The organism is Nonomuraea mangrovi, from assembly GCF_042681425.1.
GTDB classification, from domain to species: Bacteria; Actinomycetota; Actinomycetes; order Streptosporangiales; family Streptosporangiaceae; genus Nonomuraea; species Nonomuraea mangrovi.
Map to the genome: position 1 here is coordinate 169896 of NZ_JBHUFV010000033.1, position 114476 is coordinate 284371.

Consider the following 114476-nt stretch of genomic DNA (forward strand, 5'->3'; position numbering starts at 1 on the left):
GACGGCCAGGATGCCGAGCACCGACAGGACGGCGCTGGTCCCGTCCCACGGACGGCTCGTGCCCTGCCTCGACTCGGGCAGCAGCCGACGGGCGGCGGGGAGCAGCCCCAGCAGGATCGGCACGTTGATGAGGAAGACGGCGCCCCACCAGAGGTGCTCGACCAGCAGCCCGCCGACGAGCGGGCCGACGGCCGCGCCCGCGGCGGCCACCGCGCTCCAGACCCCGAGCGCGATCGCCCGCTCGCGCCGGTCGGTGAAGACCTGGCGGATGATCGACAGGGTGGCCGGCATGATCATCGCGCCGCCCACCCCGAGCAGGCCCCTGGCCAGGATCAGCGTCAGCGGTGTCGGCGCGAAGGCGGCGCCCGCCGAGGCCAGTCCGAACACGACGAAACCCCACAGGACCAGGCGTTTTCGGCCGTAGCGATCGCCAAGCGTGCCGAACATGATCAGAAGAGGCGCGACGACCAGCGAATAGGCGTCTATGATCCACAACAGCTCGACGGAGGACGGCTCCAGCGCCGCCGTCAGCGCGGGGACGGCGATGTGCAGGACCGTGGCATCGACGGTGATGAGGAGCAGGCTGAGGCAGAGCAGGACCAGAATTGACCAGCGGTTGGCCCCGCGTACGCCCTCGGCCCGCCGCACACCTGGCGCGCTTTGCAGGATCGTCATGCGGCGTCCATGACGGGCTTGGCTCGGTCATGGAACATGCGTGGCAGCTTAGGCGATGTCCGGCACGTCGCACACCCGTATCGACTGATCACATGGCGTGCTCCCACCTCTCTAGAGAGATACAGCAATATGTCCTGATCTATCGCGACAACGTGGGCGAACGGATCATGGAGTGGTGGGGAGCGACGGCGAGGACCCGGATTCCGCTGCCGGATTGTGTGCCGTCGCTTTCACCCACCTGTCCGCCGACCGGCCGGAGGCCGCGCTGACCGCCGCCCGGCGGGCCGTCGCCCTCGACCCTTCCCGCGAATGGGCCCACCGCCTGGCCAGCCTCGCGCTCGAACGTCTCGGCAGCGACGCCGAGGCCGTGCGGGAGGCGGAGGAGGCCGCGCGGCTCGCCCCGGGCTCCTGGCAGGCGCGGCTGCGGCTCGGCGCCGCGCTGCGTCGCGTACCGGGACGCTGGAGGGAGGCCGCCGACAGCATCGCGGCCGCGGCCAGGTTCGCCCCCGAGGAGCCTGAGCCGCACGCCATGGCCGGTGACCTGGCCCTCCTGCGCGGCGAGCACCGGCCCGCCGAGGCCGCTTACCTGGCCGCCCTGCGCAGGAACGGCGGGCACACGCCCGCGCGCGTCAACTACGGGCTGGCCCTGCTGCGGTGGGACCCGCCCCGCGCCCACCACGACCCCGCCTGGAGCATCGACCCGCGCGATACGGGCAGGGCGCGGCGCGCGCTCGAGGTCTGGTCGCGCCAGGCCCGCCTGCTCCCCGCCGTCGCCACCGCGGTCTCGGGCGCGCTGGTGGTCACGGGCCCCGTCCCCGACGTGCCGCTGGGCCTGGCAGGGGCCATCGCCCTGGTCCTGGTGGGCACGGCGACGGTCCGCCAGGCGCGCAGGGTGCGGATCTGGTCCACGGTCCCCGTCATGCTCGGCCGCGACCGGTGGCTCGGCCTGTCGGTCGCGACGGCGTGCATCGCCGTCGTCGCCTACACCGCCTCCCTGCTCGTCCCCCTCGCCGACCCGATCTGGGCGGGGCTCGCCGGGATCGTGCTGCTCAACGCCCCCGCTCTGGCCGTCCTGCGCGTGCTGACGGAGGCGTGGCGCGGCAGGCCGGTGCTCGCGCTGGCCCAGCTGTCGACGGCGTACGGCGAGCGCGCGGCCCGCCGCGACCTCGGCGTCACGCTCTGGATCGTGCTGGCGAGGGCGTGGTCGGGGCTGGCGGCGCTCGCGGTCACCGCCATCGTGGCGCATCCCGTCGTGGGGCTGGGCGCTCTCGCCGTGCCGTACCTGCTGGTCAGGGTCTGGGGCAGGGGAGGGCTGGCGGGCCTCGGGGCGCTGCGCGCCGACAGGTGGCTGGCCGTGGCCGCGGGGCTCGCGCTCACCGCCGCGCTCGCCTGCGTCGCCGCCGCCGTGTCGAGCCTGGTGGCGGCGTTCGCCGGCGGGGGAGAGCCGGTGGGCGTGTGGGCGTGGCGGGTCGCGTTCGGCGCGACGGGAGCCGTGGCCGCCGTCTTCGGGCTGCGCGCCCTGCGCGCATGGTGGCGCGGCGCGCCAGGCCCGTGGCGAGCCTCCCTGATCATGGCGGAGCCGGTCATGGACGGGGTGCGGGAGCCGGTGACGCTCACCCCGGAGATAATGAAAGCCTTCACTTTCTCCCGCGAGGTCGTGCTCGCCTGCGCCGACCCGCTCGGCCCCCGCGCGCTGGCCGTCGGGGCCGTCGTCTCCGTCACCCCCTCGGGCGAGCTGCGCCTGATCGCCGGAGCCGAGGCGTGGGAGGCGGCCGAGCGCGACCCCCGCGTCGCCCTGTTCGCCGCCGATCCGCTCCACCGGCGCTTCTGGGCGGAGGTGCGGGGCGTGGCGCTTCCCGACCCCGAAACCGACGTCCTGCGCGTGACGCCCAAACAGGTTCTGGTGGGGGAGTTCCCCGGACGGCACCAGCGCCGATAGCGACTCCCCCAATCGCCGCATTCACGCGCGCCGTATAGCGCGTCGCCCGCGCCCGTGCGGTATAACCGGGGGCGAACCGGGGAGGCGTGATGCGGGACTCCGACAGGACTCGCTCTGCGGGGCGGGCCGCGGCGCGAGATCTGTTTGAACAGGTACGGCTGCGCTATTTCCACCTTCCCCCCGCCATACGCAGGGTGATGCACGTCGGGATCCTGGTCGGAGCCGTCGGACTGGCGGCCGCGATGGGCTGGGACCTGTTCAAGACCTTCCTGGTCACGCTCGTCCTGCTCGGCTTCGTCTCGCTCACCCTGCGCTTCCCCCGCGCCGCGGCCACCGCGCTCGTACTGCTGGGGTGGGCATGCCTGCTTCCGGTGTTCATGGCGCTGTTCCCCGAGCGGTCGATGTCGCCCACCTTCATGATGGTGCTCGCGCTGCCCGTCGCCGCGGGCGCGCACCTGATCCGCTGGGTGACGCCGTGGGTGACCACGCTGATGGCGCTCGTGCCCGCCGGGGCGCTGGCGGCCGCGCTGTCACCCGTCTCCGAGGGCACCGCCGTCTGGGCGGCGTACGGCGCGGCCGCCGCCATCCTCGTCTACCGGTTCGTCCAGGCCAGAAGGGCCCGCGCCGACCTGGTGGAGGAGGAGCCCGTCAGGGTGCGCGCGCGGGAGTTCCAGCAGGGCCACCAGCAGCAGGCCGACAGGACCGCACCGCCCCCGCCGATCTCGGTGGAGGACGCGCTCGCCGAACTGGAGGGCATGGTCGGCCTGGCGCCCGTGAAGGAGCAGGTCCGCTCCATCGCCGCCTCCATCGAGGCCTCCAGGCTGCGCGCCGAGGCCGGCTACCCTGCTGACCGGCCGACCAGGCACTTCGTGTTCGTCGGGCCGCCCGGCACCGGCAAGACCAGCGTCGCCCGCTCGGTAGCCAAGATCTTCTACGCCTTCGGCCTCCTCGAGACGCCCTACGTGGTCGAGGCGCAGCGGGCCGACCTGGTGGGGGAGTTCCTCGGCGCGACCGCGATCAAGACCAACGAGCTGGTCGACAGGGCGCTGGGCGGCGTGCTGTTCATCGACGAGGCCTACAGCCTCATCAACTCCTCCGAAGGACAGCCCGACAGGTTCGGTTCGGAGGCCGTCCAGACGCTGCTGAAGCGGGCGGAGGACGACCGCGAGCACCTGATCATCATCCTGGCGGGATACGAGCAGGAGATGACCTCCTTCCTGGCCTCCAACCCGGGGCTGTCGTCCAGGTTCGCCACCAGGGTCCGCTTTCCCAGCTACTCGCCCGCCGAACTGCTGGAGATCACCGATCTGCTGCAGAAGCGGCGCGGCGACCGGCTCGCCCCCGAGGCCAGGCCCGCGCTGCTCGGCCTGTTCGAGGACGTCCAGCGCCGCGGCCTGGTCGACGAGCTCGGCAACGCGCGCTTCGTGCGCAGCCTGGTCGAGGCCGCCGCGCAGGCCCGCGACGTGCGGGTGGTGGGAGCGGGAGGCACGCCGACGACCGAGGACCTCACGACCACGACGGTCGCCGACGTCACCAAGGCCTTCAACGAGCTGACCGCCCGCTTCCGCGGCTACGCCGCCACGCCCACGCTGGAGGAGGCGCTGGCCGACCTCGACCGCATGGCGGGGCTCGAACCCGTCAAGCGGCAGGTCCACGCCATCGCAGCCCAACTCCAGGTGGCTCGCATGCGGCAGGAGCGGGGGCTGCCCACGCCGCCACAGATGCGGCACTTCGTCTTCGTCGGCCCGCCCGGCACAGGCAAGACCACCGTCGCCCGCGTCATCGGCCGCATCTTCGCCGCGCTCGGCCTGCTGGCCAGGCCCGACGTGGTCGAGGCGCAGCGCGCCGACCTGGTAGGCCAGCACCTCGGCGCGACCGCGATCAAGACCAACGAGCTGGTCGACAGGGCCTTGGGCGGCGTGCTGTTCGTCGACGAGGCCTACAGCCTGGTCAACCCCGGCTACGCCGGCGGTGACGCCTTCGGCGCCGAGGCGGTGCAGACGCTGCTCAAGCGCGCCGAGGACGACCGCGACAGGCTCGTCGTCATCCTGGCCGGATACGAGCGGGAGATGGACAGGTTCCTGTCCACCAATCCGGGCCTGGCCAGCCGCTTCAACCAGAAGGTCGCCTTCCCCAGTTACGCGCCGCGCGAGCTGGCCGAGATCGCCGTCCTGCTGGCCGAGCGCTCGGGAGACCGCTTCGACGAGGCCGCCCGCACCGACCTGGACGAGGTGTTCACCTGGGTGTGCGGTGAACGGCTCATCGACGGACTGGGCAACGGGCGCTTCGCCCGCTCCCTGTTCGAACGCGCGGCCATGCGCAGGGACGTACGGCTGGCCGCGCTGGGCGACACGGCCAGCGAGTCCGAGCTGACCACCATCACCAGCGACGACGTCCGCGCCGCCGTGGACGAGCTTTCCGGCCGCTGAACGTACCTGTCTTCGACGCTTCGCCGCCACACTCCGATCACATGGTGTAGCAATACGGCTACGATCAGTGGGCATCGGGAGGGGGGACGATGGCGCTGTTCCTGCTGCGCAGGCTGCTCAACTACGTGGTGCTCGTCGTCGTCGCCACCAGCCTGGCCTACATGCTGGCGGCCGGCGCTCTCGACCCGCGCGCCAACTACGAGGGCCGCAACCCGCCGCTGCCGCCCGCCGTGATCGACGCCAGGCTGGACGAGCTCAACCTCAACCCGGCCACCCCGCTGTTCGAGCGCTACCTCACCTGGGCGGCAGGCGTCCTCCACGGCGACTTCGGCAAGACCGTCGACGGCGACGCGGTCAACCGCGATCTCGCACGGCGTGCGGGCGTCACCTTCCGGCTGATCATCCTCGGCGTCGTCTTCGGCAGCCTGCTCGGCGTGGCCGTGGGCGCCTTCGCGGCCGTCAGGCAGTACGGCTGGTTCGACAGGATCACCACCACGCTCGCGTTCGTCGCGCTGGCCGTGCCGGTCGTCGTGCTGGCCAACATCCTCATCCTGGCGGGTGTGGCGTTCAACGACGCGGTCGTGCGCGTCTTCGAGGTGAGCGGCGAGTACACCCCCGGCCTCGAGGGCGGCTTCCTCGACCATGCCGTCGACAGGGTGAAACACCTGCTTCTGCCGACGATCTCGCTGTCGCTCCCGCTGATCGCCACCTTCAGCCGCTACCAGCGCAACATGATGCTCGACGTGCTGGGCGCCGACTTCGTCCGCACCGCGATGGCCAAGGGCCTGTCCAGGCGGGCCGCGCTCACCAGGCACGCGCTGCGCACGGCCCTCATCCCCGCCGCCACCTACTTCGCCTTCACCTTCGGCTCGCTGCTGGTGGGCGCCACGATCACCGAGACGATCTTCGGCTGGCACGGCCTCGGCGAGCAGCTCATCGGCTCCATCAACAGGAGCGACGTCAACACCGTCGCCGCGATCGCGTGCCTGACCGCCCTGTCGGTGCTGGCCGCCTCGCTCCTGTCCGACGTGCTGACGGCCGCGCTGGACCCGCGGGTGAGGGTGGCCTGACGGTGAGCATCGCGGACGAGGAGCAGGCCGAGCAGGCCGGCAGGATCAGGGCGCCCTCCAGGGGCAGGGTCGTGGCAGGGCGCTTCTTCCGGATGCGGCAGGGGCGGCTCGGCTTCGCGCTGCTCGCGCTCATGTTCGTGCTGGCCTTCGCGGGGCCCCACCTGACCCGCTGGACCTACACCGACAAGGACTTCACCGCCTTCCTCCAGCCGCCGTCGGCCCTCCACTACTGGGGGACGCTGCAAACGGGCGCCGACGTCTTCGCCGTGACGCTGCGCGGCATGCAGAAGTCACTGATCGTCGGCCTGCTGGTGGCGGCCGTCGCCACCGCGCTGGCCGCCATCGTCGGCGCGTTCGCCGGTTACTTCCTCGGCTGGACGGACAGGGTGCTGATGTGGGCGGTCGACCTGCTGCTCGTCCTGCCGAGCTTCCTCATCCTGGCGATCATGTCGCCGCTGTTCGCCGGTGGCGCGTGGCTGCTGTTCGTCCTCATGCTCGCGCTGTTCCTGTGGATGATCACCTCGAAGGTCGTGCGCGGGATGACGGTGTCGCTCAAGGAGCGCGAGTTCGTCAGCGCCGCCAGGTTCATGGGGGTGCCCGCGCCCACGATCATCTTCCGGCACATCATCCCCAACCTGTCGTCGCTGCTGATCGTCGACGCCACGCTCAACGTCAGCGCGGCGATCCTCACCGAGACCACGCTGTCCTACTTCGGCTTCGGCATCCAGCCGCCCGACGTCTCCCTCGGCAGCCTGATCGCCGACGGCTCCAAGACGGCCGTGTTCGCGCCGTGGACGTTCTGGTTCGCCGCCGGTCTGCTGACGGTGACCGTCCTCGCGGTCAACCTCATCGGCGACTCGCTGCGCGACGCCTTCGACCCGACCGCCGCGAGGGCCTCATGACCTCGCCCGTGCTCCAGGTCGGCGACCTGCACGTGCGCTTCGGCGACCTGCACGCGGTGCGCGGCGTCGGCTTCGAGGTCGGCGCGGGGGAGGTGCTCGGCATCGTCGGTGAGTCGGGCTCGGGCAAGTCGGTGACCTCGCTGGCCGTGATGGGCCTGCTACCGGCGCACGCGCGGGTGTCCGGGTCGGTCAGGGTGCACGGCACCGAGCTCCTCGGCGCCAAGGAGCGGAACCTCACCCGCCTGCGCGGCCGGACGATCTCCATGGTCTTCCAGGACCCGCTGTCGGCCCTGACCCCCGTCTACCGGGTGGGCGACCAGATCGCCGAGGCGGTCAGGATCCACCAGAAGGTCACCAGGGAACAGGCCGCCTCCAGGGCGGTCGAGCTGCTCGACCTGGTCGGCATACCCAGCCCGCGCCAGCGGGCCAAGGCCTTCCCGCACGAGTTCTCCGGCGGCATGCGGCAGCGCGCGATGATCGCCATGGCGATCGCCAACGACCCCGACGTCATCATCTGCGACGAGCCGACGACCGCGCTCGACGTCACCATCCAGGCGCAGGTGCTCGACGTGCTGAGGACCGCGCGGAGGGAGACCGGCGCGGCGATCGTGATGATCACCCACGACCTGGGGGTGGTGGCGGGGCTGGCCGACCGGGTGCTGGTGATGTACGCGGGGCGGGTGGTCGAGATGGGCCCGGTCGACGACGTCTACTACCGCACGCGCATGCCGTACACGATGGGGTTGCTCGCCTCCATCCCGCGCCTCGACGAGGGCGGACGGCAGGCGCTCGTGCCGATCAAGGGGCAGCCGCCCTCGCCGGCCGCGCTCCCACCGGGCTGCCCCTTCCATCCGCGCTGCCCGCACGCGGTCGAGGCGTGTGTGAAGGCGGAGCCCGCGCTGGAGCCCGTCGACACGCCACGACACCTGGCCGCCTGCATCAGGGCGGCCGAGCTCTCCGCGCCCGAACCCGAACTCGCCGAACCCGAACCCGCCGCGGCCGAACCAGCCGCGCCCGAACCCGCGGCGGCCGAGCCCCGATCCGCCGCGCCCGCGCCTGTGTCCGAGGCCGAGGCCGTGCCGGCCGGGCCCGCAGTGCCGCGGGGCGGTCGCGAGGTCGTGCTCGCGGTCGACGGCCTGGTCAGGCACTACCCGCTGATGAAGGGCGCGGTGTTCAGGCGCAGGATAGGAACCGTCCACGCGGTCGACGGGGTCACGTTCGACCTGCGCGAAGGCGAGACGCTCGGCCTGGTGGGGGAGTCGGGCTCGGGCAAGACGACCGCGCTCATGCAGATCCTGGAGCTCACGAGGCCGCAGCGGGGCCGGATCGTGGTGCTCGGCCGCGACGTGGCGGACATCGGCGGCCGCGAGCGGGCCGCGATGCGACGCCACCTGCAGGTCGTCTTCCAGGACCCGCTGGCCTCGCTCGACCCCAGGATGACCGTCTACGACATCCTGGCCGAGCCGCTGCGCACCCACGGCAGGCGCGACCAGGGGCGGCGGGTGCTCGAGCTGCTCGACCTCGTCGGCCTCGACCCCACGCACGCCTCCCGCCATCCGCAGGACTTCTCCGGCGGCCAGCGCCAGCGCATCGGCATCGCCAGGGCGCTGGCGCTCGAACCGAGGCTCGTCGTGCTCGACGAGCCCGTCTCCGCCCTGGACGTGTCGATCCAGGCGGGCGTGATCAACCTGCTGCGCGACCTCAGGCGCAGGCTCGGGCTGTCCTACCTGTTCGTCGCCCACGACCTGGCCGTCGTCCGGCACATCGCCGACAGGGTGGCCGTGATGTACCTCGGCAGGATCGCCGAGATCGGCGGCGTCGAGCAGGTCTACACGACGCCCCTGCACCCCTACACCCAGGCCCTGCTGTCGGCCGTGCCGCTGCCCGACCCGAGGAAGGAACGTTCCAGGCGGCGGATCCTGCTCGAGGGCGACCTGCCGAGTCCGGCCCATCCCCCGTCGGGATGCCGCTTCCGCACCCGATGCCCCCTGTTCATGACCCTCACGGAGGCCGAACGCATCCCTTGCGTGACGGTCGAGCCCGAGATCAGGCAGCTCGGCGCGGACCATGGCGTGGCCTGCCACTACGCCGCCCAACCCGACTAGGAGGAACACGTGAGAACATCCAGGCTCATCGCGGTCATGGCCGTGGCAGGTGCGATGGCCATGACGGGCTGCGGAGGCGGCGACAGGGGCGCCGCCGTCAGCGGGCCACAGTCACAGGGGGCCGCGGTCAGGGCCTTCGACATCCACGCCGTCGGCCGTGCTCAAGTCAAGGACGGCGGCACGCTGCGCTGGGGGATCAACCAGTATCCCACCCAGTGGAACCTCAACCACGTCGACGGCAACCTCGCCTACGTCAAGAGCGTCGTCGACGCGCTCCTGCCCTCGCCGTTCCGCAGCGACGAGAAGGCGGTCATCAGCGCCAATCCCGACTATCTCGTCGACGGCAAGGTCACCGCCCGCGACCCCAAGCAGGTCGTCACGCTGACGCTCAACCCCAAGGCCAGATGGTCGGACGGCAAGCCCGTCACCTGGCGGGACTACGAGGCGCAGTGGAAGGCGATGAACGGGAAGAACACCGACTTCCGTGTCAGCTCGACCACCGGCTACCAGGACATCGCGTCCGTCGCCAGGGGCAAGGACGACTACGAGGTGGTCATCACCTTCAAGAACGACTTCGGGGACTGGCAGTCGCTGTTCGCCCCGCTCTATCCCAAGGCCACCAACGACACGGCGGCGACGTTCAACAACGCGTGGCTGAACAAGATCCCGGTCAGCGCGGGGCCGTTCAGGTTCAAGGCCTTCGACCAGACCGCCAAGACCATCACCCTCGTCCGCGACCCGGCGTGGTGGGGTGAGCCCGCCAAGCTCGACCAGATCATCTTCCGGGCGATGGAGAGCGACTCGCTCGTCGGCGCCTTCAGCAACGGCGAGATCGACACCTTCGACATCGGCCCCTCCGCTCCGGACTACGCCAGGGCGAAGGCCACCCAGGGGGCCGTCGTCCGGCAGGCGGCAGGTCCCGACTTCCGGCACATCACGATGAACGGCGAGAGCGCCATCCTGTCCGACGTCAACGTGCGCAGGGCGCTCGCGACGGCGATCAACAGGCAGGCGATCGCCCAGTCGGACCTACAGGGCCTCGACTGGCCGATCACGCTGCTGGGCAACCACTTCTTCATGAACACCCAGGAGGGCTACCAGGACAACGCTGGCGCGCTGGGCAGCTATGACCCGGAGCGGGCCAAGGCGGCGCTCGACGCGGCGGGCTGGAAGCTGAGCGGGCAGACGCGCGCCAAGGGCGGAAAGGAGATGAACCTGCGGTTCGTCATGCCGTCGGGGCTGCAGCTGACCAAGTCGGAGGGCGAGCTGGTGCAGAACATGCTGATCCAGCTCGGGGTGAAGGTGACGCTGCAGGCGGTGCCGGCCGACGACTACTTCACGAAGTACATCATTCCCGGCAATTACGACCTAACGTCCTTTTCCTATGTCGGCACCCCCTATCCGGTTTCGAGCGGGTACGGCATCTACGCCAACGCGACGACCGACGCCAAGGGCGTGCGGCAGTGGAACGCGAACCTGGGACGCATCGGATCGCCCGAGATCGACCTGGCGATGCAGCGGGCAACGGCGGAGCTGGACGTCGCCAAGGCGCGCGAGGCGACCAACCAGGCCGACAAGCTGATCTGGGACGCCGTCAACGTCCTGCCCCTCTACCAGCGGCCGCAGAACGTCGCGGTGAAGGCGACGCTGGCCAACCTGGGGGCACGCGGGTTCTACGACCTCCGATACCAGGACATCGGCTTCACCGGCTGACCCTCTTGCCTGCGCCCCGCCGCCACGGGGCGCAGGCAAGCCCTGGGCCCGCAGGAGTCGCCCCGCGCTCCCGGAGTGGCCGCGAGCGCGGGCCGTACCGCGTGGCGCAGATGTCGGTGGCGCGGTGTAGAAGTGACCTGTGAATCTCACCTGGCCCCACGTTCTCGCCTGGCGGCTGCGCCGTCAGTTCGTCACCGCCGCCGACGGTCCCGGCGCGGTGGAGATCGCCCGCAGGCTCTGCGGCCTGCAGAACCAGGTCGCCTCCAGCACCAGGCAGGCCGTCGCCGTCCGCAGCGCCGCCCCCGATCCCGGCGAGCTCGACCGCGCCCTCTGGCAGGACCGCACCCTGGTGAAGACCTGGCTCATGCGCGGCACCCTCCACCTGGTCCCCTCCGAGGAGTTGGCGAGCTACTGCGCGGCGCTCGGCACGCTGCGCTTCTGGGAGAAGGGCTCGTGGCAGCGCGGCCACGGCGTCACCGCCGCCGAGACCGAGGCGATCATCGACGCCGTCCCCAAGGTGCTCGAAGGCGCCCACCTGACCCGCGAGGAGCTGGTGGAGGCCGTCGTCGAGCTCACCGGCGACGACCACCTCAGGCAGGCCCTCACCTCGGGCTGGGGCGTGCTGCTCAAGCCGCTGGCCCGGCTCGGCGAGCTCTGCTACGGCCCGCCCAGGGACGGCAAGGTGACCTTCACCTCCCCCCGCGCATGGGTGCCGTCGTGGCCCGCCGAGCCGCCGCCCCCCGAGGAGGCCGGGGTACGGCTGGCCCGCGCCTTCCTCGCCGCCCACGGTCCCGCCACGCCCGAGGCGTTCGACACCTGGCTGTTCGGCGGTGTGGCGAGGAAGGCCGTGCTCAAGGGCTGGTTCCGCGACCTGGCCCCTGAACTCACCGAGGTCGACGTGGACGGCACCCCGCTGCTCGCCCTCACCGAGCACCTCGACGACCTCGCCGCCACCGAGCCCTCACAGGACGTCCACCTGCTGCCCGGCTTCGATCAGTACATCCTGGGCGCTCCCCGCAACCTGGAGCCGCTCATCCCCTCCGCGGTCAAGGCGAAGGTGAGCAGGGCCGCGGGCTGGATCTCGCCCGTCGTCATCTACCAGGGCCGCGTGGCCGGCGTGTGGGAGGCCAAGGACGGCGAGCCCGCTCTGGAGCTCTTCGAGGCGGTCCCCGAGCGGCCGCTCGCCGACGCCGTCGCCAGGCTGCGGGCCGCGACCGCGCCCGGCTCCGTCGGCTGAAGCAGGCCGGGCTCCGTCGGTTGACGCACGCGGGCCCCTTCGGCCGACGCGGCGGGACTCCAGCGGTTGACGCCGGCCGGGCGGGGCGCGGGTCAGCGCCTGACGAGCCTGAAGGACAGGCGGTCGCCCGGACGCGCCTGGGCGGCGACCGGCAGGTCGGCGGCGAGCACGACGCCGATCACCGGGTAGCCGCCGGTCGGCGGGTGGTCGGCGAGGAAGACGATCGGCTGCCCATTCGGCGGCACCTGCACGGCGCCCGTCACCATACCCTCGCTCGGCAGCTCGCCCTGGCGCGCCCACGCCAGCGTGGTGCCGCGCAGCCGTACGCCGACCCTGTTGCTGTCCTGGCTGACCTCGTACGGCCGCGCGCACAGCCCGGCCGACGCGTCATCGGCGAACCAGTCGTCACGCGGCCCCGCGAGTACCCGCAGCACCGGCGGCGCGGGCGGGAGCGGGGGCGCCTGGTCCGCGCAGATCGCGGGTAGCGAGCCCGTGGCGCCGACGGGCAGCGTCGTGCCCGCCCGCAGGGGAGGAGGTCCGAGCCCCGACAGCGAGTCGGTCGACCGGCTGCCGAGCACGGGCTCCACGTCGATCCCGCCGCGGACGGCCACGTACGTGCGCAGGCCCGCCGCGGGCGTGCCGACCCTCAGCTCGGCGCCGCGCGGCATCCAGAAGGGCGCCCCCATGCCCTGCGCGCCCGCCTCGGACGAGGCCGTCAGCGGGCAGGGCGCCCCGGTGACCGCGATCCACGTCCCCGCCAGGAAGCGCAGCCTGGCGCCGCCGAACGTCAGCTCCAGCCCCGCGCTTCCCTCGGGGTTGCCGACCAGGCGGTTGGCCAGCCGCAGGCTCGCGGCGTCGGCGGCTCCCGAGCGGGGCACCCCCAGGTGCGCGTAGCCGGGACGGCCCAGGTCCTGAACCGTCGCATAGGGACCGGGGGCGAGCACTTCGATCATGTCGCCTCGAAGCGTACGCGGGTGCCGGGCGGCAGCAGCGACGGCGGGTCGGCCCGCACGTCCCACACCCGCAGCGACGTGCGCCCCAGCAGCCGCCATCCGCCGGGTGAGGCCGTGGGATAGACCGCCGCGTACGGCCCGGCGATCGCCACCGAGCCGGCGGCCACCGAGGTGCGCGGCGTGCTCAGGCGCGGCACGCGCAGCGCCGGGTCCAGCCCTGTGAGGTAGGCGAAGCCGGGCGCGAACCCCAGCCAGCCCACCACCAGCTCCGTGCCCGTGTGCCTGGCGATCACCTCGGACACCGTCATCCCCGCCTCGTCGGCGACCGAGGCCAGATCCGCCCCGTCATAGACGACGGGAATCGTCACGACCCTCTCCGACGGCGCGGGGGAATCGCCGGCCGCCGACGCCAGGTCGGCCAGCGCCGCCAGATGCGCGCGCAGCCTCGCCTGGTCGCCGCCCCTTGCCACCACCAGGACCGTCTCGGGCCCCGGCACGACCTCCTCGACCCCCGCGGGCCGTTCGGCCCTCAGCAGCGCGTCCAGCCGATGGGAGGCCGCCAGCGACCCCGTCTCCACCAGCAGCCCGTGCTCTCCCGCGTCTCTGATCACACTCATGCGAAGGACTGGATGGCCACCCCGGCCTCCAGCAGCCCATCGCGTACGGCGCGGGCCAGCCGTACCGCGTCGGGGGTGTCACCGTGGACGCACATCGACCTGGCCCCGACGGAGACCTCCGACCCGTCGACCGCGATCACCGTGCCCTCCACGGCCATGCGCACCGCCCGCGCGGCCACCTGGCCGGGGTCGTGGATGACCGCCCCCTCCTCGCGCCGCGACACCAGCGTCCCTGACGGCGTGTAGGCCCGGTCGGCGAACGCCTCGGTGACGGTGGAGATCCCCGCCTCGGCCGCCGCCGCGTGCACGGCGGAGCCGGGCAGGGTCAGCACGGGCAGGGTGGCGTCGTAGTCGAGGACCGCGTCGACGAGCGCGGCCGCCTGCACGGGATCGCGCACCACCCGGTTGTACAGGGCGCCGTGCGGCTTGACGTAGGCGACCCTGCCACCCATCGCCCGCGCGATGCCGTCGACGGCGGCCAGCTGGTAGAGCACCTCGGCGCACAGCTCCTCGGGCTCGACGTCCATCTCCCTGCGCCCGAAGCCCGCCAGGTCCCTGTAGGACACCTGGGCCCCGATCGTCACGCCCCTGTCGACGGCGGCGGCGCAGGTGCGCCTGATCGTCACGGGGTCGCCCGCGTGGAAACCGCACGCGACGTTGGCGGAGGTGACGATGTCGAGCAGCGCGAGATCGTCGCCGAGCCGCCAGATCCCGAAGCCTTCTCCGAGGTCAGCGTTGAGGTCGATCACCATAGGTCATGACGCTACAGCCCGTCGGGGATGTCCGCGATGTCATCCAGCGCGGACGCGAGTTCCTCCGGATCGGCGCCGATGCGCTCGACGATCTCGATGAGCACATGGAGCACCTCGTGCCGGTCGTGGCCCAGGTCGAGCAGCCGCTGCGCCGCCTCCCACAGCTGCGGGGGATCGCCCTCCCAGAGCCTCGTGGCGATCTCCTCGTGCCAGGCCAGGTGCTGCTCGTCGATCTCGCCGACGTGGTCGATCTCCAGCAGGATGCGCCGGTCGGCCTCGTCGGCGGGATTGAGCGTGTCGAGGTCGACGTCGCCGTGCCTGCCCTGCAGGAAGGGGAACGCGAACACCCGTCTGGCCAGCGCCGACAGGTCGCCGTCCGGCAGCAGCCGCTCCATCAGCGCCATGTCGAGCCCGAAGGAGGCGGGATCGCGGTAGGCCTCGGGGAAGCGGGCCGTGGCCTCCCACACCCCGTCGAGGGTGGCGGTGATCCCCGGCTCCGGCAGCCCGGTACGGCGGGCGGCGAACCGCACCCACGCCGCCAGCACGTGCGGCATCGCCTCCTGCTCGGCGTGGCTCAGCATGACCTTGCGCGGCAGCCACTCCAGCAGGAACGTCTCGCACTTGGTGGGGCTGACCCGCAGCGGCCGGTCGAAGTCCTGCTCGCAGCCGTAGTCGATGATGTGGTCGGCGCACCGCGAGGCCGCCGAAGGATCGGACAGGTGCTCGGCGGCGTCGGAGGAGAGGAACTCGGCGGCCAGCATCGCCCTGCGCTCCCTGCTGTAGGGCGCCTCGCTGTGCAGCGGGGCCGGCCGCTTGCGCCCCGGCGGCAGCGCCTTCAGCCTGGACCTGGCGAAGGCGTGGTAGGCGCTGTAGCTGTCGCTCACGGGCGGCGGGTTCTTCGGCTCGCGGGTGGCCCGCATCGCCGACTCCAGCAGCGCTCTGGCCTGCTGCGGCTCGACCTCCTCGAACAGCAGCATCGGGTTGGCGTCCGCCTCCGCGCGGGCCTCCTCGACCAGCTTGTCGACATGGGAGGACACCCACGCGTCGCGCGCCATGCCCGACATGTTGTAGTCGACCACCATGACCAGAGCGTGCCTGTCCTGGGCGGCGGCCGCGTGCGCGCCCTCCGACCGCTCCTCGCTCCATCGGTAGCCGAAGGTGCAGATCACCGTGTCCTGGTCGCCGTAGGCGTCGCGCGAGACGTAGCAGCCCGTCGGCTTCACCGCGCCCACCCTGTCGGCCCATCCGGGCCTCGCCACGCCCGACTCCATCATCGCCAGCGCGGCGCCCTCGGCCTTGGCGCCCTGGCGGGCGGTGCCCAGATAGGCCAGGCAGATCAGCAGCGTCAGCGACGCGGGCGTGCCCGCCTTCGCCGCGTAGTCGACCAGCCCCTCGCCCAGGACCTGCTCGACGTCACCACCTCGCACCCTGCGGCCCCACCAGGCGCCGACCATGTCGGAGACCATCAGCTCGGCGTCGAGAGGACTGCGCACGGCCAGCAGCTCACGGGCCGCCTGCACCATCTCGGCGAACACGTCGTCCGGCGGAGTGCTCTCCCTTGGTTCTCGTCGGTGTCGGCGCACGCCCTCCACTCTCTCGCATTCCAGGCGGAAACGGTGCGTTTACCAATGAGAAACCGCGCTTGACCGGCCTCCGTCCCGCCGGGCGAACGGGGGCCGAGGCCCCGATGCTATCGGGGAGGGCGCGGCGGCGGCGCGGAGTTGACGATGGCGAGCAGGTGCTCGCGGGCGATGCGCTCGACGATGTCAGGCGTCGCCTCGATGCCGAGATGCTCGGCGCAGGCGAGAGCGTCGGCCACACAACGGTCGACGGTCTCGATCGGGACGGTCAGGAATTCGGAGGCCAAGCGGAGGCTCACCGGTTCCCGTATGAGTCGAGTGGCCAGTGCGAGCATAGGAGTGAGATTCCTCTGAAGCCACGGGGCAAAACCCCAAGAACGGTCAAGCTGGGGAGTGCGTTCCCATTCCATCGGTTCTCGGGCAGCTGTCAAGCCTCCGAGCCGCCTGTGTTCGCTTCTCGGGAGAGCCATTCGTGCGAAGCTGGTCTCATGCGCATCCAGCTCGCCCAGCGGACGGAGGCCGACGAGCTGCTCGGCCGCAGCCCGCTCGCCCTGCTCGTCGGCATGCTGCTCGATCAGCAGATCCCGATGGAGTGGGCCTTCTCAGGTCCTCACACCATCTCGGAGAGATTGGGTCATGACCTGACGGCCGAGGAGGTGGCGGCCTATGATCCGGAGGCGTTCGCGGCGTTGCTCGCCGAGAAGCCCGCCGTTCACCGCTACCCCAAGTCCATGGCCGAGCGGGTGCAGCGACTGGCCGCCTACCTCGTCGAGCACTACGACGGCAGGCCCGAGCAGGTGTGGGCGGGCGTCACCGACGGCAGGGAGCTGTTCAGGCGGCTGCAGGACCTGCCCGGGTACGGCAGGCAGAAGGCCCAGATCTTCCTGGCCCTGCTGGGCAAGCAGCTCGGCGTCCAGCCCGATGGCTGGCGCGAGGCGGCAGGACTCTACGGTGAGGAGGGGTCGTTCCGCTCCGTGGCCGACGTCGTCGACGCCGAGAGCCTGGAGAAGGTGCGGGCCACCAAACAGGAGGCCAAAAAGGCGGCCAAGGGCAAGTAGCCTGATCTTGCTGCGCACAGTGGAGCGACTTTGACAGGATGCGTTGACCGTATGGCGGCCGGGGCTTCCGTCCGTGCATGCCCATCGCCGATGATGTACAGCAGAATCCGGTCGCCCGGAGCTGCGCTACACCGATACACAGTTATGGAGATGTGCCGCGTGGGAGACCCTGGCACGCGACGGAGGTGCCGACCATGAGCGCCGAGACCTCCGTGCCCCGTCCCCGGGAGTCGGGTGTGGACATCTCAGACTCCGGCCTGTTCAAGGGTCTGATGTCGGAGGCGGAGTTCGCTTTCGCCTTCTTCGACCCCGAGGGTCGCTTCGAGCGGGCCAATGAGGTGTTCAGCGATGTCGTCGGCGTGCCTGCGGACCGGCTCGCCGGCCGTACCCCCGCCGAGACCCTCACCGCCGACCTCAGCCAGCTGATCACGCACGCCGTGCAGGGCGTGGTGGAGAGCGACGGCCCCGTCACCGAGGGCCGCGTGCGGGTGCGCACCACCGAGGGCGACACCAGGCACTGGTCGCTGTCGTTCTCGCCGGTCCACGACGACCAGGGCGAGCTGCGCGCCGTCGCGCTCGTCGGCGCGGACGTCACCGAGAGCCGCCAGACCGAGGAGGACCTGCGGCGCAGCGAGGAGCGCTACCGCTCGCTCGTCGAGGCGCAGTCGCAGCTCGTGTGGATCACCTCGCCCACCGGGGCGGTCGTCGAGGACGCGCCGCAGTGGCGCGCCATCACCGGCCAGGGCCTGGAGGAGTACCTCGCCCACGGCTGGCTCGAGGCCGTTCACCCCGACGAGCGCCAGCACACCGAGGAGGTGTGGAAGGAGGCGCTGCGCGGACGCACCATGTTCGAGTGGAACTATCGGGTCCGCACCAGGGCCAGCGGCTTCCGCCACTTCGAGGTGCGGGCCGTCCCGATCATCAGGCACGGGCGCGTGGTCGAGTGGGTCGGCGCCAACACCGACGTCACGCCGCAGCGCGAGGCCGAGGAGATGCGCGGCAGGCTGACCGACCAGCTCGGCGCGGCCGCGCTGCGCACGGCCAGGCTCCAGGGCGCCACCGCGATGCTCGCCGAGGCGCTGACGGTCGAGCAGGTGGTGCAGGTCATCATCGACGTCGGCCGTACGGCCCTGGCCGCCGACCGGTCGGCGGTCGCGCTGCTCGACCTCGACAGGGCGGTGCTCAAGCTGGTCAACGGCGGCGGCGTGCCCGAGGCGCCGGGCGCCACGGGTGAGGAGGTGCCGCTGTCGCACTCCAGCGTCCTCACCATGGCGGTCAACAGCCGCCGCCCCGTCTTCGCCGAGTCGCCAGAGAGCCTCAAGGCCCAGCTGCTGGACGCCGGAGGCGACGAGGACGTCCTGACGGCCTTCCTGGCCCACAGCGACGAGCGGGCGTGGGTGGGCCTGCCCCTGCTGGCCGCCGGGCGCGCCCTGGGCGCACTGCGCTTCTCCTTTACCAGGCCGCAGAAGATCTCGCAGGAGGACGGCGTCTTCCTGGAGGCGCTGGCAGGGCAGTGCGCGCTGGCCGTCGAGCGGGCCACGCTGTTCGAGCGCGAGCACCGCACCGCCGAGACGCTCCAGCGCAGCCTGCTGCCGGACCGGCTGCCCGTCGTCAAGGGGCTGGTGCTGGCCCAGCGCTTCCGTTCGGGAAGCCGTCACGTGCAGGTCGGCGGCGACTGGTACGACGCGTTCGTGCTGCAGGACGGCAGGGTCGCCGCGGTCGTCGGCGACGTCATGGGCAAGGGCGTCAAGGCCGCGGCGGGCATGGGGCGCATCCGCAACGCCATGCGCGCCCTCGCGCTGACCAACCCGCCTCCCGCGGCCGTGCTGACAGGGCTCGACAGGGTCTTCGACGCCACCGAGGAGGAGGAGCAGGTCACCACGCTGGCGTACATGGTCGTGGAGCCCGGCACCGGCGAGGGCACGCTCGCGCTGGCAGGGCACCCGCCACCCGTGCTCGTCTCACCGCAGGGCACGGCGATCCTGTGCGACGCCGAGCCCGGCACGCCGCTCGGCTGGCCGACCTCGCGCCGGCAGTTCAGGTTCGTGGTGCCGCCTGGGCACACGGCCGTGCTGTACTCCGACGGCTTGGTCGAGAACCGCAAACGAGGCCTGGACGCGGGACTCGCGGAACTTTGCGCGGTTGTGACCGAAGCGCCACCTGAGGTCGTGAACAATCCGCACATGCTCCTAGATTTCCTCGTAGATCGCATGTTGTCTGGTTATGAGCAGGACGATGACGTCACCGCGCTCGCAATTCACGTTCCTCCGGCCACGAAGAGTGACTGAATGAAACAGTCATAAGGGTTGCTTTCGGGTATCAGTGCACCGCTTCCGTACGCACTACTGTTCCGGTCGGCCTAGGGTGGAGGTCAACCGCCGGGAGGTGGCCGTATGGAGTGCCGGGTCGTGCCAGAATGCTGGATGGTCCGTTTGCGCTCCGCACGGCCGCACAGACCTACTAGAGAGGCATAGCCCCCCAGCGGGCATCTGGGTCCATTGTCGCCACGCGTTCGTTCGAGAGGTGTTCGTGTCGCCTGCAAGTTCGACTCGCTCGAAGCCATCAGAGCTGAACGAGCCCGTCATTCAGCGACTGCTCGAGCGTGGGCGCTCGCAGGGGTTCCTCGAGTCCGAGGATGTCCGTCAGGCCTTTGAGGAGGCGGACATCCCCATGTCGCAAGCCGCGGGGGTCCTGCGGACGCTCAGCAAAGAGGGCGTCGTCGTCCGGCTGACCGCCGCTGACTCGGCGGCTCCGAAGAAGTCTCGTGGTCCAGCAAAGCGCCGTACCGCTGCCCCCGTCAAGACGAGAACCGCAGCGGCCGCAAAGGAGCAGCAGCCGGAGACCGTGACCGCGGTCGTCGCCGCTGAGGCAGCCTCCGCAGAGGGGCCCGCCGCGAAGAAGGCCGAGCCCGCCAGGAAGGCCGCCCCGGCGGCCAAGAAGGCGGCAGCGCCTGCCAAGAAGGAAGCCAAGCCCGAGGCGTCCGCCAACGGGCCCGCACCGACCAAGCCCAAGTCGCCCGAAGGCGTCGACGAGGACGACATCGACCTCGAGGGCGACGTCGAGCTCGAGGACCTCGACGACCTGGAAGAGGTCGAGGTCGAGGTAGAGGCCGAGGCGGAGGCCGAAACCGAAACCGAAACCGAGGAAGAGCCCGACGAGGAGCCCAAGCCCGAGGTCGTCGTCGCCAGCGACGACGAGGTGCTGATCCTCTCCGACGACGACGATGACGCCCCCGTGGCGCAGGTCGCCGCCGCGGGCGCCACCGCCGACCCGGTCAAGGACTACCTCAAGCAGATCGGCAAGGTCCCCCTGCTCAACGCCGAGCAGGAGGTCGAGCTGGCCAAGCGCATCGAGGCGGGCCTGTTCGCCGAGGAGCAGCTCGGCGGCGGCGAGGTCGACAAGCTGCCCGTCGACGTCAGGGCAGAGCTCGAGTGGATCGCCGAGGACGGCCGCAGGGCCAAGAACCACCTGCTGGAGGCCAACCTCCGACTGGTGGTCTCGCTGGCCAAGCGCTACACCGGTCGCGGCATGCTGTTCCTGGACCTGATCCAGGAGGGCAACCTCGGTCTGATCCGCGCGGTGGAGAAGTTCGACTACACCAAGGGCTACAAGTTCTCCACCTACGCCACGTGGTGGATCCGCCAGGCGATCACCCGCGCCATGGCCGACCAGGCGAGGACCATCCGTATCCCCGTCCACATGGTCGAAGTGATCAACAAGCTGGCCAGGGTTCAGCGGCAGATGCTGCAGGACCTCGGCCGCGAGCCCACGCCCGAGGAGCTGGCCCGCGAGCTGGACATGACGCCCGAGAAGGTCGTCGAGGTCCAGAAGTACGGCCGCGAGCCCATCTCGCTGCACACCCCCCTCGGTGAGGAGGGCGACAGCGAGTTCGGCGACCTCATCGAAGACTCCGAGGCCATCGTTCCGGCCGACGCCGTCAGCTTCACGCTGCTCCAGGAGCAGCTCCACTCCGTTCTCGACACGCTGTCGGAGCGGGAGGCGGGCGTCGTGTCGATGCGGTTCGGCCTCACCGACGGGCAGCCGAAGACACTGGACGAGATCGGCAAGGTCTACGGGGTGACGCGCGAGCGCATCCGGCAGATCGAGTCGAAGACGATGTCCAAGCTTCGTCACCCGTCGCGCTCTCAGGTTCTGCGCGACTACCTCGACTAGGTGTCGCGACGGAACAGGGGTGCGGTCCGCTCGGGCCGCACCCCTGTTTCTTTGTCCGCGCTTCCTGGCCCGTGTTTCCTGGCCCGTGCTTCGTGGTCCGCACGGGCGCTCCGCCCGGCCGTCCTCAGGCCGTCCTGCGGCCACGGCGGCGTCGTCCTCGGGGTTATCAGGTCTTGCGGTGCCTCATGGGTGTCCCGCGTGCCGGCGGCTCAGGTGACGTCCACGTCGATCCGGCCGGGAGCGAGCCGTACGGCGTAGCCCAGGTCGTCCAGCACCTTCGCCAGCTCGTCGGGCGTCGCGGGATCGGCGGCGCTCTCCAGCAGCCTCCGAGCGATCTCACCACGGGTCGCCTTCGCCATGTGGCTGACCACCTTGCCGTCCTTCAGCACCCGCACCGCCACACCGCGCGCCCCCGCCTTCCACGCGCCCGCGTACGTGGACGAACGCATGTCGACGGCCAGCCCGGGGACCCGGTCCAGCTCCCTGGTCACCAGCGGCCGCCAGAACGCCGCCAGACCGCCCAGCGGCGGCAGGCTGACCCCCATGGACAGCCGATACGGCGGCACGCGGTCGGTGACCCGCAGCACGCCCCACAGCCCCGAGAAGATCACAACGGACTCCTCCGCCCTGGCCCTGGCCAGGTCGTCCAGCGTGGCCAGGCCGAGGTTGTCGTAGAGGACGCCGGTGTAGAGCTCGGCGGCGGGCAGCGTCGCGGCCGTCTTGAGCGCCTGGTTCTTGTCCAGCTCGGCGGCCTGGCCCTGGCTGAGGCCGAGCACGTCGAGGGCGTCGCGGCGCTTGGAGGCCTTGACGAGGGCGCTCAGCACGCGGGTGCGGGGCCTGGCGAGGGTGGGGAAGGACAGGTCGCCGACAGCGGGACCGGTGCCGAGGTCGGCCTTGCCTTCGGACGGCGGGAGCAGAATGAGCACGGGTACGGGTTTACCACCTGGGCGGCTGACGTGCGACGTTGCGGGCCTCAGCCGGAGTCCTGCTGGAGTGGCGTGCCTGGACGGGCCGGTGGCGGTGACCGCGGTGGGCTGGGGCTCGCGTGCGGTACCCGAAGATCGGGACGCTAGGCTGCACCGATGGATTTCGACCGCCTTGTGGACGAGGCCTGGCCGGCGCTCGAACGCGTCGAGCTCGACGGATGGACGCTTCGCCACGCCGAAGGGGTGACCAAACGGGCCAACTCCGTGCTGGTCACGGGTACACCGGCCGATCTCGGCGGCGCCATCGAGTCCGCCGAGGCGTTCTACGCCGACAGGGGTCTGCCGGCGGTCTTCTCGCTGGGGTCCCGCGCGGCGGCTCTCGACCCCGTGCTGGAGGAACGCGGCTACCGCCTGGTCGACCCCGTGCTGGTCATGGTGGCGTCCTCGAGCCCCGGCCCTGCCGCCCACGAGGTGCGCATCGAGGACGCCCCCTGGCAGGGCTGGCTGGAGTCGTGGTGGGCGGTCGACGGCCGCTACGGCGAGGGCATGGAGGCGGCGGAGAAGATCTGCACAGGAGTGCCCGCCTGGTACGCGGCGGTGGAGGAGGACGGCGCGGCGCTCGCCGTCGGCAGAGGCGTTCCCCAGGGTGACACGCTGGGCGTCTACTGCATGGCGACGCTCCCGCAGGCGCGCCGCCGCGGCCTGGCCCGCAGCGTCCTGCGAGCGCTGGTACGGCACGCGGGCCTGGCCTCGTCCTATCTGGTGACGAAGGCCGACAACGCGGCGGCCGTGGCGTTCTACCGCGGCGAGGGCTTCGCCGACGCCGGCGGCTACCACTACCGGGTCGCATGACAGCGCAGGCGACGGACCGGGAACACCGGGCCGCCGCCTGCGTTTGATGCCATATGGGGTTATGTCTTAAGACGAGCGCCTGATCAGCGTTCGTCGGGTCGTGCGTTTGTAGGGGTTTCGCTGAGCCGAGCCGACTCGTCCAGGATTTCGGCGCCCTTCTCGCGCAACACGGCCACGTGCTGACGCCCATGGTGGGCGCAGAACAACAGCTCCCCGCCCACGGGCAGGGTCGCGCGAATGTAGGCCTGGGCGCCGCAACGGTCGCAACGGTCGAGGGCCGTCAGCGGCTTAACGGGGGCGAGAGCTCCAGTCACGTATCGCCTTTCGGGTCACCCCCGCCGAAGCGAGGATCTGGCGTCAGTCACTTGAGACAACATCTAACCGGACCTGGACGTTCCCAATCACCGCCGCGCTACGCCGAGAGCGGAATATGGCGGAAGGTAACGTCGGACGCGCCGTTGGTAACGCCAAACGTGACCTGATGGCAAGCTTGTACGCGCACGGACGGGAAGAACGGTAAGCTACGCACACGTGTTCGATGCTTGACCAGAGGAGCTGGAGTGACGGTAGTGGAGGCGGGTTACACAGCTCGTCACCTGTCGGTGCTTGAGGGCCTCGAGGCGGTCCGCAAGCGCCCTGGGATGTACATCGGGTCCACCGACAGCCGCGGGCTCATGCATTGCCTCTGGGAGATCGTGGACAACGGCGTCGACGAGGCGCTGGCGGGCCACTGCACGCGCATCGAGGTCGAGCTGCACGCCGACGGCTCGATCGAGGTGCGCGACGACGGCCGCGGCATCCCGGTCGACATCGAACCCAAGTCCGGCCTCGCGGGCGTCGAGCTCGTCTACACCAAGCTCCACGCGGGCGGAAAGTTCGGCGGCGGCTCCTACGCCGCCTCCGGCGGCCTTCACGGCGTCGGCGCCTCCGTGGTCAACGCGCTGTCCTCCCGCCTCGACGTCGAGGTCGACCGCGACGGCCAGGTCCACCTGATCAGCTTCAGGCGCGGCGTGCCCGGCGTGTTCGACGGCGAGGGCCCCACGGCCAAGTTCAAGAAGAAGTCGGGCCTGCGCGACGGCGGCAAGCTGCGCAAGAACGTCACGGGCACCCGCGTCAGGTTCTGGGCCGACAAGCAGATCTTCCTGCCCGACGCCGAGGTCTCCATCGACGAGATCCACGTCCGGCTGCGCCAGACGGCCTTCCTCGTACCGGGGCTCACGCTCGCCCTCATCCACGAGGGCAGGACCGAGGAGTTCCGCTTCGACGGCGGCATCTCCGAGTTCACCGAGTTCCTCGCCCGCGACGAGGCGGTCTGCGAGGTCCTGCGCATGCAGGGCGTCGGCCATTTCCACGAGACCGTGCCCGTCCTCGACGACCAGGGCCACATGACGCCCACGGAGGTGCAGCGCGAGCTCACCGTCGACGTGGCGATCCGCTGGGGCAAGGGCTACGACTCGACCGTCCGCTCCTTCGTCAACGTCATCGCCACGCCCAAGGGCGGCACCCACGTCACGGGGTTCGAGCGAGGTCTGGTCCGCACGCTCAACGAGCTGCTGCGCGAGACCAGGCTGCTGAAGAACGGCGACGACCCCGTCACCAAGGAGGACATCCTCGAGGGCCTGACCGGTGTGGTGACCGTCCGCGTGCCGGAGCCGCAGTTCGAGGGCCAGACCAAGGAGGTCCTCGGCACCTCGGCGGCCACCCGCATCGTCTCCCACGTCGTCTCGCGCGAGCTCAGGGAGCTGTTCGCCAACCCGCCGCGCGGCTTCAAGCAGCAGCTGCGCGCCGTACTCGAGAAGATCGTCGCGGCCGCCAAGGCGCGCATCGCGGCCCGCGAGCACCGCGACAACCAGCGGCGCAAGAGCGTGCTGGAGAACTCCGCGCTGCCCGCCAAGCTCGTCGACTGCCGCAGCGACGACGTCGACCGCAGCGAGCTGTTCATCGTCGAGGGAGACTCCGCGCTCGGCACCGCCAAGCTGGCGCGCGACTCGGAGTTCCAGGCGCTGCTGCCGATCCGCGGCAAGATTCTCAACGTTCAGAAGGCCTCCGTGGCCGACATGCTGAAGAACGCCGAGTGCGCCGCGATCATCCAGGTGGTGGGCGCGGGCTCGGGGCGCAGCTTCGACCTCGACGCGGCCCGCTACGGCAAGATCATCCTGATGGCCGACGCCGACGTCGACGGCGCGCACATCCGCTGCCTGCTGCTGACCCTCTTCCACCGCTACATGCGGCCGATGGTCGAGGCGGGGCGCGTCTTCGCCGCCGTGCCGCCGCTGCACCGCATCGAGCTGACCAACCCGGGGCGGGGGCAGGAGAAGTACATCTACTGCTACTCCGACGCCGAGCTGCACAAGGTGCTGCGGGATCTCGAACGGCGCGGCAAGCGCTGGAAGGACCCGGTGCAGCGCTACAAGGGTCTGGGCGAGATGGACGCCGACCAGCTGGCCGAGACCACCATGGACCCCCGCCACCGCATCCTGCGCCGCGTGCGCATCGAGGACGCCGAGGCGGGCGAGCGCATCTTCGACCTGCTCATGGGCAGCGACGTGGCACCGCGCAGGGAGTTCATCGTGAGCAGCGCGGCCGAGGTCGACCGGGATCACATCGACGCGTAAAGGCCCGGCCCTCGCCGCCCGCGGCTCGGGCCGGCCTCTCGGGGAACCTGACTCCCCCCGAGCAGGTGACCTCCTCACCGCTGGAGGGGTCTGCAGGCCATCTGGTGGTGGCCTGCCCGCGTACTCCTTGACGGCGGCCTGCTCGCCTCCTTGATGGCGGCCTCCCCGCCGTTTTGGCGGTGGCCTGCCCGTCTCCTTGCCGGTGGCCTGTCAGACCTCTCGGCGGTGGCCTTGCCGGACCTTTCGGCGGTGGCCAGCCGGTCGCCTCTTCTGCGGTCCGCCGGTCCCCCACCCCGGTCGTGTGGGCGGCTGCGGGGCTTACCTCGGCGGCTCGCTGCGCTCCGGCAGGGGATCCACGAGAGGCGGGAACACTCGCTCGGCGCGGCCGACCATGCTGGGGGTTGCGGTGAGCCGTCATGTGTCGCGGCCGGCGACATCGAGCGGATGAGCCGTTACGCCGCCTCGCGCACGATTCCGTTGAAGGCCTGACTCACTCGAACCTCCAGGCCTGGCTCACTCGAACCTCCAGCGTGTCGCGGTCAGGCCGTCCACGCCATAGCCGAAGGCGCGCGTGGGCGTGATCCGGTAGAAGCCGTACTCGGGCGAGCCGGGAAGCGCGTCCTCATGGACGGAGCCGTCGCGCACCGCGAGGTCCCACTCGTACTTCGCCTTGAAGGCGGCGGCCACCCGCAGGAGCTCGGCTTCGTCCCACGCTCGTACGGCCTTGCCTTCGACCACGAGGTCGAGGGTCTCGCTTCCCACAGTGACGACGCAATTGGCGTTTCCTGCGAGGTTCCTGCCCTTGCGGGACGTCGGTCGGGTCGTGATCCAGGGGGCGTCGTCGACCCACACCAGCAACACGGGCATGGCGTGCGCGCGACCGTCGGGCCGGACCGTCGACAACCACGCCTTCGGCGCGGCCTCGAGGCAGGTGCGCGCGTCGTCCCACGACTTCACCGTCGCCTCGTTCGTGCTGATCGGCGTCGCGTCGGCTTCGCCGAAGAGGAGTTCGGCAGTGGGTGTCGCTCTGGTCATTTTGAGGTCTCCTTCGCGGGTCTCGGCTCGGCGCCAGGCGCCGATCACCGTCGGGTGATCGGCGCTACGTAGCCGCTCTTCCTCTGCTGAGGCTGGGAGGGCGCCTAGCGCATTCCCTCAAGGAACTGACAGGGGAGACGCTAACAGAGACCATTCCTTAAGGGAACCCTCTCGCCTAGACTGGCGTCATGCAACGAACCCCGTTCGGCGACATGGCCTGTTCGATCGCCCGCACACTGGACGTCATCGGCGAGCCGTGGTCGCCGCTGATCCTGCGGAACGTCTTCGTCGGCATCACCCGCTTCGAGCGGCTCCAGCAGAATCTGGGCATCTCGCGCAAGGTGCTCGCGGAGCGGCTCAAGTGGCTGGTCGAGAACGGCGTGCTGGAACGGCAGGAGTACTCGAGCCGGCCGCCGCGCCACGAGTACACGCTCACCACCAAGGGCATGGAACTGTGCGACCTGCTCTTGGTGATGGTGCGCTGGGGCGACCGCTGGACGGCGGGCGAGGCCGGGCCGCCCGTGCTCTACCGGCACCACGCCTGCGGCGAGATCAGCCACGTCGAACTGCACTGCGCGGTATGCGACCGGCCCATGCGCGCGTCCGACATCGACGTCCTGCCCGGACCGGGGGCGGAGGTCCCGACCGCCTCAGCCTGAAGCCCCTGAGACCGGCCACGCATCACTCCATGTGTCCTGGAGGGACGGGATGGGTACGGCGGGGCCGAAGGCGGGCCCCCGCCGTACGCGTGCGTCAGGGAATCTCCACCGGCATCAGCTTGCCGGTGTGGACGTCGTAGATCGCGCCCGCGATCGGCATGCCGGGCGGCAGGAAGGGGCTGGTCCGGATCCGGGTCAGGTCGTGCCGGAGCGCCGCGTCCTGGTCGGGCACGGTGTGGAACTCCAGGCTCCTGGTGTCCACCCCGCGTTCCTGTGTCAGCGCGTGCACGTCGGGGTCGGTGACCTTGGCCATGCCGCAGTCGGTGTGCGGCATGACGAGCACCCGCTCGACGCCAAGCAGGTACACGGCCAGCACGAGCGTGCGCAGGACGTCGTCGGTGACCCTGGCGCCCGCGTTGCGCAGGATCTTGGCGTCGCCCGCGCGCAGGCCGAGCAGGCCCAGTGGGTCGATGCGGGAGTCCATGCACGTCACCACAGCCAGGCCACGCGCCGCCTTGCCGGTGAGACCGGAGTAGGCGAACGTCCGCGCGTAGGTCTCGTTGGCCGCGAGCAGGTCGTCGAACGCAGTCATGCCTCGATAATTCCGCATGACCGTTTCGTAATGGTTTCCGGGGTGCGAGTTGGCGAGCAAGTTGGCGAACGCCACACGATCATTACTCACTTTGCGTGATGATGTTGTAGCCCAACGTGTGTGATCTAAGAGGATGACGTGAGTAGGACCGAATCACTCGGCGCGTACCTGCGCGCTCAGGGACGTCGCCGGTTGGACCGGGTCGAGGTCTCCGACAACGGGCGCAACGCCCGGTGCGCGCTTGCGTTGCTCGACGCCGCGGCCTACGCCGAGGGTCTTCCTGAGGACGATCCGCTCGTCGAGATGCTGGAGCAGGCGGGATGTTTCGGGCCGCTGGGGTTCGACGAGTTCTCGCCTGGCGAGGAGGCCGCTCGCTTCATCCGCGAGTGGACGGGCAGCGAGCCGTACGAGCTCCTGCTCGCCCTTCCCGCTGTCTCCGCGTCCGCCTGACACCGGGGCTGAGGGTCGCGATTCACCCGCGCACGGGTCGGTACGGGCACCCCTCCATCACGCCCATGCCGTCCGCCCTCAGCTCCGGGCCCTTCACCCCAGTTCCGGCGCGTCCCTGCCCGCAGGCTCCACGAACGTCATCGCAGCTTCGGCGACCTGGCGCCCGCGGGTCCCGCGAACGCACCGCCGCATCGGCCCGTTCCTGCTCTCAGGTTTCGGGAACGTCGTCGCGGCGTCGGCCCGTTCCTGCTCTCGGGTTTCGGGAACGTCGTCGCGGCGTCGGCCTGTCCCTGTCTGCAGGCTCCAGGAACGTCGTCGCAGGTTCGACACGTCCTGATGCCCGCTGGTCCCGCTAACGCGCGTATGAGGCCCCGCCTGGGGGGAAGGGAAGCCTCATGGCAGGAATCGCGCGGATGCGCTCGACGGTCATCGACTGCGCCGACCCCCAGAGCCTGGCCAGGTTCTACGCCGAGTTGATCGGCTGGGACGTCACCTCCGACGAGGGGGACTGGGTCGTCGTCAGCGACGGCGGGCGTTTCCCGCGTCTCGCCTTCCAGCAGGTCGACGATCACCGGCCGCCGGTCTGGCCGAGCGCCGAGATGCCGCAGCAGTTCCATCTCGACGTCACCGTGGACGACATGGACAAGGCCGAGGCGCGGGTTCTCGCGCTGGGGGCGACCAAGCACGAGTACCAGCCGAGCGAGGATGACGACTTCCGCGTCTTCCTCGACCCGGCGGGGCACACGTTCTGCCTGTGCATCGGCGAAGACGGCTGACCCGCGCCGGTTTGTGTCCGGGTGCCGAGGGCGGCTGCCTCGCACCGGTTCGTGCCTGGGCGCCGAGGGCGGCTGGCCCGCGCCGCATCGTGCCTGTGCCGAGGGCGGCTGGCCCGGTTCGTGCCTGGGCGGGCGCCGAGGGCGACTGACCGAGGGTGGCTGACCGAGGGCGGGTGACCCGCGTCGGTTCGGGCCCCGGAGCGAGGGCGGGTGCCTCCACCAGCCGGCCCTGCGCGGGATTCGGCCTGGCCGCCCAGGAGCCGAGAGTGGTTGCTCCGGAGTTCGAGGCAGCTACCGGCAGGGGGCCGCACCCGGCTCAGGGGTCGGGTCTGAGCCGGGTGCGGGCGCGGTCGGTCAGCGGGCCGCCTGGGCCAGCAGGTCGACCGCCTTCCTGAGATTGCCTGACGCCAGCTCGTGGTCGGCCAGCGCCTGCAGATCGGTACGGCGTCCCGCGGCCTGGGCGATGTCCCTGGCCACCGACACCACCGCGTCGTCCTGCGCGAACGTGTCGCTGTTCGACCGTTCGAGCAGGGCCGCCGCCACGCCGAGCGCCGTCAGCACGACGCGGGTGTCCCGTGCCGTCCCGTCGGCGTTCCAGTTGCGCGAGGCCAGCGCCACGCTCAGCGCCGCCGCGGCTCCCCTGGAGGCCGCGTCACCCTTGGCCAGCGTGTCCCGCGTCGCCTTCAACCTGGAACGGCCCTGGTCGGTGCGCAGTCCCCAGCCGTAGGGGTAGAGCGGGTCGTAGGCGGCGTCGCCGACGTTGATCGGCAGCTGCTCCGGGGTGCGGAACCAGGTGAAGGGCAGCCTCCCGGTGTACGGCACGGCCCCGAACAGCGGGTCGCTCACGCCCGCCCCCTCGGAGCCGGGCAGCCATGACGCGACGACCGCCTCGACGCCGGACAGGTCGCCCAGTGACAGTGGCCGTCCCGACACCACGAGCACGACGCACTTGAGCGCCCCGCACACCTTGTCGACGGCCGCGCGGTCGGCCGGTGACAGCTCGAGCGTGCGGCCCTGGCGGCCGACGTCGCCGAACCCTTCGGCGTACGGGCGCTCGCCCACGACGATCACGCCCACGTCGTGCCCGGCCGTCGGCGCGGAGGCGTCGGCGGAGTGGGTGACGGAAGCCGCGCTGGAGCGGATGCCCTGCAGGATCGTGGTGCCCTCGGTGATGGGCCCCGGCGAGCCCTGCCAGCTGATCGTCCAGCCGCCCATCTGGTTGCCGAGGTCGTCGGCGTTGGAGCCCGCGACGTAGACCTTCGCCGAGGGCCGCAGCGGGAGCAGCCCGCCGTCGTTCTTGAGCAGCACCTGCGACTTGGCGGCGGCGGTGCGGGCCACGGCGCGGTGCGCGGCCGAGCCGACGTCGGGCAGGTCGCTCCGGTCGGCGAAGGGGTGCTCGAACAGGCCGAGCGCGAACTTCTGGGTGAGGATGCGGGAGACCGCGTCGTCGATCCGTGCCTGCGTGACCCGCCCGGCGCCGACCTCGGCGGTCAGCGCCCCGATGAAGCCCGTGTAGGCGTAGGGCACCATGATCATGTCGAGTCCCGCGTTGATCGAGGTGCGCACGTCGCCGGCGTAGTCGCCGGGGATCTGGTCGATGGCCTGCCAGTCGCTGATCACGAAGCCCTTGAAGCCGAGCCGCTCCTTGAGCACTCCGGTGATCAGTTCCTGGTGGGCGTGCATCTTGGTGTCGCCGACGCTGGAGAAGGACGGCATGACGGTGCCGACGCCGCGCTTGACGGCCTCGACGAACGGCGCGAGGTGGACGGCCTCGAGCTCGGCCCTGTCACCGGTGTAGACGCCCTGGTCGATGGTGTAGTCGCCGGTGGTGGACGAGCCGTAGGCGGTGCCGCCGTCGGCCACGTAGTGCTTGGCCGTGGCCAGCACGCCGTTCTTCTGCAGCCCCGTCACGATGGTGGCCATACGCGAGACCAGCGCAGGGTCCTCGCCGAAGGACTCGTAGGCCCTGCCCCAGCGGTCGTCGCGGGAGACGCACAGGCACGGGGCGAAGTCCCACGGGATGCCGGTCGCCTTGACCTCCGTGGCCGTGGTCCTGCCTGCCTGCTCGACGAGGGCGGGGTCGCGGGTGGCGCCCAGCCCCACGTTGTGCGGGAAGATCGTCGCGCCGACCACGTTGTTGTGGCCGTGGACGGCGTCGACACCGTAGATCAGCGGGATCTGCAGCCTGGTCTGCCGGGCGCGCAGCTGGTAGCCGTCGACCATGTCCGCCCAGCCCTTGGGCGTGTTGGTGGCGGGCGCGGAGCCGCCGCCCGACAGCAGGGAGCCCAGCAGGTAGGTGGCGATGTCGTCCTGCTTGGCCAGCGCGCCGCGCTCGGCCTGCGTCATCTGGCCGACCTTCTCGGCCAGGGTCATCCGCCCCAGGAGGTCGGCGACTCGCTGTTTCACGGGCCTGCGGGCGTCGAGGTACGGCAGGCCGTGCGCGTCGATCACCACGACCGCGTCGTCGGCGGGCGGGGTGACGCCCTCTCCCGACAGCACGACCGGGATGGTCTCGGCGACCTCGACCTCGGAGTCGCCCCTGGTGGCGACGGTGAAGGTCTTCACCGTCCCGGCGGGCGAGCCCGCGGGAAACACCAGCGTCCCCTCGGTGGGCGTGTAGTCGGCGCCCGCGGTCGCGGTGCCCGATCCGGTCGCGTAGTGGACGGTCAGATCGGTGGGTGGCACGGCGGAGATGGCCACGCCGACCTGCGCCGAGCCCTTCTCCTTGACCGGGTAGACGGGCGCGGTCGTGGTCAGACGCACGGGGCGGGGCGGCGCGGTGCCGTACACCTGGACGTCGTCCCAGAGCAGGGTGCCCGACGCCCCGGACGGCAGGCGCATCGAGTAGCCCCACATCGTCTCCAGGTCGAGCTGCCCGTCGGTCGGGGCGCCGCCCGGCTGGTAGTCGCCGCGCCTGACGAAGTCGGCGAACTTCACCTCGATCCGCCGCCAGCCCGCCTCGGTGTCGGTGAACGACGACTCGAACAGCTCCGAGCTGCCGGGCCCGCCGCCCCCGTCCTTGACCTCGAAGAAGATCTTCTGGCCTGACCCTGTTCCCTTCACCGAGAACGCGAAGCCCTCGTAGGGCGTCCAGTCCTGGGCGGCAGGGAGGTCGTGTGACCAGCCGCCCCACTGGCTGACGTTGTAGACGGTCTTCAGCACGCGGCTGGTGTCGGTCTCGATGGTGAGGGTGGGGGTGGACGCGCCGTCGTTGCCCCACGCGACGACGCCGGGCGGCAGCGTGTCGCTCTCGAAGTCCGTGATGGTCAACGGGGCGGCCGCGTGCGCGGCGGGGGCGAGACAGGTGGATAAGAGCAGCGCGATCGCGCTGAGGGCGCCGATACGTCGGGGGGTCACTGCGCCTCCTGGCCGAAGAGAGCGCTCTCTTGAGCGCACCATCCTGAATTCAAGGGGTGAGGGAATCTCACGTCAAGGCGTTCTTTCTGATCACGTCGCGCAGCCAGAGTGCGCTCTCCTTCGGGGTGCGGCGCTGCGTCGCGTAGTCCACGTGCACGATGCCGAACCTGGGCTCGTAGCCCCACGCCCACTCGAAGTTGTCCAGGAACGACCACACCAGGTAGCCGGTCAGCGGGGCGCCCTGGGCGATCGCCGCGTGGGCGGCGGCCAGATGGTCGCGCAGGAAGATCGGCCGGTCGGCGTCGTCCTCGAAGGCGGCGCCGTTCTCGGTGATCATCAGAGGTATGCCCGGATAGTCGCGGTGCAGCCGGACCAGCAGGTCGGTCAGGCCATGGGGGGCGATCGCCCAGTCCATCGCGGTGCGTGGCAGGTCGGGCTCGGTGAAGTCCACGCCCTCGCTGCCGGGAAAGGCGGCGTTGGGCGGCCGGCCGATCGTGGTGCTCACCCAGGTCGGGCGGTAGTAGTTGACGCCGAGCAGGTCGATGGGCGCGGCGATGACGGCGGGGTCGCCCTGCCGTACGTGATCGAGGCCCGCGAACCTGTCGATCACCGGCAGCAGGTCCTCCGGGTAGGAGCCGCGCAGGATCGGGTCGAGGAACAGCCGGTTGTGCAGGCCGTCGATCCTGCGGGCCGCCTCGCCATCGCCGACGACGGGGGAGAGGTTGAGCGTGATCGACAGCTCGCGCGCGCCCGCCTCCCGCAGTGCCTGAACGGCCAGACCGTGCGCCAGCAGCAGGTGGTGCGCGGCCACGAACGCCGCTCCAGGTTCGGTACGGCCGGGCGCGTGCGCCCCGCTGGCGTAGCCGAGGAAGGCCGAGCACCATGGCTCGTTCAGCGTCGTCCACGTCCTGGCCCTGTCGCCGAGGCGGGCGTGCACGGCCGAGGCCAGGTCGGCGAAGTGGAAGGCGGTGTCGCGCAGCGTCCAGCCGCCCAGATCCTCCAGCGTCTGCGGCAGGTCCCAGTGATAGAGCGTGACCATCGGCTCCACGCCGGCGGCCAGCAACTCGTCGACCAGCCGGTCGTAGAAGTCCAGGCCGCGCGGGTTGACGGGGCCGCCGCCGTCCGGCTTGATCCGCGGCCAGGAGATCGAGAAGCGGTAGGTCGGCAGGCCGAGCTCGGACATCAGCGCGACGTCCTCGCGATAGCGGTGGTAGTGGTCGCAGGCGACGTCGCCGGTGTGTCCGAGGTGTACGCGGCCCGGGGTGCGGGCGAAGACGTCCCAGATGGAGGGGCCGCGGCCGTCCTCTGTGGCGGCTCCCTCGATCTGGTAGGCCGCGGTGGCGGCCCCCCAACGGAATCCGTCGGGAAAGCGTCGTTCCTGGGTCATCCCTTGAGGGCTCCTTGCATGATTCCTGCGATGATCTGCTTGCCGAACAGCACCGCAACGATGAGCAGCGGGATCGTGGCGACGGTCGTGGCCGCGAGCGTGAAGGAGTAGTCGACGGAGTAGCCGCTGGAGATCGACGACAGGCTCACCTGGACGGTCGGGTTCTCGGGGGTGAGGACCACCAGGGGCCAGAAGAAGTCGTTCCAGGCGTTCATGAAGGTCAACATGCCGAGCACCGCGGCCGCGGGCCGCGCCAGTGGCAGCACCACGCGCCAGAACAGGCCGAACGTCGTGCACCCGTCGACCCTGCCCGCCTCCAGCAGCTCGGTGGGGATGGCGGCCGACAGGTACTGTGCCATGAAGAACACGCCGAACGCGCTGATCAGGTTGGGCGCGATGACCGCGTACAGGGTGTCGATCCAGCCGATGTCGGCCATCAGCATGTACAGCGGGATGATCCCGAGCTGCGTCGGCACCATCATGGTCGCCACGACCGCCAGGTAGAGCCCGTTGCGTCCGCGGAAGCGCAGCTTGGCGAACGCGAACCCGGCCAGCGTCGACAGCAGCACCACGCTCACCGTGATCGACGTGGCGACGATCGCGGAGTTGAGGAGCGCGGTGGCGAAGGACACGTTCGTGAAGACGCGCTCGATGTTGGCGATCAGGTTGCCGCCCGGCAGGAACGGCGGGGGCACCTGGCCGAGCGCCGAGTTGTCCAGCGAGCCGACGACCGCGCTGTAGTAGAGCGGGAACGCGGAGAAGAACGCGATGGCGGTCAGCGTGAGATAGGTCAGGCGGCCGGGCCTGGGCAGTCCCCTGCGCCTGACCTGGACGAGGGTCTGGGTGAGTGTCGCCATCAACTGCTCCGGATCCTGCGGACGAACAGGTAGTTGATCCCGGCAGCGATGACGATCACGATGAACATCAGCCAGGCGGTCGCCGAGGCGTAGCCGAAGTCGAACCTGCCGAACCCCGCCTCGAACAGGTAGAGGGTCAGTGTCTGGAACTGGTGGTCGTTGCCGCCCGTCGGCATGCCCCCGCCGAACAGCAGCGGCTCGGCCAGCATCTGCATGCCGCCGATCGTCGAGACGATGACGGTGAAGATGATCGTCGGTCTGATCGCCGGGATGGTGATCTTCCAGAGGCGCTGCATCGAGGTGGCCCCGTCGATGATCGCCGCCTCGTGCAGCGACTGGGGAACGGCCTGCATCGCCGCCAGGTAGATCAGGGCGTTGTAGCCGGTCCAGCGCCAGATGACCATGGTCGCGATGGCGATGTGCGAGGTCGCGGTGCCCGCCGCCCAGTCGATCTGGCCCGCGCCGAACAGGCCGAGGATCCAGTTGACGACGCCGTAGTCGCGGCCGAACAGCTGGCCGAAGATGATCGCGACGGCGACCACGCTGGTGATGTTGGGCAGCAGCACGCTGACCCGCCAGAACGTCTGGCCGCGCAGCCTGCCGTTCAGCACGTGGGCCAGGACCAGGGCCATGAGCAGTTGCGGCACGGTGGACAGGATGAGGATGGAGATGGTGTTGAACAGCGCGTTCCAGAAGTAGGAGTCGCCGAGCAGCGTGAGGTAGTTCTCCAGGCCGAGGAAGGTGTGCCGGTCCTCCAGCAGGCTCCAGTCGTGCAGTGAGACCCAGCCGGTGTAGAGGATGGGAAAGGCGCCGAGGGCGGCGAAGAGCACGAAGAACGGCAGGATGTAGGCGTAGGGGGACGCCTTCACGTCGATACGGTACAGCCACGAACGGATCACGAAATTTCCTCCCAAACGTGGGCGGCCTCGTGTGGCCGCCGTCGCCGGGTGTTTTCCGGGGGAACGGGTCGGGCCGGGTGTGTCCCGTACGGCGGGACACACCCGCCGGGCGGCGTCAGAGGATCTTCTTGACCTCCACCATCGCCTGGCTCCACGCGTCGCCGGGGGACTGCTTGCCCTGCTCGACCCGTCCCAGCGCGTTGTTGATCGCCGTGTTGATGTCACCGGCCTTCGGGCCGAGGTACTGCACCTTCATCGTCGCCACGGACTCGGAGAAGATCTTGCCGACCGGCGCGTTGTTGAAGAACGGGTTCTTGAAGTCGGTGATGACAGGGTCGCTGTAGAGGGCACTGGTGGAGGGGAAGTTGCCCTTGTTCCTGAAGACCTTCGCCTGCTGCTCGGGCGCGGTCAGCCAGCTCGCCAGCTCGAACGCCTTCTGCTGGTTCTTGCCCTGCTTCGGCATGGTCAGGAAGGACCCGCCCCAGTTGCCGGTGCCGCCGGGGATCTTGGCGATGTCCCACTTGCCCGCGGCGTTCTTGGCCTGCTCCTGGATGAATCCCATCATCCACGAGGGGCAGGCGATGGTCGCGAACGAGCCGCGCTGGAAGCCGGCGTTCCAGTTGGCCGACCACGCGGTGATCTTCGCGGACAGGCCCGCGTTGATGGCCTCGATCGTCTTGTCGTAGGCGGCGCGCACCGCGGGGTTTGTCTCGACGACCACAGTGTCGTTGTTGTCGTACAGGCCGACGTCGGCCTGGCCAAGGATCGACCGGTACATGACGACCGGCCCGTCGAAGAAGGCGGTCTTGGGCAGCTTGGCGGCGGCGAACTTCTTGCCGGTCTCGATGTAGCCGTCCCATGTCGGCCACAGGGCGGAGACCTCGTCACGGTCGGTCGGCAGTCCCGCCTGCTTGAACAGGTCGGTCCGGTAGCACATGGCCATGCCGCCCACGTCGGTGCCGAGCCCGATCTGCTTGCCGTCCTTGGACAGGGAGGTCTGCCACTTCCAGTCGGGCCAGCGGCTCTTGAGCTTGTCCGCGCCCAGGTCGAGAAGGTTGGCGAACCTGTCGGGCTGGGCCTTGAACTGGCCGATCCAGCCCTCCTCGATCGCCTCGATGTCGGCCGCGCCCTTGCCCGTCGCCAGATTGGTGGCGATCCGCCGGTGGTGGTCCTCGGCCGCGGTGACGCGCTCGACGATGTCGACGTCCGGGTGAAGCTTCTCGTACTCCTGGTAGAGGCTCTGGTAACCGAACTCGCCGAACGTGGCGACCACGAGCTTGGTCTTGGCGGTTCCCTGGCTGGTGGCCGGACCGCCACCGCCGCCGCAGGCGGCGAGGGTGGCGACGAGCAAGGCGGTGACGGCTGGAGCGATCATTCCACGCATCGCGCAGCACCTCCGAAGTCGGGGGGAAATTGCCCAGACCATACGGCGGCTTAGATCGGACTTCAATATAAGACGTAAAAAAAGCCGGGTAACGCTGCTGTAACGAGCTCTCCGGCGTCAGCGCAGGAAGCTCTCCACCACGAGCGTCGCCGCGCCGAGCGCCACCGCGTCGGGACCGAGCTCACCCAGCTCGATCGTGGTCTGCCCGAACGGCAGGGCCAGCGCGTGGCGCCCGGCCGCCTCGCGGAGCGCGGGCAGGTGCCTGCGTCCCAGCAGCAGCCCCGCCCATCCGCCGACCACGATCCGCTCGGGGTTGAACAGGTTGATCAGGTTGCCCAGGCCCGCGCCAAGGAAGGTGACGGTCTCCTCGACCACCCGCCGGGCCGCGGGGGAGTCGTCCTCCAGCAGCGCGGCCAGCGCGGTCTGCTCGTCGCCCGTGGCGATGGCGCCGCCGGCCTCCACATGGCGGCCGAGGATGCCCTCGGCGCCGACATAGGCCTCCAGGCAACCGAGCGAGCCGCACCTGCACCTGCGCCCGCCGACGGCGACGGTCGTGTGGCCCCACTCGCCCGCGCTGCCCGTCGCGCCCCTGTAGGTGTCGGAGTCGGTGACGATGTTGGCGCCCACGCCCGAGCCCACCAGTGCCACGACCGCGTGCCTGGCGCCCCTTCCCGCGCCGAACCACAGCTCGGCCTGGCCCATGGTCTTGGCCCCGTTGTCGATGAACAGCGGAAGGTCCGTGCCCTGGCGTAGGAGCGCTCCCAGCGGAACCGACTCCCACCCGAAGGTCTGGGCGTGGATGACCGACTCGGGGCCCTGCTCGACGATGCCGGGCACGCCGATGCCGACGCCGAGCACGCGCTCGCGCCCCACCCCCGCCTCGGCGAGCACGACGTCGATGCCGGCCAGGATGTGCCTGGCCACCAGCTCCGCCTCGTGCCTCGCAGGGCGCAGCGCGTAGTCGGCCTTGGCGCGCTCGGTCATCGCCAGGTCGAACAGCTCGACCCGCACGTGCGTCTCCCCGACGTCCACGCCGATCGCGTAGCCGTGCTCGGGGTTGACCCGCAGCAGCACGCGGGGACGGCCGCCGTCGGACTCCACCTGGCCCGCCTCGACGATCACGCCCTCGGCCAGCAGATCGCCGGTCACGTTGCTGACCGTGGCGGCGCTGAGCCCCGTCGAGCCGGTGAGCTCCTGCCGGGAGGCGGGTCCGCCGAAGTAGAGCGCGCGCAGCAGCACGGCCCTGTTGCCCCGTCTGAGGTCTCTGACGGTCCTGCGCTGTGGTCCCGACATCATGGCCGCCATCCTCCCCGATCGCTGCGGCCATCTTAGGTCACGATGTGAATTAAGTCAGCGCGAGGTGTAGCGAGTTACTGCGAGATGTGAAATAAGTGCCGCTATGAGCATTGAGGTTCGCGAGGGTGTGGTCGTGGTCGACGGCACGCCCAGAGTGCTGGTGACCGCTGACTACCCCTATTACAGGGACCGGCCCTCGGACTGGGCCGGCAGGTTGCGGGCGCTCCGCGACGATCTGGGCGTGGAAGTGATCACGAGCTACATCCCGTGGCGGCACCACCAGCCCGATCCCGATGTGGCTCCCGACTTCACCGACGTGATCGCCTTCTTCGGGCTCTGCCATGAGCTGGGGCTGAAGGTGATCGCCAAGCCCGGCCCCTTCATCCACGCGGAGACCAACTACGGCGGGCTGCCCGACTGGGTCGCCTCCTACGAGCCCGTGCTGGACTCCGCAGGGGAGCCGTTGCGCTGGGGCGGCCTGCCGCTGCCCGCGCCGCTGGGCGCCGCCTTCTTCGACAGGACCGCGCAGTGGCTCGCGGCGGTCGGCAAGGAGGTACTGGACGCCGCCACCCACCCCGACGGCCCTGTGATCATGATGCAGATCGCCAACGAGGGCCTGTACACCAACGGCGCGCTGCCCCTGACCTCCTACGACTACAGCGACTCCGGCCTGGCGTTCTTCCGGTCCAGACTCCAGCACTGGTACGGCACGCCGCAGGAGTACAACCGCCTGCACGACGCCACGATCACCTCATGGGAACAGGTCCCGCCCACCGGCGCCGACTGGGGCCGCTTCCACGCCGACTACCTCGCCGAGGTCTACCGGCGATGGGCCGACGCGGTCGGCTGCCGCGTGCCGGTGGTCGTCAACCTCAACCCGCCGACGGTCGCGCACCTGGACGACTGGCTGGCCAGGGTACGCCCCGCCACCTGGGACGACATCCACTACGGCTTCACCAACTGGATGGGCGTGGTCTCCGCCGACGCCGACGCGCACGCCCGCTACGTGATCGCCGCCAAGCTCGCCCCCGGTCCCAACATGGAGGAGAACTGGGGCTTCTCCGAGCTCTACGACCGCGCCTACGCCGACGCGACGACGAGCTTCCACCAGACGCTGCTGGCGATGGCGGCAGGGGCCACCGGGTTCAACGTCTACACCGGCGTGAACACCTCGTGGTGGACGGATGAGCTGGACGCCGGGCACGCTCCGCCGTACCCGGACTGCGCCCCCATCGCCGCGGACGGGACCGCCACGGAGAAGGCGCCGGTGGTCAAGGCCCTGGCGGACTTCTTCGGCAGGCACGGGGCGGAGTTCCTGGAGTGCGTGCCGGCCACAGGCGGCGCCTTCGGGCTCTACCTGCCGTACGCGGGGACCGGGGCGTGCGGGGCGGCGCTGCGGGCCTACCACGACAGGATGCGCGTGGCAGGGCTGGACTACGCGCTGCTCGACCTGCAGCACACCACGGCCGAGCGGCTGGCGGCGCACGGAACGGTGACGGTGCCAGGCGGGAGGCGCATGCACCGGGCCGTCCAGCGACTGCTGGCCGACCACGTCGCCGGTGGCGGGCGGGTGCTGGTCGACGGCGAGGTCCCGGTCGAGGACGAGGACGCGCGGCCGTGCGCGGTGCTGGCCGGCGCGCTGTCAGGTGAGGCGCAGCCCTTGCCCGTTCCTGCCGCGCGAGTGGTGCGCGGCAGGGCCGACGTCTACCTCAGGGCGCATCCGTCGAGCGGCGTCCGCTACCTCACGGTCCTCGCGCACAGCGACAACGACGAGCCGATCGGGGTGGAGGTGGGTGGCGACAGGCTGGAGGTCGTCACCTGCCGCGGTGGCGCGGCCGTGGCCAGGCTGGCCGGAGGGAGGCTCGACGATCACCTGGTCAAGGGGGTCAACGCCTTCCTCGACTCCGCCGTTCCCGCCGCCATCGCGTTCGGGGGCACGCGGTTCGCCGCGGTCGAGGCGGGCGACCTCTACTCCCTGTGACGTTCCCTACGACCCTGGACCCCGCTCGAAAGCGGGGGCCAGGGCCGGCGCTCAGGCGGGCTGGGGCTCCTCGGGCGCGGCCGGCGGCTCCTCGCCCCCGACCGCTCGCAGCGCTCCGCCGATCGCGGCGATCGTGTGGGTCAGGCGCAGCCCCGACCCGTCGCGCCTGCCGATCTCCTCGGGCAGCGGCACCGGCTTGCCCACCGCCGACACCGCCTTCGCCGGCCCGGGGCCCGCCCACGCCAGCAGCAGCACGTCCTCACCCTTGAGGAAGCGCTGCGCCCGCACGCCTCCCGTCGCCCTGCCCTTCGGCGGGAACTCCGCGTAGTCGGACACCTTGCCGCCGCCCACCTGCGTGCCGGGCAACGCCGTCGCCGATCCGGCGATCGTCACCACCTGTGAGGGCTGGGCGGGGTCGACCGCGCCGAACCAGACGACCGTGGCCCCGCCGTCGAGCCTGATGCCGGCCATGCCGCCCGCCGGGCGGCCCTGCGGGCGCACCACCGAGGCCTGGTAGCGCAGCAGCTGCGCGTCGGAGGTGATGAACACCAGGTCGTGCTCCTCCGATTCCAGCTCCACCGCGCCGACGACCACGTCGCCGTCCTTCAGCCCGATGACCTCGAAGTCGTCGCGGTTGCCCGGGTAGTCGGGCACGACCCGCTTCACCACGCCCTGCGCGGTGCCCAGCGCGAGCCCTGGACTGTCGGGATCGAGCGAGCCCAGGCCGACCACGACCTCGTCGGGGTTGAGCGAGACGTACTCGGCGATCGGATGGCCGCCCGACAGCGAGGGCGGATTCGCCGAGGGCGGCAGCGTCGGCAGGTCGACCACGTTGACGCGGATCATCCGGCCATGGGAGGTCACCACGCCCACGTCGCCCCTGACGGAGCTGCGCACCGCCGAGACCAGCACGTCATGGGCCGACCGCTCGGCGCCACCGGCCAGCGGCGAGGCGTCGCTGGTGCGGGCCAGCAGTCCCGTCGACGACAGCAGCACCAGGCAGGGGTCGTCGGCGACCTCCAGCGTCACCGCGGCGCTGCGCGTCACGCCCGACGACTCCAGCAGCACGGTACGGCGCGGCGTGCCGTACTTCTTGGCCACGTCGGCCAGCTCGCCGGAGACCACCTGGCGCAGCCGGGCATCGGAGGACAGGATGTCGCTCAGATCGGCGATCTCCTCCGACAGCGTCTGCTTCTCCCTGTCGAGCTCCAGCTTGTCGAAGCGGGTCAGGCGGCGCAGCGGCGTGTCGAGGATGTAGGCGGCCTGGATCTCCGACAGGTCGAAGACCTCCATCAGGCGGGCGCGCGCCTGCGCGGAGTCGTCGCTGGAGCGGATGACCTGGATGACCTCGTCGATGTTGAGCAGCGCGATGATCAGGCCGTCGACCAGGTGCAGGCGCTCCTCGCGCTTGCGCTTGCGGTGCTCGGAGCGGCGCCGCACGACCTCGAGCCGGTGCTCGACGTAGACCTTCAGCAGCTCGCGCAGGCCCAGCGTGCGCGGCTCGCCGTCGACCAGCGCGACGTTGTTGATGCCGAAGGACTCCTCCATCGGCGTCAGCCGGTAGAGCTCCTCCAGCACGGCCTCGGGGATGAAGCCGTTCTTGATCTCGATGACCAGGCGCAGGCCCTTGTGCCGGTCGGTGAGGTCCTTCAGGTCGGCGATGCCCTGGAGCTTCTTGGCGTTGACCAGCTCCTTGATCTTGCCGATCACGCGCTCGGGGCCGACGTTGAACGGCAGTTCGGTGACGACGATGCCCTTGCGGCGCGGGGTCGTCTGCTCCACGGCGCACTTGGCGCGCATGCGGAAGGTGCCGCGCCCGCTCTCGTAGGCGTCGCGGACCCCCTGCAGCCCGATGATCGTGCCGCCCGTCGGCAGGTCGGGCCCCGGCACGTACTTCATCAGCTCGTCGAGCGTCGCGTCGGGCTTCTTGATCAGATGGCGGGCGGCCGCGACGACCTCGACGAGGTTGTGCGGCGCCATGTTGGTCGCCATGCCGACCGCGATGCCGGTCGTGCCGTTGACCAGCAGGTTCGGGAAGGCCGACGGCAGGACGGTCGGCTCGGTCTCCTGGCCGTCGTAGTTGGGCTTGAAGTCGACGGTGTCCTCGTCGATCGACTGCACCATCAGCATGGCGGCGGGCGCCAGCCTGGCCTCGGTGTACCGCATGGCGGCCGGCAGGTCGTCGGGCGAGCCGAAGTTGCCGTGGCCGTCGACCAGCGGGATGCGCATGGAGAACGGCTGGGCGCACCGCACCAGCGCGTCGTAGATGGCGCTGTCGCCATGGGGGTGGAGCTTGCCCATGACGTCGCCGACGACGCGCGAGGACTTCACGTGCCCGCGGTCGGGGCGCAGGCCCATCTCGCTCATCGAGTAGAGGATGCGCCGCTGGACGGGCTTGAGCCCGTCGCGCGCGTCGGGCAGCGCGCGCTGGTAGATCACCGAGTAGGCGTACTCGAGGAAGCTCGTGCGCATCTCAGCGGAAACGTCGATGTCGACGATCCGCTCCTCGAAGTCCTCGTCAGGTGGGGGTGTGGTCGTCCGTCGGGCCATGTCGAACATTGTGCCGAAGAATCTTGGGTGCACGCGACTCAGCCACGTGTTTGCCCGGCTCGCGGTCGAAAGTGCCCCGCGTCAGGACGGTCGGCGTGCGCCGGGCCACGGTCCCGGGGTCTCGCCCTCGTCCACGTCGCCGGGCTCGTTCAGCCGCTCGTCGTACACCTGGAAGCCGCGTGCCAGGTAGTTCGCCAGCGCGGCAGGCCCGTCGAGCGAGCAGGTGTGCAGCCACACGCGTTCGGTGGCGGGAAGCCCCGGCCAGCGTGAGGCCAGGTCCCATGCGCGTGCCGTACCGACCGAGAGCAGGTGGCCGCCCACGCCCCCGCCCATCGCGAACGGCAGCAGCCCGAAGTAGGCGATCTCCACCTGCGCGCCCTGCTGCGGCTCCAGTTCGACGTAGCCGGCGGGGGTGCCCCTGTGCCAGGCGACCCAGGTCTCGATGCCGGGCCTGGTCAGGTACTCCATCCACTGGTCGTAGGTCCAGGTGAGGCGTCCCGTCCACTGCCAGTCGCCGCCGACGGCCGTGTACAAGAACCGGCTGAACTCGGGAGAGGGCACCTCGGCCCGCACCACCTCGACCGGCAGCCGAGGTGGTTTGGCCGGGATCAGCGCGTCGGGCGAGCGTTGCTCGAGATACGAGGTGATGACATCCACGCCCGATATTTCAGCACGTGGTCCCCTTGGCAGGGACGACCAGGTCCGTCAGGTAGCGGTTGACGTGGTCCCTGGCGCAGGCGTTGCTCGGGTAGAGCGTGTGACCTGGCCCCTCGTGCCGTACCAGGCCGCTGCCCGGCACCTGCGCCAGCACCCGCGCCACGGCGTCCGACTCGCCCCAGGCGCCCGCGCCGAGCAGCGGCGGCAGCCCCTTCGGCAGCGGGCTCGGCGGGTTGGTCACCTTCACCGGCCACCCCACGCAGGTGAGGGTGGCCGTCGCCAGCGTGTTCGCGGTGCCGGTGCTCGGCGCGATCGCGTTCAGCCTGGCCACCGTCGCGGCCATCTCCTTGCGCGTGCCGAAGCGCGGCCAGTCGACGCACTCGGTGACGCCCGTCGCGACGTCCGGGTAGCGCAGGCCGCGCGGCGGCACGAAGCCCGACGCGTCGCCGCGTGCGGCCTTCTCGATCGCCGCGGTCAGCGTCTTCCAGCCCTCCGGTCCCTGCCGGACGAACCCCATCGCCAGCCCCTGCAGGTCGCGGCCGTCGTAGGCGACGCCCGCCCCGGCGGGGACGGGGGAGCGGTCGGCCCTGGCGACGAGCCGGCGCCAGAAGGACGGCTTGCACGCCGCCGCCTCGCACGAGACGAAGTATCGGCCCATGGCCTGCTCGTTCTGCCGCGCGGTGTCCTCCAGCTCCCGGGTCCAGTCGGCGGTGGCGTGGTTCCATGTGCCGTCCAGGACCATCGCCCGGACCTTGCCGGGGAACAGCCTGGCGTAGGCCTGGCCGTAGAAGCCGGCGTAGGAGGCGCCGTAGAAGGTGAGCTTCGGCTCGCCGAGGGCCTTCCTGATCGCCTCCATGTCCCTGGCGTGGTCGGCCGAGCTCATGTTCGCGAACAGTTCGGGGTCGCGGTTGCGGCAGGCCTCGGCGATGCCCCTGTTGGTGTCGGTCATCCTGGCGAACTCGGCGTCGTCGCGCGGGAAGGCGGGGATCGGGACGCGCGTCCAGACGCACGGCAGTCCCGTGCTGGTGCCCTGGAACTGCTCGCCGTAGCCGCGGGTGTCCCAGGTGACGATGTCCATCCGCTTGCGCAGGTCGGCCCACATCTGGGGCATGGACTCCGTCAGCCTGATCCCTGGGGCGCCGGGCCCGCCGTACGCGATGAGGACCGACCCGGCCGACCGGCCCGTGGCGCGCAGCCTGCCGACCTTGAGAGTGAGGCTGCGCCCTTCGGGCTTGGACCAGTCGACGGGGACGGTGACCTCCAGCCTCTCCATCCGTTCGGCGGGCACGGAGGCCGAGGCGGAGGGGGCGGGAGAGGGATCGAGGGCGGCCGAGGGCATGGGCCCCAGCAGCGCAAGAGTCAGAACGGCGTGTGCGATCATGCCGGACACGCTGCCGAATCCCTGGTTCCCGCACATCAGACCACGGTCTGACATCACTCACCCGCCGTTGTCTTGACCAAGCAATTGCTTGGCAAGTACGGTCCCGGAGAGGAGATCCCCTGGAGGCGTCATGATCGAGTTCCATCCGGTGACCAAGCACATCGGCGCCGAGGTGACCGGCGTCGACCTGCGCAAACCGCTATCGCCGGAAGAGGTCGCCACCATCAGGCAAGGCTGGCTCACCCACCTCGTGCTCTTCTTCCGCGACCAGCACATCGACGACGAGCAGCACCTGCAGTTCGCGCTGAACTTCGGCACGCTGAACCATCCCGCCTTCAAGAAGGACGGCGCCAGCCCCATCCATGTGCTCGACCAGACCGACCCCAAAGGCGAGGGCGGCGACGAGTGGCACAGCGACAACACCTTCGAGCCGACCCCGCCGATGGGTTCCCTGCTGCGCTGCGTCCAACTGCCCAGCGTCGGGGGCGACACGCTCTGGGCCAACACCTACCTCGCCTACGAGACCCTCTCGCCACCTCTGCAACGCCTGTGCGACGAGCTGACAGCCGTGCACGACATCACGGCCTCCATGAAGAAGGCCATCTCGAAGGGGCACCCCTTCGACCTGGCCGAAGTCCAGGCCAAGTGGCCGCCGCTGGTACGCCCCGTGGTTCGCACCCACGCCGAGACGGGACGCAAGGCGCTGTTCGTCAACCGGTCGTCCACGACCCGCCTGGTCGGCCTCTCTGACAGGGAGAACGAGGCGCTGCTCCCGCTGCTGATCGACCACATCCGCTCCGCCGAGTACCAGGTGCGGCTGAGATGGCGTCCCGGCACGCTCGCCTTCTGGGACAACCGCTCCACCCAGCACTACGCCGTCGCCGACTACACCGAGCGGCGTCGCATGCACCGCGTCACCGTCAACGCCTTCCCCGAGCACGCCGACCCCGCCTGATCCGCCTCGCCGGGCCGCGGGCGGGCGCGGCCCGGAGAGCGCCGGTCCTGTCCTGGAACACCGCTCGCGGGAGAATTCGTCGGCGGGACCTGGTAACAAGGAGCACATGACTGAAGCGGTCGCGATGATGCGGGAAGAAGCCGAAGCCCATCTCCGCGCTCTGGCGGGTGATCACGCGCGGCTGCGTGACGACCAGTGGTCGGCGATCGAGGCGCTCGTCGTCGACCGGCGCAGGGTCCTGGTCGTGCAGCGCACCGGCTGGGGCAAGTCGGCCGTCTACTTCGTCGCCACCGCGCTGCTCAGGGAGCTGGGCGAGGGGCCGACCGTCATCGTCTCCCCGCTGCTGGCGCTGATGCGCAACCAGATCGCCGCCGCCGAGCGCGCCGGCATCCGCGCCGTCACCATCAACTCGGCCAACCCCGAGGAGTGGGAGGAGATCTACGGGCGCGTCGCCGAGGGCATGGTCGACGTGCTCCTGGTCAGCCCCGAGCGGCTCAACAACCCCGACTTCCGCGACAACGTCCTGCCCGAGCTGGCCGAGAGCGCGGGGCTCGTGGTCGTCGACGAGGCCCACTGCATCTCCGACTGGGGCCACGACTTCCGCCCCGACTACCGCAGGCTGGCGACCCTGTTCGAGGACCTGCCGCCCGGCATCCCCGTGCTCGCCACCACCGCCACCGCCAACGCGCGCGTCACCCGCGACGTGGCCGAGCAACTGGGCGGCGACGACGCGCTGGTCCTGCGCGGGCCGCTCGAGCGCGACAGCCTCCACCTGTCCGTCGTACGGCTGGCCGGCGCCGAGCAGCGCCTGGCCTGGCTCGCCCAGACCCTCAACGAGCTGCCGGGGTCCGGCATCGTCTACACCCTCACCGTCGCGGCCGCCCACGAGATCGCCGGCCACCTGCGCGACCAGGGTCACGAGGTGGCCGCCTACTCCGGCCAGACCGAGCCCGCCGAGCGCCTGGCCGCCGAGGAGGCCCTGCTCAACAACAAGATCAAGGCGCTGGTGGCGACCAGCGCGCTCGGCATGGGCTTCGACAAGCCCGACCTGGGCTTCGTCATCCACGTCGGCGCTCCGCAGTCGCCCGTGGCCTACTACCAGCAGGTCGGCCGTGCGGGCCGCGGCGTGGAGCGAGCCGAGGTCATCCTGCTGCCCGGCACCGAGGACCGCGACATCTGGGCGTACTTCACCTCGCTCGCCTTCCCGCCCGAGCCGGTCGTCCGGGCCACGCTCCAGGCGCTGGAGCAGAACGGCGGTGTGATGTCCACCCAGGCCCTCGAGACGGTCGTCGACCTCAGCCGCAGCCGCCTGGAGATGATGCTGAAGGTCCTCGACGTCGACGGTGCGGTCCGCAGGGTCAAGGGCGGCTGGACGGCGACCGGCGAGGAGTGGGCCTACGACGCCGAGCGGTACGCCAGGATCGCCGCCGAACGCCGGTCCGAGCAGGAGGCCATGCTCGGTTACCTGACCACGACCGAGTGCAGGGAGGAGTACCTGCGCAGGCGGCTCGACGACGAGGCGGCCACGCCGTGCGGGCGGTGCGACAACTGCACGGGCGCGCACCGCTCGCCGGAGATCGCCGCGGTGGCCGTGGAGAGCGCCAGGCAGGCGCTGAGCAGGCCGGGCGTCGAGGTCGAGGCGCGCAGGCAGTGGCCGACAGGGCTGGCCGACCTGTCCGGGCGCATCAAGCCGGAGCTGGGCGCCGAACCCGGCAGGGCGCTCGGCAGGCTGACCGACATCGGGTGGGGCAACAGGCTGCGCGAGCTGTTCAACGCGCCCGACGCGCCCATGGCCGACGACATGTTCAAGGCGGTCGTCCACGTGCTGGCCGCCTGGGAGTGGAAGCAGCGGCCCGTCGCGGTGGTGAACGTGCCGTCGGCGTCGCGCCCGCTGCTGGTCAGGGGATTCGCCGAACGCCTGGCACAGGTGGGCAGGCTCACCTACCTCGGCGAGCTGGGCTACCGGGCGGGCTCGCCCGGCCAGCAGTTCAACAGTGCCAAGCGGGTGCAGGCGATCAGAGGGACGCTGGCGATGCCCAAGGAGCTGGGAGCGGCGATCGCGCAGTGCGGCGGGCCTGTGCTGCTGATCGACGACCGGGTCGACACCGGGTGGACGATGACGCTCGCCGCGGCGCTGGTCCGGCACGCGGGCGCGCCCGCCGTCCTGCCCCTGGCCCTGGCCACCACCTCCTGACCGACGGGCGTCAGGGGGCGACGCCCATCGTCGTGACGTCGTAGTCGTGGTAGACGGCGCTGACGTGCACGTTCGTCGCCCCCTTCCCCCTGATCAACCCTCCCTTGATCCACAGCAGCGGCAGCACCAGTCCCTCCTCCAGCACCAGCCGCTCGGCCTGCCGCCACGTCCGAGCCCTGGCCTCCGGGTCGAGCGTCCTGCGCGACTGGTCGATCAGGCGGTCCACCTGGGTCAGCCGCACTCCCAGGTTGGTGGAGAACCCGCTTTCGACGATCTCCCTGCTGTCGATCAGCGGCGACAGCATCGGGTCGGCGTCCGGCCAGTCCGGGGACCACCGCCGCATCACCAGCCCGACCTTCTGCTTGGTGTGCGCCGCCGGGTTGCCGAGCGTGTCGATCTCCTCCAGCAGCGGCACGTTCTTGACCGTGACCTCGATACCCGCGGCCGCGAGGTTGTCACGGATCACGTTGCCCGCCGAGACGTCCGTCTCGCCGTCCCTGGTCAGCAGCGTGAACGAGACCTTCCCGCACGACTCGGGCGGCCGGGCCGCCGACGCCAGGGGGCGCGGGTCGTCCAGCTCGCCCCGTCCCGGCATCGACGGCGGCTGCAGGCGGATGGCGATCTCGGTGCCGAAGGGGCCGTCGCCGTACACCCGGTGCAGCGCCGCCCTGTCGACGGCGGCCAGGACCGCCTTGCGGCACTCGGCCCTGTCCAACGGCGCGAGGCGCGTGTTGACGGCGAGGAAACGCAGGAAGTTCATCGACGGCGCGTCGCTCCGGACGTTGAGCGCCGGATCGGCCCTGACCTTGTCGAGGGTGGCGCTCGCCGGTGTCGACATCACCTCCAGCTCGCTCGAGAGGAGCTTCCTGCCGGCCTCCTCGGCGTTCATGTTCCAGGTGAGCTCGACCCGGTCAGGCAACGCCGTCCTGTGAGGGTCGCCGGCGCCGCTCCAGTGGGCGTTGCGGACCAGCGTGACGGAGGTGCCGCTCCTCGCCCCCACCTTGTAGGGGCCGGAGGAGAGCGGCTTCGTGGAGCCCATGCGCACCGGCATGGTGACGGGCAGCGTCGCGAGCTGGTTGAAGCTGGACATCGGGTGCTTCAGCCTGAAGACGACGGTCCTGGCGTCAGGGGTGCTGATCGCCTTGCCCGCGTCGGCGGCGGTGTAGGCACCGGGCATGTCGAGCAGCCGCACGATCGCGTCGGTGCCGTTGGGCATGAGCTCCCTGTCCGCCGACCGCATGACCGCGTACTTCACGTCCGCCGAGGTGATCGGCGTGCCGTCCTCGAACAGCAGCCCGTCCCTGAGGGTGAACGTCCAGGTCCTGCCGTCGTCGGAGGTCTCGCCCAGCTTCTCGGCCAGGTCGGGGACCACCTCGGTGCCCGCGGCTCCCGGTGCGGGCCTGTACATGGTCAGCGACCGCCCGTAGAGGCGGCCGTAGTTCCACAGCTCGGTGTTGAAGCTGTTGGCGGGGTCGATGTCGTCCAGGGCGGCGGTGGTGCCGATGCGCAGCGTGCCGCCCTTCCTGGTGGACGGGGCGACCACCCCGGTCAGCGCCGCGTTGAAGGCCGCCGGCCGATGCGTCGGGGCGGACTGGGGTGTCACCTGGCCGCCACCGTCCGCGTTCGTGCGCGGCCACGCCCACACCGCGACCCCCAGCAGGACGGTCATCGCCGCCGCCCCGATCGGCACCAGCACCTTCGGCCACCGGCCCGGCTTCTCCGCCACCGCCCCCGACACCGGATACCTGGCGGGAGGCAGAGGGGCGGGCGGGCCGTGCGGGTACCGCGGAGCGGTCGCCGGCGTCACCCCGTGCGGCAGCGGGGGGTAGGGCGGCGCGGGGACCGGTGCCTGGGCGCCCGAGCCGAACCCGATCAGCGCCCGCACCAGCTGCTCGGCCGTCGGCCGCGCCGCGGGGTCCTTGGCCAGCGACGCCCACAGCAGCTCCCGCAGCGGCTCTCCCACGCCCGACAAGTCGGGCTCCAGCGCCAGGATCCGATGCATCACCACCGGCAGCGACCCGAACCCGAAGGCCCCGCGCCCCGTGGCCGCGTAGGCCATCGTCCCCGCCCACGAGAAGACGTCGCCCGCGGGTGTGGTGTCGCCGTGGAACTGCTCGGGCGCCATGTAGGCGGGCGTCCCCACCACGCTCGTCGTCAGGCTCTGGCTCATGTCCAGCGCCCGCGCGATGCCGAAGTCGATCACCCTGGGGCCGTCGGCGGCCAGCAGCACGTTGCTCGGCTTGAAGTCGCGGTGGACGACCCCCGCCCGGTGGATCGCCGCCAGCGCGGTGGCCGTCGTGACCGCCAGCCGTACCAGAGAGGCGCCCGTCAGCGGCCCCGACTCGGCAACCTGCCGCTGCAGCGAAGGGCCGTCGACGAACTCGCTGACGATGTACGGCTGGTCGTCGAGCGCGCCGACCTCCAGCACCTTGGCCGTGCAGAACTCCGCGACCCTGCGCGCCGCCTCGGCCTCGCGCCTGAAGCGCCGCACCGCCGAGGCGTCGTCGGCGAACCTGGCGTGCAGCATCTTGATCGCGACCGGTTCGCCCGAGGGGGCGAGACCGAGGTAGACGCTGCCCTGGCCGCCCTCACCGAGGAACCCGGTGACCTGGTAGGCGCCGACCATGTGCGGATCGCCCGGCCGTAACGCACGCACGCGGGTTCTTCACTCCCTTGTCGCGACATCAGGAGTATCCACCATAGGTGGCGCTAGAGGCGGGGGCGAGCCCCGAGGTGAGAGATCGCCTTCGAGGCCAGGCGGCAGCCCGCCGCCAGCGCCTCGGCGGGCGGCTTACCGGCCAGCCACTCGGGCAGGAACCCCGCGGCGAACGCGTCGCCCGCGCCGGTGCCGTCGACCACCCGGTCCACCGGCTCGGCGGCGACCTTGACCGGCTCCGGCCTGCCGTTGGTGTACCAGAGGGCGCCGTCGACGTTCATCTTGATGACGACCTGCGGGAACCACGCGGTGAGCACCTTGACGGCCGCCTCGGGGTCGTCGCGCCCGGTGAGCACCTTGGCCTGGTCGGCGTTGGCGAACAGCAGCTTGGCGCCGTTGGTCCACTCGAGGAACGGCTCGGCGCCCGTGCGCTCCAGCGGCGCGGAGGAGGAGCAGTCGACCGAGATCGACATGCCGGACCTGCGGGCCATCTCGAGGGCGGCCAGACCGGCCTCGCGGGAGCCCTCGTTGATCAGCGTGTAACCGGACAGATGGAGGTGGCCACCCGAGTTGAACAGGTCGCGCGGCAGGTCCTCCGGCGACAATGCGGCGTTGGCGCCAGGATCGGACAGCATGGTGCGCTCGCCCTTGTGCGTGACGAGCACCACGCAGGTGCCCGTGGGACGCTCGGGATCCATCACGAGCCTGGCGTCGACGCCGTAGCCCATGAGCTCCATGTCGCGGTTGCGTCCGGTGATGTCGGCGCCTCGGCGGCCGATGAAAGCGACCTCCGCACCCTCGACCGCAAGCCACGAGGCGATGTTGGCCCCCGAGCCGCCACCATGCATGGTGACGATCGCCGGGGTGTCGCTCGCCCTGGCCAGCGCGTAGCGGGCGCGCGCGACCGCATCGGTCATGAGATCGCCCACCACCACGACCCGCGTCATGATGTCACCGCCTTGCTGCAATCCTTCGCGCCTGACGCCGAAAAACTTAACAGCTTCAGGCCTGCTCGTGGGGCAGACACCGGACACGCGTTCATAGTCGATGCACAAGCGTTGCCCAACGGGCGCCGCACCTGGGGCGCAGGTCTACGCTCGGGACTGTGGAGGCAACCCAGTATCCGGCCCATTGGGAGGCGGACGTCGTCCTGGCCGACGGGGGCACCGCGCACGTGCGCCCGATCAGGCCCGCCGACGGCGACCGGCTCCGCGCGTTCTACTCCAGGCTGTCGGCCGAGTCGATCTACTTCCGCTACTTCGGGCCGCGGCCCAGGCTGTCGGACAGGGAAGTGACCTTCTTCACCAACGTCGACTACGTCGACAGGGTCGCGCTCATCGCCACCATCGGCACCGAGATGGTGGCCGTCGTCCGCTACGACAGGGTCAGCCCCGCCGAGGCCGAGGTCGCCTTCCTCGTCGAGGACGCCCACCAGGGCAGAGGCGTGGCCTCCGTCATGCTGGAACACCTGGCCGCCACCGCCCGCGAGCGCGGCATCGAGACCTTCATCGCCGACGTCCTGCCCGCCAACATGCGGATGATGGGCGTCCTGCGCCAGGTGGGCTACACCGCGCAGAGCCGCTTCGCCGACGGCGTGGTCCGCATGACGCTCGACCTGACTCCCACCGAGACCTCGGCCGAGGTCACCGCCTCGCGCGAGCACCGCGCCGAGGCCCGCTCGATCGCCAGGCTCCTGACGCCGGGCTCTGTCGCGGTCATCGGCGCCTCACGCGAGCCGGGCGGCGTCGGCCAGACCGTGCTGCGCAACCTGCTGGCCGCCGACTTCACAGGACCCGTCTACCCCGTCCACCGCGAGGTGCGGGCGGTGGCGGGCGTGCGGGCCTATCCGAGCGTCAAGGACATCGACGGCGAGGTCGACCTGGCCGTGCTCGCCGTACCCGCCGACAGCGTGATCGACGTGGTCAAAGAATGCGCGGAGAAGGGGGTGCGCGGGCTGGTCGTGGTCTCGTCGGGCTTCGGCGAGACGGGGCCGAAGGGGCGGGCGCGCCAGGACGAGCTCGCCAGCATCGCCCGCGCGTACGGCCTGCGCGTGGTCGGGCCCAACTGCCTCGGCATCGCCAACACCGATCCCTCCGTACGGCTGAACGCCACGCTCGCCGCGACCGTCCCCGGCAGGGGCAGGGTCGGCTTCTTCAGCCAGTCGGGCGCGCTCGGCACCGCCCTGCTGCAGCGGGTGGCCCAGCGCGGCATCGGCATCTCCAGCTTCGTCTCCGCGGGCAACAGGGCCGACGTGTCGGGCAACGACCTGCTGCAGTACTGGGAGGAGGACGAGGCGACCGAGGTCATCCTGCTCTACCTGGAGTCGCTGGGTAACCCGCGCAAGTTCACCCGCCTGGCCAGGCGCATCTCCCGCAGCAAGCCCATCGTGGTGGTCAAGAGCGGCGGCACCACCCAGGGCGTGCCCATCGGCCACTCCGCCTCCGCGCTGCGCCTGCAGGACAGCGCGCTCAGCTCGCTGTTCGAGCAGGCGGGGGTGATCAGGGTCGACGACCTCATCCAGCTGTTCGACGTCGGCCAGCTCCTCGCCTGCCAGCCGCTGCCCGCCGGGCCGCGCGTCGGGCTGGTCAGCAACTCCGACGCGCTCGGCCTGCTGGCCGTCGACGCCTGCGTCAGCGCCGAGCTGGAGCCGAGGCCGCCGGTGAACCTGGGCGCGACCGCGGGGGCCGCCGAGTTCGGCACGGCTCTCGCGGGCGTCCTCGCCGACCCCGACGTGGACGCGGCCGTCGTGATCTACATGCCGCCCATCCCGGGCGACGCCAGGTCCGTGGCGGCCGAACTGGTACGGGTGTCGCGGCAGGCGGGCAAGCCCGTGCTCGCGACGTTCGAGGGGCAGCTCGGGATGCCGCCGGAGCTGCGCACCGACCCGTCCGCGCTGCCCGAGCGCGGTTCTGTGCCGTCGTACGCGGCGCCGGAGGAGGCGGTGAGGGCACTGGCCCACGTCGTCAGGTACGCGCTCTGGCGCAAGCAGCCGCCTGGAGCGCCGCCCGAGCTGGACCGCCTCGACACCGAGACCGCCCGCGAGATCGTCGCGTCGGCCCTCACCACCGCCGCCACCGATCACCAGCCCGCCACCGACCACCAGCCCGCCCCGGAGCCCCGCCCCGCGCACCGCACCAGCGTCACACAGGAGACCAGCGCCGCCCCGGATCCCAGCGCCGCGCAGGAGCCCATCGCCGGACAGGAGCCCGGTGCCGCCGAGGTGATCTCACCCGGGGCCGCCTCATCCGACGGTGAGCGGCAGGGCGGGGAGACCGGAACGGGTCCCGTCGAGATCGACGCGAGCGAGCTGCTCGCCTGCTACGGCCTGACCGTCTGGCCCTCCGAGGTCGTCGCCACTCCGGAGGAGGCGGTCGGGGCCGCCGAACGCCTCGGCTGGCCCGTCGTGCTCAAGGCGGCCGACCCCGAGGCGGCCAAGCGCGCCGGCACCGTACGCCTGGGGCTCACCTCGGCCGGAGCCGTCCGCCACGCCTACGCCGACCTCGCGGGCCAGCTCGGCGCCGACGTGGTGCTCGCCGTGCAGCGGATGGCGCCCCAGCCCGCGGTCCCGACCGTGGTGAACGTGCTGGAGGATCCCGCATTCGGGCCGGTCGTCTCCTTCGGGCTCGGCGAGGTGACCGCCAGGCTGCTGCGCGACCGCGGCTTCCGGCTCGCCCCGCTGTCCGGCGAGGACGCTGCGGGCCTGGTGCGTTCGGTGCGGGCGGCGCCGCTGCTGTTCGGCGAGTACGGCTACCCGCCCGTCGCGGTCGGCGCGCTGGAGGAACTGCTCGTCAGGGTCGGCCGCCTGGCCAACGACCTGCCGGAGGTGTCACGGCTCGACCTGGATCCCGTGCTCGTGGGGGAGTCGGAGGTGCTCGTGCTGGGCGCGCGTGCCGTCCTCAGGAGCCCCGAGGGTCCGCGGCGCGACGGCGGCCCCCGTCGCCTGGCCTGAGCTCCAGCTCGTTGCTCCGATCAATGGCGGTAATTACATTCCCCCATTAACCACAAAGTTTGCCCTCAAATTGCACTAAAGGTAATTATCCGGATATGTGGTGGTTTGTCGCGCGAGTGTGAGCGGTGCCCGGGGGCTGGCAGGATGGATGCCATGAGGGAAACCCGAGTCTCAGCCGCGGGCCTGCGTGAAGCGATCGAGCGCAGCGGCTACTATCCCGACCTCGTCACCGATGCGGTCGAATCCGCGCTGGGCAAGGAGGCGGTGACCGCCTACGTGGTGCACCACGAAGCCACGTTCGACCCGGCCATGGAGGTGCGCAGGCACGTCACGGTCCTGGTCCTGACGGGCACCCGGCTGCTGGTCTGCCACACCGACGAGCACCCGCCCGCCGAGGGGGTCTCGGCCTCGCACGCCTCCACCACCACCGAGGCGGTACGGCTGGCCCGCGTCCAGTCGGTCGCGGTGACCAGGGTCGTGCCCGACCCGGCGTCCTACGTTCCCGGCGTGCCGCCGACCGAGGTGACGCTCACCATCGGATGGGGCGCCATCTCTCACGTCGACCTCGAGCCCGCCACGTGCGGCGACGAGAACTGCGAGGCCGACCACGGCTACACCGGCGCGATCACCGCCGACGACCTGTCGCTGCGCGTCAGCGAGGCGGCCGACGGCCCCGAGGCGGTGGGCCACGTCCTCGCCTTCGCCAAGGCCCTGTCCGAGGCCACGGCCCGCGCCGCCACCTGACCCACCCGCTCTTCCACCCCTCACCCGCACCCTCCACCCCATCCGAACCGCGACCCCCACGCGGCCCCATGCGGGGACCGGCGACCCTCATGCGGGACCGCGAATCTCCGCGTCGGCGACTGCCTGCCAAGGGCGGGCGCATCCCACCTGGGATGGCCCATCCCACCTGGGGTGGAGCATCCGCTTGGGGTGGAGCACCCGCTTGGGGTGCAGCATCCCGCGCGGGGCCATCAACTCCTACGCGGGACCGCGAATCCCGTTCCGGGAGCGCGACCCTCGCCAGCGTGGGCGCATCCCCCGGGGCGGCGCATCCCCCCGGGATTGAGCATCCCGCCCGGGGTCGCGTATCCCGCCCGGGGTCGCGCGTCCCGCCTGGAGTGGCGCGCGTCCCGTCTGGAATGGGCGCGTCCCGCCCGAGGTCACGTACCCCGCCCGGGACGCGTGTCTCGAGCCTTCCGCGGTCCGCCGCGTTCCGCGCCGCTCCTGGCAGGACCACGGCCGTCGACAGGCCGGGCGCACGGTTGGCGAAAGGCCGGGCGCGTGGACGCGGAAGGGGTGGGCGCGTGGCTCTCGAAGGCTCGGGCGGGTGGCACCCGATGGCTCGGGTGCAGGGCTCTCGAAGGCTCGGGGTGCAGGGCTGCGGATGGGTCGGGTGCGTGGGGCCGATGGGTCGGGTGCAGGGCTGCCGATGGTCGGGTGCGTGGGGCCGATGGGTTGCGTGCGTGGATGCCGAAGGGTCGGGTGCGCGGTGCCGAAAGGGCGGGCGGCAGGCCGGAGTCGGGGCGCCCGGTGCGCGTCGGGCGGGCGAGCCGTCCTGATCGGTCGAGCCCGCCCCCTACCGCGGGGCGGGCGGGCCCGCTAGAACGGTTCCAGACATCCACGCGAGCGAGGTGCCTGATGGACGACAACCGGGCCGCGGCCGTACAGCGTCACGACCGGGCGCCCCTGGTCCCCGCCTACGGCGGCGCCTCCCTCGCCGACCTGCCGGGCTCCCTCCTGGCCGCGCTCGGCGCCGCCCCTGCCGACGCCAACGTGCTGGGGCTCGAGCCCGTCGACCGGGTGTGCGTCTTCGTGGTCGACGGCCTCGGCGCCAGGCTGCTGGACGCGCACGCCGACCGCGCCCCCTTCCTCGCCTCCACCAGGGCGCGAGCCCTGACCGCCGGGTTCCCCGCCACCACGGTGACCAGCCTGTGCACGCTCGGCACGGGACTGCCGCCCGGCGAGCACGGCATGCTGGGCCTGACGCTGGCCGTTCCAGGACGGAACCACCTGTTCAACTGCCTGCGCTGGACCCTGCCCAGGGGCATGCCGCCCATGGACCCGCGCACCTGGCAGCCGGCCGAGACCGTCTACCAGCGCGCCGCGAGGGCCGGCATCGTGGCCAGCTACGTGGCGCCCGCCGCTTTCGAGGGGACGGGCCTGACCGACGCCGTCTACCGTGGCGTCCGCTACGTGCCCGCCGACACGGTGGACGAGCGGGTGGCCGGAGTACGGGCCGCGCTGCGCGATTCCCCGCGCGCCCACGTCACCGTCTACTACGGCGACCTCGACGCCACGGGCCACATGGTGGGCTGGGGCGCCCCGCAGTGGCTCGACCAGCTCGAGATCGTCGACAGGATGGCCGAGCGGCTGGCCGGGGCACTGCCGCCCGGCGCCGCCCTGTACGTCACGGCCGACCACGGCATGATCAACGCCGAGGAGAAGATCGACGCCCAGACCACGCCAGGGCTGAGCGCGGGCGTGGCGATGTTCGGAGGGGAGGCCAGGGCCAGACACGTCTACACCGAGCCCGGCGCCGCCCCTGCCGTGCTGGAGGCCTGGCGTGAGCTGCTGGAGGGCAAGGCGTGGGTCGTGTCCAGGCAGGAAGCGGTTGATTCGGGCTGGTTCGGCCCAGGTGTGCGCAGCGAATGGCTGGGCAGGATCGGCGACGTCGTCGCCGTGCCGTACACCGACTGTGCCATCCTCGCCTCTGAGACCCATCCGGTCGAGGCGGTATTCACCGGCTACCACGGCTCGCTCACCGCCGCCGAGCAGCACATCCCACTACTGGAGGTATCCACCCGATGACCCTGATCAACCCGGCGGAGCTGGCCGCGATGGAGGGAGCCAGCGTGCTCGACGTCCGCTACCGGCGGGGCGGCCCGTCCGGGCGCGAGTTGTACGCCGAGGGGCACGTGCCCGGCGCCGTCTACTGCGACCTCGACGCCGACCTGGCCGGGCCGCCGAACGGGGGCGGCCGTCACCCGCTGCCCTCGGCGGAGGCTTTCACGGCCTCGATGCGCAGGCTCGGTGTGAGCAGCTCCCGTCCCGTGGTCGTCTACGACGACGCCGACTCCATGGCGGCCGCCAGGGCGTGGTGGACGCTGCGCTACTTCGGGCACGAGGACGTCAGGGTCCTGGACGGCGGATTCCGCGCGTGGGCCGAGGCGGGCCTGCCGGTCTCCAAGGAGGAGCCGGACGTGTCGGGCGACTTCACCGCCAGGCCGGGCGGCATGCCCATGCTGACCGCCGAGCAGGCGGGCGAGCTCGCGGGCTCCGGCGTGCTGATGGACGCCCGCGCGGCCGAGCGCTACCGCGGCGAGGTCGAGCCGATCGACCCGGTGGCGGGGCGCATCCCCGGCGCGGTGAGCGCGCCCACCGACCAGAACGTCGGACCTGACGGCCGCTTCCTCGAACCCGCTGCTCTGCGCGCCCGGTTCGACGCCGTCGGCGCGGTGGAGGGGGCCGACGTAGGCGCCTACTGCGGGTCGGGCGTGACGGCCGCGCACGAAGTGCTCGCACTGGAGCTGGCGGGCGTCCACGCGGCGCTCTACGTCGGCTCCTGGTCCCACTGGATCAGCGACCCCGCCAGGCCCGTCGCCACCGGCTGACCCGCCCTGGTCGGCCGGTGGTCACCAAGCTGACCAGCTGCGGCCGGGCCCGTCGCCACCGGCTGACGCGCTCCGGCCGGGCTCGTCGTCACCTGCCGGCTTGCCCAGGCGCCCGCCGTCACCGGTTGGCCTTCACCCGACCGTCCTCCACGGTGACGACGGGGTGCCCGCCCGCGCCGAAGCAGGCGAACCCGAGCACTCCCGTCTTGCACGAGGCCTCCGCCAGCGCCGCCGAGGGAGCCCCACCCTCGGCGAGCAGGCCGTGGAAGACCGTCATCAGCGCCAGCGCCTCCTCGTCGGGCACCGGGATCAGACCCGCGACCACGCAGGAGGCGCCCTGCGAGAGGAACGTCCCCGCGAGGCCGAGCGGCGCCCCCTCGGCGGGCACCCTGGCCATCCCCGAGTCGCACGCCGACAGCACGACCAGGCTCGGCGTCATGGTCAGGGGCAGCAGGTCGTAGGCCATGAGCGGCCCGTCCTCCAGCTCGATGCTCGACAGCAGCGGGCTGCGGGAGTGGAAGGTGCCGTGGGCGGCCAGGTGCAGCACGTCGGCCCTGCCGAGCGCGGAGGCCACGTCGGCGGTGCGGGCGGGCACCCGCTCGGCACGCCGGTGGGCGGCCAGTACCCGTCGCACCTCCTCCTCGGCGTGCTCCAGCCCTGGCCCTGACGCCGCCACCACGAGCGGCTCGCCTCCGCCGAGCGAGCCGCCGGCCCCGAGCCGCGCCTCGTGGCGGTCGCGGGCCGACAGCCAGGCGGCCGCGCTCGGGGCGACGCTCAGCGGGAGAGCGCGCAGGAGCGGCAGCGTCGACCACGGCAGCGTGTGCAGCGGACCGGCGGGGACGATCACCAGCGGGCGGCCCTCGACCAGGTCGGCGATCGGCCCGAGCAGGACCCGCTCCAGCCATGAGGCCTCGGCCGCCACCGGATCCCCATGATCGCCCGCGCCGTCGCCGAAGCTGGCCCGCCGCAGGCCGTACCGCAGCCTGATGACCGCCTCGGCCACGTTCGTGATGTCGGCGACGTTGCGCAGCTCGCATCCCGACGGGGTGATCACCACGGCCAGCAGCTCGCCGTCGTGGCACAGGAACTCCACCAGCGCGGCCCCGTCGAGCGCCGCCGTCACGGCGCCGAGCGAGGGCGCGGAGGGCCGGCCGCCGGAGACGGCCCGCCAGCGTTCGGCCCACCCGAACACCGCCTCGGGACCGCCTCGCGAGATCGCCAGGCCCAGCCCGAACGAGGCCAGCCGCCCGCCCGCTCGCACCCGGTGTGCCCTGAGCGAGGGATCGTCGAACCGTTCGGCGTCGGCCCCGAGGTCGGACAGGCCGCGCAGCACCGCCGCGAAGGCATCCGTGTGGTCGCCGTCGACCCCGGCGAGCAGCGCCGCCGCGTGCCAGCGCACCAGCGACGGCACCTCGTCGGGCCCGTCGTCGTCATCGGCCAGATGCTCGGCCTGCTGCGCGGAGGCCAGCCTGGTGAGCCGCCGCATGGCCAGGGTGGGCGCGTCGATGAGGGGCGCGAGGCGGCGCGCCTCCCGCGCGGCCGCGCCCGTCGAGGAGGCCGAGCGGGGGTCGAGGCGGGCCAGTTGCGCCGTGGCCGTCTCCGTGTCGCCCATGGCCAGCGCCAGCTCCGCCGCCGCCAGCCGCAAGGCGGCCGCGCCCGCCGGGTAGGAGCAGGCGGCCAGCTCGTCGGCGCAGGCCAGTAGCTCGGTGGTCAGGCCGGTCGAGCGCGGTTCGAGCACGAGCCTGGCGCGCAGCGCGACCTCGGCGGCCAGCGGCGCGGCGCTCTCGCGGCCGTGGGCGCGCAGCTCGGCCTCGGCCCTGCGGGCGACGGCCAGCGCCTGGCGGGCGTCGCCGGTCAGCAGCTCCACCTGGGCGAGCAGCAGCCTGGCATCGGCCAGCGCCGCGTGCGCGCCGGCCGCTTCGAGTTCCGGTACGGCGAGGCTGAGCATGGCCCTCGCCTCGCCCGGCAGCTGCGCGGCCAGCAGGGCTCCGGCGAAGTCGGCGCGCATCGTGGCCAGGCGTTCGGGAAAGCCGAACAGCGTGTCCTCGCAGGCCCGGTAGTGGGCGAAGGCCGTGGGGACGTCGCCCTGCCGTACCGCGAGGAAGGGCAGGTTGGCGGCGGCGAGGCGGGCCAGATGGGCCAGCCCCGCGCTCTGGGACAGCCGCAGGCACGCGGCGATGTCGTCGGTGGCCTGTGACCAGCGGCTCTGGTAGGCGTGCACCAGGCCCCTGTTGAGCAGCCCGCCGGCCAGGAAGCGCTGGTCGTCGATGGTGCCGGGCGCCTGGGTGAGGACGGCGATCGCGCGGTCGCAGGAGGCCACGGCCTCCTGGTAGCGGCCCAGGTGGGCTAGCGCCACCGCCCGCTGGGTGTCGAGCTTGGCCCGGTCGAGAGGTGACAGGTAGGCCCAGGCCATCGCGGCGATGCGGAGCGCCTGGAGCGGGTGACCGCGCTGGGTGCGGACCGTCACCAGGGACAACCTGGCCTGGGCCAGGCGATCGGCGGGTGCGCCTCCCGTGGCGATCGCCTGGCGCAGATGTCGTTCGCTGGCCTCCAGGTCGCCAAGCTCCCTGGAGGCCAGCGCCATGGCGCGTAGAGCGACGACGGCTGGTTCGACGGCGCCTATCCCCTCGGCGGCGGCGTGAACGGCGCGGGCGTCTGCGAGTGCCCGCGCGGGGTCGACACCGGATTGGAGGATCGCGTCCTCCGCCATCGCGACCAGCCTGTTCGTCACGGACGGATCCGCACCCAACCGGTGGCCACAGGGGTGAGCCCCGGCCGGTGGCAGACCACGCTGAACCAGCCCGGCGGCAAGCCCGTCGCCGCGAACTGGCCGGACTCCCGCAGGTCGCGAGAGACCGTGAGATGTGGTGTGCGGATGTCTATCGTGGCCCCGTCACCAGGATGAGGTGACACCCGCCCTGCCACATCGATGAGACCGTCCCCGATGGTCACCTCCAGATCGAAGGAGAGGTCCGCCGTGGCGAACCTGACCATACGCGGCCCGTCCGCGTCACGAGTGCCCCTCGTGGCCACGCACTCCACGGGCCCGGCGGTGACCACCTGGGCCAGCCGGAGGGAGTACGCGTCACGGGCGGCGGCCGAGACGTGGGCGGGAATCGGGTCGTGCCCCGCGGCGATGCGGAGCGCGGCCAGGAGATACTCGTCGCCACTCATGGCACCGCTTCCTCTAGTGAGATTCGGGTGCGCAACTTCTGCAGGCAGCGAAGGCGGGTCGGGCCCACGCTGCCGACCGGCACGCCCAGCCGAACCGCCATCTGGTGCGTCCCCGCGTCGGGAACGGTGGCCATCAGGCGGAGCAGGGTCCGGCATGGTTCGTGCAGATCAGACACCGCCTGCCAGAGCAGACGTCCCTCATCGGCCTCGAGGACGGCCGACGCCGGGTCGGGATCGATGGGACCGCCTTCGGGAAGGCAGAGGTAAGGGTGATTCCCCATCCCTTTCCTCTTGATCTGGAGCGCCTCGCGTCTGGCGGCCGTGGCCAGCCAGGCGCCGACGCTCGCCGGATCCCTGATCGAGTGAAGGTGCTCAAGAAGCCGCAACCATGCGCCCTGCACGGCGTCGGCGGTGTCGGCCTCGTTCAACCCGCACGCGCGAGCGACCGACCACATCCGCTGCCCGAACCGGTCCTCGAGGCCGGTCCAGGCGGAGTGGTCGCCGTCGGCAGCCGCTGTCAGCAGCTCCTCCGGGAGACGGGCGTCGCTCACGTTGTTGCCTCCTCGTAATGAGACGAGGACTGAGCGTAAACTCTACAGACCCGCGGGGACGAGAACTCCGAGATCAGGAATTTCCCGTGAACCTCGGAGGTCGGCTGCCTCTCGCGCCGACGGCTCGGCGGCGAACGCGCCCGACACCAGCGCGGCGGCGAAGGACGTTCCGCTCCACCGCGCGTAGCCGGCGAACTCGCCCCACTCGAGGAAGGCGCTGGCCAGCCACTCGCCTCTGGCCCACGCGTCCACCCATGGGCCGAACCCGGAGTACGGCGTCGCGCTCTCCTCGGTGACACCGAGCGCGCCCACGCCGACGACGCCGGGCAGCGCGGCGGGCCAGAACGGCCGGTCGGAGGCGGTGTTGCCGGCGCAGGCCACCGTGACGGTGTCCGGCAGCGCGCCCAGAGCGCTGGCCACCAGGCTGCTGGGCTCGTCGTCGAAGGTGTGGCAGCCGAGCGAGAGGTTGAGCACCTGCGGCGGATCTTCGCGCAGCCGGTGCAGCGCGCGCAGCAGGCCCGCCTCGTCGCCGATGCCGTCCGCGCCCAGCACCCTGCCCACCCGCAGCACGCTGGCGGGGGCGCGGCGCTGGATCAGCCCGGCGACGAACGTGCCGTGCCCGGCCTGCCGGGCGAGCCCGCCGTTGCCGTTCCCGTTGTTGCCGTCGGTGGGCCGGTCGGCGGCCTCGGGGCCGAGCCGGCCGTACCAGTCGCTCTCGGCCCACCAGGGATGGGCGGCCACTCCCGTGTCGAGCACGCCGACCGTCACCTGCGGGCCCTTGCCGGAGGGCCGGTCCACCGGCGGGGAGGGGAAGGGCCTGGAGGCGGGGCCGCCGAACCACAGCGGCTGCCCGGTGAGCACGTGGTTGGGAGAGGCGCGAAACCCCTCCTCCCGCAGGCGCAGCGCGATCTCGCATGGATCCACGCCCGGCGTCAGCATGATGCGGAAGACACCCTCGGCCTCGGCCACCGCCTGCGTCCACTGCTCGGCCGCGGACGTGGCGCCGCGCTCGGTGAGGATCTGGCCTGGTCGGATGAGCGCCGCGCCGACGGCTTGGATGTCCATGGCCCGATATCTTCCCTGCCGGACCAGGCGTCACGTGCCCCAGCCGCAACATCTTGGTATAGCCCCCCACTAGCACCGGGCGGCGACCGACGGTAGTCTCTCCCTAGTCACTTGTGATCATCCCAGGACGAGGCCGTTGGGGAAGGCGCACCTCGTACCGAAACGGGAGGTCCGGTGTCTGCTCGTGGCGTGCTGTACGTCCACTCGGCTCAGCCCGCGCTGTGCCCTCATATCGAATGGGCAGTCGCGGGTGTCCTTGGCGTGCCCGTAGACCTGACGTGGACGCCCCAACCGGCCGCGCCGAACGTCGTGCGCGCACAGGCCGAGTGGGAAGGACGAGCGGGTATCGCCGCGGCCATCACCTCCTCGCTCATGGGGTGGCAGCGGATCCGCTTCGAGATCACCGAGGACGGCTCGCCCGGTGTCGACGGCTCCAGGCACGCCTACACGCCGACGCTCGGGGCCTTCACCGCGGTGATCGGGGCGGCGGGCGACATCATGATCCCCGAGGACCGCCTGCGCGCGGTCATGCTCATGGCCGCCCAGGGGCGGTGCGTCCTGGAGGACGAGCTGGACAAGATGCTCGGCAAGCCGTGGGACGAGGAGCTCGAGCCCTTCCGCTACGCCGGCGACGGCGCCCCCGTCCGCTGGCTGCACGCCGCCGTCTGACCTCTCGCCTCCCCCTGCCCGTGAGCCGGTCCCAGGCTCACGGGCTGTTTTGCGTGGGCGGAGGAGAGCCGGGGGTGGCGTCAGGCAGGACCGGGGCCGAAGGGCGAGGTGATGTCGCCCCCTTGGACCAGGCGCTCCATCGTCTTCTTGATCGCTTCGGAGTCGTTGAGGTGCGGGAAGGGCTCGCCGGAGGGCACGGCGACGTCCAGGAACCGGCACAGCGGTTCCCAGCCCTCGCGCACGTCGAAGACGAGAAGCCGGTCGGCGGGCAGGCTCTCCTTGACGGCGGCGACATGGCGGTGGAAGGCCGCGACGGCGACCTCCTCCTCGGGCATGCCTGTCCTGAAGCTGTAGCCCTCGCCGAAGGTGGAGGCGACGATCAGCTCCATGACGGGGGCGAGGCGCCGCATCGACCCGAACACGGTGGCGGCGGGCTCGGGCAGGTCGTCGGGCAGGTCCCTGCCAGGCCCGTTGGCGATCAGCTGCCGCATGCTGAGATACCAGCCATGCGGATCCCGCACGGTCAGGACGACCTTCGCCCCAGGGTAGGCCGCCGCCTGCTCGCGCCAGAAGTGGCTGGCCGGCCAGTCCTGGGTGGACCGGTAGCCGTCGAGGACCTCGTCCCAGTCCACGGGCTCGCCGGACAGGACGGGCAGCCACCTGTCGACGTGGTCGGGCTTGGTGAGGATCTCGAACATGTGGTAGCAGGGGCCGACCCCCAGCCGCTCGAGCGCGGCCTTCATCGAACTGGTTCCGGTGCGCGGGAGTCCCGCGCCGATCACGTGCAACACGTCGAACCTCCGGTCGGGGTGTAGCCGGATGCCCGCGCGCCTGGCTCTCGCGCCGGTTCGTTCACATCCTGAGAGCTCTGGCGGCGGCGCGGTGTGACATGGCCGGTCAAGAACTGTCACACCGAGACGTTTCCTGTCGCTCTCAGGATGCACGGAGAGATCGCGGGAGCCAAGCCCCGGCGCCGGAGGCCAGGTTCAGGAGCGCTTCGGCTCGTAGTGCAGCGCGGTGATCCCGCAGTCGAACGCCTGGGCGGAGACGAGGCGAAGTCGCTGGTTGTCGCCGATGTTGGCGAAGACGGGCATGCCGGCGCCGATCGCGGTCGGGTTGACGAACAGGTGCAGCTCGTCGAGCAGCTCCTTGGCGATCAGGTCCGCCACGAGCGTGCCGCCTCCGTAGGCGATGATGTCGCCGCCCGGCTGGGACTTGAGCTTGTTCACGGTCTCGGCGAGGTCACCGCCGGCGACGACGGCGTTGTCCCAGGGCGACTCGGTGAGGGAGTTGGAGATCACGACCTTGGGCGTGTTGTTCATCCAGTCGATGGACTCCTGGGTCTCGCCCTCAGGCCCGGCCGCCCACGTCGGGATGAACCCCTCGGCGAGCTTGCGGCCCAGCACGATGCAGTCGACCGGTGCGGTGAGCGCGTCGATGTAGGCGCTGATGTCGTCGGTCCACGGGAACGTCATCCAGTCCATCTCGCCGTTCGGTCCGGACATGTAGCCATCGACGGTGGTCTGGACCTGGAGCTTGAACGTGCGCATGAGGTGCTTCCCTTCGAGGTTCGGGGTGGTGCGGGAGTGGCGGGTCCTTCAGGCCCCGCTGTTTCCTCTGTGCCTTCAGCCTGGCGGAACCCGCTTACGGATCGTTTAAGGCATCCCTACCGCCCCCATAAGGGGGAGAGCGTGAGCGCACACGACAGTGCCCCTCCACCCTTGTGCTGGGTGGAGGGGCACCGGTCGTCGATCGGCTACAACGGGATGTTGCCGTGGGCGCCCCTGGCGGGGGTCGCCGCGGCCAGCACCTTGGCGATGGCGCCGCGGGTGCCGGCGGGGTCGATGACCTCGTCGATCACGCCCAGTTCCTGGGCCCTGTGCAGCCCGCCGGCCAGCTTCTCGTGCTCCTCGGCCAGGCGCTGCTCCAGCTCGGCGCGCTCCTCCTCGGGAGCGGCCGCGAGCTCGCGCCGCTTGAGGATGCGCACGGCCGCGACGGCGCCCATGACGGCGACCTCGGTCGTCGGCCACGCGAAGACCTTGGTCGCGCCGAGCGAGCGGGAGTTCATCGCGATGTACGCGCCGCCGTACGCCTTCCTCGTCACGAGCGTGACGCGCGGCACGGAGGCCTCGGCGAAGGCGTGCAGGAGCTTGGCGCCGCGGCGGACCACCCCGTCGTGCTCCTGGCCGACGCCCGGCAGGTAACCGGGAACGTCCACGAGGACAACCAGCGGGACGCCGAACGCGTCACACATACGAACGAAGCGAGCGGCCTTCTCGGCGGACGTGGCGTCGAGGCAGCCGCCCAGCCGCATCGGGTTGTTGGCGATGACGCCGACGGTCCTGCCGCCCAGGCGGCCGAGCGTGGTGACGATGTTGGGCGCCCACTTGGGGTGCAGCTCGATGCCCTTCTCGTCCAGCAGGCCGTTGACGAGCGGCTTGACGTCGTAGGCGCGCCTGGCCGACTCCGGAAGGAGCGTGGAGAAGTCCATCTCCTCGACCGAGGAGGTGCGCACCCTGCCCTGGTGGCCGAGCAGGACGGCCAGCTGACGCGCCTTGAGCAGCGCCTCGGCCTCGGTCTTGGTGACGACGTGGACGACGCCGCTGCGCTTGCTGTGCGGCTCGGGACCGCCGAGCGCGGCGCTGTCGACGTCCTCGCCGGTGACGCTGCGCACGACGTCGGGCCCCGTCACGAAGATGCGGCCCTGGTCGGCGAGGATCACGATGTCGGTGAGAGCGGGGCCGTAGGCGGCGCCGCCCGCGGCCGGGCCGACGACCACGGACAGCTGCGGCACGACGCCGGACGCCTTGGTCATCGCGGCGAAGACCCGGCCGACGGCGTGCAGCGACTCGACGCCTTCGGCGAGTCGCGCACCACCGGAGTGCCAGACACCGATGACCGGCACCCGCTCACGGACGGCCACGTCGTAGGCGTGCACGATGTGCTCGCAGCCTTCGCTGCCCATCGCGCCGCCCTGGAAGCGGGCGTCACTGCAGAACGCGACGACGGGAACGCCCTCGACGCGGCCCGTGGCGGCGAGGACGCCGCTCTTGTCCTCGGGAGTGATCAGCCTCAGCGAGCCCTCGTCGAGCAGCGCGGCCAGGCGGACGATCGGATCGCGGGGATCGGCGGGCGTCTCATCAGAGGCGCCCGTCACCACCCCGTTGTCGAGCACGGTCATCTGTGGCTCCCTCAGTGCGTGGTGAAGACGACGGTCACGTTGTGACCGCCGAACCCGAACGAGTTGTTGACCGCGGCGATGTCGCCCTGCGGCAGCCTGCGGGACTCGCCGTGGACCAGGTCCACCTCGATGCCGTCGTCCGGGTTGACCAGGTTGATGGTCGCCGGCACGACACGGTCCTCGAGTGCCTTGACGGTGAAGACCGACTCGATGCCGCCCGCGCCGCCCAGCAGGTGGCCCGTCATGGACTTGGTGGAGGTGACCAGCGGGTGGGTGCCGATGGCCTTGGCCACCGACTGCACCTCGATGACGTCACCGGCCGGGGTGGAGGTGCCGTGTGCGTTGATGTGCTTGACGTCCTGGCCCGTCACGCCCGCGTCGGTGAGCGCCTGGGTCATCGCCATGATGATGCCTCTGCCCTCGGGCTCGGGCTGGGTGATGTGGTGGGAGTCGGCGGAGTATCCGACGCCGGCGGCGTAGGCGAAGATCTTCGCGCCGCGCGCCTTGGCGTGCTCCTCCGACTCCAGCACGACGATGCCCGCGCCCTCGCCGAGCACGAACCCGTCGCGGTCGCGGTCCCACGGGCGCGAGGCGCCCTGCGGGTCGTCGTTGCGGGTCGACATGGCCCGCGCGGCCGCGAAGGCGGCGATGTTGAGCGGGTGGATGGCCGCCTCGGTGCCGCCGGCCACGACGACGTCGGCGCGGCCGGACCTGATCATGTCCATCGCGTAGCCGATCGCCTCGGCGCCGGAGGCGCAGGCGGAGACGGTCGCGTGGACCCCGGCCATCGCGCCCAGGTCGAGCCCGATCCACGCGGCGGGACCGTTGGGCATGAGCATCGGGACGGTGAAGGGCGAAAGGCGGTTCCAGCCCTTCTCCTTGAACGTGTCGTAGGCCGAGAGCGTCGTGGTGATGCCGCCGATGCCGCTGGAGACGACCACGCCGAGCCGCTCGGGCGCCACCTGCGGCGCGCCCGCGTGCTGCCAGGCCTCCCGCGCCGCGACCAGGGCCAGCTGCTCGCTGCGGTCGAGACGGCGCGCCTCCGGTCGCGGCAGCACCTCGGACGGGTCGACGGCCGCGACGCCCGCGAACTTCACGGGGACGCTGTCGACCCAGTCCTCGGTGAGGGGCCGCACACCAGACTGACCGGCGAGGAGCGCCGACCAGGTCGAGGTGACGTCTCCACCGAGGGGCGTCGTCGCGCCAAGCCCGGTGACGACGACTCGTGCCCGGTTCGCACTCACGTGGTTACGCTCCTTGCTGATCAGAAGGGAAGGTTCAGGCCTGGATGAAGTTGAGGACGTCCTTGACCGTCTTCAGGTTCTTGAGCTGGTCGTCGGGGATCTCGACGCCGAACTCGTCCTGCGCGGCCACGGCGATCTCGACCATGGACAGGGAGTCGATGTCGAGGTCGTCCACGAAGCTCTTCTCCGGGGTGACCTCGGACGCCGGGATCCCGGTGATCTCGTTCACGATCTTGCCGAGGCCCTCGAGGATCTCCTGCTCGCTGACTGCCATGTCGGTAGTTCTCCTTTGGGTTTCTTCTTGGGTTTTGTACGGCAGGCCGCGTCGGCGGCGGCCACGCCGTACAAGCTATGGGATCTCGACGACCTGGCCGGCGTAGGTCAGACCGGCGCCGAAGCCGAGAAGGAGGGCCAGCTGGCCCGACTGCACCTCGCCCCGCTCGATCATGCGGGAGAGTGCCAGCGGGATGGACGCCGCGGAGGTGTTGCCCGCCAGCACGATGTCGCGCGCGATGATGGCGTTGTCGGCGCCGAGCTTGCGGGCGATGGCCTCGATGATGCGCAGGTTGGCCTGGTGGGGCACGAACGCCGCCAGATCGGCGGGGTCCACTCCCGCGCGCTCGCAGGCCTCCTTGGCCACGGGGTGAAGTGCCGTGGTGGCCCAGCGGAACACGGTCTGACCTTCCTGGTGCAGGAAGGAGTCACGGTCCTTGATGATGATCGCGTCGTACTTGTCGCCCGCGCTGCCCCACACCACGGGGCCGATGCCGGGCGTGTCGGAGGCCGTGACCACGGCCGCGCCCGCACCGTCGGCGAAGATGACGGCCGTCGCCCTGTCGGTCCAGTCGATCCACTGCGACAGCTTCTCCGTGCCGACGACCAGCACGTTGGTGGCCTGCCCCGACCGTACGGCGGCGCTGGCGGTGCCGAGCGCGTAGCAGAAGCCCGCGCATGCGGCGTTGACGTCGAAGGCGCCGGGAGCCTCGATGCCCAGCCGGGTGGCCACCCGCGCGGCGGCGTTGGGGATCTGCGACTCGAGCGTGCAGGAGGCCACGATGACCAGGTCGATGTCACCGGCGCCGAGACCGGAGCCCGCCAGCGCCTTGCCGCCCGCCTGGACGGCCATGTCGATCTCGGACTCGTTGGCGGGGGCGACCCTGCGCTCCTTGATGCCGACCCGGGACTGGATCCACTCGTCGTTGGTGTCCATGGTCTTGGCCAGGTCGTCGTTGGTGACGATGTTGGTCGGCTGGTAGTGGCCGAAGGCCAGGATCTTCGCTCCAGGGGCGACGTCGGGGATCCTCATGACTTGATCAGCTCCCTGGCCGCGTCGAGGTCGTCGGGGGTCTTCAGCGCGACGCTCTCCACGCCGCGCAGGGCGCGCTTGGCCAGACCGGTCAGGGTGCCGCCGGGCAGGAGCTCGACCATCCTGGTGACGCCGAGCGAGGCCATGGTCTCCATGCAGGAGTCCCAGCGGACGGGGTTGCTGACCTGGTTGACCAGGAGCCCGAGGAATTCGGCGCCGCTGTCGACGACCTTGCCGTGGGCGTTGGACAGCAGTTTGGTGTGCGGGTCGCCCGGCGTGACGCCGGCGGCCGCCTCGCGCAGGTGCTCGACCGCGGGGGCCATGTGGACGGTGTGGAACGCGCCGGCGACCTGCAGCGGGATGAGCCTCGCGCGGGCGGGCGGCTCCTGTTTGAAGGCGGCCAGCTGCTCCAGCGTGCCCGCCGCGACGATCTGTCCCGCGCCGTTGATGTTGGCGGGGGTCAGCCCGTGTTCGTCGATGGCGGCCAGCACGTCGGCCTCGACGCCGCCGAGCACGGCGGTCATGCCGGTCTCGGTGACCGCGGCGGCCTTGGCCATGGCCTGGCCGCGCTCGCGGATCAGCGTAAGCGACTGCTCGGGGGTCAGCACTCCGGCCAGCGCCGCGGCGGCGAACTCGCCGACGCTGTGGCCGGCCAGCAGGTCGGGGGTCGCGCCGAGCGCCTCGGCGGCGGCGAGCGAGGCGGCCACCAGCAACGGCTGGGCGACGGCGGTGTCCCGGATCTCGTCGGCGTCAGCGGTGGTGCCGTAGGCGATCAGGTCGAGCCCGGCGACCTCCGACCATGCCGAAAGCCTGTCTGCGAGGCCTGGTAGCTCTAGCCATGGCGACAGGAAGCCTGGGGTCTGGGCGCCTTGGCCCGGGGCGACGAGTACGAACACGGATTCCACCATGCCCTGTAGAAGTCCGACACGAGGATAGAGATCCGTACGAACTTTGTCCCAGGCATTTTGTAGGAACCATACAGTGGGGGTTTCGATGGTGTTACGTTAGTGCGCGCCAGGTCACGGCGCTCTCGGAGAGCCTGCCCAGAATCAGCCCGACCTGCAGGGTGAAGGCCGATCGGCCCTCCGTCGGCTGGTAGCCGGTCAGCTCGGTGATCTTCTTCAGCCGGTACCTGACCGTGTTCGGGTGCACGAACAGCAGCCTGGCCGTCGCCTCGAGCGAGGTGCCCTGCTCCAGGTAGGTGGCCAGCGTGTCGAGCAGCGGGGTGCCGGCCAGCGGCAGGTAGACGTTCTCCACCAGCTGCTCCCTGGCGTCCTCGTCGCCGTCGAGCGCCCGCTCGGCCAGCAGGTCCTCCGCGTGCACGGGCCTCGGCGCGTCGGGCCAGCCCGAGGACGCCTTGAGTCCGGCGATCGCCGCCCTGGCCGATCGCGCCGCCGCGTGCAGGTCGGGCACCTCGGGGCCGATGACGATCGGGCCAGGCCCGAAGCGCGGCACGACCTGCCTGGAGGCCTGGTCGACGCTCTGGGCGCCGCCCACGATCACGATCAGCCGGTCGGCCTGGACCCCTGCGAGCAGGTCCATGCCGATGCGCCTGCCCTTCTCGCGCAGGGAGTCGATGACCGCGCGCGGGTCGTCGTCGGGCGCGTGCCCCGCGAGCACCACGACGGGCGAGGAGGTCCAGCCGAGCGCGGCGGCCCACGAGTGCAGGCCGTCGTCGACCTCGCCGCGCACCAGTGCGTCGACGATCAGCGCCTCCAGCCTGGCGTCCCACGCTCCACGCGCCTCCGCCTCGCGGGCGTAGACCTGCGCGGCGGCGAAGGCCACGTCGCGGGTGTAGCGGAGCATCGCCTGCTCCAGTTGGTCGCCGCCGCCTGGCGCGGCCAGCTCGTCGGTCATCGTCTCGACGACCTCGACGACGATGCGGACGATGTCGACCGTCTGCTGCAGGGAGATGGAGCGCTTCAGCTCGCGCGGCGCGGTGCCGAAGAACTCGATGCTCGGGGTGGGACGGCCCTCGCCGGCATGGGCGAACCACTCGACGAAGGCGGCGATGCCGGCCTGGGCGACGAGGCCGACCCAGGAGCGGTCCTCGGCCGAAAGGGCGCGGAACCACGGCAACCGCTCGTCCATGCGCGCCATGGCCGCGGTGCCCAGGGTGCCCATGTTGCGTTCGAGACGCCTGGTGGTGTCCTCGCGCATACGGTCCTCGTGGTCTGTCACGCCTCTAGAGTGCCAGGTCCGCGAGAGTGCGCCGGTCCTGCCCGAAACGGGCCGCGCCATCAGGTCCGGAACGGCGAGCTCGCGGTGGACGTTCTCCAGGTGCTTGTCGACCGTGCGCCGGGAGATGCCGAGCCGTCTGGCCGTCGAGCGCCTGGACAGGCCCTTTGCGCACCAGGTCGAGCACGTCGCGCTCGCGCGGCCTCAGACCGTCGGGGACGGCGTTCCTGTGCGTGCGAGCTGTGGATGCGGCGCGGGGGCGACGAGGTGCGGATCCTGCCGAGGGGTGGGCAGACGGGTGTTCGAACGCACCGCCGTCGGCGAGGCGGACGTCTCGGCCGTCCTCGGCGAGGTGCCGTCCTCGGCGGCTAGATGACGGCCACGGCGGTGATGAGGCCGATCGCCAGGTGCGTCACGGCCAGCAGGCGGGCGCCGGGCTGCAGCTCGCTCTCCTTGATCAGCTCGCGCACCGAGATGCCCGCGACCAGGTCGAACACCAGCATGGCCACCGTCTGCACCGCGATGCCGACCAGACCGAAGACGGCGGTGGCGAGCAGGCCCTCGTGCAGGGCGCCGCCCGACGACCAGATCGAGGCGGCGACGATGAGCCCCACGGCGCCCAGCCCCGAGGAGGCCAGGAGGGTGGCGTTGGGGTTGCGCTCGTTCTTGATGACCGAGCTGAGCTTGCCGGGCGTGGCCAGGTCGATGACGTAGAAGCCGACGATCAGCAGGATCATGCCGAGGACGGCGTAGGCGGCGATGGCCAGGGCGCCGGAGGCCAGGTGGTCGATGAGGTTCACGGTGACTCTTTCTTCGCCGAAGAGAGGGACGCCTCGGCGACGGCGGGTGCGGGGGATGCCGCCGGCCCCTTCAGACCTGCGTCGGAGGAGGCAGGCGGGCCGGGGGGACGGGGGGAGGGGGTCACGGGGACTGCTCGATCCTGTGGGGGACGAAGGACGAGGTGTCGTCGGTGATCAGCCCCGAGGTCTCGCGGATGCCCAGCCCCGCGGACTCGTCGGCGACCACCCACGCGCCGAGCACCGGCCGCTGCCCCTCGAACGAGGGAAGCGCCTCGAAGCCCTGATGGACGAAGCCCTCCGCGCCGTAGGAGCCGGGCGTCTCGGCCACGCCGGAGGGGGTGACGATCCGCATGGAGGCGCCCTCCCTGCCGAGCAGCGGCTTGACGATGTAGGAGGTCAGCTCGCGCGGGCCGTCGAGGTAGGCGGGCAGCAGGTTGGGGTGGCCCGGATACAGCTCCCACAGCACCGCCAGCAGCGCCTTGTTCGACAGCAGCGCCTTCCACAGCGGCTCGATCCACGTGGTCGAGGCGGCGTGCCGTACGGCGTGCTCGCCGAAGCCGTCGGTCAGCATCCACTCCCACGGGTACAGCTTGAACGCCGAGCGGATCACCCTGCCACCGGTATCGACGAAGCGCCGGTTGAGCGGATCCCAGCCGATGTCCTCCATCGCGATGGCGATCGTGCCGAGACCCGCCTGGTCGGCGGTTTCCTGCAGGTAGGCGACGGTCATCGCCTCTTCGCCTGTCTCGTCCATGTTCGTCCAGGCGAAGTGGGTGGGGCCCGTCGGCAGGACCAGCGAGCGCCACCTGTCGATGAGGCGCTCGTGGATGGAGTTCCACTGGTCGTCGCCAGGGAAGCGGTCCTGCAGCCAGTACCACTGCACGACGCTCGACTCCACCAGGGAGGTGGGCGTGTCGGCGTTGTACTCCAGCATCTTGGGCGGGGAGACGCCGTCGTAGCGCAGGTCGAAGCGGCCGTAGACGTGCGGGTCGCGCCGCTCCCACGAGCGGGCGATCTCCTGCCAGGTCCACTCGGGCAGCGCGAAGTCGGCGAAGCGCCGCTCGGCGATGACGTGCTCGACCGCGGCCAGGCACATCCGGTGCAGTTCCTCCACCTGCTCCTCGAGCTCGAGCACCTGCTCCATGGTGAAGACGTAGTGGACGGACTCGTCCCAGTAGGGCCGGGGCAGGTGCGCGGCCTGCACGGAGCGGTGGAAGGCGAGGCCGTGGCCTTCGACGATCTTCTCCCAGCCTTCGCGGGGAGTGGCGTGCTCGCGTCGCATCAGGATCCCGTCGAGGTGCGGTTGCCGAAACCGTTCGTGGTGACCTTCCCCGAGCGGGTGATCTCGTCGCCGCTCCTGGTCACGACGTAGGAGTGGCGCGGCCGGTTGGTCGTGCCCTTGGAGACGCGATTCCTGACCTTGGTGCCGCCGTAGTACCAGAGGTAGGCGCCGTGCCTTCCCGCGCCGTCGCAGCGGTCGTCGTCCACGACCACGTAGCGGCCGTGGTCCTCGCTGTTCCGCCTGACGCACCGGGCGACGACCTCGTCGTCCGGCTCCTCCTCGTCCTCTTCGACTTCGTCTTCGACGTCTTCTTCGACGAAGTCCTCTTCGGAGGAGGAGTCCATCACCACCTGGTCCGAGCCCGCGTACACGGAGTCGCCCGAGGCGCAGCCCGACAGGACGACGGACGAGACGGTCACCACGGCGCCGAGCCTCACCGCGTGCGAGGAGAGCCTGCGCGCCATCAGCTGCCGCCCCCGCCCCTGCCGCCGAACCCGCCGCGCTGGACGACGTGCCCGTTCCTGCTGCTGATGCGCGCCTCGGCGGGCCTCACGGTGGTGCCCTTCAGCACCCGCATGCCCGTCCTGACGCCGCCGTAGTACCAGCCGTAGGCGTGGTGGGAGGAGTGGGAGCCGCCGCCGCCGTCGTCGTCATCGCAGTAGTCGTCGTCGACGACCTGGTAGGAGCCGTCGGGGAGCTGGGTGTTGAGGTCGACGCAGTCGGCCGCGACCTCTTCGTAGTCGTCCTGCGCCGAGCAGAAGCCGACCACCATCAACGAGATCACGCCGAGCGCCGTCAGCGTGATCACCTTGGTCGACTTGCGGGAGCGGGTTTCTGCCATGGGGCTCCAGAGCTTATCGGGGCTTTATAGCTGGAACAACGGGGGTGTGCAGAGCAGGGTTCCCTCTGGGTAGATATGTCGGCATGGAGCCGGTCCAGGCACTGCGTGACATCGCGTTCCTCCTGGAACGCGCGGGCGAGCCGACCTACCGGGTGCGAGCCTTCAGGCGGGCCGCCGCCGCGGTCGAGGACCTGCCGCAGGACGAGCTCGTACGGCTGGCGAGGGCCGACGCCCTGGCCGACCTGCCGGGCATCGGCAAGGTCACCGCGCTGGCCATCACCGAGGCGCTCGACGGGAAGACCCCGACCTACCTGCGCAGACTCCAGGCCACCGAGGGTGCCGACCTCGACGAGGAGAGCGCCGCGCTGCGGGCCGCGCTCAAGGGAGACCTGCACTCCCACTCCGACTGGTCGGACGGCGGCTCCCCGGTCGAGGAGATGGCCGCCTCGGCGAGGGCGCTCGGCCACGAGTACTGGGCGCTGACCGACCACTCTCCGCGGCTGACGATCGCCAACGGCCTGTCGGCCTCGCGGCTGCGCAGGCAGCTGGATCTGGTGGCGGGGCTGAACGAGAAGCTCGCGCCGTTCAGGATCCTCACCGGCATCGAGGTGGACATCAACCTCGACGGAACCCTCGACCAGGATCCCGCGCTGCTGGCCCGCCTGGACGTGGTGGTGGCGAGCGTCCACTCCAAGCTGCGCATGAACACCCACGAGATGACCCGCCGGATGGTGACCGCCGTCGCGAACCCCCACGTCGACGTGCTGGGTCACTGCACCGGCAGGATCGTCAAGGGCGGTGGCAGGCGGGGCGGCCTGCGGCCCGAGTCCGACTTCGACGCCGAGCTGGTGTTCGAGGCGTGCCGCAGGTTCGGCGTCGCCGTGGAGATCAACTCCAGGCCCGACAGGCTCGACCCGCCGAAGCGGCTGCTGCGGCTGGCCTACGAGATGGGCTGCGTGTTCTCCGTCGACTCGGACGCCCACGCGCCCGGGCAGCTGGACTGGCAGCGGTTCGGCTGTGAGCGCGCGGCCCAGTGCGGGGTGGAGGCCGAGCGGGTCGTCAACACCTGGTCCGTGGAGCGGCTGCTGGACTGGACGGCCGGCTAGCGGCGACGAGTGTGAGGCGCCGGTTTCGGCATGCCTGCCGTACTGCCCGATTCTTTGAAAGTTTTCGCTTCAGTATTGCAAGCGATGGAAACGCGGAGGTAGCGTCTGGGCGCGTCAGGCCGTTCTCTGCACCCCCCTGGAGACCCCCATGGCCCACCTCGACCGCCGCCGTTTCCTTCAACTCAGCGCCCTGGCCGCCACGGGAGGCGCGCTGAGCGCCTGTGGCGGCGGCACGTCAGGAACCTCGGCCGCAGGCAGCGGGAAGATCACGGTGTGGAGCTGGCAGGGCCCGGCCGCGATGATGAAGCAACTGGTCCCCGCCTTCGAGAAGCAGTTCCCCGCGATCAAGGTCGAGGTCCAGGACATCGGCAACCCCGCCATCTGGGACAAGATCACCGCAGGGCTCGCCGCGGGCGGTCAGGGGCTCGGCGACGTGCTCCACATCGGCGTGGACTACCTGCCGGCCTACGTCGAGAAGTTCCCCGACGGGCTGGCCGACCTGACGCCCCTGGGCGCGGGCAGGCACAAGACGGCCTTCGCGCAGGGCATGTGGGAGACCGTCAGCCGCGACGGCAAGGTCTACGCGCTGCCGTGGGAGGCCAACTCCGCGGGTTTCTACTACCGGGCCGACCTGTTCGAGAAGGCAGGCGTCGACGTCGAGGCGCTGCGAACCTGGGACGAGGTCATCGAGGCCGGCGTCATACTCAAGGAGAAGACCGGCGTCCAGCTTCTCGGCATCGACAAGCCCGCCACCCAGGCCGACTCGGCCAACCTCTTCCAGATGCTGCTGCAACTGCAGGACAGCTTCTACTTCGACATGGCGGGCAACATCACGCTCGACACCCCGCAGGCCGTCACCGCGCTCACCATCATCAAGAAGCTCAACGACGCGGGCCTGGTCGCCGACATGGCGGGCGGCTGGAACACGATGATCACCTCGATCAAGAAGGGCTCGGTCGCGGTCCAGGCCATGCCGACCTGGTTCGGCGGCATCATCGAGGAGACCGTCCCAGGCGAGAAGGGCAAGTGGAAGGTACGGCTGCCGCCGGCCGTCGCGGCGGGCGGCAAGGTCTCGGCCACCGTCAACTCCACGCACCTGGCCGTCGCCAACACCAGCAAGGACAAGGCCGCCGCCTACGCCTTCGCCGAGTTCGTGCTGACCAGGCCCGAGAACCAGGTCGCGATCTACAAGGGCAAGGGCATCGCGCCCGCCCTGATGAAGGCCTACGACGACCCCGTCTTCCACGAGGCTTCGGCGTTCTTCAGCGGGCAGAAGAAGGGCGAGATCTTCCTCGACGCGCTCAGGCAGCCCTCCTACGTCACCAACTACTCGGCCGACTACCCGCGGGCGCTGAAGGCGGTGACGGACGCGCAGAGCAAGGTCCTGCTCAAGGGCGCAGACCCCGCCACGGCGCTCAAGGAGGCGGCCGAGCTCGTCGCCCAGCAGACCGGCAGGAAGGTGCTGCGGTGACGGCGCTGGCGTCGCGCGCCACCGCGGCGAGGGCGACGGCGGCGCGGCGGTTTCCCGCGATGAAGGCGGCCCCCTACCTGTGGGTGCTCCCCGCCGTCGCGCTGTTCGCGATCTTCAAGCTGTATCCGATCGCCTGGTCGTTCTGGCTCAGCCTGTTCAGGACCGACGGCGCGCTGCAGACCTTCGCGGGCGTGGCCAACTACCAGCGCCTGGCCGGCGACCCCCTGTTCTGGACGGCGTTGCGCAACACCGTGGTGATCCTCGTGGTTCAGGTGCCGCTGATGCTCGCGCTCGCGGTCGCGCTCGCGGTGGCGTTCAACTCGCCGCTGCTGCGGTTCAAGGGCCTCATCAGGCTTGGGTTCTTCCTGCCGATGATCACCGGCCTGGTCGCGTACGGCCTGCTGTTCGCCGTCCTGCTCAACCCGCAGTCGGGGCTGGTCAACTGGGTGCTCGGCCTGGCCGGCATCCCCCCGGTGCCCTGGCTGACCGACACGGTGTGGGCCCGCATCGCCCTCGGCCTCGCCCTGACCTGGCACTACACCGGCTACAACGCGGTGATCTACCTGTCCAGGCTGCAGTCGCTGCCCAAGGACCTCTACGACGCGGCGGCCGTGGACGGCGCGGGCGCCTGGCGCCGCTTCGTGCACGTGACGCTGCCGGGACTGCGGCCGGTCATCCTGCTGACACTGGTGATGTCCACGATCGGCACGCTCCAGCTGTTCGACGAGCCCTACGTCCTGACGAACGGCGGACCCGACAACAGCACGCTGACGCTCGGCCTGTACCTGTACAACAACGGCTTCAAGTACCTCGACTTCGGCTACGCCTCGGCCATCGCCTACGCGCTCGCCGTCATCATCGGGATCCTCGGCATCGTGCAGTTCCGCGTGCTGGGAGACAAGCCGTGAGCCGAAGCATCATGCTGACCTCCACGCTGCTCGTCGCGGTCGCCGTGGTGCTGGTGCCGTTCTACTGGCTGGTCGTGGCCGGCACCCACAGCAGCGCCGAGGTCTTCGGCAGCCCGCCGCCGCTGCTGCCCGGCGGCCACCTGCTGGACAACCTGGCGGGCCTCGAGGCCAACGTCGGCTTCAGCCGGGTGGTCGGCAACTCCCTGCTCATCGCCACCGTTTACACGCTGCTGGCCGGCCTGGTCTGCACGATGGCGGGCTACGGGTTCGCCAAGTACAGCTTCCGGGGAAAGGAGTTCCTGTTCGGGCTGCTCATGCTGGGCCTGGTCATCCCCAGCCAGGTCACGCTCGTGCCGCTGTTCAAGATGATGCTGGCACTCGACTGGCTCAACACCTACCAGGCGATCATCCTGCCCAACCTGGCGCTGCCGTTCGGCGTCTTCCTCATGCGCCAGTCGATGTCCGCCCTGCCGTCCGAGCTGCTGTCGGCGGGAAGGGTGGACGGCTGTGGCGAGCTGCGGCTGTTCGTGCGGGTGGTGCTGCCCCCGATCAGGCCCGCGCTGGCCGCGCTCGGCATCTACCTGTTCCTCTACCAGTGGAACGACTTCGTGTGGCCGTTGATCGCGCTGCGCACCAGGGACGCCTACACGATCCCGCTCGCGATCGCCGCACTTCAGGGTGCCACCGAGACCGACTACGGCCAGATCCTCGCGGGCACGGCCGTGGCCGCGCTCCCGATGGCGGTCCTGTTCCTTCTCCTCCAACGACACTTCGTGTCCGGACTTCTCGCTGGAGCGGTGAAAGAGTGAGCGTCACGACCGCGGGCCTCGCGCCCGCGCCCACCGAGCCCCTGCTCGACGACGTACGGCTGGCCGTCCTGACGGACGCAGGCACGGCCGCCTGGCGGCTGCTCGGTGACGTGCTGGAGATCGGCTCCCACGAGAGACTGGAGATCCGGCTGTCGGTGCCGCTCGGCGACGCCGTCGGCTTCTGGCACCCGGCCTGCGACTGGCACCGGGCGCTCGTCGCCGACTGGGCGGGCTACCAACGGACTTCGCTGGTCGACGGCGCGGCGGCCGGCTGCCTGTACGACAGCCAGGGCCGCACGCTGCTCGCCTTCGCGGCCGAGGACGCGGTGCCCGAGGTGACGATGCGGTTCGGGGTGTCGGAGGAGTCCAAGACCTTCGTCGTGCACCTAGCCGTGCCCGCGGGGCCGTACCGGATCCACTTCGCCAGGAGCGCGCCCTCGGTGGCGACGGCGATGCGCGCGCTGCGGCGCGCGCTGGCGCATGCGATGGGGCAGGGCGCGACCGAGCCCGCGGAGGGGGCTCGGGAGCCGGTCTACTCCACCTGGTACGGCTTCGCCCAGGACGTCTCGGCGGAGGGCGTCGAGGCGGAGGCGGCGCTGGCGGCGTCGGCCGGGTGCGGCGTGCTCATCCTCGACGACGGGTGGCAGGAGTTCGGAAACGGGCGTGGATACGGGGGAGTCGGCGACTGGGTGCCCGACCGCCGGAAATTTCCCGACTTCGCGGCGCACGTCGCGCGCGTGCGGGCGCTCGGGCTGCGCTATCTCGTGTGGGTCGCGCCCCTCCTGCTCGGGCCGGGTGCGGCCTGCTTCGACGAGCTGGAACCCTACGCGCCCGCCTCGGCCGGAGCGCCGGGCGCCAGGGTGCTCGACCCGCGGCGGCCCGAGGTCAGGCGGCACGTCGTCGCGCTGTGCGCCAGGCTGATGGAGCTCGGGGTCGACGGCCTCAAGATCGATTTCCTCAACGAGGCGATGGCCTACGCCGGCAGTCCCGCGCTCGACGCCGACGTCCACGACGTGGGCACGGCCATGCGGATGCTGCTCGTCGAGATTCGGCAGGCGGTGGGGGAGCGGGCGCTGCTGGAGTTCCGCCAGCCGTACGTGGGGCCAGGGACGGCAGGGCTCGCCGACCTGCTGCGAGCCGACGACTGCCCGGCTGACGTGACCGCGAACAGGGTCAGGACCATCGACATCGCCTTCCTCGCCGTCGCGGGCACCGTGCACGGCGACATGCTGATGTGGGATCCGCGGGCGGGCGCGCACAGTGCGGCCAGGCAGATCATCGGGTCGCTGCACGCCGTGCCGCAGATCTCGGCGCGCCTGGCGGGGCTGCCGGAGGAGCAGCGGCGGATGGTGACGTTCTGGCTGGGGGAGTGGCGGCGCGTGCGGCACGTCCTGCTCGACGGCCAGGTCGAGCCCGGCAGGCCGGACGAGCTGTACCCGGTGGTGACGGCCGCCCGCGGCGACGAGTGCGTGATCACGGTGGCCGCGGAGCGGGTGGTGGCGGTCGACACCGCGGCCCACCGATCCATCACGCTGGTCAACGGCACGGGCGCGGGGCGGCTCGTGCTCGAGGTGTCGGGGCCGGGCGCCGACGTGGCACGCCTGCACGGGCCTGACGGCTCTAGGATCGAGCCGGTGGTACGGCGGCTGGAGGCGGGGCTGGTCTCGCTGGCCGTACCCGCTTCGGGGCTGGTGGTCCTGGAGACCTCGGGTGCGGCGGTCGTGGAGGAGGAACGGTGAAGATCGGTATCACCGAGGTCGCCGCGCGGGCGGAGGTCAGCGAGGCCACGGTCAGCAGGGTGATCAACCGGCGGGCCGGCGTGTCGGCCAGGACCCGCGAGGCCGTCGAGCGGGCCATGGCCGAGCTCGGCTACGAGCGCTCCACCAGGGGCCAGATCGTCGCCGTGATCACGCCGTGGCTGTCCAACCCGTGGTTCGCCGACGTCGCCGAGCTGATCGAGGCGGCGCTGGCGCCGCACGGGCTGAAGGGTGTGCTGTGCCCCGCGCTGCCCGGCGGCATACAGGAGCGCGAGTTCGTCTCCGCGCTGGCCGAGCACGGCGTGGCCGCGGTGGTGTTCCTGTCGGCCAGCAACACCCTCGACGACCCCGACCCCGAGACGTGCAACATCCTGGCGGCACGGCGGATCCCGTTCGTCGGCGTCAACGGCGGGTTCGAGGGGCACTCGATGCCCGTGCTGTCCACCGACGACGTCATGGCGGCCGAGCTGGCCGTCGACCACCTGTGGCGGCTGGGCCACCGCGAGATCGGGATCGCCTCGGGACCCGTCGGCAACAGGCCGGCCGACAGGAGGGTGGAAGGGTTCATCGCCGCCATGGCACGGCGCGGGGTGCAGGACCCTGAGTCCCTGGTGATGCGGCAGTACTACACGATCGAGGGCGGGCAGTCGGCGACGGCCGCGCTGCTCGGACGGGGGGTCACGGCCGTCGTGGCGGCCAGTGACTTCATGGCGCTGGGGGCGGTCAGGGCGATCAGGCGCGAAGGCCTGGCGGTGCCCGGCGACGTCTCCGTGGTCGGCTACGACGGTTCGATGATCATGGAGTTCGTCGACCCGCCGCTGACGACCGTCAGGCAGCCGATCGACCGGCTGGCCAAGGAGGTGGCGCGCAGCGTCGTCGCCCTGGTGAGCGGGCGCGGCGTGCCGGCCGGCGAGCTCATGTTCAGCCCTGAGCTGGTCGTGCGGGCGTCCACGGCGGCGCCTCGCTGAGAGCCGGCGGGTGCACGGTGGTGCCCCGCTGAGACTCCGCATCCCACTGCCCACGGATTGTGCCCATTCGATTCATCCGATGATCGGGAGTATCCATGAGGATGTTACCTGTCCTGCTCAGCTCTGTCCTGGCCGCAGGGCCCGTCGTGGTCGTCAACCCCGGCTTCGAGAAGGACACCGAGGGGTGGACCTTCACCGCCGGCACCGGCGTGGCCACCAACATGCCCCATGGCGGGGCCAAGCTCATCTACCTCGACGCGGGCCCCGGCAGGAGCGTCAGCCAGACGATCACCGTGCCCGCCGCGGGCACCTACTCGGTGTCGGCGTGGATCGCGACCGGCGGCGCGGGCGGCACGTTCACCGTCCTGCGCGGCGGCACGCCCGTCCAGACCCTCACGCTGCCCTCTCGTTCCACCTACTCCCGCTACACGATCTCCGACGTCGCGGTGGGCGAGGGCGACCGGCTCGGCATCGTCTTCGGGTCAGGATCCGGCTGGGTGAACGTCGACGACGTCATGATCTCTCCGGGGGCGAAGGCCTCGCCCACGGTCAGCTCGTCCAACCCGAAGATCGTCGAGATGTTCGGCTGGGCCAAGGCCAAGGCGGGATCATGGGTGCACCAGGACGGCGTGCCCGGCCTGCTCGACGTGGACGAGCGCCAGCCCGGCGGCACCGGTGAGGGCGTCTACACGCCCTCCTACTGGGCCGGGTACGCCAACCGCAGCGGCTACTACTCGCGCGACTTCGCCCACCAGCTCGCCGGCGCCCACATCCTCGGGCTGGCCGCCGAGAACAAGAACATGCTGCGCTCCTTCGCCCGGTCGGCGAGCGAGGAGCACAAGTACTACCCGGTGTGGGCGCTGAACTTCGACGCCTCCACCTACCTGTCCATCGACTACCGCTCGCCCACGAACTTCGTCCGCGAGGTCCCCGCCACCTTCGAACTCGTCGAGAAGGCCAACCAGGCCTTCCGGTGGTCGGGCGACCGCGCCTACGTCGACGACCCCGTGTTCTGGGACTACTACAAGCACGCGACGAACGAGTTCGTCGCCCTGCACGACGGCCAGCTCCCCAACGGCGTCGCCGAGGGCACCGGCAGGGGCATCTTCCAGGGCGCCGCCAGCTACAACGAGGTCAGCGGCGAGCCCCTGGCCGAGGCGGGCGACGCGATCGGGTCGCAGTACCAGGCCCACAACGCCCTCGCCGCGCTCGCGCTCGACAAGGGCGACCTCGCGCTGGCCCACGCCCAGGCCAAGCGGGCCCGCGCGGTCAAGGAGTACTTCAACAAGACGTGGAGCGTGAAGCAGGGCGGCGAGGACCTCGTCAGGGCGTACACCGTGGACGGGACGCCGCTGACCGGATTCGGCAAGGAGAACAGCTGGTTCATGCCGATGAAGGGCATCATCGACGCGGGGCCGCGCAACGACGCCTACCTCGACTTCGTCGACGCCGAAGCCACGGGGGCGGGACGGCCGCGCAACGTCGAGGCGCTCACCTACCTGCCGGACACGTTCTTCCGGCACAACCGCGCGGGCACGGCGTGGAAGTGGATGCAGGACGTGTACGACCAGCGCGAGGCCAGGCACGTCAACTCCCGCCAGGGACTGAACGGCGACTACCCGGAGGTGCCGTTCACGCTGGTCAGCCAGACGGTGGAGGGGCTCATGGGCATCCAGCCCGACGCGCCCCGCAGGACCGTGGCCACGCAGTCCCGGCTGCCCGCGGACATCGGCTGGCTGGAGGTGGCCGACGTGCCGGTCGGCTCCGGCAAGGTCACCGTACGGCATGACGGGGCGGTTTCCAGCACGTTCACCAACAAGGGGTCGTCGCCGGTGTTCTGGGACGCGCGGTTCGCCGGCAAGCACCGGTGGCTGGAGGTCAACGGGCACCGTTTCCCCGGAATCCCGCAGGTGATCGACGGGGTGACGTACACCGTGGCCAAGGTCCCCGTGCGCGCCGGCGGGACCGCGACCGTCAAGATCGCCTCCTAGCCGTCCGGCCCGCCGTACCCCACCCCTCCGGGAGTACGGCGGGCCGCACCGCGTACCGGCCACCGACCGTGACGGGCGGGCGACACTCCTCTCACCAACCCCTGTCACGCCGGCGGAATTGTCGGCATCGGCGCGTACCGTGCCGATTGTGAACCGTACCGATCGGCTCTACGCGCTCGTCGAGGACCTGCGCGCGATCTCCCCCAGGTGCCGGTCAGCGCGCCAGCTCGCCAAACGCTTCGAGGTCAGCGTCAGGACCATCGAGCGCGACATCGCCGCCCTCCAGGAGTCCGGCGTGCCCATCTACGCCGAGCCGGGCCGCAGCGGCGGATACGCGATCGACAAGACGCACTCCCTCCCCCCGCTCAACTTCACCCCCGCCGAGGCCGTCGCCATCGCGATCGCGCTCAGCAGGGCCGGCGACCAGCCGTTCGCCCGACAGGCGCGCAGCGCGCTGCGCAAGGTCGTGGCCGCGATGCCCGGCTCGGAGGGGGAGCTGGCCAGGGAGCTGGCCAGCCGCGTGCAGCTCATCGCCCCCGTGGAGACCGGCGAGCAGATCCAGCCGCTCGGGCGCGCGGGCGTCTCCCGCACGATCGAGGACGCCCTGCTGCGCAGGCGTGTCCTCCACCTGGAGTACGCCGACAGGAAGGGCGCTCTCACCTCGCGCGACGTCGAGCCCGGCGTGTTCCTCGGCGGGCGGGGCGGGTTCTGGTACCTCGTCGCCTGGTGCCGGCTGCGCGACGACGTGCGCGTGTTCAGGCTCGACAGGATCGCGGGCGCTTCGGTGAGCGAGGAGCGCTGCCCCGACCGGCCGCTGGAAGGGTACGTCTCGGACGTCCCCGACATGATCGTCCATGGCACGGTTCTCGATTAGTCGATCGAAAACACCGACATAGGGTTGTCGCATCCGCATCTTATCGTTGTCTTGTTCGAGAAACTTGACGACTTGGAGCGCACATGCTGAACACCGTGGCCTGGTTCGAGGTCGGCACCGACGACCCCGACGGAGCGCAGCGGTTCTACGGCGACCTCTTCGGCTGGACGTTCGCCTCCGACCCGAAGGCCCCGATGGACTACCGCTTGATCACCCAGGGTGAAGGCGACCGGCCCTCGGGCGGCGTGTACGGAAGCAAGGGCGAGTTCCCCAACTACGCCATCTTCTCCGTGCTCGTCGAGGACGTCGAGGCGACGTGCGCCAAGGTCGAAAGCCTGGGCGGCAAGGTCGTCCACAAGGTCATCAGCGCCGACGACACCAGCTTCGCCTACCTGAGGGACGTGGGGGACAACCTGTTCGGCGTCTTCACGCCGCCGGCCGGCTGACTCGCGTCACCCGTCCGCTGACGGGCGCCGGACCTTTCCCCCCGCCGCCCTGACAGGCGCCTTCCCCGCCATGGACGGGACGCGTGACGACCGCCTCCTGGGCGGTCCACCCTCCCTGGGCACGCCGCCAACCGCCGAGCGGCGGCGCGCCCAGGGCGTTCGCACCTCTGGCCGGTCCCTGCTCATCTCGCTCACCCGCCCGTCCCGGGCCGGTGCCCACCGGTTCAGGCAGGGCAGGATGCGTCCTTGTCGGGGACCTTGCCGTCGATCAGATACGCGTTGACCGCGCCCTGGATGCACTTGCTGCCCGACAGGTAGGCACCGTGCCCCTCACCCTCGTAGGTGAGCAAGGTGGCGGTCTTCAGCTGCTCGGTCAGCTTCGGCCCCCACTGGTACGGCGTGGCAGGGTCGCCCTTGCCCGCCACCACCACGATCGGCCCCGAGCCGGTGGCGTTGATCTTCCTCGCCTCGTTGCTGCCCGGCACCGGCCACGGCGTGCAGAACGTGCCGGCGCCCGCGCTCCCGAACAGCGGGGAGATCTTCAGCGCCGCCTTCTCGGTCCGGGCCAGCTCCTCCCTGCCCGGCCGTTCCGCGGTGTCCACGCAGGTGATGGCGGGGAAGCTGGACATCTCGGTCGTGTAGCTGCCGTCCGGCCTGCGGCCGGTATAGGTGTCGGCCAGATACATCAGCGCCCCGCCGTCCCCCTTCAGCCCCGACGACAGCGCGCTCTCCAGGAACGGCCAGCTCAGCTTGGAGTAGAGCGCGGCCGCGACCGCGGTGCTGGCCAGGCCCTGGGTCAGCGGGCGGTCGCCCACCTGCAGCGGAGAGACGACCATCTTGTTCAGGAAGGACTCGACCTTCCTGTTGGCCGCCTCGACGCTGCCGCCGAGCTCGCAGCCCTGGCTGACGCAGTCCTTCAGGAAGCTCTCGTAGGCCTGCTGGAAGCCTCTGCTCTGCGCCAGCGTCCGCTGCTCCAGGGTCACGCTCGGGTCGAGCGGCGCGTCGAGGACCATGCGGCCCACGTTCTTGGGGAACTTGGTGGCGTAGACGGCGCCGAGCTGCGTGCCGTACGACATGCCGAAGTAGTTGAATTTGGCGTCGCCGAGGGCGGCGCGCATCCTGTCCATGTCCTGGGCCGCGTTGACGGTCCCGACGTACGGCAGGACCGGGCCGGAGTCCTTGTCGCACAGCCGCGTGAACTGCTCGGTGCCGGCCTGGACCTTGGCCCTGGTCTCCTCGTTGGAGGGCAGCGTGTTGAGCGAGACATAGGCGTCCATGTCCTTGCCGGTGCCGCAGACGACGCCGCGGCTGCGCTGGACGCCGCGCGGGTCGAAGCTGATCAGGTCGTAGCGGGCGTTGAGAGCACCGAACGCCTTGACCGCCCGCGCCATCGTGTCCACGCCGGACGCGCCGGGGCCGCCGAAGTTGAACAGCAGCGACCCGAGCCGCTCGCCTGGACCCTTGGCCGGGATCCTGATCAGCGCCAGGTCGATGGTCTCGCCGTCCGGCTTGGCGTAGTCGAGCGGGACGGCCAGCTTGCCGCACTGCAGGCTGGCGTCGGGCGTGGCCGGCTGCCCGTCCGGCATGGTCAGGTCGGTGCAGGCGGCCCAGGTGATCTTCCCGGTCGCCCCCGCGTCGCCGGGTGCCGAGGCCGATCCGCCGGATGTCGGGCCGCCGGAGGCGTCGGTGGAGGTGCCGCAGGCGGCGAGCGAGATGGTCAGCCCTGCCGTCACGGCGACGGTGGTGAGTTCGCGGCGCATGGAATATCCCCCGATATCGAGTACCGGGGAAAATCCTTTCACATACCCAGCCTGGACGCCGAGCACGCCGCGCACGCCTCCCCTGGCGAGGCGGTCAGGGTGGGTAGAGGCGGCGTGCACCCCTCCAGAACACGCCGCCCCACGTATCAAAGACAGCTCGCGGGCCCGCCTATGACGCGGAAATCGAGGAAAAAAATGAACGAGCCCGCGCCGGCAGGGCGCGGGCTCGTTTTGTGCGACGGATCAGACGCCCATCGACTGGGTGTCGTTGCTCTCGGCGCCACCGGCCTCGGTGACCCCGTTCTTCAGGTGGTAGCGGGCGATCGCCTCGCGCAGCACCTCGCCGTCGAGCTCGCCCCGCTTGACCAGCTGGGTGAGCACCGCGAGCGTGATCGACGCGGCGTCGACGTGGAAGTGACGGCGCAACGCCGAACGGGTGTCGGACAGGCCGAACCCGTCGGTGCCCAGCGAGCTCCAGTCACCCGGCACCCACTGCGCGATCTGGTCCTGCACCGCCTTCATGTAGTCGCTGACGCCCACGAACGGCCCCTGCGCGCCCTGCAGGGCCCTGGTGACGTACGGCACGCGCTGCTCGGAGTCGGGGTTGAGCAGGTTGTGCTCCTCGCAGGCCAGCGCCTCGCGGCGCAGCTCCGACCAGGACGTCGCCGACCAGACGTCGGCCGAGACGCCCCACTCCTCCGCCAGCATGCGCTGGGCCTCCACCGCCCACGGGCCCGCGACGCCCGAGGAGAGGATGTTGGCCTTCGGCCCCTCGGTCCGGGGGGCGGCGGCGAACCTGTACAGGCCCTTCAGCAGGCCGTCCACGTCGAGGTCGGCGGGCTCGGCCGGCTGTACGTAGGGCTCGTTGTAGACGGTCAGGTAGTAGAAGACGTTCTCCGGCTGCTCGCCGTACATCCTCCTGAGGCCGTCCTTGACGATGTAGGCGGTCTCGAACGCCCATGAGGGGTCGTAGGAGACGGCCGCCGGGTTCGTCGAGGCGATCAGCGGGGTGTGGCCGTCCTCGTGCTGCAGGCCCTCGCCGTTCAGCGTCGTACGGCCGGCCGTCGCGCCGATCAGGAAGCCCCTGCCCATCTGGTCGCCGAGCTGCCACATCTGGTCGCCGGTCCGCTGCCACCCGAACATCGAGTAGAAGATGTAGATCGGGATCATGTGCTCGCCGTGCGTGGCGTAGGAGGTGCCCACCGCGGTCATCGAGGCCATGGAGCCCGCCTCGTTGATGCCCTCGTGCAGGATCTGGCCCTCGGTCGACTCCTTGTACGACAGCAGCAGATCCCTGTCGACGGCCTCGTAGGTCTGGCCGTGCGGGCTGTAGATCTTCGCCGTCGGGAACATCGCGTCAAGGCCGAAGGTGCGCGCCTCGTCGGGGATGATCGGCACGAACCTCTTGCCGATCTCCTTGTCGCGCATGAGGTCCTTGAGCAGACGCACGAAGGCCATCGTGGTAGCCACCTGCTGCTTGCCCGAGCCCTTGGAGAACTGCTTGTAGACCTCGTCGCCCGGCAGCTTGACCGCCTTGGCGCGGACCATGCGCCTGGGGAGCACGCCGCCCAGCGCGGCGCGGCGCTCCTTCATGTAGGCGATCTCTTCGTCGTTCTCGCCCGGGTGGAAGTACGGCGGCAGGTCGCCCTCGAGCGCGGAGTCGGGGATCGGCAGGTAGAGCCGGTCGCGGAACTCCTTCAGCTCGGTCTTGGTCATCTTCTTCATCTGGTGCGTCGCGTTGCGCGCCTCGAAGTCCTTGCCGAGCGTCCATCCCTTGATGGTCTGGGCGAGGATGACCGTCGGCTGGCCGACGTGCTCGCGGGCCGCCTTGAAGGCCGCGTAGACCTTGCGGTAGTCGTGGCCGCCGCGCGACAGCTTGCGGATGTCGTCGTCGTTCAGGTGCTCGACCATCTTGCGCAGGCGCGGGTCGCTGCCGAAGAAGTTGTCGCGGATATAGGCACCCGACTCGACCGAGTAGGTCTGGAACTGGCCGTCAGGCGTGGTGTTCATCTGGTTGACCAGGACGCCGTCGACGTCGGCGGCCAGCAGCGGGTCCCAGTCGCGGCCCCATACCACCTTGATGACGTTCCAGCCGGCGCCGCGGAAGTACGACTCCAGCTCCTGGATGATCTTGCCGTTGCCGCGGACGGGGCCGTCGAGCCGCTGCAGGTTGCAGTTGATGACGAACGTGAGGTTGTCGAGCTCCTCGCGGGCGGCCAGGCCGATCGCGCCGAGCGACTCGGGCTCGTCCATCTCGCCGTCGCCGAGGAAGGCCCAGACGTGGCTCCTGGAGGTGTCCTTGATCTGGCGGTTCAGCAGGTAGCGGTTGAACCGGGCCTGGTAGATCGCGCTGATCGGGCCGAGGCCCATCGACACGGTCGGGAACTCCCAGAAGTCCGGCATGAGCCGCGGGTGGGGGTAGGAGGGCAGGCCGTGGAAGCCGTGCGACAGCTCCTGCCGGAAGGCGTCGAGCTGGGCCTCGTTGAGCCGGCCCTCGAGGAAGGCGCGGGCGTAGATGCCCGGCGCGGCGTGTCCCTGGAAGAAGACCTGGTCGCCCGACTCGCCGTGGTCCTTGCCGCGGAAGAAGTGGTTGAAGCCCACCTCGTACAGGGAGGCGGCGGAGGCGTACGTGGCGATGTGGCCGCCGACGTTCGTGCGCGCGTTGGCGCGCGAGACCATCACCGCGGCGTTCCACCTGATGTAGGCCCTGATGCGACGCTCGACGTGCTCGTCGCCGGGGAACCAGGGCTCGCGCTCCGGGGGGATGGTGTTGATGTAGTCGGTGCTGCGCAGGCCGGGCACGCCGACCTGGTGCTCACGGGCCCGCTCCAGCAGGCGAAGCATCAAGTAGCGGGCGCGCGTGCGACCCTCGGTCTTGATGACGTTGTCGAGGGACTCGAGCCACTCGTTGGTCTCGCTGGGGTCGACATCAGGCAGCTGGCTGGGTAGGCCGTCGCTGATGATCGAGAAACGCTGGCGTCCGGAAGCCACTGGGTCTCGCCTTCCGAGGATCGACTGATGTCTGGGTTGGGTCGCCTTCCATCCTGGTCGCTAACTCCGGAAAGTGCATCTCTACTGACCGGTAACCAGAACGTCCCTGCTGGCAGTGACGCTGATGGTGGCCTAGACCACCGATGGTAGGACGAATCGCCACCAAAGGTTACAGTGCAGGCCAGATTTATCAAGACTAGAAAAGATACGAAATTTCGCCCGGCGCTGTGGCCTCGGGGGCAGGCGCGACGGAGCGGCGCTCGCCACGCAGTATAGGAACGGTCTCGCGCACGCCTTCCGCCGGGACCACGCGTCGCTCACCACGGTCCCGCGAGCGCGGGAAGCCGGAGTTCACCGGTCGCCCGTCACGGTCTCGCGCGCGCCGGAGCACGGGTCGCGTGTCACGGGCTCGCTGGCGCGGGCCGTCGGATCGCGGGTCGCTTGCAATGGGCCCGCGCGCGCCGACCGTCGGATCGCGGGTCGCTCGTCGCCGTCTCGCACGCATAGGCGATCGGGTCGCCGGTCGCGGTATTGCGCGCGGCGGCCGTCGGGTCGCGGGTTACGGTCTTGCGCGCGCCCGTCGCCGGAGCCCCGGGCGCTCGCAGGCATCGGTACGGCAGGCGGCCCCGCCGTACCGGCGTTCGGCTCGTTCGGCTCGGCTCGGTCGGGCTCGGCGGGGCTCGGTCGGGCTCGGATTCGCGTTCAGGCGGGGGCGGCGAGCTGTGTCGGCTTGCGATCAGGGCTCTGCGGTGTCGGCTCGCGACCAAGATCGCGGTATCGGCATCGCGATCAGGCGGAGGCGGCGAGCTCGGCTCTGGCGGCCGCGACGACGGCGTCGCCCGCGACCTTCAGCGCCTCCGTGTCGCGCAGTGACCTGCACAGCACGAACGCCCCCTCCAAGCTTGTCACCAGGCAGATCGTGAGCCTGCGCGCCGCCTCGTGCGACAGCCCGAACCTGGCGAACCCCTCCGTGCCCGCGGCGATCCACGCGGTGAAGACGTCGGCGGTCGCCCTGCGCAGGGACTCGTTCGTGCCGGCCACCTCGAGGGCGACCGTGGCGATGGGGCAGGCGTCGGCGTAGCCGGTCTCGACCAGCGTGTCGGCCGCGGCGGAGAAGAACGTCTCGATCCCGCTGACGAGGTCGGGCGCGGGCGCGATGAGGACGTCGAAGAGCTGGACGTACGACATCCCCGCCGTGCGGATGACCTCCTCTCCCAGCTGCTCCTTGCCGCCGGGGAAGAAGTGGTAGAGCGATCCGAACGGCGCGTTGGCTGCGGCGACGATCTGCTTCAGGCCCGTGCCCGTGTAGCCGTTGCGGCGGAAGAGCTCGGCGCTCGCGTCCAGGATGCGTTCCTTCGTGTTGCCCACCATCCGACTCTACCCTACTCTCTCGCTAGAGCGATCTATCAAATCGGAGGCGATCGTGCCGGAGATCGAGCTGTCGGCAGGGACCATCGACTACGAGGACACCGGGGGCGAGGGGCCGGTCCTGGTGTTCCTGCACGGGGTCACGATCGACGGCTCCGTGTGGCGCGAGGTGGTGGCCGGCCTGCGCGACGGCCACCGGTGCGTGTGCCCGACGCTTCCCCTCGGCGCGCACCGCCGTCCGATGCGGCCCGACGCCGACCTGTCGCTCCAGGGCGTGGCCCTGCTGGTGGCGGAGTTCCTCGAGCGGCTCGACCTGCGCGACGTGACGCTCGTGCTGAACGACTGGGGCGGCGGGCAACTGCTCGTCCCGCTCGGAAGGGCCGAACGGGTCGGCAGGCTGGTCCTCACCGCATGCGAGGCCTTCGACAACTACCCTCCGGGGCTGCCCGGCCGCCTGATCGAACTCGCGGCCAGGACCCCTGGCGGGCTGTGGCTGACCACTCGGATGCTCGGGCTCAGGTCCTTCCGCAGGGCGCCAGGCGGGTGGGGCTGGATGAGCAAGCGGCCCGTGCCCGACGAGGTGATGGACCGCTGGTTCGGGCCCGTCAGGGCCAGCCGGGCGATCAGGCGGGACCTGGCCAAGTACGCGGTGTCCGTGCCGCCGCGGCGGGTCCTGCTCGACTGGGCCGAGGGACTGCGGTCCTTCAAAGGGCCCGTCCTGGTGGCGTGGGCGGTGGAGGACAGGCTGATGCCACGGGATCACGGGCCGAGGCTCGTGGCGCTGTTCGAGGACGCGAGGCTGGTGGAGATCGAGGACAGCTACACGCTCATTCCCGAGGACCAGCCCGGGGTGCTCGCCCGCGCGATCGAGGAGTTCGTCGGCGAGACCGCCACGGGCGGATCGCCCGCCTGACACCGCCCATCCGACCCGTCCCGCTGTGCTCCGACCCGTCCCGCTGTGCCCGGAGGAGGGGGTGGATCGCCCGGCCGGCAACGCCCGGTCGTGTCCGGGGAGGGGGTGGACCGCCCGCCTGGTAACGCCCCGCCGTACCAGGAGGAAGGGGGTGGATCGCCCGCCTGAACCCGCTCGGCGTGCGCGGCGGGGCCGGGGAGGACGTAAGGAGGGCCGGGCGGCTGGGGCCTTCTGGAAAGCGTGTGGGCGCAGCGTAACGTTTCGATTATCTTTTGCCCTTCTACCTCGGTGGAGGGGCTTTTCGGATCGGCTCCGCCGTACGAAGGTGGAGGTATGAACGCGACGGTAGGCGACCGGCTCCTTATGCACGGGAACACCGTTGGAGAAGGGGACCGGCGCGGGGAGATCATCGAGGTACGCGGCTCCGACGGGGGGCCTCCGTACATGGTCAGGTTCGAAGACGGTCACACCGGCCTGGTGTTTCCTGGCCCGGATGCGGTCGTCGAGCATGCGTAGGATTTCCATGTGAAATCCCAGATCATCTCGCTGACCACGGGGTCGCGCGAGACGGTACTCGACATCACGAGCGAGTGCGCGGACTTCGTGCGCTCGGTGGGCGGCGACGGCTTGCTGCACGTGTTCGTGCCGCATGCGACGGCGGGAGTGGCGCTGCTCGAGCTCGGCTCGGGCAGCGACGACGACCTCCTGGCCGCACTCGACGACCTGCTGCCTGCCGACGACAGGTGGCGACACGCCCACGGATCACGGGGTCACGGCCGGTCTCACGTGATGCCCGCCCTGATCCCGCCCTACGCCACCGTTCCCGTGCTGGGCGGGCGGCTGGAGCTGGGCACGTGGCAGTCGATCGCCATCGTCGACCTGAACGTCGACAACCGTGAACGGCAGGTTCGCTTGTCGTTTTTGTCTGATTAATTCGTGTGGAGTACGGCCGTCATCGTGGCGACCGTTGACGACTGAGGGTCACAGCGTGTGGACTGTCCCGAAGCGATGACCGCATATCAGGAGGGATACAAGTGAGCGCGACCGCGGGTCAGGCGCAGGGCGAGCGCGGCCTGGCCGAACGACTCGGCCTCAAGCCGGGTCAGGTGGTGCAGGAGATCGGTTGGGACGAGGACAGCGACGATGAGCTTCGCGAGTCCATCGAGAACCTGACCGGCACCGAGCTTCTAGACGAGGAAACCGACGAAGTAGCCGACGTGGTGCTGCTGTGGTGGCGCGACGGCGACGGCGACCTCTTCGACGCTCTCAGCGATGCGATGCGATCTCTGGCCGACGCGGGCCAGATCTGGCTCCTGACTCCCAAGGCCGGCAGAGACGGCCACGTGGAGCCGAGCGACATCGGGGAGGACGCCGCCACCGCGGGCCTCTCGCAGACCAGCAGCATCTCCGCAGCACCCGATTGGTCGGGGACCAGGCTCGTGGCGCCCAAGGGCCGTCGCTAGCTAGACGTGACGCCTGCCGTACGACCGAGGAGGTCGTACGGCAGGATGAATCGCATGGCTCCCGACTTCGAACTGCCCGACCAGCACGGCACCCCGGTCAGGCTGTCCAGCCTGCGGGGCAGGCGGGTGCTGTTGATCTTCTATCCGCTCGCGTTCAGCGGCGTGTGCCGCAGCGAACTCGGCCAGGTGCGCGACGAGCTCATCCCACGCCTGCCCGCCGACGTCCAGGTGCTGTCGGTCTCCGTCGACTCCATGTTCACCCATCGTGCGTGGGCGGAGCAGGAGGGGTACGAGTTTCCCCTGCTATCCGACTTCTGGCCACATGGACAGGTCGCTGAGGCGTACGGTGTGTTCGATGAGACGAAAGGGCTCGCCAAGCGCGGGACCTTCCTCATCGATGGCGAGGGCGTGATCAGGTGGTCGGTCGTCAACCCGATCTCCTCGGCGCGTGATGTCGCCGACTATCTCAAAGCATTGTCCTGACTGTCGTATCGGAGGACACCATGCCCTGCTACCGGTGCGGGGCCCGGCAGACCGACCCGGTTCGCGGCGCGAGTCCGTGGCGGCGTGGGGTGCGCGGCGAGGTCCAGGTGCTCATCTGCCCTGACTGCCAGCGTGCCCACGACCTCGAACTCGACCTGTGCGAATCCTGCGGCTCCACGTCGCTCATCTGCCGGCTCGGCGAAGTCGAGTGCCGCGACTGCGGCTCGGTACGGCTCGCGCGGCTCACCGAGCCCGCAGGATCGGAGCCGCCCCCCGGCCTGGCCGACGAGGTCGAGGCGGCCCTCAACAGAGTGCTGGGTCTTTCCCGACAATAGGGTGCGCTATCGTTCATAGCCGTTGACCTGCCACCCGCCTCCCAGGATGACCGCTATGAGTTCCTACGTTGTCGCGCTCGATGTCGGCGGCACGTCCATGAAGGGCGGCCTCGTCAGCGAGAACGGCCAGGTGCTGGTCACCGACCGGCGCGCCACACCGCGCGCCGAGGGGCCTGACGCCGTCGTCACCGCCATCCGCGAGTTCATCGCCGACCTCGCCGCCCGCGGAGGGGCGGGCCTCGCGGGAGTCGGCCTCGCCGTCCCGGGGCTCGTCACGGCCACCAGCGCCGTCTACGCCGCCAACCTCGGCTGGCGCGACGTGCCCGCGCAGGCCTTCGTCGACATGGACGTCCCCGTCATGCTCGGACACGACGTCCGCACCGGCGGGCTCGCGGAGAGCGTCCTCGGCGCGGGACGCGGCGTGTCCGACTTCCTGTTCCTGCCCATCGGCACCGGCATCGCCGGCGCGATGATCCTTTCCGGCCGGCCGTACGGCGGCGCCGCAGGCTGGGGCGGCGAGATCGGCCACATCCCCGTCTTCCCCGACGGCGAGCCGTGCGCCTGCGGTCAGCTCGGCTGCCTGGAGACGTACGCGTCCGCGGCCTCGGTCGGACGGCGCTACAGCGAGCGCTCAGGCGTGCCAGGGGTCAAGGCGGAGGAGGTCGTCGCCTCCGACGACCCGGTGGCCATAGAGGTGTGGGACGAGGCCGTTGAGGCGCTCTCACTGGCGCTGGCCACGTACACGCTCCTGCTCGACCCCTCCGTCATCGTCCTCGGCGGCGGCCTCGCCGAGGCGGGCCCCGCCCTGTTCGATCCGGTACGCACGAGGCTGGTCAAGCGACTCGCGTTCCGCGACGCGCCCCCGCTGGTGCCGGCGTCGCTGGGAGTGAACGCGGGCATGCTGGGCGCGGCCCTGCTGGGCTGGACCGCGGCCGGCCGGCCTTCGGTAGGGGAAGGATGGACAATGGATGTGCGATCGGCGCCCGCGGTGTCGTAAGGTGTAGTGCCGATCAGGGGCGGTTAGCTCAGCGGTAGAGCACTCGCCTTACAAGCGAGGGGTCACTGGTTCGATACCAGTACCGCCCACCAGCGCAAAGAAGCCCGGTAGCGATCTTGCTACCGGGCTTCGTGCCATTAGCGTGCCATTAGGTCGAGTTGATCATTGTGTCTATCGCGTTGACGATCTTGCGGTCGGCCTCTTCGGTGCTGTGCTGGTAGATCAACGCGGCGCGCACCGAATCGTGACCCATCCGCGCCATGAGATCTTTGAGGCTTGCGCCGGACGCGGCGGCGATCGTGTTGCCTGTGTGGCGAAGATCATGGAAGTGCAGACCAGGCATGCCGATCTTCTTCGTGTTCTCGTCCCACTTGGCCGCGCGCCTGAAGTTGCTTCGGCGCAGGACGCCGCCCCGTGAGCCGGTGAAGATCAGGTCATCTGGTTCTGGTCCCGTGAACGAGTCGAGATGTTCCTGTACGGCGGGGATGATCGCCTGCGGGATGGCGACCGTGCGAACACCGGCGCGTGACTTGGGCGGCCCGACCAGGAGTTCGCCAGTGTCCAGCTCGACGTGCTGTTGCCGAACGCTGACCGTGCCCTTCGCCAGGTCCAGGTCCATCCGCCGTAGGGCGGCCACCTCACCCCACCGCAGGCTCGCGAAGGTGGCCAGGAGGATCAGTGCCCGCAGACGCTTCACGACGAGGTCAGCCAGCTTGAAGACCTGCGCCACCGTGAGCACCGGTCGCTCATCGGGCTTCTCCTCACCGGCTCCCCTGATGCGACAGGGGTTGCGCGGGATGATCAGGTCGTCTGCCGCCGTCATGAGCACGGCGCGCAGGAAGCGGTACGCCTTGGCCACCTCCGACGCGCCGACGCCGTTCGAGATCAGCGCGACCCGCCACTCTCGAACGGCCGACGTGTCGATCTTTCCGAGAAGGAGCCCAGCGCATCAAGGTCAGGGGTCAAGGTCGTTCGTCCAGTAGGGCGCTCCACCTTGACCCCTGGCCTTGATCCGCTGCATTGCATGTGGGACGAGGCAGACGGGAAGATCGGGCAGGGCGGAGCGCGAGGTAGGGGATTCCTGCCGTTCGATCCCATGTGGCATGCTCTGCGCTGTGACTGAGCCCGAGGATCCTCAGCTCTACCGTTCGCCGACCAATGCCCCCGAGGACTATGAAACGGTCCGAACCATAGGGACTGTCTCCATGGTCGCCGGTGTCGCCATATCGTTCGGGATTCTGATCTTCGATGGACGATCCCCCTCGTGGCCATGGCTCGTTGGTCTGTGGATCATGGCCCTAATCGGCATTGGCTTGCGGGTTGAGGCGGGAATTCGTGAGCGTCGACGCTCTTAAGCATTGGCGTGCCATCGACGTGCCATTAGAGCCACGTGGGGGACCACATCGGGCGTGAGTGTGGGCCCCGCCAACTTCACAGATGTCCATGATCGCCGTGCCATTAGCGTGCCATTAGGCCACGTCGAGTGAGCCTCATGCCGCGAGGTGAACGAGGCTCCCACGCACGTCAACCGCGCTCCACAGGCGATCTTGGCTCCTTACAAGCGAGGGGTCACTGGTTCGATACCAGTACCGCCCACCTGCGAAAAGGCCCCGTCTCCGACTGCGGAAACGGGGCCTGAGTGACTAAGTGAGTGACTAACTCCCAAAGATCTTGTCCATCGCCGCAGCTCCTTGCATGATCACCGGCCGGATCTGGTGCCGGTAGACCGTCTCGGTCACCACCGTGTTGGAGTGGCCGACCAGGCGCGAGATGTCCTCGATCGGGACGCCGGAGTCCGACAGCACCGACACGAAGCTGTGCCGCAGCTCGCGCGGGGACCATTGCTTGCCGACGAGACCGGCTGCATCCACCACCTTCCGGAAGTCGCGTCGTACGTTGTGCGCGGTGACCGGCGTTCCCGTCCTCGTGCAGAAGACGAGGTCGGTGTCCTGCCATCGCTCGCGCGCCTTCTCTCGTGCGGTCTGCTGGACGTCCCAGAGCAGACGAAGCGCCTCCACACAGCGGCGGGGGAGCTTGAGCGAGCGCCGGGACTTCACGGTCTTCGTGTCGCCCTTCTGCCGGACGGAGCGCCACACGTAGATCGCGAACTCCTCGTGGTCCCATCCCGCCTCTGCCACTGGTAACCACGCCTCGCGCTCTGCGTCGTATGCGACGACGTGAGACCAGAGCAGCGCACGCAGTTCCTCGGTACGCGCGCCGATCAGCAGCGACAGGACGATGTACGCCCTGATGCGCTCGCCGCTGGTCTCCGCCTCGGCCAGGACGGCCAGTGCTTGAGCGAGGGCGAGCGCCTTGGAAGGTCGGCCCGCGCGACCGTCCGGGATGTCGCAGAGATCGACCACGTTCCGCTTCACCATGTCGCGCCGCATGGCGCTCTTGACGGAGCGGTTGAGGATGCCGTGGATCAGCTTGAGTGACCTGGTGCCCAGCTCGTCCGTCTTGCTCGCGAGCCAGCGATCGACGTCCTCCACGGACAGGTCACGAAGCTTGCGAGCACCGAGCGCCGGGATCACGTGCTTGTCGGCGTACGTGTGGTACATGGTGACCGTGGCCGGGGATCTGCCGCTCAAGGGCTCGCTTCGCTCGCCACGCCGCCGCCCGCTCCGGGCGGCCTGCGCGCCGGGCGTGCGGCCTTGGGGGCCGGTCCCGGCGCGCACCGCCCCCGCTCCTGGCGGCGTGACGACCAACAAGCACAGGCCATGCAGGACGCTGAGTCCAGCAAGCCACCTGATGGCCGTTCCGCCGCCGGCCTCCACCGCTACGCGGCCCCTACGGGGTGCTTCGCATGCGCGCCGGCCGCTGCACTCCGAAGACGCATGGATCACGGGCTGAGGTCCGTACCCCTGCCCCCGACACCGCATTGTTCGTGTCCCTTGGTCGGCGTCAACTCCGTCTGCACGCCATGGACGCAGGACGCGTGGAAGCCGCACGGCAACGGCTCCGAAGACGGAGTTGACACCTCGGTCGGGCCACACAATCTGGCAGCTATCGGGGGCGGGGGGAGGAGTGGGCTGTGGGAAGAACCGACCCACGACCAACGGCACGACGCTCCGGCTCGTTCGACGGCGATGCTCATGGGAGCGCTGCCAGGTGAATGCAATTCGGGCAAGCCCGGTCCGCTGTGGGCGAGAACGGCATCGACCAGCCGCACACGGGCAATGGGTACACCGGCTCCCCGCACAAGCTGATCTTCGTGTCGAGTGGTACGGCGTGCTGCACCGCTTGCCGTCCAGTGCCGGACAGCCCGAGCCGGTAGGCCTCGCAGGGATGGTCCGACCCCGATTCCGTGCCGTACACGAGCAGGTCGTCCCAGTGAACCGGCCAGCGCCGAACGCCGCCCAGTAGATCGTGGGCCGCGTCGTCGAGCTCGAACAAGGCCAGGGTGCCGTTGCGCAGGACCATGACCACGGTTCCACGCTGACCGATCAGCCACGCGCCAGAGCCACGGGTTCGAGCGGGACTGTGCAGCAAGTCCACGATCTTGGCACGCACTCCCGGCATGTGCCGAGGCGATGTCACCCCGGTGCCTTGCTCGCTGTCCCCACGTCATCAGATACGGCCGACAGCGGTCGTTTCTCCCGAAGGTCGGCGTAGCGGAAGGCGATTCGTCGAGCGGCCCGTGATGGATCCATGGCCGGATGACGGGCGTACACGGCACGCTTGCGCCGCTCGTCCCACCCCGACCGCCACCAGAACCACTCGCCGTCGCACCACACCACCAGCCCGACCCAGACGGAGACGAGCGCCATGCCGTACCCGTCGTGAGTGTCCGCTGCTATGTCATGCTCTTGCCGCAGTGCGTCGCGCAGTATGTCTGCCGATAGCACTGCTTGTGACTCCTTGCCGTTCCTGGGCACGGCAGTAATCTGGTTCTGCATCGTTGACGCCCCAAAGCTCTCGATGCGTTCTGGACCCCCGTTGTGGGCGGTGTTCCAGCACCGTGCTCCCATGGCGGGGGTCCTACTTAGTCCCCCACTTTAGGGGGGCTAAAGTCGAGGGTAGAACCTGGCCTTAGCCCTCGCAATAGGGGGGCTAAAACCGGCTCGCGTCAGTCGCTGAGGAGGCATTGCCCGGATGGATCTGAAGACGCTGAGGGAAGTCGCCCAGATGAGCGACCCCGTGGAACGAGCCCGCATCCTCAGTCGCCTCATGACCGAGGAGCAGGGCTTGGTCACCGAAGCGGCGAAGATGCGACGCCAGGCGATCGCCGAGGCACGCGAGTCCGGCATGAGTTTGGAAGAGATCGCCGGGCGCTTGGGCGTGTCTCCCGGCCGCATCTCGCAGATGAGGAGAGGGCCAGCGGCCCGCGCACCGGAAGGGCCAGCGTCTCCGGCACCCAGGGTGCTGGTCCAGCGAGCGTTGCCGACCGAGCCAGCCGTACGCGGCTCCAAGTCACTCTTCCTCGCAGAGGCGGAACGACAGGGGCTCAAGGCCGACCGGCGGATGCTGTACGTCGGGCTGGAGCCCGCCAGCGATCATGTGGCGGCTTGCCTCCGTGTCGAGCCAGGCGCGGAGATCGTCGCCAGACGCAAGATGATGTTGGCCAACGACGTGCCGGTGAGAATCGCGACCAGCTACTTCCGCGCCGATCTGTTCGGCGACACCCGGTTGGCCGAGCCCGAGTTCGTGCAGCCGTCGCTGCAGTCCGCCTTGACCGCTCTCGGCTACACGTTCGGTCACGCGGAGGAGAACCTGACCGCCAGGCCGCCGACGCCCTTCGAGCGGGAGACTCTGGAGCTTGAGCCCAGCGAGTGGATCGTCCAGGTCCTCCGAGCCAGCTACTCCACCGAGGGCACGCCCATCCACGTCCTGGAGACGATCTGCGCCGCCAACCGGCACATCTTCCCCATCGGACAGGTCTCCGGGTACGACGAATTCTGAGAAGACGATTGAGAAGATCGGATGCTCACGTATCAAGATCAGACATTCATCAATTTTCGTCAGTTCACCTCAGGCGATCATGCACGTCGCTGGGTCGACATCAAGCGCTTCGGTCTGTCCCGCCCGGACGCCGACGTTACCCATCTGCTGACGGAGCTGATTGGCCAAGAACAGTACCGGGATGACTATGCCGGAGGAGGAGTCGAGGCCAATGGGCTCCGTCATGGCCCCTACTGGCTACGGAACGTGAGCCCGGCCGCATACGTGCTCGTTGATGAGGCGAGCGCGAACGCTATTCTCCGCGACTGGGCGGCACAGTTCGGTCCTCTTCCTGTGGCTCTGTCCGCCCGGCTGGAACGCGAGGTTCATGCACTGGTCGCAGGAGCCACTGAGAGGTACCAGCTCAAGGATCTCGGTTATGAGGCGTTTCACGACTGGGGCGGGGTTCATAACGACTTCCACGAGCTGGTTGTCATCGATCGCCCTGCCAAGGCTCTGTCGCTCCTGGTCGCCGCCGACGACTGAACGTTTTGAGGGGACTGGTAGTCGGCTGGACGGGCGGCATACCGAGTGACTAACTGGGTGACAATCGCCTCGGACGACCATGGACTAGAGGGGATCACCCTGGACCGTAAGCGCAGGTGAGCCTCGTAATCCGAGGTGGTCCCGCCCTCTTCGAGGGTGCCTTACAAGCGAGGGGTCACTGGTTCGATACCAGTACCGCCCACCAGCGCAAAGAAGCCCGGTAGCGATCTTGCTGCCGGGCTTCGTGCCATGAGCGCGCCATGAGGTCGAGCTGATCACGGCGTCTACCGCGTTAACGATCTTGCGGTCGGCCTCGGTCGGTGCCCGCGCTGTAGCGAGGACCAGGTCTCCGTGCGGTTGAGCCGAGTCGGTCTGGGTCCGGATGTGGGATGTGGCAGACGGATGGGACCGTCAGACCGGGCCTGCAGAAGTCGACGTGCCGAAACGTGTCGCTAGATCGCCCGGGGCCGGTTGTCCGCAGGGTCCACATGGACGATCTCCTCCACCGTCACCCTGTGGTCGCGGCCGTTGTGATAGCCGAACGACTGGCCGGGCTCGTTGGCGAGCTGTGAAAGGGTCGCGTCCGGAGTTTGCATCGTTCGAGGGTGAGTCTGATCTGGCCGAGTGTCATGAGGAGATTGCGTTGTGACACAGATGTCCTCTCGCCGCCGGCAACGTCAAGGACGAGCGTCATCACGCCTGCTTGATGCTGCTTCGCCAGGCAGTGGGGCAGTTGCTCGTGCCGCCCCGGTGATGGGTGAGTCGGTTACCTCCAGGACCCGCGCGGAGGTCCGCAAGCCGAATCACCTTCTCAAGTCGTGCGATTCGGCTGGGCCGCGCGAAGTACCTGTACATACACTGGCGGCATGAGCGCGCAACCGCAGGAGTTCTCCCCCGAAGGCCCCCCGCTGGAGAAGAATCTGCGCGCCATCCGCAGAGCGCTGGTCGTCCCGCAGGACCGAGATGGGTTCGACGCAGGTCTTGACGTCGTCTTGGCTGAGGTCCGCGCCAGTTTGGACCTCGGCCGACTCAGCGAATTCATCCATACCTGGTGGCTTGTCGCGTGCGACTCGATCAAGGATCCGCAGGGCCGGAGAGATCTCTACGAGCGGGCTGCCCGTGTCCAGGAACTGGCCGATGGCGGCAAGCCGATCCCTCGGGGCGACAAGACATGGCGCCAACTGCTGGCTGAGCGCGGGGTCGAGCGGTAGGTGTATTCGATCGTTGAGCCCGATCCTGTCGCTCAAGAACAGATCGCGGCGCTCCCCGAGGATGCCTTGCGGTATCTGGCCGGAGTGCTGGACTTGATTGAGCTGGAGCCCTGGGCCGGCGGACCGCAAACGCCCGGCAAGCCCGACGGCAACATGCGCGTCATGCCATTTGGAGAACGTGGGCTCGTGACCTATCTGGTGTTGGAGCCCCAACGCGAGGTATACATCATCCGCGTGCAGTGGATCTAGCTCGAGGGGTGATCATATTGCGCTCTAACTGCCGAGGCATGCGTAGTGCCCCCACAACTCCTGCCTGCCTGGGCCGCGCTGAGTGACTATCTGGGTGACAACGGCCATGGACGAGTCCGGACGGCGAGAGACCACCATGGACGGTGTGTCCAGATCAGGGCAAGTACTGGAGCTGCTCCCTCCCTAATCCGAGAGCTTCCGGTAGGTCGTCGGCCGCCCTCGGCCCCCCAGTTGCTCGACGAGCCCTCTCGATCTCAGTTCGCGTAGTGCCTTGCGGATGTTAGGCGCGGACAGGTTCAATTCCTGCTTCAGATCGGCGACAGTGCGTGTCCCGGCGGCCAAGGCGTCGTAGACACGTAGCTCCGTCTCGTTCAGGTCGTCGCCCGGGCGTATGACGGGAACTGCCTGCTGCCTCAGGACGACGGTGAATCGGATGGCGGCGTCGATGTAATGCGCAGGCGGAAGCCCGGCCTCTGCCAGGGCATGGGCCACGATCGGGATGCCGGTTGCCAGAGCCTCGATCACTCGCGCGCCTGTTTCTGGTGTGCGAGCGTATTGGCAGATCGCAACGAGTCGCGCATTGCGTGCGGAAGTGACGGCATCCTGGCCGAGCCGGTCGACCGTGATGCCATACAGGCCGCCCGGGTTGGAGACGATCAGCCGGTCACGGCGGAGCCGAACCTCCACGGCCATGCCGGCCGACCAATGATCGAGGTCGCGGTGGAGAAGAGCGTTCGCGATGATCTCGCGAAACGCGATATATGGATAGGCGGGCCGATCACGAACAGTTCCGTCCGGCGCTGACACGACGCTGGTGTCAAAGGTTCGCCGTGCCCAGTCCAGGGCCTCTTCCAGCATCCGTGGAATGGCCCCAGTGATCGTCGTCTGGTTCCGAGCCCGCGATCCTGTGGGATCGGTCGGCAACGGCTCCGCCGAAGCCTGGATGACGAAGCGCGGAAACCACTCCTGTGGATGAACTCCCAAAGCCAACAGCCCTGCGACGGTCGGAGTGCCGTCGGGCAGAGTCACTCCAGCACGCCGGAGCAACTCGGCATCGTCAGGGAAACGGCCCAGGCCGTGGGGATCCCGTTCGCGGACCGAACGTAGGAACGCTGTGACAAGGTCGCTGTCCAGGTCCTCCCGGGTGGCGCCTGTCACGGGCTGCCGGTCGAAGAGCGGTGGCTTCCGGGCGGCAAGGAATGCCTGCTCTTCCAGATCCGACAGTGGGAAGTCTCCGTCGTACCCCCGCATGTATGCCGTACCTGACGCCGTGATTCGACACGGCTTGGCCGACGGATCGCATTCATGCACTCTGGCGACGATGACCGGTGCCCCATCCACTTCCGCGTCACTGATCGTAAGCTGGACAGGCGGCGAGAACGAGCGAGCCTTGTGAGCGAGGCCCTGCTTGAGAGCTTGCGGATCTGCAAGCTGTACCGGACGAAAGCCGGTGGCCTCGTCGAGGCCGAGGATGATCGTCCCGCCGCCCGGATGGTTTGCCAGTGCGCTCAGAGTTGAGGCGAGCGACTGCGGCAGCCCTCCTGCCGCCGACTTGACCTCGACATCGTCGTAGTCGCCTCCGGCCGTGCGGAGACGTGCGACCAACTCGTTCACGCTGTGGCTCATAGGTAAATGTAACCATGTGCTGGTTACATTTACTCGGGTTCTGGTTACATTTCATCCGGTTCCGATTCGGCGCCTCCAGACGCGTCGCCACCGAGAGTCCGGCGCCCCGGAGCCGACTGTCCGAGCATCGCATGGCCTGACGAGTTCCCGATCGACGTGATGCCGAGGCGTTCCCCATCCGGCGCCGCCGACGTCACTAGCCTCCTGATCGAGCGCCTTGCCAGTCGTCCCAAAGCCGCCGCCACCGCCCGTTCACCAGGAGAAGGCCTATCTGAAGCACGGGTCGTCCCACTGAGTGACTATCTGAATGACAACGGCCAGGGACGAGCGAGGACGGCCGAGGACTTGGGCGGAACGTTTGCCGAGGCGAGACCGTGAATCACCCAAGATCCCGACTTCTCCTGGCGTGCCTTAAAAGCGAGGGGTCACTGGTTCGATACCAGTATCGCCCACCAGCGCAAAGAAGCCCGGTAGCGATCTTGCTGCCGGGCTTCGTGCCATGAGGACTTGGCGACCATGGCGGCCAGCGCGTTGACGATCTTGCGGTCCGCCTCGGTCGGTGCCCGCGCTGTCGCCCGGGCCTGGTCCCCTCGCGGTTGAGCCGAGTCGGCCTGGGTCCGGATGTGGAATGCAGCCGACGGATGGGACCGTCGTAGACCGGGGCCTGAGAAAGTCTGCCGGGCTGGAGCGGTCGGCTCCAGGCTCGTCGAGGGGCCGTGCACGATGGGAGTCACCCATCAAGACAGCGTGTCGCTAGATCACCTGGGGCTGGTTGTCCGCCGGGTCCACCGGGACGATCTCCTCCACCGTCACCCTGTGGTCGCGGCCGTTGTGATAGCCGAACGACTGGCCGGGCTCGTTGGCGAGTTGTGAAAGGGTCGCGTCCGGAGCCTGGTCGGCGTCGATTTCGCCGTCCTGGACCGTGAAGCTGTAGTGGCCGCCCGCGCCGGCGTCGGCGTCGATCAGCGCGTGGAGCCGGTCAAGCCGAATCCTGGAGGGCACCTGCACCCGGAGCGGCTGTGGTCCATCGACACGCAGGATTGCCCGCCCTCTGTCGGGCACCGGCTGGTCGCGGAATCCGGGCCGGCCACAGCATTTCTTGTACTTGCGCTGAGAGGTGCACCAGCAGGGCGCGTTGCGCTCCGGTGGCCAGGAGATCGCGTCCCGGGCCGGCAGCGTGGACAGGTAGGCCAGCCGTGTACTTCGACGCTGTGGGTCGCGTCCCGTCCGCTCGGCGAACGCGTCGACCTCCGCCAGGTCGATCGCGACCACGGAGACCCTGCCGAGTTCGGCCGAGTCGAGCAGCGATGACTCCAGCTCGCGACGGTAGTCCTCGTGGTCGAGGGGGAATGTGGCGTCGAGCAGCCCTTCGGCCAGGCCCTTGGCGTACTCCCGCGCGGGGAGATAGGCCATCCGAAGCCTGGAGCGCTCCCCGCCCAGCGCACGTTTCCCGGAGGGCGTGGCGGCAGTGCGGGCTGCGCTGAGCAGTTCCTCCATCGCACTTTCAAGCCGGGCCCTCGACTGCTGCCGGTGTTCGGGATCGGGGCTGCGCTCCTCGATCCGCTTGGACTCTTCCTCAAGCCCGAGGCTTCTGGCCAGAGCGGCCCCCTCCCTGGCCAGGAGCGCGCCACGGTCGGTCTGACCCTGTTCGGCGAGGAAGGCCGGAGCCAGGTAGTAGAAACGGACGTCGCGGCGCTCTGGTAGCAGGAACGACATGTCGCGATGGAGGGCCTCCATCTCGGCCAGACCCTCGGCGTCGCGGTGGGCCGCACGCAGGGCGCCCAGGGCGAAGCGCTGGTCGGGGTGGGCGTTGAGTACCTCGGTCAGCAGCTCGACCGCGTCGTGGAGTTCGTCGTCGTCATAGAGGTCGACCAGTTCCCAGGCAAGCTCGAACACCCCGGGATCGCCCTGGCTGCGCGGATCCAGCAGCACCTGCCGGACCGTCTCCCTGGCCGCAGACTCGTTGGTGAGTTCGCCGACCTCGTCAGGCTCGCCGAACTGGTCGTAGACGGTGTCGAGCACCTGCGTGGGCTTGAGGGGGTGGAAGAATCTGTCGGGAAGCATGGGCTCATTGTCCACACGGCGCGGGCACGATGAGCGGTTTCTCCTTGGCATGCGGGGACAGGAGCGACATCGTGTCGCTTCGACACGGCGTTGTGGTTCGAACGGTGCCGAATCTGCGCCGCATCTCAGTTGCGGGATCGTGTCTCTCGAATTCGCGGGCGCTTGGCGAGGCCGGCGATGAGCGCGGCCTGCTGTTCTCTGCATTGTTCGGGGGTGAGCCTCATCCGGCGCTGAGTGACTATCTGGGTGACAACGGCCATGGACGAGTCCGGACGGCGAGAGACCGCCATGGGCGGTATGCCCAGATCAGGGCAGGTACTTGTGGTCCGCTTCAGCCGTACCTGGTGGGTAGATCAGTGCGGCACGAACCGTCCCCGTGCGAACTGGGCGAGGAACGAACCGGAGGGTTGCGGGTCACCGGGGCCGGTGGCCCTTCTTTTTCCGGCCGGCCGGCACGGCCCGGCGGCCGGAGCCGTTCTGCGCGGGCTTTCGTGCCTGCCGCTGTGCCGGTTTCTCCGGAGGGGAGGCGGGGGTACGGCCGCGCGAGCTGTTCGCTGTCCGGCCGCGGACGATGCCGATGAAATCTTCCACCAGGTCAGTGGTCGCGTCCGTGGGCCAGGCCAGCGCGACCTGAGACTGCGGCGCGTCCGGCACCGGCCGGTAGGTGAGATCCCTGCGATGGTGGAGGCGTGCCAGCGACTGCGGAACCAGGAGCAGCCCGGTGCCCGCCGCTACCAGCTCGACCGCGTCGGCCGTCGTGGCCGGGCGGGTGAACGCGGGCAGCCCGGGCCGGACCGTCCACTCGATGGTGTCGTCCAGAGGATGAAGCACCTCGTCGTCGGTCAGGTCGGCGATGGCCACCTCGTCGGCGGCGGCCACCGCGTGGTCCTTGGGCACCACGACCACCGTGGTCTCCACGTAGAGAGGGATCACGCTGAGCCCGTCGCGGTCGACCGGCAGCCTGACGAAACCGGCGTCGGCGCCGCCGTCCCGCAGGAGTCCCACCACCTCGGCGGCGGGAACCGCGACCAGGGTGAGCGGCACGCCGGGCATCCTCTCGGTCCAGACGTTGACCCATTTCGCGGGTGTCACCCCGGGCACGTACGCCAGCCGGAACACCCTGCCGGTCTCCCCATCAGTCACGTGCTCAGGGTACCGATGTCAGGGGAACCGTTCCGACTGACTACTCTTGGCGCCATGACCTCGTCCAAGCCGAAGACCATCCAGACGATGAAGCCCGAGACCGCGGCCAAGAAGCTGGGTGTCCTCCTCTCGGCCACTCCCGCCGAGTTCCAGGCGGGTGTCGTCTCCAGGGACGAGCTGAACGAGTTGCAGTCGAGGCCTCCCGCCTGGCTCGCTGACCTGCGCCGCAACGGTCCGCACCCCAAGCAGGTCGTCGCCGCGAAGCTCGGGGTCTCCATTTCCGGCCTGACCAGGGGCGGGATCACCGGACCGCTCACCACCGCTGAGATCGACGCGCTGAAGGCGGAGAACCCGGCGTGGCTGGAGCGCGAGCGGTCCATCCAGGCAGAGACCCGCAAGGAAGCGCTCCGCCTCAAGCAACGCTAGACGGCTGGGATCCTGCTCGAGCCCGTCCTGCGACCTGCGACGAGCCCGTCCTGCCGCGAGTTCCTCGTCGTCCCGAGGAACCAAGGAGCTTACGCAGGGAGCTGGGGACGGGCTCTTGCCGCAGGTGGGCGTGCGCGGCACTGGTGGAAACGGCGGCCGTCTCGGAGCTGCTGATCAACTATGGTGACCGGTCATGAGGACGCTCATCGTCGGCGGCAGTGGCTTTCTCGGCAGCGAGCTCACTCGACAGTGTTCGCTGGCGGGGCACGAGGTGGCCGCGACCTATCTGACCCGGCGGCCTGGAGAGATCGCCGGCGTTGAGTGGTCGCCGCTCGACGTGCGCCGGCGAGAGGACGTCGACGTGCTGGTCGGCGCCTTCCGGCCGGAGGTGGTCGTCAACGCCGCCTTCCGGCAGGCGGATTGGACGACCACGGCGATCGGCGCCGTGAACGTGGCTCTCGCTGTCTCCACGGCGGGCGGACGCCTCGTTCACGTGTCGAGTGACGCGGTCTTCTCCGGCGCCGCGATTCGCTATGACGAGACGTGCGTCCCCGACCCGATCACCCCGTACGGCGCGGCCAAAGCCGCCGCCGAGACGGCGGTGAACGCGATTATGCCGGCTGCGGTGACAGCCAGGACATCCTTGATCATCGGCGACGGGGGCTCCTCGCACGAGGCCCTTGTGCATTCACTGGCCACCGGCACGGCGCGAGGGGTGCTGTTCACCGACGACGTGCGGTGTCCCGTGCATGTGGTCGACCTTGCCGCGGCGCTCCTGGAACTCGCGGCATCCGAGTATCGGGGTGTCCACCACGTCGCCGGAGCCGATGCCGTGAGCCGATACGAGCTTGGGCTGCTCATCGCTCGCCGCGACGGCCTCGACGCGGACCGTCTGCCTTCGGGCCGGCGGGCGGACAGCAGGGTGCCCGGCCCCCTGGACGTGCGCTTGGACTGCGCCATGACTCAGCGCCGGCTTCGGACCACGTTGCGCGGCGCGCGGCGGTTCCTGGGTGACGGTCGGCGGTGATCGCGCCCTCCGTCCGAAACGCGAGGGTGCCCGGCGTCCCGAGTGGGCTCGATATTGAGGTGTGGGGCGTCGCGATGCTCGGTACGGTAGGTCCAAGTTCGTCGGGCTTGATGTGGATGCGGGGTGAAGGGTGCCGGTTGTCGTTCAGCGACTCGCCGGTGCTCCTCGTCGGAGCCGTATCCCCTTCTGGCTTGGCGGGCTGGTCAGGTCTGGGCCGGCACGGGTCGAAGCTCGTCGGTTATCGCCTCTTAAGCCGGTGGTCGCGGGTTCGAATCCCGTCACGGACTTCGGGTCCGTGTAGCTCAGCGGTAGAGCACCGTATCGGCCGGTGGGCCCTCCCACATCCGCGCCGGTTCCAGACCTGATCGTCCGTCAGCCCTGCCGGTGGTACGGGTCGAATCTCGATCGGTTATCGCTCTCCAAAAGCGGAGACCCGGGTTCGAATCCCGGCGCCGCCTCCGGGCGGTGTGGTGTAGCGGCCTAGCACGTCATACGGCCGGTCGGTCACCCCACATCCGTACCATCGGCAGGGTCGGCGGGCGAGGGGAGCGGGTCGACGTCCTGCGGGATGCCGGGACCAGGTCGCCGGCGTGCGTGACCGCGGTCGGCGCCTCGATACGCCTCAAGGGGCGGCTACCTCTGCTGCGGCCGGTGCGGTCTACGGCCACGACCGAGCGTCTACGTACGTAAGAACAGGTACCTATACGGGGGTTTATACCGCCCCGGATACGCCCGTCGTCTGCGCATGCTGGTCGTGTCAGCAAGAAGGGGGGCGGATCCGGCGTAGCGGCCTGGTGGTCTTGGAAGGACGCCAGCCTGGACGTGAGCGGATCCGCCCCGGGCGGAAGGTGCGAGATGAACAAGTGCTCGGTAGCCGGCGTCATCGGCAGGAGCGCGGACCGGCAGACCTATGCGCAGGGCGGGGCCGCTCCCGAGTACGCGTGTGTGGAGAACCTGGAAGACAGGCGTTCGCCGGTCGAGCCCGCCTATCGCGAGCCTCAGCTGGACGCGGACGTGCGATGCGCCTCGTGGTCGCTTCCGCCCGACGCCTCCTCGGTGGCCTGGGCGAGACACCTCATCAGGGCCCGGCTGGCCTCCTGGGCCCTCGATGGGCCTTCAGAGGTCGCGCAGCTGCTGGTCAGCGAGCTGGTCACCAACGCGGTACGGCACGCGCGCGGGCCGTACCGGCTGGTTCTCTACGTCGTCGAGGACCTGCTGCGCTGTGAGGTCCAGGACGCGGACGAGATCCTGCCCCAACTCCGCCACGTCGACGCGGGCGACGAGAACGGCCGCGGACTGGCCGTGCTGGACCTGCTGGCCTGCTGCTGGGGCAGCCAGCGCACCCTTGAGGGGAAGAGCGTCTGGTTCGAACTTCCGGTGGTCGCCCCGGTCGCCTGCTGATCGGCGCACCGCCGTCAGGCGTGAAAGAAGCCCGGTAGCGATCTCGCCACCGGGCTTCGTGACCACCGCAGGCGGTCACATCAGCATCTGCTCGCGCCGTCGAAGCTTCGGACGCCGCGTGGCACCTGTGTGCTGATGGTCTGCCCCGGTCGCACGGTCTCGCAGGGCCCGTCCGTGCCGCGCGCCCACACGATCTTGAGGTTCAGCGAGTAGTCGCAGTCGTTTCTCGCATAGCCGGTCTTCATGATGCGTCCTGTGCGCTCCCAGACGGTGACACAGGTCGGGGCGTTGCCGGTAGGGACCGCCGCGGCGGCCTGGCCGGGGAGGGCGAGCAGGGTCGCGGCGAGAAGGCCGGACGCGGTGAGAACGGCACCTGTGCGGTGAGAGACGCGCATGGTCGGGCAAGTCCTTTCATGGGGAACCTTGCCATTAGTAATCAATTGGCCACGGACCGTCAAGTAGCCTCGCGGGAGCTCCAGCGGTGCGCGGCGGTCAGGAGGCGGGCAGGACGTCCAGGCGCTTCAGGAGGTCGCGGGCCAGCGGGACGCGCTTGCCGGTGTCGCCGTCGGCGTTGACGTCGATGTTCAGCGCGAACGTGTACAGCCGGCCGTCGCGCTCGACCCAGCCCACCCACCAGCCGATGGCGGGCTTGACGTCGAAGGCCCAGCCGGTCTTGGCGTACAGGGCGTAGCCGTCCTTCTCCTCGATCTTCAGCATGTCGCGGACCAGTCGCTGGTTCTTGATGGAGGCCGGCAGCTTCTGGCGGGCGAACCTGGACAGGAAGCGCGTCTGCTCGACGGCCGAGATCTCCAGCGGACCGTCGAGCCAGAACCGGTCGACCACGGTGCCGACCTCGCGGTCGCCGTACCCGAGGCGGTTGAGCCACTGCCGTTCCTTCTTGAGCCCGATCCGGCGGGCGATCGTCTGGAAGACGGGGACGTTGGAGGCCCTGATCGCGTCGCCGAGGTTCATGTCCTTCTCCCACTCGGGGAACGGCTGGGGCTTGCCGCCATAGGGGATCACCTCGTTCTCGTCCTTGACCGCGCCGGTCTCGAGCGCGACGAGGGCGTGGGGGATCTTGAAGGTGGACGCGGGGATCAGGCGGCGTTCGGCTCTGGCGCGGTCGACGACGGTGGTACGGCCGGTCCCGACGTCCATGAGGGCGAAGGTGCCGCGTACGCCGGCCTGGTCGAAGAGGGCTCGCAGGTCGTCCCTGACGATCGGACCGGCGGGGGAGGCGGCTTGGGCGGGTGCGGGGGTCGCCGTGGCGGGGGCCGCGACGCCTGTCAGGGCGGCGACCGTCAAGAGGGCGGCGTTCAACATCATCATGGGGCGCTTCATGCGGGAGATCAGACCAGCCGCGTGGCGACGTGTCCAATAGTGATATTGACCGTCCATCGATATAGGAACGGATATCGTGCCTGGCCGGGAGCAAGAGGAGGCCCGGCCATTCCCTGGGGAAGGCCGGGCCGGACCCGCTTCTTCTTCTCGACGCTTTCCCGCAAACCGTTGACATTCCCTTGCAGAATGTCGCAACGCCGAATCATGACGCCGCATCTGACGGCCCGTCACGCGGGCGCGTTACGCGGTGTCCTGTGCTTCAGCGTGATCCGGTTCGCGCGCCGTGCCGGTTCGAGCGTGATCGTGCGTGCCATTGCCGGAACATGGCGCAGATCATGGGTGATCATGATGGTGGTGCGCCCCTCCATCAGCCGGGCCAGCGGCTCCATGATCCGTGCCGCCGTGGACTCGTCCAGGCCGGTCATCGGCTCGTCGAGCACCAGCACCGGCGCGTCCCGCAGGATGGCCCGCGCGATCGCGAGGCGCTGCCGCTGCCCGCCCGACATCAGACGTCCCCGCTGCCCGATCGGGGTGTCGTACCGCTGGGGCAAGGTGTTGACGAAGTCGTGCACCCCTGCCAGCTCGGCCGCCTGCACGACCTCGTCGAGCGTCGCCTCCGGCCTGCCGTACGCGATGTTGTCGCGGACGGTCCCCGAGAACAGCAGGCTCTCCTGGTGGAGCAGCGTGATGTTGTCGCGGAGGGAGGCCATGGTGATGTCGCGGATGTCGGTGCCGTCGAGCAGGATCCCTCCGGTCAGAGGGTCGTAGAAACGCAGGAGCAGCTTGGCCAGCGTCGACTTGCCCGCGCCGCTCGGCCCGGTCACCACGACGAGTTCGCCGGGTGAGACGGTGAACGACAGGTTCAGCAGCGCCGGCTGGCGGCGCTTGGGATAGGTGAAGGAGACGTGGGCGAATTCGATGTACCCCCTGCTGCGCGCGGCCAGGGGTACGGCGGTGGCCCTGTCGGCGACCGCGGGACGTGCCCGCAGCACCTCCATGACCCTGTCGGAGCCAGCCGCCGCCTCGCTGACGGTGAGAGCGATCTCGCCGAGGCTCTGGACGGACGGATACAGGTAGGCCAGGTAGGCGGCGAACGCCAGCAGGCCACCGATGGTGAGGCGTCCTGAGGCGATCTCCCAGGCACCGAAGCCGATGATGACGATCAGGCAGATGGTCTCCAGCACCTGTACGGCGGGGCCGTACGCGCCGGACAGCCACGCCTGCGTCATGTTGGCCTTCAGCCAGGTGCGCCCTTCCCTGTGCAGATGGCGTGACTCCGACCGCTGACGGTTGTAGGCCTGGACGAGTGACTGGTTGGACAGGCTCTCCTCGATGACGCTGTTCATCGCGCCGTTGCTGAGCCGCTCGCGGGCGGCCGCGGTCCTGAACCGGCCGGCGAACAGCTTCGACACCAGCAGGAACGCGGGAACGAGCGCCATCGTCACCAGCGCGAGGTCCCATCTGATGTAGAAGGCGGCGCCGGCGAAGAAGATCACGCTGGCGAGTGTGGTGACCACCTTGACGAGCCCCGACCCGACGAGTTCCTCGATCGCCTGGATGTCGTCGGTGAGCCTGGCCATCAGGTCGCCGAGCTTGCGGTTGTCGAAGAAGTCGGGCGTCAGGGTCTCGAGGTGGGCGAAGACGGCGTCCCTCAGCTTGAGCAGGAAGCGCTCGGCTCCCAGCGCCGTGACGTAGGAGCCGGCGAAGGAGAAAAGGCCCGCGACCACCGCGAGCCCCAGCCATGCGAGGGCGGGGCGCCAGAATGCCCCGAGATCACCTGCGCTGAGCACCGCGTCGGTGATGTAGCCGAACAGTGCGATCGTCGCCACCTCGCACAGTGCGGCCATGATGGCGAGTACGACGCCCGCGGCGAACAGCTTCCGGAGGCCGCGGGTGTAGGGCCAGAATTCCCCGAATGTCCTGCGGATGGTGACGGCGGGAGCGAGGGGAGATCGGTCCCGGGCGGTAAATGAGAGCCGACGGGAAATCCATCGGCTCTCACGGGAACTACCTATCACCACCATCCGCCCCACCAGCGTCGGCGCCAGCCCCAGCCGCCACCCCAGCCACCGCAGCCGCACCTACGCCGGCGACAGCCCCACCAGCTCGCGCTTGTCGTCGGGCTCGGGAACAGTTTGTTGAGAGTCATTTTTCCTCCCCGTGATGTGCTGTCTCTCACAACAGGACGTTAGCACCCAAATCGGGATGAATCATCAATTGTCGTGCATATTGAACATCTCTTTGCGGCGAGACCTCAGGAAGATCAAAAGGCGATTTACGGTAAATCGCCGATAAACCTCGCACAGGATTCCCATACCTTGCCGGAACTGGGTCAATGCCGCCTCAAGCGGGTCTCCGCCGATCGCCGGATGGAGCAAATTTCGCCGTGATTTCGTTGTACGGGCAAAGAGGTCCGCGCAACAATCCGGACACAAAATTCCATGCGGGTATACGGATATTTCGGCATAAAGATGGTGATCTAACGGCGTGTCGCCACGGTTATGCCGCCCACGGTCAGAGCGAGTCGTCCCGCTGCGGCGGCCGGGACGAGCACGTGTGGCACGCGGTACGGGGGCGCGCGTAGTCGTACGCAAGCGCCTGCAGGAAGGGGAGAGGGGGTCGGGGGCGAGGGGAAGGGGGAGGGGCGCAGGCCGTGCACCACGCAGCGGCCTGCGCGAGCAGGCGGCTAGACGCCTGCGCGGGCGCGGCTGCTGCCGCCCATCGACTTGTCGAACATGGCCATCTCAGAGGTGTCCTCCTTGTCCACGTGGGTCTCCTCCATCCGCAGCGCCACCCCGAGCATGAAGAGCGTGGGCGCCCACTCGCCGATGAAGATTCCCCACCGGTCGGCCCTGTCGATCCCCGCGTCCTCGGCCGACGCGGAGATCAGCCAGGAGCAGATGGACGCGCCGATGGCGGCGAATCCCGCGACGTACATGTGGCCGGACCTGAGGCCCATCTGATGCAACTTCTTGATCATCTAAGATCCCCCCTTGTCGTGGGGAACCTGCCCTACCCTGCCGACCAAAACCCGGCATGCGGGCCAAAGAGTTCGTATTCCGACCGCTGGAGGACATCATGACCGCTGACCGTCACCGCCCCGGCTATGTCCGCCGCCGCCTGGGCAGAGCGTTGCTCGCGTACGCCGTCGCCCTGCTCGTCGCCGCGATCGTGGTCGCCTTCTGGTGGTTCACCAGGTGATCGGGGTGGCGCCGGATATTCGGATGTGGGGTCGCGCGTAGATCGCCTCCCCCACATCCGCCTCGACGGCGGGTCGAAACCGAAGGAGCACCACCGTGGCACGTGATCCCCTCGCCGCGGTCTCGACGACCGCGACGCCGCAGAGCCGGCCGATCTCCGGCCGTACCGACCAGGTCCCCAACGCGGCCGGCGGCTACGTCTTCG

The 114476-nt window shown here is 70.2% G+C and carries 101 protein-coding genes, 1 tRNA gene and 1 pseudogene (2 of these 103 cut by a window edge); 50 read left to right on the top strand and 53 right to left on the bottom strand.

Going from position 1 to position 114476, the window contains the following annotated elements; genetic code table 11:
* Positions 1-675: the beginning of an MFS transporter gene (locus ACFSKW_RS19210; protein WP_379573630.1), read on the bottom strand. Its footprint begins 846 nt before the window's first position; the window shows 675 of its 1521 coding nt (coding positions 1-675); it begins with the start codon at positions 673-675; its stop codon lies off the left edge, out of view.
* Between the two features lie 175 nt (positions 676-850).
* On the opposite strand from ACFSKW_RS19210, the gene ACFSKW_RS19215 reads away from it, so the two are divergent.
* From ACFSKW_RS19215 to ACFSKW_RS19245, 7 genes are all read left to right on the top strand, one after another.
* On the top strand, positions 851-2614 hold the full coding sequence (locus tag ACFSKW_RS19215) for a tetratricopeptide repeat protein (protein ID WP_379573631.1): 1764 nt from the start codon (positions 851-853) through the stop codon (positions 2612-2614).
* Between the two features lie 197 nt (positions 2615-2811).
* Positions 2812-5043, top strand: coding sequence for an AAA family ATPase (locus ACFSKW_RS19220; RefSeq protein WP_379573632.1), 2232 nt, complete (start codon positions 2812-2814; stop codon positions 5041-5043).
* An 89-nt stretch (positions 5044-5132) separates the two neighbouring features.
* Positions 5133-6113 (top strand): ABC transporter permease, encoded by a 981-nt coding sequence (locus ACFSKW_RS19225; protein WP_379573633.1) that lies wholly within the window; start codon positions 5133-5135, stop codon positions 6111-6113.
* 2 nt (positions 6114-6115) lie between these two features.
* Entirely contained in the window at positions 6116-7015 is a 900-nt protein-coding gene (locus ACFSKW_RS19230) for an ABC transporter permease (protein WP_379573634.1), read from the top strand.
* Positions 7012-9120 carry a dipeptide ABC transporter ATP-binding protein gene (locus ACFSKW_RS19235; protein ID WP_379573635.1) on the top strand — a complete coding sequence of 703 codons (2109 nt, stop codon included), beginning with the start codon at positions 7012-7014 and terminating at the stop codon, positions 9118-9120. Before ACFSKW_RS19230 ends, ACFSKW_RS19235 begins: the two co-directional genes overlap by 4 nt.
* 9 nt (positions 9121-9129) lie before the next feature.
* On the top strand, positions 9130-10833 hold the full coding sequence (locus tag ACFSKW_RS19240) for an ABC transporter family substrate-binding protein (RefSeq protein ID WP_379573636.1): 1704 nt from the start codon (positions 9130-9132) through the stop codon (positions 10831-10833).
* Between the two features lie 139 nt (positions 10834-10972).
* Positions 10973-12070: a winged helix DNA-binding domain-containing protein gene (locus ACFSKW_RS19245; protein ID WP_379573637.1), complete on the top strand. Its 1098-nt coding sequence runs from the start codon at positions 10973-10975 to the stop codon at positions 12068-12070.
* A gap of 92 nt (positions 12071-12162) precedes the next feature.
* On the opposite strand, the gene ACFSKW_RS19250 is transcribed toward ACFSKW_RS19245, so the two are convergent.
* The 5 genes from ACFSKW_RS19250 to ACFSKW_RS19270 all read right to left on the bottom strand — a co-directional run bounded on the left by ACFSKW_RS19250 (position 12163) and on the right by ACFSKW_RS19270 (position 16271).
* Positions 12163-13023, bottom strand: a complete 861-nt coding sequence (locus ACFSKW_RS19250; RefSeq protein ID WP_379573638.1) for a 5-oxoprolinase subunit C family protein — start codon at positions 13021-13023, stop codon at positions 12163-12165.
* Positions 13020-13640, bottom strand: a complete 621-nt coding sequence (locus ACFSKW_RS19255) for a 5-oxoprolinase subunit B family protein (protein ID WP_379573639.1) — start codon at positions 13638-13640, stop codon at positions 13020-13022. Before ACFSKW_RS19255 ends, ACFSKW_RS19250 begins: the two co-directional genes overlap by 4 nt.
* On the bottom strand, positions 13637-14392 hold the full coding sequence (locus ACFSKW_RS19260; RefSeq protein ID WP_379573640.1) for a LamB/YcsF family protein: 756 nt from the start codon (positions 14390-14392) through the stop codon (positions 13637-13639). The genes ACFSKW_RS19255 and ACFSKW_RS19260 overlap by 4 nt, the downstream gene beginning before the upstream one ends.
* An 11-nt stretch (positions 14393-14403) precedes the next feature.
* On the bottom strand, positions 14404-15915 hold the full coding sequence (locus tag ACFSKW_RS19265) for a hypothetical protein (protein WP_379574556.1): 1512 nt from the start codon (positions 15913-15915) through the stop codon (positions 14404-14406).
* Positions 15916-16082: 167 nt separating this feature from the next.
* Positions 16083-16271, bottom strand: a complete 189-nt coding sequence (locus ACFSKW_RS19270) for a hypothetical protein (RefSeq protein WP_379573641.1) — start codon at positions 16269-16271, stop codon at positions 16083-16085.
* 189 nt (positions 16272-16460) lie between these two features.
* Here ACFSKW_RS19270 and ACFSKW_RS19275 point away from each other — a divergent pair, with 189 nt between their 5' ends.
* The 3 genes from ACFSKW_RS19275 to ACFSKW_RS19285 all read left to right on the top strand — a co-directional run bounded on the left by ACFSKW_RS19275 (position 16461) and on the right by ACFSKW_RS19285 (position 21203).
* The gene (locus tag ACFSKW_RS19275) at positions 16461-17030 is read left to right on the top strand and encodes an HhH-GPD-type base excision DNA repair protein (protein ID WP_379573642.1); all 570 of its coding nucleotides are present in this window, start codon (positions 16461-16463) and stop codon (positions 17028-17030) included.
* A gap of 194 nt (positions 17031-17224) precedes the next feature.
* A complete protein-coding gene (locus ACFSKW_RS19280) occupies positions 17225-19318 on the top strand; it encodes a SpoIIE family protein phosphatase (protein WP_379573643.1) in 2094 nt (697 codons plus the stop codon).
* A gap of 241 nt (positions 19319-19559) precedes the next feature.
* A complete protein-coding gene (locus ACFSKW_RS19285) occupies positions 19560-21203 on the top strand; it encodes an RNA polymerase sigma factor (protein WP_379573644.1) in 1644 nt (547 codons plus the stop codon).
* A 209-nt stretch (positions 21204-21412) separates the two neighbouring features.
* Here the strand turns inward: ACFSKW_RS19285 and ACFSKW_RS19290 are convergent, their stop codons facing one another.
* Positions 21413-22129: a YaaA family protein gene (locus tag ACFSKW_RS19290; RefSeq protein ID WP_379573645.1), complete on the bottom strand. Its 717-nt coding sequence runs from the start codon at positions 22127-22129 to the stop codon at positions 21413-21415.
* Between the two features lie 156 nt (positions 22130-22285).
* On the opposite strand from ACFSKW_RS19290, the gene ACFSKW_RS19295 reads away from it, so the two are divergent.
* Positions 22286-22981, top strand: coding sequence for a GNAT family N-acetyltransferase (locus ACFSKW_RS19295; protein WP_379573646.1), 696 nt, complete (start codon positions 22286-22288; stop codon positions 22979-22981).
* Between the two features lie 83 nt (positions 22982-23064).
* On the opposite strand, the gene ACFSKW_RS19300 is transcribed toward ACFSKW_RS19295, so the two are convergent.
* A complete protein-coding gene (locus ACFSKW_RS19300; protein ID WP_379573647.1) occupies positions 23065-23295 on the bottom strand; it encodes a DUF7455 domain-containing protein in 231 nt (76 codons plus the stop codon).
* A gap of 228 nt (positions 23296-23523) precedes the next feature.
* Between ACFSKW_RS19300 and ACFSKW_RS19305 the strand changes: the two genes are divergently transcribed.
* The gene (locus ACFSKW_RS19305; RefSeq protein ID WP_379573648.1) at positions 23524-25596 is read left to right on the top strand and encodes a DNA gyrase/topoisomerase IV subunit B; all 2073 of its coding nucleotides are present in this window, start codon (positions 23524-23526) and stop codon (positions 25594-25596) included.
* A 513-nt stretch (positions 25597-26109) separates the two neighbouring features.
* Here ACFSKW_RS19305 and ACFSKW_RS19310 read toward each other — a convergent pair.
* Positions 26110-26631 carry a pyridoxamine 5'-phosphate oxidase family protein gene (locus ACFSKW_RS19310; RefSeq protein WP_379573649.1) on the bottom strand — a complete coding sequence of 174 codons (522 nt, stop codon included), beginning with the start codon at positions 26629-26631 and terminating at the stop codon, positions 26110-26112.
* 188 nt (positions 26632-26819) lie between these two features.
* Here ACFSKW_RS19310 and ACFSKW_RS19315 point away from each other — a divergent pair, with 188 nt between their 5' ends.
* On the top strand, positions 26820-27290 hold the full coding sequence (locus tag ACFSKW_RS19315) for a winged helix-turn-helix transcriptional regulator (RefSeq protein ID WP_379573650.1): 471 nt from the start codon (positions 26820-26822) through the stop codon (positions 27288-27290).
* Between the two features lie 94 nt (positions 27291-27384).
* Here ACFSKW_RS19315 and ACFSKW_RS19320 read toward each other — a convergent pair whose 3' ends face one another.
* Positions 27385-27882 (bottom strand): beta-class carbonic anhydrase, encoded by a 498-nt coding sequence (locus ACFSKW_RS19320; RefSeq protein WP_379573651.1) that lies wholly within the window; start codon positions 27880-27882, stop codon positions 27385-27387.
* 138 nt (positions 27883-28020) lie between these two features.
* Here ACFSKW_RS19320 and ACFSKW_RS19325 point away from each other — a divergent pair, with 138 nt between their 5' ends.
* Together ACFSKW_RS19325 and ACFSKW_RS19330 are read left to right on the top strand one after the other, a co-directional pair.
* A complete protein-coding gene (locus ACFSKW_RS19325; RefSeq protein WP_379573652.1) occupies positions 28021-28332 on the top strand; it encodes a hypothetical protein in 312 nt (103 codons plus the stop codon).
* 395 nt (positions 28333-28727) lie between these two features.
* Entirely contained in the window at positions 28728-29108 is a 381-nt protein-coding gene (locus tag ACFSKW_RS19330) for a VOC family protein (protein WP_379573653.1), read from the top strand.
* A gap of 354 nt (positions 29109-29462) precedes the next feature.
* On the opposite strand, the gene ACFSKW_RS19335 is transcribed toward ACFSKW_RS19330, so the two are convergent.
* The 6 genes from ACFSKW_RS19335 to ACFSKW_RS19360 all read right to left on the bottom strand — a co-directional run bounded on the left by ACFSKW_RS19335 (position 29463) and on the right by ACFSKW_RS19360 (position 38288).
* Positions 29463-32465 (bottom strand): glycoside hydrolase family 3 N-terminal domain-containing protein, encoded by a 3003-nt coding sequence (locus ACFSKW_RS19335; protein ID WP_379573654.1) that lies wholly within the window; start codon positions 32463-32465, stop codon positions 29463-29465.
* Between the two features lie 67 nt (positions 32466-32532).
* A complete protein-coding gene (locus tag ACFSKW_RS19340) occupies positions 32533-33852 on the bottom strand; it encodes a GH1 family beta-glucosidase (RefSeq protein ID WP_379573655.1) in 1320 nt (439 codons plus the stop codon).
* Positions 33849-34709: a carbohydrate ABC transporter permease gene (locus ACFSKW_RS19345; protein WP_379573657.1), complete on the bottom strand. Its 861-nt coding sequence runs from the start codon at positions 34707-34709 to the stop codon at positions 33849-33851. The genes ACFSKW_RS19340 and ACFSKW_RS19345 overlap by 4 nt, the downstream gene beginning before the upstream one ends.
* A complete protein-coding gene (locus ACFSKW_RS19350; RefSeq protein WP_379573658.1) occupies positions 34709-35608 on the bottom strand; it encodes a carbohydrate ABC transporter permease in 900 nt (299 codons plus the stop codon). Before ACFSKW_RS19350 ends, ACFSKW_RS19345 begins: the two co-directional genes overlap by 1 nt.
* A 115-nt stretch (positions 35609-35723) precedes the next feature.
* The gene (locus ACFSKW_RS19355; protein ID WP_379573659.1) at positions 35724-36992 is read right to left on the bottom strand and encodes an ABC transporter substrate-binding protein; all 1269 of its coding nucleotides are present in this window, start codon (positions 36990-36992) and stop codon (positions 35724-35726) included.
* A 117-nt stretch (positions 36993-37109) separates the two neighbouring features.
* On the bottom strand, positions 37110-38288 hold the full coding sequence (locus tag ACFSKW_RS19360) for an ROK family protein (RefSeq protein ID WP_379573660.1): 1179 nt from the start codon (positions 38286-38288) through the stop codon (positions 37110-37112).
* Between the two features lie 103 nt (positions 38289-38391).
* Here ACFSKW_RS19360 and ACFSKW_RS19365 point away from each other — a divergent pair, with 103 nt between their 5' ends.
* Positions 38392-40269 (top strand): beta-galactosidase, encoded by a 1878-nt coding sequence (locus tag ACFSKW_RS19365; RefSeq protein ID WP_379573661.1) that lies wholly within the window; start codon positions 38392-38394, stop codon positions 40267-40269.
* Between the two features lie 51 nt (positions 40270-40320).
* Here ACFSKW_RS19365 and ACFSKW_RS19370 read toward each other — a convergent pair whose 3' ends face one another.
* From ACFSKW_RS19370 to ACFSKW_RS19380, 3 genes are all read right to left on the bottom strand, one after another.
* Entirely contained in the window at positions 40321-42819 is a 2499-nt protein-coding gene (locus ACFSKW_RS19370; protein WP_379573662.1) for a DNA gyrase/topoisomerase IV subunit A, read from the bottom strand.
* Between the two features lie 81 nt (positions 42820-42900).
* Positions 42901-43476 carry a GNAT family N-acetyltransferase gene (locus ACFSKW_RS19375; protein ID WP_379573663.1) on the bottom strand — a complete coding sequence of 192 codons (576 nt, stop codon included), beginning with the start codon at positions 43474-43476 and terminating at the stop codon, positions 42901-42903.
* A gap of 10 nt (positions 43477-43486) precedes the next feature.
* On the bottom strand, positions 43487-44857 hold the full coding sequence (locus ACFSKW_RS19380; protein ID WP_379573664.1) for an alpha/beta fold hydrolase: 1371 nt from the start codon (positions 44855-44857) through the stop codon (positions 43487-43489).
* A gap of 130 nt (positions 44858-44987) precedes the next feature.
* On the opposite strand from ACFSKW_RS19380, the gene ACFSKW_RS19385 reads away from it, so the two are divergent.
* On the top strand, positions 44988-45812 hold the full coding sequence (locus ACFSKW_RS19385; RefSeq protein WP_379573665.1) for a TauD/TfdA dioxygenase family protein: 825 nt from the start codon (positions 44988-44990) through the stop codon (positions 45810-45812).
* A gap of 106 nt (positions 45813-45918) precedes the next feature.
* Positions 45919-48006, top strand: a complete 2088-nt coding sequence (locus tag ACFSKW_RS19390) for a RecQ family ATP-dependent DNA helicase (RefSeq protein ID WP_379573666.1) — start codon at positions 45919-45921, stop codon at positions 48004-48006.
* A 10-nt stretch (positions 48007-48016) separates the two neighbouring features.
* On the opposite strand, the gene ACFSKW_RS19395 is transcribed toward ACFSKW_RS19390, so the two are convergent.
* A complete protein-coding gene (locus ACFSKW_RS19395) occupies positions 48017-50662 on the bottom strand; it encodes an ABC transporter substrate-binding protein (protein ID WP_379573667.1) in 2646 nt (881 codons plus the stop codon).
* Between the two features lie 53 nt (positions 50663-50715).
* A complete protein-coding gene (locus tag ACFSKW_RS19400; RefSeq protein ID WP_379573668.1) occupies positions 50716-51609 on the bottom strand; it encodes a carbohydrate kinase family protein in 894 nt (297 codons plus the stop codon).
* Between the two features lie 158 nt (positions 51610-51767).
* Here ACFSKW_RS19400 and ACFSKW_RS19405 point away from each other — a divergent pair, with 158 nt between their 5' ends.
* The 4 genes from ACFSKW_RS19405 (at position 51768) to ACFSKW_RS19420 (ending at position 58225) form a co-directional block, all read left to right on the top strand.
* Positions 51768-54611 carry a bifunctional acetate--CoA ligase family protein/GNAT family N-acetyltransferase gene (locus tag ACFSKW_RS19405; protein WP_379573669.1) on the top strand — a complete coding sequence of 948 codons (2844 nt, stop codon included), beginning with the start codon at positions 51768-51770 and terminating at the stop codon, positions 54609-54611.
* Between the two features lie 153 nt (positions 54612-54764).
* Positions 54765-55355, top strand: coding sequence for a DUF5998 family protein (locus ACFSKW_RS19410; protein ID WP_379573670.1), 591 nt, complete (start codon positions 54765-54767; stop codon positions 55353-55355).
* 897 nt (positions 55356-56252) lie between these two features.
* Positions 56253-57422 carry an alkaline phosphatase family protein gene (locus ACFSKW_RS19415; RefSeq protein ID WP_379573671.1) on the top strand — a complete coding sequence of 390 codons (1170 nt, stop codon included), beginning with the start codon at positions 56253-56255 and terminating at the stop codon, positions 57420-57422.
* The gene (locus ACFSKW_RS19420; RefSeq protein WP_379573672.1) at positions 57419-58225 is read left to right on the top strand and encodes a sulfurtransferase; all 807 of its coding nucleotides are present in this window, start codon (positions 57419-57421) and stop codon (positions 58223-58225) included. The genes ACFSKW_RS19415 and ACFSKW_RS19420 overlap by 4 nt, the downstream gene beginning before the upstream one ends.
* A 118-nt stretch (positions 58226-58343) precedes the next feature.
* On the opposite strand, the gene ACFSKW_RS19425 is transcribed toward ACFSKW_RS19420, so the two are convergent.
* From ACFSKW_RS19425 to ACFSKW_RS19440, 4 genes are read right to left on the bottom strand one after another with little or no spacing between them, the layout of a single operon-like run.
* Positions 58344-60956: a CHAT domain-containing protein gene (locus ACFSKW_RS19425; RefSeq protein ID WP_379573673.1), complete on the bottom strand. Its 2613-nt coding sequence runs from the start codon at positions 60954-60956 to the stop codon at positions 58344-58346.
* A complete protein-coding gene (locus ACFSKW_RS19430; protein WP_379573674.1) occupies positions 60953-61399 on the bottom strand; it encodes a hypothetical protein in 447 nt (148 codons plus the stop codon). Before ACFSKW_RS19430 ends, ACFSKW_RS19425 begins: the two co-directional genes overlap by 4 nt.
* Positions 61396-61950, bottom strand: coding sequence for an RNA polymerase sigma factor (locus ACFSKW_RS19435; RefSeq protein WP_379573675.1), 555 nt, complete (start codon positions 61948-61950; stop codon positions 61396-61398). Before ACFSKW_RS19435 ends, ACFSKW_RS19430 begins: the two co-directional genes overlap by 4 nt.
* A gap of 42 nt (positions 61951-61992) precedes the next feature.
* On the bottom strand, positions 61993-63015 hold the full coding sequence (locus ACFSKW_RS19440) for a S8 family peptidase (RefSeq protein ID WP_379573676.1): 1023 nt from the start codon (positions 63013-63015) through the stop codon (positions 61993-61995).
* A 174-nt stretch (positions 63016-63189) separates the two neighbouring features.
* Between ACFSKW_RS19440 and ACFSKW_RS19445 the strand changes: the two genes are divergently transcribed.
* The gene (locus tag ACFSKW_RS19445; protein WP_379573677.1) at positions 63190-63684 is read left to right on the top strand and encodes a DUF3145 domain-containing protein; all 495 of its coding nucleotides are present in this window, start codon (positions 63190-63192) and stop codon (positions 63682-63684) included.
* An 80-nt stretch (positions 63685-63764) separates the two neighbouring features.
* Here ACFSKW_RS19445 and ACFSKW_RS19450 read toward each other — a convergent pair whose 3' ends face one another.
* The 13 genes and pseudogenes from ACFSKW_RS19450 to ACFSKW_RS19510 all read right to left on the bottom strand — a co-directional run bounded on the left by ACFSKW_RS19450 (position 63765) and on the right by ACFSKW_RS19510 (position 74516).
* A complete protein-coding gene (locus ACFSKW_RS19450) occupies positions 63765-64475 on the bottom strand; it encodes a sulfotransferase family protein (RefSeq protein ID WP_379573678.1) in 711 nt (236 codons plus the stop codon).
* Positions 64476-64670: 195 nt separating this feature from the next.
* Positions 64671-65234, bottom strand: a complete 564-nt coding sequence (locus tag ACFSKW_RS19455; protein ID WP_379573679.1) for a dihydrofolate reductase family protein — start codon at positions 65232-65234, stop codon at positions 64671-64673.
* Positions 65235-65440: 206 nt separating this feature from the next.
* Positions 65441-66865 (bottom strand): carboxyl transferase domain-containing protein, encoded by a 1425-nt coding sequence (locus ACFSKW_RS19460; protein ID WP_379573680.1) that lies wholly within the window; start codon positions 66863-66865, stop codon positions 65441-65443.
* Between the two features lie 11 nt (positions 66866-66876).
* The gene (gene fabF / locus ACFSKW_RS19465) at positions 66877-68109 is read right to left on the bottom strand and encodes a beta-ketoacyl-ACP synthase II (protein WP_379573681.1); all 1233 of its coding nucleotides are present in this window, start codon (positions 68107-68109) and stop codon (positions 66877-66879) included.
* A 34-nt stretch (positions 68110-68143) separates the two neighbouring features.
* Complete coding sequence (locus ACFSKW_RS19470) at positions 68144-68383, bottom strand: acyl carrier protein (RefSeq protein WP_183646883.1); 240 nt, start codon at positions 68381-68383, stop codon at positions 68144-68146.
* Positions 68384-68458: 75 nt separating this feature from the next.
* A complete protein-coding gene (locus ACFSKW_RS19475; RefSeq protein WP_379573682.1) occupies positions 68459-69415 on the bottom strand; it encodes a beta-ketoacyl-ACP synthase III in 957 nt (318 codons plus the stop codon).
* The gene (locus ACFSKW_RS19480) at positions 69412-70311 is read right to left on the bottom strand and encodes an ACP S-malonyltransferase (RefSeq protein WP_379573683.1); all 900 of its coding nucleotides are present in this window, start codon (positions 70309-70311) and stop codon (positions 69412-69414) included. The genes ACFSKW_RS19475 and ACFSKW_RS19480 overlap by 4 nt, the downstream gene beginning before the upstream one ends.
* Positions 70312-70414: 103 nt before the next feature.
* Positions 70415-71575, bottom strand: coding sequence for a PucR family transcriptional regulator (locus ACFSKW_RS19485; protein ID WP_379574557.1), 1161 nt, complete (start codon positions 71573-71575; stop codon positions 70415-70417).
* Positions 71576-71668: 93 nt separating this feature from the next.
* A pseudogene (locus ACFSKW_RS19490) lies at positions 71669-71761 on the bottom strand (hypothetical protein); the annotation flags it as partial.
* Between the two features lie 200 nt (positions 71762-71961).
* Complete coding sequence (locus ACFSKW_RS19495; RefSeq protein WP_379573684.1) at positions 71962-72393, bottom strand: DUF350 domain-containing protein; 432 nt, start codon at positions 72391-72393, stop codon at positions 71962-71964.
* 121 nt (positions 72394-72514) lie between these two features.
* A complete protein-coding gene (locus ACFSKW_RS19500; RefSeq protein ID WP_379573685.1) occupies positions 72515-73675 on the bottom strand; it encodes a glutathionylspermidine synthase family protein in 1161 nt (386 codons plus the stop codon).
* Positions 73675-74139, bottom strand: a complete 465-nt coding sequence (locus ACFSKW_RS19505) for a hypothetical protein (RefSeq protein WP_379573686.1) — start codon at positions 74137-74139, stop codon at positions 73675-73677. Before ACFSKW_RS19505 ends, ACFSKW_RS19500 begins: the two co-directional genes overlap by 1 nt.
* Positions 74139-74516, bottom strand: a complete 378-nt coding sequence (locus ACFSKW_RS19510; protein ID WP_379573687.1) for a hypothetical protein — start codon at positions 74514-74516, stop codon at positions 74139-74141. The genes ACFSKW_RS19505 and ACFSKW_RS19510 overlap by 1 nt, the downstream gene beginning before the upstream one ends.
* 83 nt (positions 74517-74599) lie before the next feature.
* Between ACFSKW_RS19510 and ACFSKW_RS19515 the strand changes: the two genes are divergently transcribed.
* The 9 genes from ACFSKW_RS19515 (at position 74600) to ACFSKW_RS19555 (ending at position 84846) form a co-directional block, all read left to right on the top strand.
* Positions 74600-75622 (top strand): PHP domain-containing protein, encoded by a 1023-nt coding sequence (locus tag ACFSKW_RS19515; RefSeq protein WP_379573688.1) that lies wholly within the window; start codon positions 74600-74602, stop codon positions 75620-75622.
* A gap of 148 nt (positions 75623-75770) precedes the next feature.
* Positions 75771-77093 (top strand): ABC transporter substrate-binding protein, encoded by a 1323-nt coding sequence (locus ACFSKW_RS19520; protein ID WP_379573689.1) that lies wholly within the window; start codon positions 75771-75773, stop codon positions 77091-77093.
* The gene (locus ACFSKW_RS19525) at positions 77090-78001 is read left to right on the top strand and encodes a carbohydrate ABC transporter permease (protein WP_379573690.1); all 912 of its coding nucleotides are present in this window, start codon (positions 77090-77092) and stop codon (positions 77999-78001) included. Before ACFSKW_RS19520 ends, ACFSKW_RS19525 begins: the two co-directional genes overlap by 4 nt.
* Positions 77998-78810, top strand: coding sequence for a carbohydrate ABC transporter permease (locus tag ACFSKW_RS19530; protein WP_379573691.1), 813 nt, complete (start codon positions 77998-78000; stop codon positions 78808-78810). Before ACFSKW_RS19525 ends, ACFSKW_RS19530 begins: the two co-directional genes overlap by 4 nt.
* The gene (locus tag ACFSKW_RS19535) at positions 78807-80549 is read left to right on the top strand and encodes a glycoside hydrolase family 36 protein (RefSeq protein WP_379573692.1); all 1743 of its coding nucleotides are present in this window, start codon (positions 78807-78809) and stop codon (positions 80547-80549) included. Before ACFSKW_RS19530 ends, ACFSKW_RS19535 begins: the two co-directional genes overlap by 4 nt.
* Positions 80546-81535: a LacI family DNA-binding transcriptional regulator gene (locus ACFSKW_RS19540; protein WP_379573693.1), complete on the top strand. Its 990-nt coding sequence runs from the start codon at positions 80546-80548 to the stop codon at positions 81533-81535. Before ACFSKW_RS19535 ends, ACFSKW_RS19540 begins: the two co-directional genes overlap by 4 nt.
* 95 nt (positions 81536-81630) lie before the next feature.
* The gene (locus ACFSKW_RS19545) at positions 81631-83526 is read left to right on the top strand and encodes a carbohydrate-binding protein (protein WP_379573694.1); all 1896 of its coding nucleotides are present in this window, start codon (positions 81631-81633) and stop codon (positions 83524-83526) included.
* Positions 83527-83674: 148 nt separating this feature from the next.
* Complete coding sequence (locus tag ACFSKW_RS19550; protein ID WP_379573695.1) at positions 83675-84400, top strand: helix-turn-helix transcriptional regulator; 726 nt, start codon at positions 83675-83677, stop codon at positions 84398-84400.
* A gap of 83 nt (positions 84401-84483) precedes the next feature.
* On the top strand, positions 84484-84846 hold the full coding sequence (locus ACFSKW_RS19555) for a VOC family protein (protein ID WP_379573696.1): 363 nt from the start codon (positions 84484-84486) through the stop codon (positions 84844-84846).
* A gap of 224 nt (positions 84847-85070) precedes the next feature.
* On the opposite strand, the gene ACFSKW_RS19560 is transcribed toward ACFSKW_RS19555, so the two are convergent.
* The 3 genes from ACFSKW_RS19560 to ACFSKW_RS19570 all read right to left on the bottom strand — a co-directional run bounded on the left by ACFSKW_RS19560 (position 85071) and on the right by ACFSKW_RS19570 (position 90968).
* Positions 85071-86606 carry an alpha/beta hydrolase gene (locus ACFSKW_RS19560; protein ID WP_379573697.1) on the bottom strand — a complete coding sequence of 512 codons (1536 nt, stop codon included), beginning with the start codon at positions 86604-86606 and terminating at the stop codon, positions 85071-85073.
* 243 nt (positions 86607-86849) lie between these two features.
* Complete coding sequence (gene aceE, locus ACFSKW_RS19565) at positions 86850-89597, bottom strand: pyruvate dehydrogenase (acetyl-transferring), homodimeric type (protein WP_379573698.1); 2748 nt, start codon at positions 89595-89597, stop codon at positions 86850-86852.
* 789 nt (positions 89598-90386) lie between these two features.
* Positions 90387-90968 (bottom strand): TetR/AcrR family transcriptional regulator, encoded by a 582-nt coding sequence (locus ACFSKW_RS19570; RefSeq protein ID WP_379573699.1) that lies wholly within the window; start codon positions 90966-90968, stop codon positions 90387-90389.
* A gap of 52 nt (positions 90969-91020) precedes the next feature.
* On the opposite strand from ACFSKW_RS19570, the gene ACFSKW_RS19575 reads away from it, so the two are divergent.
* From ACFSKW_RS19575 to ACFSKW_RS19610, 8 genes are all read left to right on the top strand, one after another.
* Positions 91021-91878: an alpha/beta fold hydrolase gene (locus tag ACFSKW_RS19575; protein WP_379573701.1), complete on the top strand. Its 858-nt coding sequence runs from the start codon at positions 91021-91023 to the stop codon at positions 91876-91878.
* Between the two features lie 333 nt (positions 91879-92211).
* Positions 92212-92394 carry a DUF1918 domain-containing protein gene (locus ACFSKW_RS19580; RefSeq protein ID WP_379573702.1) on the top strand — a complete coding sequence of 61 codons (183 nt, stop codon included), beginning with the start codon at positions 92212-92214 and terminating at the stop codon, positions 92392-92394.
* A gap of 9 nt (positions 92395-92403) precedes the next feature.
* Positions 92404-92811, top strand: coding sequence for a secondary thiamine-phosphate synthase enzyme YjbQ (locus ACFSKW_RS19585; RefSeq protein ID WP_379573703.1), 408 nt, complete (start codon positions 92404-92406; stop codon positions 92809-92811).
* Positions 92812-92912: 101 nt separating this feature from the next.
* Positions 92913-93341 carry a DUF3052 domain-containing protein gene (locus tag ACFSKW_RS19590; RefSeq protein ID WP_379573704.1) on the top strand — a complete coding sequence of 143 codons (429 nt, stop codon included), beginning with the start codon at positions 92913-92915 and terminating at the stop codon, positions 93339-93341.
* A 45-nt stretch (positions 93342-93386) separates the two neighbouring features.
* Positions 93387-93824 carry a peroxiredoxin gene (locus ACFSKW_RS19595; protein WP_379573705.1) on the top strand — a complete coding sequence of 146 codons (438 nt, stop codon included), beginning with the start codon at positions 93387-93389 and terminating at the stop codon, positions 93822-93824.
* A gap of 20 nt (positions 93825-93844) precedes the next feature.
* Entirely contained in the window at positions 93845-94159 is a 315-nt protein-coding gene (locus ACFSKW_RS19600) for a hypothetical protein (RefSeq protein WP_379573706.1), read from the top strand.
* Between the two features lie 55 nt (positions 94160-94214).
* A complete protein-coding gene (locus ACFSKW_RS19605; RefSeq protein ID WP_379573707.1) occupies positions 94215-95156 on the top strand; it encodes an ROK family protein in 942 nt (313 codons plus the stop codon).
* A gap of 17 nt (positions 95157-95173) precedes the next feature.
* Positions 95174-95248 (top strand) — tRNA-Val (locus tag ACFSKW_RS19610).
* 56 nt (positions 95249-95304) lie between these two features.
* Here ACFSKW_RS19610 and ACFSKW_RS19615 read toward each other — a convergent pair.
* From ACFSKW_RS19615 to ACFSKW_RS19630, 4 genes are all read right to left on the bottom strand, one after another.
* Entirely contained in the window at positions 95305-96015 is a 711-nt protein-coding gene (locus ACFSKW_RS19615; protein ID WP_379573708.1) for a tyrosine-type recombinase/integrase, read from the bottom strand.
* 796 nt (positions 96016-96811) lie between these two features.
* Complete coding sequence (locus ACFSKW_RS19620; RefSeq protein WP_379573709.1) at positions 96812-97747, bottom strand: site-specific integrase; 936 nt, start codon at positions 97745-97747, stop codon at positions 96812-96814.
* A gap of 502 nt (positions 97748-98249) precedes the next feature.
* Positions 98250-98585, bottom strand: a complete 336-nt coding sequence (locus ACFSKW_RS19625) for a hypothetical protein (protein WP_379573710.1) — start codon at positions 98583-98585, stop codon at positions 98250-98252.
* Positions 98586-98692: 107 nt separating this feature from the next.
* A complete protein-coding gene (locus ACFSKW_RS19630) occupies positions 98693-98926 on the bottom strand; it encodes a hypothetical protein (protein ID WP_379573711.1) in 234 nt (77 codons plus the stop codon).
* Positions 98927-99251: 325 nt separating this feature from the next.
* Here ACFSKW_RS19630 and ACFSKW_RS19635 point away from each other — a divergent pair, with 325 nt between their 5' ends.
* Together ACFSKW_RS19635 and ACFSKW_RS19640 are read left to right on the top strand one after the other, a co-directional pair.
* Positions 99252-100058 carry a UTRA domain-containing protein gene (locus tag ACFSKW_RS19635; RefSeq protein WP_379573712.1) on the top strand — a complete coding sequence of 269 codons (807 nt, stop codon included), beginning with the start codon at positions 99252-99254 and terminating at the stop codon, positions 100056-100058.
* Between the two features lie 21 nt (positions 100059-100079).
* On the top strand, positions 100080-100583 hold the full coding sequence (locus ACFSKW_RS19640) for a hypothetical protein (protein WP_379573713.1): 504 nt from the start codon (positions 100080-100082) through the stop codon (positions 100581-100583).
* A 452-nt stretch (positions 100584-101035) separates the two neighbouring features.
* Here ACFSKW_RS19640 and ACFSKW_RS19645 read toward each other — a convergent pair whose 3' ends face one another.
* Positions 101036-101179, bottom strand: coding sequence for a plasmid pRiA4b ORF-3 family protein (locus ACFSKW_RS19645; protein WP_379573714.1), 144 nt, complete (start codon positions 101177-101179; stop codon positions 101036-101038).
* Between the two features lie 270 nt (positions 101180-101449).
* Between ACFSKW_RS19645 and ACFSKW_RS19650 the strand changes: the two genes are divergently transcribed.
* Positions 101450-101794, top strand: a complete 345-nt coding sequence (locus ACFSKW_RS19650; RefSeq protein ID WP_379573715.1) for a DUF6247 family protein — start codon at positions 101450-101452, stop codon at positions 101792-101794.
* Positions 101795-102043 (top strand): hypothetical protein, encoded by a 249-nt coding sequence (locus tag ACFSKW_RS19655; RefSeq protein ID WP_357667337.1) that lies wholly within the window; start codon positions 101795-101797, stop codon positions 102041-102043.
* Between the two features lie 183 nt (positions 102044-102226).
* Here the strand turns inward: ACFSKW_RS19655 and ACFSKW_RS19660 are convergent, their stop codons facing one another.
* The 3 genes from ACFSKW_RS19660 to ACFSKW_RS19670 form a co-directional block, all read right to left on the bottom strand.
* Positions 102227-103657, bottom strand: a complete 1431-nt coding sequence (locus ACFSKW_RS19660; RefSeq protein WP_379573716.1) for an ATP-binding protein — start codon at positions 103655-103657, stop codon at positions 102227-102229.
* A 765-nt stretch (positions 103658-104422) separates the two neighbouring features.
* Complete coding sequence (locus tag ACFSKW_RS19665; protein ID WP_379573717.1) at positions 104423-105733, bottom strand: SEC-C metal-binding domain-containing protein; 1311 nt, start codon at positions 105731-105733, stop codon at positions 104423-104425.
* 414 nt (positions 105734-106147) lie between these two features.
* Positions 106148-106876 carry a LysR family substrate-binding domain-containing protein gene (locus ACFSKW_RS19670; protein WP_379573718.1) on the bottom strand — a complete coding sequence of 243 codons (729 nt, stop codon included), beginning with the start codon at positions 106874-106876 and terminating at the stop codon, positions 106148-106150.
* A gap of 54 nt (positions 106877-106930) precedes the next feature.
* Between ACFSKW_RS19670 and ACFSKW_RS19675 the strand changes: the two genes are divergently transcribed.
* The 3 genes from ACFSKW_RS19675 to ACFSKW_RS19685 all read left to right on the top strand — a co-directional run bounded on the left by ACFSKW_RS19675 (position 106931) and on the right by ACFSKW_RS19685 (position 109730).
* Complete coding sequence (locus ACFSKW_RS19675; RefSeq protein ID WP_379573719.1) at positions 106931-107302, top strand: DUF5997 family protein; 372 nt, start codon at positions 106931-106933, stop codon at positions 107300-107302.
* Positions 107303-107495: 193 nt separating this feature from the next.
* Positions 107496-108329, top strand: a complete 834-nt coding sequence (locus ACFSKW_RS19680) for an SDR family oxidoreductase (RefSeq protein WP_379573720.1) — start codon at positions 107496-107498, stop codon at positions 108327-108329.
* A gap of 855 nt (positions 108330-109184) precedes the next feature.
* The gene (locus tag ACFSKW_RS19685) at positions 109185-109730 is read left to right on the top strand and encodes an ATP-binding protein (protein WP_379573721.1); all 546 of its coding nucleotides are present in this window, start codon (positions 109185-109187) and stop codon (positions 109728-109730) included.
* An 80-nt stretch (positions 109731-109810) separates the two neighbouring features.
* Here ACFSKW_RS19685 and ACFSKW_RS19690 read toward each other — a convergent pair whose 3' ends face one another.
* From ACFSKW_RS19690 to ACFSKW_RS19700, 3 genes are all read right to left on the bottom strand, one after another.
* Positions 109811-110125 carry a hypothetical protein gene (locus ACFSKW_RS19690; protein ID WP_379573722.1) on the bottom strand — a complete coding sequence of 105 codons (315 nt, stop codon included), beginning with the start codon at positions 110123-110125 and terminating at the stop codon, positions 109811-109813.
* 97 nt (positions 110126-110222) lie between these two features.
* A complete protein-coding gene (blaOXA, locus tag ACFSKW_RS19695) occupies positions 110223-111053 on the bottom strand; it encodes a class D beta-lactamase (protein WP_379574558.1) in 831 nt (276 codons plus the stop codon).
* Positions 111054-111298: 245 nt separating this feature from the next.
* Positions 111299-113095 (bottom strand): ABC transporter ATP-binding protein, encoded by a 1797-nt coding sequence (locus tag ACFSKW_RS19700; protein WP_379574559.1) that lies wholly within the window; start codon positions 113093-113095, stop codon positions 111299-111301.
* 198 nt (positions 113096-113293) lie between these two features.
* Between ACFSKW_RS19700 and ACFSKW_RS19705 the strand changes: the two genes are divergently transcribed.
* A complete protein-coding gene (locus ACFSKW_RS19705; protein WP_379573723.1) occupies positions 113294-113461 on the top strand; it encodes a hypothetical protein in 168 nt (55 codons plus the stop codon).
* Between the two features lie 296 nt (positions 113462-113757).
* Here the strand turns inward: ACFSKW_RS19705 and ACFSKW_RS19710 are convergent, their stop codons facing one another.
* Positions 113758-114051: a hypothetical protein gene (locus ACFSKW_RS19710; RefSeq protein WP_379573724.1), complete on the bottom strand. Its 294-nt coding sequence runs from the start codon at positions 114049-114051 to the stop codon at positions 113758-113760.
* Positions 114052-114149: 98 nt separating this feature from the next.
* Here ACFSKW_RS19710 and ACFSKW_RS19715 point away from each other — a divergent pair, with 98 nt between their 5' ends.
* Both ACFSKW_RS19715 and ACFSKW_RS19720 read left to right on the top strand, forming a co-directional pair.
* The gene (locus tag ACFSKW_RS19715; RefSeq protein ID WP_379573725.1) at positions 114150-114272 is read left to right on the top strand and encodes a hypothetical protein; all 123 of its coding nucleotides are present in this window, start codon (positions 114150-114152) and stop codon (positions 114270-114272) included.
* A gap of 95 nt (positions 114273-114367) precedes the next feature.
* Positions 114368-114476 carry the 5' end (the start) of a TROVE domain-containing protein gene (locus tag ACFSKW_RS19720; RefSeq protein WP_379573726.1) on the top strand. Its footprint extends 1550 nt past the window's final position, so 109 of the gene's 1659 nt are visible here — the first part of the coding sequence; it begins with the start codon at positions 114368-114370; the stop codon falls past the right edge of the window.

What these genes read in the sequence shown, in the direction of transcription:
- ACFSKW_RS19220 (WP_379573632.1), top strand. Translation starts at nt 2,812, where the DNA reads ATGCACGTCGGGATCCTGGTCGGAGCCGTCGGACTGGCGGCCGCGATG.
- ACFSKW_RS19225 (WP_379573633.1), top strand. Translation starts at nt 5,133, where the DNA reads ATGGCGCTGTTCCTGCTGCGCAGGCTGCTCAACTACGTGGTGCTCGTC.
- ACFSKW_RS19235 (WP_379573635.1), top strand. Translation starts at nt 7,012, where the DNA reads ATGACCTCGCCCGTGCTCCAGGTCGGCGACCTGCACGTGCGCTTCGGC.
- ACFSKW_RS19250 (WP_379573638.1), bottom strand. Translation starts at nt 13,023, where the DNA reads ATGATCGAAGTGCTCGCCCCCGGTCCCTATGCGACGGTTCAGGACCTG.
- ACFSKW_RS19255 (WP_379573639.1), bottom strand. Translation starts at nt 13,640, where the DNA reads ATGAGTGTGATCAGAGACGCGGGAGAGCACGGGCTGCTGGTGGAGACG.
- ACFSKW_RS19260 (WP_379573640.1), bottom strand. Translation starts at nt 14,392, where the DNA reads ATGGTGATCGACCTCAACGCTGACCTCGGAGAAGGCTTCGGGATCTGG.
- ACFSKW_RS19265 (WP_379574556.1), bottom strand. Translation starts at nt 15,915, where the DNA reads ATGGTGCAGGCGGCCCGTGAGCTGCTGGCCGTGCGCAGTCCTCTCGAC.
- ACFSKW_RS19275 (WP_379573642.1), top strand. Translation starts at nt 16,461, where the DNA reads ATGCGCATCCAGCTCGCCCAGCGGACGGAGGCCGACGAGCTGCTCGGC.
- ACFSKW_RS19280 (WP_379573643.1), top strand. Translation starts at nt 17,225, where the DNA reads ATGAGCGCCGAGACCTCCGTGCCCCGTCCCCGGGAGTCGGGTGTGGAC.
- ACFSKW_RS19295 (WP_379573646.1), top strand. Translation starts at nt 22,286, where the DNA reads ATGGATTTCGACCGCCTTGTGGACGAGGCCTGGCCGGCGCTCGAACGC.
- ACFSKW_RS19310 (WP_379573649.1), bottom strand. Translation starts at nt 26,631, where the DNA reads ATGACCAGAGCGACACCCACTGCCGAACTCCTCTTCGGCGAAGCCGAC.
- ACFSKW_RS19315 (WP_379573650.1), top strand. Translation starts at nt 26,820, where the DNA reads ATGCAACGAACCCCGTTCGGCGACATGGCCTGTTCGATCGCCCGCACA.
- ACFSKW_RS19320 (WP_379573651.1), bottom strand. Translation starts at nt 27,882, where the DNA reads ATGACTGCGTTCGACGACCTGCTCGCGGCCAACGAGACCTACGCGCGG.
- ACFSKW_RS19330 (WP_379573653.1), top strand. Translation starts at nt 28,728, where the DNA reads ATGGCAGGAATCGCGCGGATGCGCTCGACGGTCATCGACTGCGCCGAC.
- ACFSKW_RS19340 (WP_379573655.1), bottom strand. Translation starts at nt 33,852, where the DNA reads ATGACCCAGGAACGACGCTTTCCCGACGGATTCCGTTGGGGGGCCGCC.
- ACFSKW_RS19345 (WP_379573657.1), bottom strand. Translation starts at nt 34,709, where the DNA reads ATGGCGACACTCACCCAGACCCTCGTCCAGGTCAGGCGCAGGGGACTG.
- ACFSKW_RS19355 (WP_379573659.1), bottom strand. Translation starts at nt 36,992, where the DNA reads ATGCGTGGAATGATCGCTCCAGCCGTCACCGCCTTGCTCGTCGCCACC.
- ACFSKW_RS19360 (WP_379573660.1), bottom strand. Translation starts at nt 38,288, where the DNA reads ATGATGTCGGGACCACAGCGCAGGACCGTCAGAGACCTCAGACGGGGC.
- ACFSKW_RS19365 (WP_379573661.1), top strand. Translation starts at nt 38,392, where the DNA reads ATGAGCATTGAGGTTCGCGAGGGTGTGGTCGTGGTCGACGGCACGCCC.
- ACFSKW_RS19370 (WP_379573662.1), bottom strand. Translation starts at nt 42,819, where the DNA reads ATGGCCCGACGGACGACCACACCCCCACCTGACGAGGACTTCGAGGAG.
- ACFSKW_RS19380 (WP_379573664.1), bottom strand. Translation starts at nt 44,857, where the DNA reads ATGATCGCACACGCCGTTCTGACTCTTGCGCTGCTGGGGCCCATGCCC.
- ACFSKW_RS19385 (WP_379573665.1), top strand. Translation starts at nt 44,988, where the DNA reads ATGATCGAGTTCCATCCGGTGACCAAGCACATCGGCGCCGAGGTGACC.
- ACFSKW_RS19390 (WP_379573666.1), top strand. Translation starts at nt 45,919, where the DNA reads ATGACTGAAGCGGTCGCGATGATGCGGGAAGAAGCCGAAGCCCATCTC.
- ACFSKW_RS19400 (WP_379573668.1), bottom strand. Translation starts at nt 51,609, where the DNA reads ATGACGCGGGTCGTGGTGGTGGGCGATCTCATGACCGATGCGGTCGCG.
- ACFSKW_RS19410 (WP_379573670.1), top strand. Translation starts at nt 54,765, where the DNA reads ATGAGGGAAACCCGAGTCTCAGCCGCGGGCCTGCGTGAAGCGATCGAG.
- ACFSKW_RS19415 (WP_379573671.1), top strand. Translation starts at nt 56,253, where the DNA reads ATGGACGACAACCGGGCCGCGGCCGTACAGCGTCACGACCGGGCGCCC.
- ACFSKW_RS19420 (WP_379573672.1), top strand. Translation starts at nt 57,419, where the DNA reads ATGACCCTGATCAACCCGGCGGAGCTGGCCGCGATGGAGGGAGCCAGC.
- ACFSKW_RS19430 (WP_379573674.1), bottom strand. Translation starts at nt 61,399, where the DNA reads ATGAGTGGCGACGAGTATCTCCTGGCCGCGCTCCGCATCGCCGCGGGG.
- ACFSKW_RS19440 (WP_379573676.1), bottom strand. Translation starts at nt 63,015, where the DNA reads ATGGACATCCAAGCCGTCGGCGCGGCGCTCATCCGACCAGGCCAGATC.
- ACFSKW_RS19455 (WP_379573679.1), bottom strand. Translation starts at nt 65,234, where the DNA reads ATGCGCACGTTCAAGCTCCAGGTCCAGACCACCGTCGATGGCTACATG.
- ACFSKW_RS19460 (WP_379573680.1), bottom strand. Translation starts at nt 66,865, where the DNA reads ATGACCGTGCTCGACAACGGGGTGGTGACGGGCGCCTCTGATGAGACG.
- ACFSKW_RS19470 (WP_183646883.1), bottom strand. Translation starts at nt 68,383, where the DNA reads ATGGCAGTCAGCGAGCAGGAGATCCTCGAGGGCCTCGGCAAGATCGTG.
- ACFSKW_RS19475 (WP_379573682.1), bottom strand. Translation starts at nt 69,415, where the DNA reads ATGAGGATCCCCGACGTCGCCCCTGGAGCGAAGATCCTGGCCTTCGGC.
- ACFSKW_RS19485 (WP_379574557.1), bottom strand. Translation starts at nt 71,575, where the DNA reads ATGCGCGAGGACACCACCAGGCGTCTCGAACGCAACATGGGCACCCTG.
- ACFSKW_RS19500 (WP_379573685.1), bottom strand. Translation starts at nt 73,675, where the DNA reads ATGCGACGCGAGCACGCCACTCCCCGCGAAGGCTGGGAGAAGATCGTC.
- ACFSKW_RS19505 (WP_379573686.1), bottom strand. Translation starts at nt 74,139, where the DNA reads ATGGCGCGCAGGCTCTCCTCGCACGCGGTGAGGCTCGGCGCCGTGGTG.
- ACFSKW_RS19510 (WP_379573687.1), bottom strand. Translation starts at nt 74,516, where the DNA reads ATGGCAGAAACCCGCTCCCGCAAGTCGACCAAGGTGATCACGCTGACG.
- ACFSKW_RS19515 (WP_379573688.1), top strand. Translation starts at nt 74,600, where the DNA reads ATGGAGCCGGTCCAGGCACTGCGTGACATCGCGTTCCTCCTGGAACGC.
- ACFSKW_RS19520 (WP_379573689.1), top strand. Translation starts at nt 75,771, where the DNA reads ATGGCCCACCTCGACCGCCGCCGTTTCCTTCAACTCAGCGCCCTGGCC.
- ACFSKW_RS19545 (WP_379573694.1), top strand. Translation starts at nt 81,631, where the DNA reads ATGAGGATGTTACCTGTCCTGCTCAGCTCTGTCCTGGCCGCAGGGCCC.
- ACFSKW_RS19555 (WP_379573696.1), top strand. Translation starts at nt 84,484, where the DNA reads ATGCTGAACACCGTGGCCTGGTTCGAGGTCGGCACCGACGACCCCGAC.
- ACFSKW_RS19560 (WP_379573697.1), bottom strand. Translation starts at nt 86,606, where the DNA reads ATGCGCCGCGAACTCACCACCGTCGCCGTGACGGCAGGGCTGACCATC.
- ACFSKW_RS19570 (WP_379573699.1), bottom strand. Translation starts at nt 90,968, where the DNA reads ATGGTGGGCAACACGAAGGAACGCATCCTGGACGCGAGCGCCGAGCTC.
- ACFSKW_RS19580 (WP_379573702.1), top strand. Translation starts at nt 92,212, where the DNA reads ATGAACGCGACGGTAGGCGACCGGCTCCTTATGCACGGGAACACCGTT.
- ACFSKW_RS19595 (WP_379573705.1), top strand. Translation starts at nt 93,387, where the DNA reads ATGAATCGCATGGCTCCCGACTTCGAACTGCCCGACCAGCACGGCACC.
- ACFSKW_RS19600 (WP_379573706.1), top strand. Translation starts at nt 93,845, where the DNA reads ATGCCCTGCTACCGGTGCGGGGCCCGGCAGACCGACCCGGTTCGCGGC.
- ACFSKW_RS19605 (WP_379573707.1), top strand. Translation starts at nt 94,215, where the DNA reads ATGAGTTCCTACGTTGTCGCGCTCGATGTCGGCGGCACGTCCATGAAG.
- ACFSKW_RS19630 (WP_379573711.1), bottom strand. Translation starts at nt 98,926, where the DNA reads ATGGCGCTCGTCTCCGTCTGGGTCGGGCTGGTGGTGTGGTGCGACGGC.
- ACFSKW_RS19635 (WP_379573712.1), top strand. Translation starts at nt 99,252, where the DNA reads ATGGATCTGAAGACGCTGAGGGAAGTCGCCCAGATGAGCGACCCCGTG.
- ACFSKW_RS19640 (WP_379573713.1), top strand. Translation starts at nt 100,080, where the DNA reads ATGCTCACGTATCAAGATCAGACATTCATCAATTTTCGTCAGTTCACC.
- ACFSKW_RS19645 (WP_379573714.1), bottom strand. Translation starts at nt 101,179, where the DNA reads ATGCAAACTCCGGACGCGACCCTTTCACAGCTCGCCAACGAGCCCGGC.
- ACFSKW_RS19650 (WP_379573715.1), top strand. Translation starts at nt 101,450, where the DNA reads ATGAGCGCGCAACCGCAGGAGTTCTCCCCCGAAGGCCCCCCGCTGGAG.
- ACFSKW_RS19665 (WP_379573717.1), bottom strand. Translation starts at nt 105,733, where the DNA reads ATGCTTCCCGACAGATTCTTCCACCCCCTCAAGCCCACGCAGGTGCTC.
- ACFSKW_RS19675 (WP_379573719.1), top strand. Translation starts at nt 106,931, where the DNA reads ATGACCTCGTCCAAGCCGAAGACCATCCAGACGATGAAGCCCGAGACC.
- ACFSKW_RS19680 (WP_379573720.1), top strand. Translation starts at nt 107,496, where the DNA reads ATGAGGACGCTCATCGTCGGCGGCAGTGGCTTTCTCGGCAGCGAGCTC.
- ACFSKW_RS19685 (WP_379573721.1), top strand. Translation starts at nt 109,185, where the DNA reads ATGAACAAGTGCTCGGTAGCCGGCGTCATCGGCAGGAGCGCGGACCGG.
- ACFSKW_RS19690 (WP_379573722.1), bottom strand. Translation starts at nt 110,125, where the DNA reads ATGCGCGTCTCTCACCGCACAGGTGCCGTTCTCACCGCGTCCGGCCTT.
- blaOXA (WP_379574558.1), bottom strand. Translation starts at nt 111,053, where the DNA reads ATGTTGAACGCCGCCCTCTTGACGGTCGCCGCCCTGACAGGCGTCGCG.
- ACFSKW_RS19700 (WP_379574559.1), bottom strand. Translation starts at nt 113,095, where the DNA reads ATGGTGGTGATAGGTAGTTCCCGTGAGAGCCGATGGATTTCCCGTCGG.
- ACFSKW_RS19710 (WP_379573724.1), bottom strand. Translation starts at nt 114,051, where the DNA reads ATGATCAAGAAGTTGCATCAGATGGGCCTCAGGTCCGGCCACATGTAC.
- ACFSKW_RS19715 (WP_379573725.1), top strand. Translation starts at nt 114,150, where the DNA reads ATGACCGCTGACCGTCACCGCCCCGGCTATGTCCGCCGCCGCCTGGGC.